At 46.6% G+C, this 111,593-nt stretch carries 91 protein-coding genes, 1 tRNA gene, 1 other RNA gene, 1 pseudogene and 1 other annotated feature (1 of these 95 cut by a window edge); of the genes and pseudogenes, 30 read left to right on the top strand and 64 right to left on the bottom strand.

Going from position 1 to position 111,593, the window contains the following annotated elements:
* Nucleotides 1-196 precede the first annotated feature (196 nt).
* The 3 genes from clpB to rluD all read right to left on the bottom strand — a co-directional run bounded on the left by clpB (nt 197) and on the right by rluD (nt 4,609).
* Nucleotides 197-2,770 (bottom strand): ATP-dependent chaperone ClpB, encoded by a 2,574-nt coding sequence (gene clpB / locus JK154_RS14300; RefSeq protein ID WP_211993226.1) that lies wholly within the window; start codon nt 2,768-2,770, stop codon nt 197-199.
* A gap of 130 nt (nt 2,771-2,900) precedes the next feature.
* Nucleotides 2,901-3,632 carry a purine nucleoside phosphorylase YfiH gene (gene yfiH, locus JK154_RS14295; protein ID WP_211993225.1) on the bottom strand — a complete coding sequence of 244 codons (732 nt, stop codon included), beginning with the start codon at nt 3,630-3,632 and terminating at the stop codon, nt 2,901-2,903.
* On the bottom strand, nt 3,629-4,609 hold the full coding sequence (rluD, locus tag JK154_RS14290) for a 23S rRNA pseudouridine(1911/1915/1917) synthase RluD (RefSeq protein ID WP_211993224.1): 981 nt from the start codon (nt 4,607-4,609) through the stop codon (nt 3,629-3,631). The genes yfiH and rluD overlap by 4 nt, the downstream gene beginning before the upstream one ends.
* A 132-nt stretch (nt 4,610-4,741) precedes the next feature.
* Here rluD and bamD point away from each other — a divergent pair, with 132 nt between their 5' ends.
* The 4 genes from bamD (at nt 4,742) to pheA (ending at nt 7,728) form a co-directional block, all read left to right on the top strand.
* Nucleotides 4,742-5,479: an outer membrane protein assembly factor BamD gene (bamD, locus tag JK154_RS14285; RefSeq protein ID WP_211993223.1), complete on the top strand. Its 738-nt coding sequence runs from the start codon at nt 4,742-4,744 to the stop codon at nt 5,477-5,479.
* A 483-nt stretch (nt 5,480-5,962) separates the two neighbouring features.
* Nucleotides 5,963-6,313, top strand: coding sequence for a ribosome-associated translation inhibitor RaiA (raiA, locus tag JK154_RS14280; RefSeq protein WP_211993222.1), 351 nt, complete (start codon nt 5,963-5,965; stop codon nt 6,311-6,313).
* A gap of 109 nt (nt 6,314-6,422) precedes the next feature.
* Nucleotides 6,423-6,547: a sequence feature (Phe leader region), on the top strand.
* Nucleotides 6,424-6,471: a pheA operon leader peptide PheL gene (pheL, locus tag JK154_RS14275; RefSeq protein ID WP_211993236.1), complete on the top strand. Its 48-nt coding sequence runs from the start codon at nt 6,424-6,426 to the stop codon at nt 6,469-6,471. (Overlaps the previous feature by 48 nt.)
* 20 nt (nt 6,548-6,567) lie before the next feature.
* On the top strand, nt 6,568-7,728 hold the full coding sequence (pheA, locus tag JK154_RS14270) for a bifunctional chorismate mutase/prephenate dehydratase (RefSeq protein ID WP_211993221.1): 1,161 nt from the start codon (nt 6,568-6,570) through the stop codon (nt 7,726-7,728).
* 193 nt (nt 7,729-7,921) lie between these two features.
* Here the strand turns inward: pheA and tyrA are convergent, their stop codons facing one another.
* The 10 genes and pseudogenes from tyrA to ffh all read right to left on the bottom strand — a co-directional run bounded on the left by tyrA (nt 7,922) and on the right by ffh (nt 21,862).
* Nucleotides 7,922-9,043 (bottom strand): bifunctional chorismate mutase/prephenate dehydrogenase, encoded by a 1,122-nt coding sequence (tyrA, locus tag JK154_RS14265; protein ID WP_211993220.1) that lies wholly within the window; start codon nt 9,041-9,043, stop codon nt 7,922-7,924.
* A gap of 11 nt (nt 9,044-9,054) precedes the next feature.
* The gene (aroF, locus tag JK154_RS14260) at nt 9,055-10,125 is read right to left on the bottom strand and encodes a 3-deoxy-7-phosphoheptulonate synthase AroF (RefSeq protein ID WP_211993219.1); all 1,071 of its coding nucleotides are present in this window, start codon (nt 10,123-10,125) and stop codon (nt 9,055-9,057) included.
* Nucleotides 10,126-11,254: 1,129 nt separating this feature from the next.
* Nucleotides 11,255-12,238, bottom strand: a complete 984-nt coding sequence (locus tag JK154_RS14255; RefSeq protein WP_211993218.1) for a hypothetical protein — start codon at nt 12,236-12,238, stop codon at nt 11,255-11,257.
* Between the two features lie 118 nt (nt 12,239-12,356).
* Entirely contained in the window at nt 12,357-17,081 is a 4,725-nt protein-coding gene (locus JK154_RS14250; RefSeq protein ID WP_211993217.1) for an inverse autotransporter beta domain-containing protein, read from the bottom strand.
* A gap of 96 nt (nt 17,082-17,177) precedes the next feature.
* The gene (locus JK154_RS14245; protein WP_211993216.1) at nt 17,178-17,591 is read right to left on the bottom strand and encodes a hypothetical protein; all 414 of its coding nucleotides are present in this window, start codon (nt 17,589-17,591) and stop codon (nt 17,178-17,180) included.
* 776 nt (nt 17,592-18,367) lie between these two features.
* Complete coding sequence (rplS, locus tag JK154_RS14240; protein WP_211993215.1) at nt 18,368-18,718, bottom strand: 50S ribosomal protein L19; 351 nt, start codon at nt 18,716-18,718, stop codon at nt 18,368-18,370.
* Nucleotides 18,719-18,761: 43 nt separating this feature from the next.
* A pseudogene (gene trmD, locus JK154_RS14235) lies at nt 18,762-19,527 on the bottom strand (tRNA (guanosine(37)-N1)-methyltransferase TrmD).
* A gap of 46 nt (nt 19,528-19,573) precedes the next feature.
* A complete protein-coding gene (rimM, locus tag JK154_RS14230) occupies nt 19,574-20,122 on the bottom strand; it encodes a ribosome maturation factor RimM (protein ID WP_211993213.1) in 549 nt (182 codons plus the stop codon).
* A gap of 18 nt (nt 20,123-20,140) precedes the next feature.
* Nucleotides 20,141-20,389: a 30S ribosomal protein S16 gene (gene rpsP / locus JK154_RS14225; protein ID WP_211993212.1), complete on the bottom strand. Its 249-nt coding sequence runs from the start codon at nt 20,387-20,389 to the stop codon at nt 20,141-20,143.
* Between the two features lie 111 nt (nt 20,390-20,500).
* Complete coding sequence (gene ffh / locus JK154_RS14220; RefSeq protein WP_211993211.1) at nt 20,501-21,862, bottom strand: signal recognition particle protein; 1,362 nt, start codon at nt 21,860-21,862, stop codon at nt 20,501-20,503.
* A 164-nt stretch (nt 21,863-22,026) separates the two neighbouring features.
* Here ffh and JK154_RS14215 point away from each other — a divergent pair, with 164 nt between their 5' ends.
* On the top strand, nt 22,027-22,815 hold the full coding sequence (locus tag JK154_RS14215) for an inner membrane protein YpjD (RefSeq protein WP_211993210.1): 789 nt from the start codon (nt 22,027-22,029) through the stop codon (nt 22,813-22,815).
* A 26-nt stretch (nt 22,816-22,841) separates the two neighbouring features.
* Complete coding sequence (locus JK154_RS14210; RefSeq protein ID WP_211993209.1) at nt 22,842-24,131, top strand: HlyC/CorC family transporter; 1,290 nt, start codon at nt 22,842-22,844, stop codon at nt 24,129-24,131.
* Nucleotides 24,132-24,218: 87 nt separating this feature from the next.
* On the opposite strand, the gene grpE is transcribed toward JK154_RS14210, so the two are convergent.
* A complete protein-coding gene (gene grpE, locus JK154_RS14205) occupies nt 24,219-24,794 on the bottom strand; it encodes a nucleotide exchange factor GrpE (protein WP_211993208.1) in 576 nt (191 codons plus the stop codon).
* 123 nt (nt 24,795-24,917) lie between these two features.
* Between grpE and nadK the strand changes: the two genes are divergently transcribed.
* From nadK to bamE, 3 genes are all read left to right on the top strand, one after another.
* Nucleotides 24,918-25,796 (top strand): NAD(+) kinase, encoded by an 879-nt coding sequence (gene nadK / locus JK154_RS14200; protein ID WP_211993207.1) that lies wholly within the window; start codon nt 24,918-24,920, stop codon nt 25,794-25,796.
* An 84-nt stretch (nt 25,797-25,880) separates the two neighbouring features.
* Nucleotides 25,881-27,542 carry a DNA repair protein RecN gene (gene recN, locus JK154_RS14195; protein ID WP_211993206.1) on the top strand — a complete coding sequence of 554 codons (1,662 nt, stop codon included), beginning with the start codon at nt 25,881-25,883 and terminating at the stop codon, nt 27,540-27,542.
* Nucleotides 27,543-27,759: 217 nt separating this feature from the next.
* A complete protein-coding gene (bamE, locus tag JK154_RS14190) occupies nt 27,760-28,101 on the top strand; it encodes an outer membrane protein assembly factor BamE (protein ID WP_211993205.1) in 342 nt (113 codons plus the stop codon).
* A 136-nt stretch (nt 28,102-28,237) separates the two neighbouring features.
* Here the strand turns inward: bamE and JK154_RS14185 are convergent, their stop codons facing one another.
* Together JK154_RS14185 and JK154_RS14180 are read right to left on the bottom strand one after the other, a co-directional pair.
* Nucleotides 28,238-28,528 (bottom strand): RnfH family protein, encoded by a 291-nt coding sequence (locus JK154_RS14185; RefSeq protein WP_211993204.1) that lies wholly within the window; start codon nt 28,526-28,528, stop codon nt 28,238-28,240.
* Nucleotides 28,518-28,955: a type II toxin-antitoxin system RatA family toxin gene (locus JK154_RS14180; protein ID WP_211993203.1), complete on the bottom strand. Its 438-nt coding sequence runs from the start codon at nt 28,953-28,955 to the stop codon at nt 28,518-28,520. Before JK154_RS14180 ends, JK154_RS14185 begins: the two co-directional genes overlap by 11 nt.
* A 153-nt stretch (nt 28,956-29,108) precedes the next feature.
* Here JK154_RS14180 and smpB point away from each other — a divergent pair, with 153 nt between their 5' ends.
* The 4 genes from smpB (at nt 29,109) to JK154_RS14160 (ending at nt 32,505) form a co-directional block, all read left to right on the top strand.
* On the top strand, nt 29,109-29,591 hold the full coding sequence (gene smpB, locus JK154_RS14175; protein WP_211993202.1) for an SsrA-binding protein SmpB: 483 nt from the start codon (nt 29,109-29,111) through the stop codon (nt 29,589-29,591).
* Between the two features lie 176 nt (nt 29,592-29,767).
* Nucleotides 29,768-30,131: a transfer-messenger RNA gene (ssrA, locus tag JK154_RS14170) on the top strand.
* A 431-nt stretch (nt 30,132-30,562) separates the two neighbouring features.
* Complete coding sequence (locus JK154_RS14165; RefSeq protein ID WP_249215930.1) at nt 30,563-31,672, top strand: adenine-specific methyltransferase EcoRI family protein; 1,110 nt, start codon at nt 30,563-30,565, stop codon at nt 31,670-31,672.
* On the top strand, nt 31,669-32,505 hold the full coding sequence (locus JK154_RS14160) for a hypothetical protein (protein ID WP_211993201.1): 837 nt from the start codon (nt 31,669-31,671) through the stop codon (nt 32,503-32,505). The genes JK154_RS14165 and JK154_RS14160 overlap by 4 nt, the downstream gene beginning before the upstream one ends.
* Here the strand turns inward: JK154_RS14160 and JK154_RS14155 are convergent.
* The 4 genes from JK154_RS14155 to JK154_RS14140 all read right to left on the bottom strand — a co-directional run bounded on the left by JK154_RS14155 (nt 32,502) and on the right by JK154_RS14140 (nt 37,722).
* A complete protein-coding gene (locus JK154_RS14155; RefSeq protein WP_211993200.1) occupies nt 32,502-33,728 on the bottom strand; it encodes a phospholipase D family protein in 1,227 nt (408 codons plus the stop codon). The genes JK154_RS14160 and JK154_RS14155 overlap by 4 nt on opposite strands.
* A 618-nt stretch (nt 33,729-34,346) precedes the next feature.
* Nucleotides 34,347-35,264 carry a ParB/Srx family N-terminal domain-containing protein gene (locus tag JK154_RS14150; RefSeq protein WP_211993199.1) on the bottom strand — a complete coding sequence of 306 codons (918 nt, stop codon included), beginning with the start codon at nt 35,262-35,264 and terminating at the stop codon, nt 34,347-34,349.
* 12 nt (nt 35,265-35,276) lie between these two features.
* The gene (locus tag JK154_RS14145; protein WP_211993198.1) at nt 35,277-36,536 is read right to left on the bottom strand and encodes a porin; all 1,260 of its coding nucleotides are present in this window, start codon (nt 36,534-36,536) and stop codon (nt 35,277-35,279) included.
* 931 nt (nt 36,537-37,467) lie between these two features.
* Entirely contained in the window at nt 37,468-37,722 is a 255-nt protein-coding gene (locus JK154_RS14140) for a hypothetical protein (protein ID WP_211993197.1), read from the bottom strand.
* A 328-nt stretch (nt 37,723-38,050) separates the two neighbouring features.
* Here JK154_RS14140 and JK154_RS14135 point away from each other — a divergent pair, with 328 nt between their 5' ends.
* The 3 genes from JK154_RS14135 to JK154_RS14125 all read left to right on the top strand — a co-directional run bounded on the left by JK154_RS14135 (nt 38,051) and on the right by JK154_RS14125 (nt 42,504).
* Complete coding sequence (locus tag JK154_RS14135) at nt 38,051-39,055, top strand: efflux RND transporter periplasmic adaptor subunit (RefSeq protein ID WP_249215928.1); 1,005 nt, start codon at nt 38,051-38,053, stop codon at nt 39,053-39,055.
* 61 nt (nt 39,056-39,116) lie between these two features.
* Nucleotides 39,117-41,324, top strand: a complete 2,208-nt coding sequence (locus tag JK154_RS14130) for an ABC transporter permease (protein WP_249215927.1) — start codon at nt 39,117-39,119, stop codon at nt 41,322-41,324.
* Between the two features lie 325 nt (nt 41,325-41,649).
* On the top strand, nt 41,650-42,504 hold the full coding sequence (locus tag JK154_RS14125; RefSeq protein WP_211993195.1) for a PA4780 family RIO1-like protein kinase: 855 nt from the start codon (nt 41,650-41,652) through the stop codon (nt 42,502-42,504).
* Nucleotides 42,505-42,705: 201 nt separating this feature from the next.
* Here the strand turns inward: JK154_RS14125 and flhC are convergent, their stop codons facing one another.
* Both flhC and flhD read right to left on the bottom strand, forming a co-directional pair.
* Nucleotides 42,706-43,230, bottom strand: a complete 525-nt coding sequence (gene flhC / locus JK154_RS14120) for a flagellar transcriptional regulator FlhC (RefSeq protein WP_211993194.1) — start codon at nt 43,228-43,230, stop codon at nt 42,706-42,708.
* A 12-nt stretch (nt 43,231-43,242) separates the two neighbouring features.
* Nucleotides 43,243-43,590 carry a flagellar transcriptional regulator FlhD gene (flhD, locus tag JK154_RS14115; protein WP_211993193.1) on the bottom strand — a complete coding sequence of 116 codons (348 nt, stop codon included), beginning with the start codon at nt 43,588-43,590 and terminating at the stop codon, nt 43,243-43,245.
* 914 nt (nt 43,591-44,504) lie between these two features.
* Between flhD and mutS the strand changes: the two genes are divergently transcribed.
* On the top strand, nt 44,505-47,072 hold the full coding sequence (mutS, locus tag JK154_RS14110) for a DNA mismatch repair protein MutS (protein WP_211993192.1): 2,568 nt from the start codon (nt 44,505-44,507) through the stop codon (nt 47,070-47,072).
* Between the two features lie 100 nt (nt 47,073-47,172).
* Here the strand turns inward: mutS and rpoS are convergent, their stop codons facing one another.
* The 12 genes from rpoS to cysD form a co-directional block, all read right to left on the bottom strand.
* Nucleotides 47,173-48,165: an RNA polymerase sigma factor RpoS gene (rpoS, locus tag JK154_RS14105; protein ID WP_211993191.1), complete on the bottom strand. Its 993-nt coding sequence runs from the start codon at nt 48,163-48,165 to the stop codon at nt 47,173-47,175.
* A gap of 55 nt (nt 48,166-48,220) precedes the next feature.
* Complete coding sequence (gene nlpD / locus JK154_RS14100; protein ID WP_211993190.1) at nt 48,221-49,333, bottom strand: murein hydrolase activator NlpD; 1,113 nt, start codon at nt 49,331-49,333, stop codon at nt 48,221-48,223.
* 237 nt (nt 49,334-49,570) lie between these two features.
* On the bottom strand, nt 49,571-50,197 hold the full coding sequence (locus tag JK154_RS14095; protein WP_211993189.1) for a protein-L-isoaspartate(D-aspartate) O-methyltransferase: 627 nt from the start codon (nt 50,195-50,197) through the stop codon (nt 49,571-49,573).
* A complete protein-coding gene (gene surE, locus JK154_RS14090) occupies nt 50,191-50,952 on the bottom strand; it encodes a 5'/3'-nucleotidase SurE (RefSeq protein WP_211993188.1) in 762 nt (253 codons plus the stop codon). The genes JK154_RS14095 and surE overlap by 7 nt, the downstream gene beginning before the upstream one ends.
* A 709-nt stretch (nt 50,953-51,661) precedes the next feature.
* Nucleotides 51,662-52,711, bottom strand: coding sequence for a tRNA pseudouridine(13) synthase TruD (truD, locus tag JK154_RS14085; RefSeq protein ID WP_249215936.1), 1,050 nt, complete (start codon nt 52,709-52,711; stop codon nt 51,662-51,664).
* Nucleotides 52,708-53,187, bottom strand: a complete 480-nt coding sequence (gene ispF, locus JK154_RS14080; RefSeq protein WP_211993186.1) for a 2-C-methyl-D-erythritol 2,4-cyclodiphosphate synthase — start codon at nt 53,185-53,187, stop codon at nt 52,708-52,710. The genes truD and ispF overlap by 4 nt, the downstream gene beginning before the upstream one ends.
* The gene (gene ispD, locus JK154_RS14075) at nt 53,187-53,897 is read right to left on the bottom strand and encodes a 2-C-methyl-D-erythritol 4-phosphate cytidylyltransferase (protein WP_211993185.1); all 711 of its coding nucleotides are present in this window, start codon (nt 53,895-53,897) and stop codon (nt 53,187-53,189) included. Before ispD ends, ispF begins: the two co-directional genes overlap by 1 nt.
* 19 nt (nt 53,898-53,916) lie before the next feature.
* Nucleotides 53,917-54,237 carry a cell division protein FtsB gene (gene ftsB, locus JK154_RS14070; RefSeq protein ID WP_211993184.1) on the bottom strand — a complete coding sequence of 107 codons (321 nt, stop codon included), beginning with the start codon at nt 54,235-54,237 and terminating at the stop codon, nt 53,917-53,919.
* 183 nt (nt 54,238-54,420) lie between these two features.
* Nucleotides 54,421-54,744: a DUF3561 family protein gene (locus JK154_RS14065; RefSeq protein WP_211993183.1), complete on the bottom strand. Its 324-nt coding sequence runs from the start codon at nt 54,742-54,744 to the stop codon at nt 54,421-54,423.
* A gap of 50 nt (nt 54,745-54,794) precedes the next feature.
* Nucleotides 54,795-55,400 (bottom strand): adenylyl-sulfate kinase, encoded by a 606-nt coding sequence (gene cysC / locus JK154_RS14060; protein WP_211993182.1) that lies wholly within the window; start codon nt 55,398-55,400, stop codon nt 54,795-54,797.
* Complete coding sequence (gene cysN, locus JK154_RS14055) at nt 55,400-56,827, bottom strand: sulfate adenylyltransferase subunit CysN (protein ID WP_211993181.1); 1,428 nt, start codon at nt 56,825-56,827, stop codon at nt 55,400-55,402. The genes cysC and cysN overlap by 1 nt, the downstream gene beginning before the upstream one ends.
* Nucleotides 56,828-56,838: 11 nt before the next feature.
* Nucleotides 56,839-57,747, bottom strand: coding sequence for a sulfate adenylyltransferase subunit CysD (cysD, locus tag JK154_RS14050; RefSeq protein ID WP_211993180.1), 909 nt, complete (start codon nt 57,745-57,747; stop codon nt 56,839-56,841).
* 394 nt (nt 57,748-58,141) lie between these two features.
* On the opposite strand from cysD, the gene JK154_RS14045 reads away from it, so the two are divergent.
* Nucleotides 58,142-59,221 (top strand): aminopeptidase, encoded by a 1,080-nt coding sequence (locus tag JK154_RS14045; RefSeq protein ID WP_211993179.1) that lies wholly within the window; start codon nt 58,142-58,144, stop codon nt 59,219-59,221.
* 12 nt (nt 59,222-59,233) lie between these two features.
* Here JK154_RS14045 and cysH read toward each other — a convergent pair whose 3' ends face one another.
* From cysH to cysJ, 3 genes are all read right to left on the bottom strand, one after another.
* Entirely contained in the window at nt 59,234-59,965 is a 732-nt protein-coding gene (cysH, locus tag JK154_RS14040; RefSeq protein WP_211993178.1) for a phosphoadenosine phosphosulfate reductase, read from the bottom strand.
* A 90-nt stretch (nt 59,966-60,055) separates the two neighbouring features.
* Entirely contained in the window at nt 60,056-61,768 is a 1,713-nt protein-coding gene (gene cysI / locus JK154_RS14035) for an assimilatory sulfite reductase (NADPH) hemoprotein subunit (protein WP_211993177.1), read from the bottom strand.
* Nucleotides 61,768-63,576 (bottom strand): NADPH-dependent assimilatory sulfite reductase flavoprotein subunit, encoded by a 1,809-nt coding sequence (cysJ, locus tag JK154_RS14030; RefSeq protein ID WP_211993176.1) that lies wholly within the window; start codon nt 63,574-63,576, stop codon nt 61,768-61,770. Before cysJ ends, cysI begins: the two co-directional genes overlap by 1 nt.
* 301 nt (nt 63,577-63,877) lie before the next feature.
* Between cysJ and queD the strand changes: the two genes are divergently transcribed.
* Nucleotides 63,878-64,237 (top strand): 6-carboxytetrahydropterin synthase QueD, encoded by a 360-nt coding sequence (queD, locus tag JK154_RS14025; RefSeq protein WP_211993175.1) that lies wholly within the window; start codon nt 63,878-63,880, stop codon nt 64,235-64,237.
* 62 nt (nt 64,238-64,299) lie between these two features.
* Here the strand turns inward: queD and queE are convergent, their stop codons facing one another.
* The 6 genes from queE to JK154_RS13995 form a co-directional block, all read right to left on the bottom strand.
* Nucleotides 64,300-64,971, bottom strand: coding sequence for a 7-carboxy-7-deazaguanine synthase QueE (queE, locus tag JK154_RS14020; RefSeq protein ID WP_211993174.1), 672 nt, complete (start codon nt 64,969-64,971; stop codon nt 64,300-64,302).
* A 242-nt stretch (nt 64,972-65,213) separates the two neighbouring features.
* Entirely contained in the window at nt 65,214-66,509 is a 1,296-nt protein-coding gene (gene eno, locus JK154_RS14015; RefSeq protein WP_211993173.1) for a phosphopyruvate hydratase, read from the bottom strand.
* Nucleotides 66,510-66,598: 89 nt separating this feature from the next.
* Nucleotides 66,599-68,236 (bottom strand): glutamine hydrolyzing CTP synthase, encoded by a 1,638-nt coding sequence (gene pyrG, locus JK154_RS14010; protein ID WP_211993172.1) that lies wholly within the window; start codon nt 68,234-68,236, stop codon nt 66,599-66,601.
* A gap of 178 nt (nt 68,237-68,414) precedes the next feature.
* Nucleotides 68,415-69,236, bottom strand: a complete 822-nt coding sequence (gene mazG / locus JK154_RS14005) for a nucleoside triphosphate pyrophosphohydrolase (RefSeq protein ID WP_211993171.1) — start codon at nt 69,234-69,236, stop codon at nt 68,415-68,417.
* A gap of 66 nt (nt 69,237-69,302) precedes the next feature.
* Nucleotides 69,303-71,537, bottom strand: a complete 2,235-nt coding sequence (gene relA, locus JK154_RS14000; protein ID WP_211993170.1) for a GTP diphosphokinase — start codon at nt 71,535-71,537, stop codon at nt 69,303-69,305.
* Between the two features lie 288 nt (nt 71,538-71,825).
* Nucleotides 71,826-71,966 carry a hypothetical protein gene (locus tag JK154_RS13995; protein ID WP_211993169.1) on the bottom strand — a complete coding sequence of 47 codons (141 nt, stop codon included), beginning with the start codon at nt 71,964-71,966 and terminating at the stop codon, nt 71,826-71,828.
* 612 nt (nt 71,967-72,578) lie between these two features.
* On the opposite strand from JK154_RS13995, the gene barA reads away from it, so the two are divergent.
* Nucleotides 72,579-75,338: a two-component sensor histidine kinase BarA gene (gene barA / locus JK154_RS13990; protein WP_211993168.1), complete on the top strand. Its 2,760-nt coding sequence runs from the start codon at nt 72,579-72,581 to the stop codon at nt 75,336-75,338.
* An 8-nt stretch (nt 75,339-75,346) separates the two neighbouring features.
* Here the strand turns inward: barA and JK154_RS13985 are convergent, their stop codons facing one another.
* Nucleotides 75,347-75,919 carry a TetR/AcrR family transcriptional regulator gene (locus tag JK154_RS13985; RefSeq protein WP_211993167.1) on the bottom strand — a complete coding sequence of 191 codons (573 nt, stop codon included), beginning with the start codon at nt 75,917-75,919 and terminating at the stop codon, nt 75,347-75,349.
* A gap of 234 nt (nt 75,920-76,153) precedes the next feature.
* On the opposite strand from JK154_RS13985, the gene JK154_RS13980 reads away from it, so the two are divergent.
* A complete protein-coding gene (locus JK154_RS13980) occupies nt 76,154-76,525 on the top strand; it encodes a helix-turn-helix domain-containing protein (RefSeq protein WP_211993166.1) in 372 nt (123 codons plus the stop codon).
* A 146-nt stretch (nt 76,526-76,671) separates the two neighbouring features.
* On the opposite strand, the gene JK154_RS13975 is transcribed toward JK154_RS13980, so the two are convergent.
* From JK154_RS13975 to syd, 4 genes are all read right to left on the bottom strand, one after another.
* On the bottom strand, nt 76,672-77,124 hold the full coding sequence (locus JK154_RS13975) for a flavodoxin (RefSeq protein ID WP_211993165.1): 453 nt from the start codon (nt 77,122-77,124) through the stop codon (nt 76,672-76,674).
* A gap of 150 nt (nt 77,125-77,274) precedes the next feature.
* Nucleotides 77,275-78,033 carry a tRNA pseudouridine(65) synthase TruC gene (truC, locus tag JK154_RS13970; RefSeq protein WP_211993164.1) on the bottom strand — a complete coding sequence of 253 codons (759 nt, stop codon included), beginning with the start codon at nt 78,031-78,033 and terminating at the stop codon, nt 77,275-77,277.
* Complete coding sequence (locus JK154_RS13965; RefSeq protein WP_211993163.1) at nt 78,033-78,362, bottom strand: YqcC family protein; 330 nt, start codon at nt 78,360-78,362, stop codon at nt 78,033-78,035. The genes truC and JK154_RS13965 overlap by 1 nt, the downstream gene beginning before the upstream one ends.
* A 701-nt stretch (nt 78,363-79,063) precedes the next feature.
* Nucleotides 79,064-79,624: a SecY-interacting protein gene (gene syd / locus JK154_RS13960; RefSeq protein WP_249215926.1), complete on the bottom strand. Its 561-nt coding sequence runs from the start codon at nt 79,622-79,624 to the stop codon at nt 79,064-79,066.
* A gap of 49 nt (nt 79,625-79,673) precedes the next feature.
* Between syd and queF the strand changes: the two genes are divergently transcribed.
* The 4 genes from queF to JK154_RS13940 all read left to right on the top strand — a co-directional run bounded on the left by queF (nt 79,674) and on the right by JK154_RS13940 (nt 85,312).
* Nucleotides 79,674-80,516 (top strand): NADPH-dependent 7-cyano-7-deazaguanine reductase QueF, encoded by an 843-nt coding sequence (queF, locus tag JK154_RS13955; RefSeq protein ID WP_211993162.1) that lies wholly within the window; start codon nt 79,674-79,676, stop codon nt 80,514-80,516.
* 116 nt (nt 80,517-80,632) lie between these two features.
* Nucleotides 80,633-81,997, top strand: coding sequence for a nucleotide 5'-monophosphate nucleosidase PpnN (gene ppnN, locus JK154_RS13950; protein WP_211993161.1), 1,365 nt, complete (start codon nt 80,633-80,635; stop codon nt 81,995-81,997).
* Between the two features lie 592 nt (nt 81,998-82,589).
* On the top strand, nt 82,590-83,876 hold the full coding sequence (locus JK154_RS13945) for an HAAAP family serine/threonine permease (protein WP_211993160.1): 1,287 nt from the start codon (nt 82,590-82,592) through the stop codon (nt 83,874-83,876).
* A gap of 68 nt (nt 83,877-83,944) precedes the next feature.
* Nucleotides 83,945-85,312 (top strand): L-serine ammonia-lyase, encoded by a 1,368-nt coding sequence (locus tag JK154_RS13940; RefSeq protein WP_211993159.1) that lies wholly within the window; start codon nt 83,945-83,947, stop codon nt 85,310-85,312.
* A 58-nt stretch (nt 85,313-85,370) separates the two neighbouring features.
* On the opposite strand, the gene JK154_RS13935 is transcribed toward JK154_RS13940, so the two are convergent.
* Nucleotides 85,371-86,555, bottom strand: coding sequence for a PLP-dependent aminotransferase family protein (locus JK154_RS13935; protein WP_211993158.1), 1,185 nt, complete (start codon nt 86,553-86,555; stop codon nt 85,371-85,373).
* A 180-nt stretch (nt 86,556-86,735) separates the two neighbouring features.
* On the opposite strand from JK154_RS13935, the gene xni reads away from it, so the two are divergent.
* On the top strand, nt 86,736-87,491 hold the full coding sequence (gene xni, locus JK154_RS13930; protein ID WP_211993157.1) for a flap endonuclease Xni: 756 nt from the start codon (nt 86,736-86,738) through the stop codon (nt 87,489-87,491).
* 18 nt (nt 87,492-87,509) lie between these two features.
* Here the strand turns inward: xni and rlmM are convergent, their stop codons facing one another.
* Genes rlmM through JK154_RS13915 form a run of 3 tightly spaced genes read right to left on the bottom strand, consistent with a single transcriptional unit; the run spans nt 87,510 to nt 89,961 of the window.
* The gene (rlmM, locus tag JK154_RS13925) at nt 87,510-88,610 is read right to left on the bottom strand and encodes a 23S rRNA (cytidine(2498)-2'-O)-methyltransferase RlmM (protein WP_211993156.1); all 1,101 of its coding nucleotides are present in this window, start codon (nt 88,608-88,610) and stop codon (nt 87,510-87,512) included.
* On the bottom strand, nt 88,603-88,998 hold the full coding sequence (locus JK154_RS13920; RefSeq protein ID WP_211993155.1) for a DUF423 domain-containing protein: 396 nt from the start codon (nt 88,996-88,998) through the stop codon (nt 88,603-88,605). Before JK154_RS13920 ends, rlmM begins: the two co-directional genes overlap by 8 nt.
* A 45-nt stretch (nt 88,999-89,043) precedes the next feature.
* Nucleotides 89,044-89,961 (bottom strand): transcriptional regulator GcvA, encoded by a 918-nt coding sequence (locus tag JK154_RS13915; protein ID WP_211993154.1) that lies wholly within the window; start codon nt 89,959-89,961, stop codon nt 89,044-89,046.
* 473 nt (nt 89,962-90,434) lie between these two features.
* Here JK154_RS13915 and csdA point away from each other — a divergent pair, with 473 nt between their 5' ends.
* Both csdA and csdE read left to right on the top strand, forming a co-directional pair.
* The gene (gene csdA, locus JK154_RS13910; protein WP_211993153.1) at nt 90,435-91,640 is read left to right on the top strand and encodes a cysteine desulfurase CsdA; all 1,206 of its coding nucleotides are present in this window, start codon (nt 90,435-90,437) and stop codon (nt 91,638-91,640) included.
* Nucleotides 91,641-92,087, top strand: coding sequence for a cysteine desulfurase sulfur acceptor subunit CsdE (gene csdE, locus JK154_RS13905; RefSeq protein ID WP_211993152.1), 447 nt, complete (start codon nt 91,641-91,643; stop codon nt 92,085-92,087). It abuts the gene before it with no gap.
* Here csdE and tcdA read toward each other — a convergent pair.
* A complete protein-coding gene (tcdA, locus tag JK154_RS13900; protein ID WP_211993151.1) occupies nt 92,084-92,899 on the bottom strand; it encodes a tRNA cyclic N6-threonylcarbamoyladenosine(37) synthase TcdA in 816 nt (271 codons plus the stop codon). The two genes, csdE and tcdA, sit on opposite strands and share 4 nt — an antisense overlap.
* A gap of 175 nt (nt 92,900-93,074) precedes the next feature.
* On the bottom strand, nt 93,075-94,181 hold the full coding sequence (gene mltA, locus JK154_RS13895) for a murein transglycosylase A (RefSeq protein ID WP_211993233.1): 1,107 nt from the start codon (nt 94,179-94,181) through the stop codon (nt 93,075-93,077).
* Between the two features lie 205 nt (nt 94,182-94,386).
* Between mltA and JK154_RS13890 the strand changes: the two genes are divergently transcribed.
* Nucleotides 94,387-94,463 (top strand) — tRNA-Met (locus tag JK154_RS13890).
* Between the two features lie 96 nt (nt 94,464-94,559).
* On the opposite strand, the gene amiC is transcribed toward JK154_RS13890, so the two are convergent.
* On the bottom strand, nt 94,560-95,810 hold the full coding sequence (gene amiC / locus JK154_RS13885) for an N-acetylmuramoyl-L-alanine amidase AmiC (RefSeq protein ID WP_211993150.1): 1,251 nt from the start codon (nt 95,808-95,810) through the stop codon (nt 94,560-94,562).
* Nucleotides 95,811-96,033: 223 nt separating this feature from the next.
* Here amiC and argA point away from each other — a divergent pair, with 223 nt between their 5' ends.
* Nucleotides 96,034-97,365: an amino-acid N-acetyltransferase gene (gene argA / locus JK154_RS13880; RefSeq protein WP_211993149.1), complete on the top strand. Its 1,332-nt coding sequence runs from the start codon at nt 96,034-96,036 to the stop codon at nt 97,363-97,365.
* A gap of 73 nt (nt 97,366-97,438) precedes the next feature.
* Here the strand turns inward: argA and recD are convergent, their stop codons facing one another.
* The 9 genes from recD to thyA all read right to left on the bottom strand — a co-directional run.
* Entirely contained in the window at nt 97,439-99,283 is a 1,845-nt protein-coding gene (recD, locus tag JK154_RS13875; RefSeq protein ID WP_211993148.1) for an exodeoxyribonuclease V subunit alpha, read from the bottom strand.
* On the bottom strand, nt 99,284-102,826 hold the full coding sequence (recB, locus tag JK154_RS13870) for an exodeoxyribonuclease V subunit beta (protein WP_211993147.1): 3,543 nt from the start codon (nt 102,824-102,826) through the stop codon (nt 99,284-99,286).
* Nucleotides 102,826-105,714: a pitrilysin gene (gene ptrA / locus JK154_RS13865; RefSeq protein ID WP_211993146.1), complete on the bottom strand. Its 2,889-nt coding sequence runs from the start codon at nt 105,712-105,714 to the stop codon at nt 102,826-102,828. Before ptrA ends, recB begins: the two co-directional genes overlap by 1 nt.
* A gap of 143 nt (nt 105,715-105,857) precedes the next feature.
* A complete protein-coding gene (recC, locus tag JK154_RS13860) occupies nt 105,858-109,232 on the bottom strand; it encodes an exodeoxyribonuclease V subunit gamma (protein ID WP_211993145.1) in 3,375 nt (1,124 codons plus the stop codon).
* 7 nt (nt 109,233-109,239) lie between these two features.
* Entirely contained in the window at nt 109,240-109,560 is a 321-nt protein-coding gene (locus JK154_RS13855; protein ID WP_249215925.1) for a prepilin-type N-terminal cleavage/methylation domain-containing protein, read from the bottom strand.
* Between the two features lie 5 nt (nt 109,561-109,565).
* Entirely contained in the window at nt 109,566-109,997 is a 432-nt protein-coding gene (locus JK154_RS13850; protein ID WP_211993143.1) for a DUF2509 family protein, read from the bottom strand.
* Nucleotides 109,994-110,539: a prepilin peptidase-dependent protein gene (locus JK154_RS13845; protein ID WP_211993142.1), complete on the bottom strand. Its 546-nt coding sequence runs from the start codon at nt 110,537-110,539 to the stop codon at nt 109,994-109,996. The genes JK154_RS13850 and JK154_RS13845 overlap by 4 nt, the downstream gene beginning before the upstream one ends.
* Nucleotides 110,533-111,003 carry a prepilin peptidase-dependent protein gene (locus tag JK154_RS13840; RefSeq protein WP_211993141.1) on the bottom strand — a complete coding sequence of 157 codons (471 nt, stop codon included), beginning with the start codon at nt 111,001-111,003 and terminating at the stop codon, nt 110,533-110,535. The genes JK154_RS13845 and JK154_RS13840 overlap by 7 nt, the downstream gene beginning before the upstream one ends.
* A gap of 192 nt (nt 111,004-111,195) precedes the next feature.
* On the bottom strand, nt 111,196-111,593 hold the 3' portion of the coding sequence (gene thyA, locus JK154_RS13835; RefSeq protein ID WP_211993140.1) for a thymidylate synthase. It continues 397 nt past the right edge of the window; 398 of the gene's 795 nt are visible here — the last part of the coding sequence; its start codon lies beyond the right edge, outside the window; it ends in the stop codon at nt 111,196-111,198.

Raw genomic sequence — 111,593 nt, 5'->3', positions numbered from 1 at the left:
CTCACTCGGCGGTTTGTAAACCGTTGTTCCGTGTCAGTGGAGGCGCATTATAGGGAGTTATTCTCAGCTGACAACCCTTATTTTAAAATAAGTTACTGAGTGCACAATTTTACATCAGGGGGAGTGAAAAATAGACTGATTACGGTCAATGATGAACCAAAAGAGCCGATAACGGCTCTTTTGGTCTCTGTTGTGATTACTGGACGGCAACAATTTGGTCATCTTTTACTGACAGCTTGATCGTTTTTCCAGGGATAAGCTCCCCTGAAAGAATTTGCTGAGCTAATGGATTCTCAATTTGCTGCTGAATAGCTCGTTTCAATGGGCGAGCACCATATACTGGGTCAAAACCATTAACACTCAAGAGTTTCAAGGCATCATCAGTTATCTCAACATCATAGCCTCGCTCTTCCAGCCGCTGATAAAGGCGTTGCAGCTGAATTTGCGCAATCGACGCAATATGACGCTCACCCAATGGGTGGAAGACCACAACCTCATCAATACGGTTAATAAATTCCGGGCGAAAGTTTTGGTTCACCACGCTAAGGACCAGATCTTTCATATGGCTATAATCTAAATCCCCAAAACGTTCCTGGATCAGATCTGAACCAAGGTTCGAGGTCATTATTACCACTGTGTTACGAAAATCGACCGTGCGCCCCTGTCCATCTGTTAAACGGCCGTCATCAAGAACTTGCAGTAAGATGTTAAACACATCAGGGTGTGCTTTTTCTACTTCATCTAACAAAATGACAGAATAAGGACGGCGGCGAACCGCTTCAGTTAAATACCCTCCTTCTTCATAGCCTACATAACCCGGAGGGGCACCCACGAGTCTTGAGACGCTGTGTTTTTCCATAAACTCAGACATATCAATACGAACCATGGCATCATCACTGTCGAACATAAAGTTAGCCAGCGCTTTACATAACTCTGTCTTACCTACCCCAGTCGGCCCCAGGAACAGGAAAGAGCCTATTGGACGGTTAGGATCAGATAATCCCGCACGACTACGACGAATCGCATTCGATACCGCTTCTACTGCTTCATCCTGACCAATTACACGCTCGTGAAGTTGCTGCTCCATGCGTAGCAATTTCTCACGCTCACCTTCGAGCATTCTTGCCACAGGTATCCCCGTCCAGCGAGCCAGGACTTCAGCAATCTCAGCATCCGTGACGCGATTACGTAGCAAACGCATTGACTTGCCTTCATTCTGCGTAGCCGCTGCGAGCTGTTTCTCAAGCTCAGGTATCTCACCATATTGCAATTCAGACATGCGGGCTAAGTCACCGACGCGACGCGCCTGGTCAATGGCAATTTTCGCCTGCTCCAGTTCCGTTTTGATGGTCTGAGTACCCGACAAAGAAGCTTTCTCAGCTTTCCATTCCTCTTCAAGTACCGAATAGTCACGTTCTTTTTGATCTAACTCTTCATTCAGCATACTCAAACGTTTTTGGCTGGCTTCATCTGACTCTTTTCTCAATGCCTGCTGTTCCAGCTTCAACTGAATAATACGTCTGTCCAGACGATCGAGTTCTTCAGGTTTTGAGTCAATCTGCATCCGAATGCTGGATGCGGCTTCATCTATCAAGTCGATAGCCTTATCGGGTAACTGACGGTCGGCAATATACCGATGTGATAAGGTGGCCGCTGCAACAATTGCCGGATCGGTAATTTGTACATGGTGATGCAGCTCATAACGCTCTTTCAGACCACGTAAAATAGCAATGGTATCCTCCACCGATGGTTCGGCGACGAACACTTTCTGGAACCGGCGCTCTAACGCAGCATCTTTCTCTATGTATTGACGATATTCGTCGAGTGTCGTTGCTCCAACGCAGTGTAATTCGCCGCGAGCCAATGCAGGCTTCAGCATATTACCGGCATCCATTGCACCGTCACCTTTACCCGCCCCTACCATGGTATGCAATTCATCAATAAACAGGATGACGTTACCTTCCTGTTTAGAAAGATCGTTGAGAACACCTTTTAAACGTTCTTCAAACTCACCACGGTATTTAGCACCTGCGACCAACGCTCCCATATCGAGTGCCAGCACCCGCCGGCCTTTTAGCCCTTCGGGAACTTCACCATTGATAATGCGTTGTGCCAGGCCTTCCACGATGGCCGTTTTACCCACACCAGGCTCACCGATCAGTACTGGGTTATTTTTGGTACGTCGTTGTAATACCTGGATTGTACGGCGGATCTCTTCATCACGGCCGATCACCGGATCAAGTTTTCCTTGCTCCGCGCGTTCGGTTAAATCCACCGTGTATTTTTTTAATGCTTGACGTTGATCTTCAGCACTCTGGTCGTTCACGCTTTCGCCTCCACGCATCTGCTCTATTGCAGCAGTCACATTTGCAAGTGTCGCTCCCGCTGATTTCAGCAGGTCAGTCAGAGTGCCACGAGATTCCAGAACAGCGAGAACAAAGAGCTCTGACGAAATAAAATTATCATTTCTTTTTTGTGCCAGTTTGTCGCACAGGTTCAGTACCCTGACCAAATCCTGCGAGGGCTGAACATCTCCCCCGGTTCCTTCTACTTGAGGTAAACGGCTTAAAGCCTGATCAATAGCCGTACGAACTTGCCCGGTATTAATCCCGGCGGAGGTCAGTAGAGGTTGCACCGATCCCCCTTCCTGTTTGAGCAAAGCGCTCATCAGGTGAAGCGGTTCAATAAATTGATTGTCGTTACCCAAGGCAAGGGACTGGGCATCGGCTAAGGCAAGCTGGAATTTATTAGTAAGGCGATCCAGACGCATAATTCCTCCCAAAGAATAGGTAAAATTTGCTACTGGAGAGTAAATGAGGTCATAGCTCATTTATTCAAGGATTATGACCTAAAAATATACGTGACTCGACAAACCAGGGACGAGTGCAGGGATAAAGAGGCTATTTCAGCCAAATGAAACTGGCCATTCGCCCCGTTGTTCCTTCGCGCCGATAAGAGAAGAAATCATCTGGCTCGCTCCAGGTACAACGACCGCCACCATATACCCGGGTTACCCCGGCATTCTCCAGGCGCTGACGAGCAAGCTGGTAAATATCAGCATAGTATTTTTTACCAGAAATGCGAAAAGCACTGACCGCTTTTTTATCTTTAACCATAAAAGCATCACGAACTTCAGGGCCCACTTCAAATGCCGCCGGACCAATAGCCGGCCCGAGCCATGCCATAATGTTAGTAGGCTGGTCACGAAAGCAGGCCACCGTCTCTTCGAGGATACCTGCACATAAGCCGCGCCAGCCAGCATGTGCAGCCGCCACTTCTGTTCCCGCCACGTTACAAAACAATACCGGAAGACAGTCTGCCGTCATAACCGCACAAACGTTACCCGGAGTGTCGCTGTAGCTAGCATCGGCTCGTTTGCCAAGAGAGAGATTCCCCTCAAGCTTTAATACTGTTTTACCATGAACTTGCTCAAGCCAGACAGGCGGAGATGGCAAGTCTGCCTGGGCAGACAATAATCGGCGATTTTCAGCCACATGTTCAGGATTATCCCCACAATGGGCCCCAAGGTTGAGTGAGTCATAAGGAGATATACTCACCCCACCTTTACGTGTAGAGCTGCAAGCCGCAGCCCCTTCAGGAAGGGGCCAATGGGGAATAATCAATTCTGTCATAGCCAGTCCAGTTGATCTTTATAGAGTTCCGCATCCTCACGCATAGCATCAATAAGATCAACCATATCCTGAGGAATAGGCGCATGCCATTCCATCAAGATGCCACTGACAGGGTGATAAAGACGCAGCATAGTCGCATGTAAAGCCTGGCGATCGAACTTCCGCAGTTCCTGAATAAAAGCGTCTGAAGCACCTTTTGGTGGACGTGGACGTCCACCATACAGCTGGTCTCCAACTAACGGATGGTCAATATGGGCCATGTGAACACGAATCTGGTGAGTACGCCCGGTTTCAAGACGCAGACGCAAGCGGGTATGAATTCTGAAATGTTCCATAATTCGATAGTGAGTTACGGCGGGTTTACCCATCGGATGTACCGCCATATGGGTGCGCTTGGTCGGGTGACGACTAATCGGTTGCTCCACTGTGCCTCCTCCGGTCATGTGTCCAATTGCAACCGCTTCATATTCACGCGTAATTTCACGCAGCTGTAAAGACTCAACCAAACGCGTTTGTGCTGGTACTGTTTTTGCCACCACCATGAGGCCAGTGGTGTCTTTATCCAGGCGGTGAACAATACCTGCCCGTGGAACATCAACAATCGGTGGATAATAATGCAACAATGCGTTCAGTATTGTGCCATCTGGGTTACCGGCTCCAGGGTGAACGACTAAATCGCGCGGTTTATTAATTACCAGGATATCTTCGTCTTCATAAACAATATTCAGAGGAATATCCTGAGGTTCCCAGCGGATTTCCTCTTCAATTTCAGCATCAATAGTGACACACTCGCCACCTAATACTTTTTCTTTGGGTTTGTCGATGACAACCCCATTCACGGTGACTCTTTTATCGAGAATCCACTCTTTTATACGAGAACGTGAATAATCCGGGAACATTTCGGCCAAAGCTTGATCTAAGCGTTGACCCAGTTGAGATTCTGATACTGTTGCTGAGAGTTGTACTAGTTGTGCCATAGACAGCTTCTTTCGTTAACCTTGGGTTTTACGGCTAATGCCGTTTAATATAATGTGCTATTGTAGCTGGTCTTTATCGGGAGCCGAAACACTGACTCTCGGAAATAACATTACTTAGGAAAGTCAAACGTCATGACGCGCATGAAATATCTGGTGGCAGCTGCCACGTTGAGCCTGGCTTTGGCTGGTTGCTCCAGTTCCAAGGATGAGGTTCCTGATAGCCCGCCTTCTGAAATCTATGCGACAGCCCAACAAAAGTTGCAGGACGGTAACTTTAAAGCAGCGATAACGCAACTAGAAGCGCTGGATAACCGTTATCCGTTCGGCCCGTATTCTCAGCAAGTGCAGCTAGACCTTATCTACGCTTACTATAAAAATGCCGATCTCGGATTGGCTCAAGCCGCTATCGATCGCTTTATCCGCCTCAACCCAACCCAGCAGAACATCGATTATGTACTCTATATGCGTGGCCTGACGGACATGGCATTGGACGATAGCGCGCTACAGGGGTTCTTTGGCGTGGATCGTTCCGACAGAGATCCACAACACGCACGTGATGCCTTTAATGACTTCTCTAAATTGGTTCGCAGCTATCCTAATAGCCAGTATGCACCTGATGCTGCTAAACGCATGCTATTCTTAAAAGACCGTTTAGCGAAGTTTCAGCTTGCTGTTGCACAATTTTACACCAAACGCGGTGCATGGGTAGCGGTTGTTAATCGTGTCGACGGTATGTTACGTGACTATCCAGATACTCAAGCCACACGTGATGCTCTTCCGTTAATGGAAAATGCTTACCGTCAGATGCAGCTGATAAACGAAGCAGATAAAGTTGCGAAAATTATCGCGGCGAATAGCAAACAAACATAAAGCCAGTCCCGGCATGCACGTTTAAACATCAACACCCGCCACAATATGCGGCGGGTGTTGATGATTTCTGCGATGCAGTCTATCACAGTCCTGAAGCTGATCCGAATTCGCCCACTCACTTTTAGCTTTATTGCCCCCCTTCGTTCCTGAATACGATAAAGACCCTTTTAGATTGTTCATCATCCCCCCGAGATCCAAATATTGGTGTCAAAATGGTGAAGTGATGAATGATTAACCTGCTGTTTTAAAATTATTTTATAACTTATTACTGCGGAAATAATCAGCACACAGGCATTACTGAATGTTTTCAACTATGCTCATTAACTGTCATGGCGACAGATAAACGGCATAAAGATTATGCCCTGCTTCACAAACTGAACGTATTGACAAAAAACGACAAAAATATTTGACTTTAATCACGCTTTTTGACTTTAGAGCAGGTATGCTGAAGTGACCAAGACGGGAAAGATAAGAGGTAACTTTATGACAATGAATATTACCAGTAAACATATGGAAATTACTCCAGCCATTCTGCAACACGTCAAAGAACGTTTAGCGAAACTGGATAAGTGGCAAACACATCTTATTAACCCGCATATTGTTTTATCCAAAGAGCCGAAGGGTTTTGTTGCTGATGCAACAATCAATACGCCAAATGGCCAGCTGGTCGCCAGTGCCCACCACGAAGATATGTATACGGCTATCAATGAGCTAATTAACAAGCTCGAGCGACAACTGAATAAACTACAACACAAAGGTGAAGCTCGCCGTGCATCAGGCTCAGTGAAAGATGCATCTTTAGCTGAAGCGGAAACAGAAGCTGAAGAAGAGTAAGTTCTTCCCTCTTCATAAATAAGATAAACGCGCTGGAAAGCGCGTTTTTTGTTGACAGTATGAAAACATAGCGGGTAGTTTAATCACTGAACTTCACTGGAAATTCAACAATGAAACTTAACCTGTTTTTCTTCGCATTCTTTTTTACGTTTCCCTGATGAGGAGGCGTTCCGTCGTATGACAATGAATACGAAGATGAACAGACAAGCCTCCCAGCCGGGAGGCTTTTTTATGGACAGAGAAAAGGTAGCGTTATGACCGAAATAAATCCGTTGCTCAACCTTCGTAGCCAAATCAGCGCATTGGATGAAAAGTTATTAACTCTGTTGGCAGAGCGTCGTTCACTTGCTGTTGAAGTAGGCCGGGCAAAACTTACGACTCATCGCCCTGTCAGGGATATTGATCGTGAGCGGGATCTTCTGGAACACCTGATAGCAGTTGGGAAAACACACCATCTCGATGCTCACTACATTACGCGTCTATTCCAGCTAGTCATCGAAGATTCGGTACTCACCCAACAAGCCTTACTCCAGCAACACCTTAACAAAATAAATCCTCACTCTGCGCGTATCGCTTTCCTTGGGCCTAAAGGCTCTTACTCGCATCTGGCCGCTCGCCAGTATGCTGCTCGCCATTTTGAGCAATTTATCGAAAGTGGGTGTGCTAAATTTCAGGATATCTTCGAGCAAGTCGAAACCGGGCTCGCTGACTTAGCGGTTGTTCCTATTGAGAATACCAGCTCTGGTGCCATTAATGATGTTTATGACTTACTGCAAAACACGCACCTGTCCATTGTGGGTGAGATGACTATTCCGATCGACCACTGTGTACTGGTTTCAACCCCCACTGATATTGAAAAAATTCATACCGTCTATAGTCACCCACAGCCGTTCCAGCAATGTAGTCAGTTTATTAATCGTTATCCAAACTGGAAAATTGAATACTGCGAAAGTACGTCTGCTGCTATGGAAAAGGTAGCCGAAAGCCAGTCACCTCATGTTGCCGCCCTGGGAAGTGAAGCCGGTGGTGCCCTGTACGGCCTCCAAGTGTTAGAACGTAATCTTGCCAATCAGACACAAAATATTACCCGCTTTATTGTGCTGGCACGAAAAGCTATTGATGTTTCAGACCAAGTTCCGGCCAAGACCACACTGTTAATCGCCACTGGTCAGCAAGCCGGTGCGCTGGTTGAAGCCTTACTGGTACTACGTAATCATGGTTTGATTATGAGCAAACTGGAATCCCGCCCTATCTATGGTAACCCCTGGGAAGAGATGTTCTATCTGGATATTCAGGCTAACCTGAAAGATGCTTCCACACAGAATGCGTTACAAGAACTGAGACTGATTACCCGCTCTTTAAAAGTTCTGGGTAGCTATCCCAGTGAAAATGTCGTGCCAGTAGAGCCTGCTTAATATCGTGGGATAAGTCGCGTGGAAGAGAAGTGAAATACCTGACCGCGTTCTGCCATTGCCAACAGAAAAGGAAACAACGTTTTCCTTTTCTGTTGTACGTAATAAAAAATCGACAAACAGATTTTTGTCAGAACGTCCCTATTTTTACCAAAATAATGTCCCGTTCTTCAGGATAATCCGGAAAAAGCCTGGTCTACTGGCGGCTATCATTTGCCTGACGCAACAATACTCTGCTCTCGTTCTGAAAACGCTTCGCATAGTCGCCAAACCACTCTGCTACTTGGGTGAAACTTTCAATAAACGGCTGTTTATTGCCACTTTCCAGCAATTTAATTGCTTCACCGAAGCGCTGATAATAACGTTTAATCAGGTCAATATTACTGTCTGAATACATAATAATATCAGCATAGAGCTGCGGATCCTGGGCAAACAGACGCCCAACCATCGCCAGTTCAAGTCTATAAATCGGAGATGAAAGAGCAAGCAATTGCTCAATCTGTACATTTTCTTTCGACAAATGGAGTCCATAAGCAAAAGTAGCAAAATGACGTAGCGCCTGAATGAAGGCCATATTCTGGTCATGTTCTGTGGCACTGGTTCGATGCAATAATGCTCCCCATACCTGAATTTGTTCCAGCAACCATTGATAAGCTTCTGGCTGTCGGCCATCACAATAAACAACCACCTGTTTTGCCAGGCTACCACTATCAGGGCCAAACATGGGGTGTAAACCTAACACGGGCCCTGAATGAGCAGCCAGCATAGCCTGTAATGGACCATTTTTAACTGAGGCTACATCAACGAGGATACAATCCTCGGGCAAAGGGGGGAGTCGGGCGATCGTTTGCTCAGTAAGATGAATGGGAACACTGACCATAACCAAGCCCGCATCTTCCAGCAATACCGATGCATTATTCCAGTCATCTTTTTCCAGGATACGCACTTGGTAACCCGATAAAGTAAGCATTTTTTCAAACAGACGCCCCATCTGTCCCCCTCCACCGACAATAACTACGGGACGTAACTCAGGACGAAGCGTTTTAAAACCTTTATCATTTTCACTTGAGTAGGATTCGCGCATCACACGACGCAATACATCTTCAATCAAATCAGGAGGCACGCCTAAAGCCTGTGCCTCTTTGCGACGTGACGCCAGCATCGAAGCTTCACGTTCGGGAACATAAATTGGTAAACCATAGCGACTTTTGACTTCACCTACTTCTGCCACCAGGTTCAAACGCCTGGCCAATAAATCCAGTAATGCTTTATCTACCTCATCAATTTGATCGCGTAATACGGTCAATTCCTGCGCCATAGTAAAACCTCTTAGTCCTTACGTAGTGCCAGTACCATACTCAAATCGTTATGGATCTCGCGTAATAACTTATCTGTCGTTTCCCAGTCGATACAAGCATCAGTCACAGATACACCGTATTTCATTTCACTACGTGGCTGTTCAGATGACTGGTTACCTTCAAAGATATTACTCTCGATCATCAGACCAATAATAGAGCGATTACCGTCTTTAATCTGTGCAATAGCTGACTCAGCAACTCCAGACTGGCGACGGAAGTCTTTGTTTGAATTACCATGGCTGCAATCTATCATTAAGGCAGGACGGAGTGCTGCTTTTTGCATCTCATGTTCGCACTTGGCTACATCTTCCGGGCTGTAGTTAGGTGCTTTGCCTCCACGTAAGATCACATGCCCGTCCGGGTTGCCTTTCGTTTTTAACAAGCAAACTTGCCCCGCCTGGTTAATACCAACAAAACGATGCGGCATTGCTGCTGCTCGCATCGCGTTGATTGCAGTACCGAGGCTACCATCGGTCCCATTTTTAAAACCAACGGGCATCGATAAGCCTGACGCCATTTCACGGTGAGTCTGAGACTCCGTGGTTCGGGCTCCGATTGCGGACCAACTGAACAGATCCCCCAAGTATTGTGGGCTATTAGGATCAAGAGCTTCAGTCGCTAATGGTAATCCCAGGTTAACCAGCTCAAGCAACAGGTGGCGAGCAATTTTCAGGCCAGCCTCAACATCGAAAGAACCATCCATATGGGGATCGTTAATTAGTCCTTTCCAGCCAACAGTAGTACGAGGTTTTTCAAAGTAGACGCGCATTACAAGATACAAACTATCGCTAACTTGCTCAGAAAGTATTTTAAAACGACGAGCATAATCAATCGCAGAGTCTGGATCATGGATTGAGCAAGGTCCACAAACCACTAATAAACGCGGGTCACGACCTGCGATGATATTAGAGATAGTCTGCCGAGATAGCTCAATTTGCGCTTCTTGCTCCGCCGACAGAGGAAATTCAGCTTTCAGTTGTTCTGGCGTGATCAGTATCTGTTCATCGGAGATATGAACATTATTCAGCGCATCTTTTTGCATGATTGTCGTCCTTTATATAACTCGTTTGCGATTTTTATACTCATAGTGTCGTCTGTACACCTTACCACTACAAGTAAAGAATGCAATCCACAAATCGTAAAAAAAACATTACATAAAGAAGCGTCAATAGATTAAAACGGGGTAAAAGACAACCAAATCGTAAACCAAACGTTACACTCAATAAGAATCGGCTTTTGATAGCAATGCGTTTTTTGATTAATTAATAACGGGTGTTATGGAAATCAACATGAAGATATATACCTTCCAGGCCTCCTGAAATGAGACCACTATTATCCGATGCGTTCTTTGCGAACGATAATTTTTTATAAACTGGCTTAACTGCAAAGCTGCAAGATGTGTTTAGCCAGCTCCAGGACAGGCCATATTTATATCCCTTATTGAGGGCATTTTATTCAATAATGAAGGGGGGAATACCCTGGAGGAAAATGGAAGTGAATGATCTTAAAAATTTAAATAACCTGTGAATAAACCTGTCCACTTGAAAAACCACGTCCTGAAGTCCACGTTGAGGAACATGCCATAAAGATGTTCCTCACACAACGATCCATCTGAGAAAAAATCAACCTACTCAGGCAGATGCATTATTGATTACAGCCTGTATGAACATGTCATTACCGCACACCATATTCTTAAGCGGCAGGCTGGCATGAAATGAAGTCATGCACGATACGCCCCTGAAATTTTAACCCTGTCCACTGTTGGCTGGATCATGAATAATGTTATCATCGGCCTGGCGCTCAGGCTTTAACCATAAATATTTATCACCCACATATTACCTGTGAAGTTTCAACCCCAAGCATGACCGAGGCCTGGCACGGCAGCCGTTATCTGCAGCATTGTTTTTCCTGCTGGACTGTTCAGAGCAACATACCCAGGGCAGACAGTTCCCTGAGCTATCTAGCCAGTCGAATTAATCTGGCAACAGGGCGATTCATCAGGCTGTTGGTTGATTCGTCAATGAGTCGCCATGCCCTGATATTAAAATTGGCGGCGGCGACTCCAGCATGCCTGGTTTCCCGGGCTTAGATCAGGAATACCAGCCGAACATAAGCAAAAATACCGTCCACAATGAAACGGTCCTGCAGGCAGCTGGATATAAATAACATTGTTATTTGTTTCCATAAATGACTGGCTGAATATTGAACTTAACTGCAGCGTTAACCTCAGTTTTTTCATCCTGAGCCACTGGCACCATCTTAAAAGATACGGTTGCTTGACTATTTGAGAGTGATAGCGGGAATCCATTTTCACCATACGTATACTCACCGTTATCATTATATAGACCAATACCTATTGAACTTACATCTGATTTAAAAAATCGAGGATCAGATTTATATGCTTCACCTGAAAAGGATAAATTCAAATCAAGTTCAGATACATCCTTAGTACAGGAGATAGTAAACGAAACAACGCCCATGCTATCGGTATTATTGACCAGCTCACTTAATGATTGATTTTTTATAGACTCACTAAACGGTAAGCCAGACACGTCACAAACTTTATCGACCTCTAATGAGGATGCATTAAAATGTACAATGGAAAGAGGTTCTGAATTATACGCATCAGAATACCCTTCATACCTTGAATATAGATAAACATAAAATTCAGGTATCGGAATAACCCCTTGCAAAATAGATTTTCTAATTAATATTTCAACTTTCCCTGAAGAACCCGATGTTACTGACGTTGATGCTTTAGGTATTTCAGCGGCTTTATTTGAAACATCAGTAAAAGGTACCTGAACATCTCCTGAATTATATACTTTTATATAAGACCTAACCTTCACAAAGTCATTGAGTGTGATATACCCATCACTATCAGCTTGCTCCCCTCCCCCATACACTGCCTTATAAAGGGTGGGTTTTTTCTCAGTCTGACCACTAGTAGGCACATCACATGTTGCAGAGTAGTTTCCTTGATTACTAAAATCAATGGGATAAACAGTTCCAACCGATGGGTAAACCTCGGACGTTGAATCTAACTTTATTTGATGCTCAAAACTACTCGTACATGTATATGTATATGCCAGAGCCTCCGCTGGGGAAATAAAAGCATAGAGGCACAAAAATGGGAGTATGTGAAATTTACGCATTTTAATATCATCTCTTTTAAAAAGGGTTAAAGCCCCGCCTTAACCCTCACTAAAACCAATTAACCCATTGATATCTTGCAGAGGAAATATGATTCCCCTGCAAGATCATTCATCACGCTTAGTTAGTGAAATTAATTATAAGATCGATTGTCTCAGGTGAGAAATAAGTAGCGACAGCCGTTGAAGAGGCATCACTGCTCTCCGTTGATTTTGCTGTGATGCTGACCTCACCAGAAATACTACTGAATATTGAGAAATCAATATTACCATTACTATCAGACCTTACCACTGTACCTCCAGAGCTCAAAGATACACCACTCGGTAAAGTTAACTTAATACTGGCATCAGATATTACATTCCCATAATTATCAGTTATCTGGCCCTGAATAACATTCAAATCCTTATTGTTTGCTATCACTAACTTATCATTATTAACCCAATTTAAGACGATATGGGTCTCAGTCTTATTTGCAGTAATGGCGTAGGCCGCCGACTCAGAAGCAGCATCCCAGGCAGAGAGCTGCAGCGACGCTTTCAGGTTGCTGCCGACGGTCGTGGCCGTATAAGTACGCTCGTAGGTCCCGTCCAGGTTGTCCGTCCAGCTGCTGCCTGACTTCACGGAGGCACTCGGCACGGTGGTGCCCGCCTCTACTGCGTTCACCTCACCAACAACGCCATTGCCCTGCGCATCCCTGAGGGTCACCGTGACCGTCATGTCCGCACCGGCCACATAACTGGTGGCATTGGTGGCGATGGTGCCGCCCGTCTGTACCGGTGCCCCCTGGGTGATGGCGTAGGCCGCCGACTCGGAAGCCGTGGTCCAGCCGTTCAGCTGCAGCGAGGCTTTCAGGTCGCTGCCGACGGTCGTCGCCGTGTAGGTACGCTCGTAGTTACCCTCACTTGTTTCCGTCCAGCTGCTGCCCGGATTCGTGGTGGCATGCTGCACGGTGGTGGTGTCTGCCAGGGAGTCTGCCGCGCCGGTCACGCCGTTGCCTTCCGCATCCTTGAGGATCACCGTGACGGTCATCTCCGCCCCGGCCACATAAGTGGTGGCATTGGTGGTGATGGTGCCGCCCGTCTGTACCGGTGCCCCCTGGGTGATGGCGTAGGCCGCCGACTGAGACTCGGCACTCCAGCTGCTCAACTGCAATGAGGCTTTCAGATCGGATCCCACGGTACTGGCTGTGTAGGTACGCTCGTAACTACCGTCATGGTTGTCTTTCCAGCTGGCGGACTTCACTGTGGTATTCGGCACCTTGGTGGTCGCCTCCAGTGCACTTGCCTCACCGGTCACCGCGTTGCCCTGTGCGTCCCTCAGTGTCACCGTGACCACCATTTCCGCCCCGGCGGTGTAGCGGGTCATATCAGTGACAATGCCTGAGCCAGCCGGGATCGCCGCACCAGCGGTGATCCCGTAGACCGCCGAGGTTTTATCTGCCCCATCAATCGACAGGGTTGCCCTCAACCCCGTACCGACGGTTTTCGCCACATAAATCCCGGTGTATGTGCCCGGATTATCTGCAGCCTCAGCCCAGTCGGAGGTCGACACGGCTTCTGCATTGTCGACGCTCACCATGCCTGCAAGTGTGGCACTGTCCAGCCCCTTCACCGGGTTTGGTGTGGTATTGCCGTCCTTCAGCGTTACCGTCACCGTGATATTGTCCCCTGATACGTAACTGTCACTGTTGCGCGTGATGGAGGAATTAACCAGCACCGGGGCTCCCGCCTCAATGCTGTAGGCCGCGGATCGGTTATCCCCATCAGAGACGGTCAGAATCGCGGTTAAATTCTCCCCCGCAAGCCGTGCCACATAAGTGCCGGTATAGCTTCCCGTGATCCCCGTCTCGGCCCAGTTGTTCGCGGTGCCTGCATCGGCATTGGGCACGGTGACCATGCCATTCAGCCGGGCACTGTCCAGCCCGGTTACCGCATTCTGTTTCTGATCTTTCAGTACCACCGTGACCCGTATTTCCCCGCCTGAGGTATAGGTCGTCTTGTCCGTCGCAATTGTTGAGCTGGCCCTGACAGGCTGCCCTACACCAAAACTTACCCGGGTACTCTGGCTGCTGCCGTTGAGGGAGGCGGTCACTTCTGACATGCCCGCCCGGTCACTGGTCAGGGTGGCCAGGATCGTTCCTTCCTGACCGGTTGTCCCACTGGCGGCAATCAGTGCACCATTGCCGGCTGACAGCGATACAACCGCCCCGTTCACCAAGTTGTTGTAGTCATCCCTCACCGTCACCCGGACACTGTTCATGGCCGTGCCATCGGCCTCGGCATTGTTATCAACCACCTCGATGCTGTCCACTACCGCCTGACGGATATTGGCGATAATGTTGTATGGATTCGATGACGTGCTCCAGCCCGTCAGACTGAGCGTCGCCGTCTGGTTTTCACTCATGGTGTTTGCCACATACAGCCGGGTGTAAGTCCCCGGGGATCGTGTATCCTCCGTCCAGCCGCCCGTCGCTTTGACCGAGGCATGGGGGACCGTGACCGCGCCACTGGTGAGCATCCCGGCCTGTCCGGTGATGGCGTTATTCTGTGCATCACTCAGCACCACGCTCACCGTCATATCATCCCCCGCAGTATAGTCACTCCTGTCGGTCCTGATACTGGACGTGTCCTGTGCCGGCCGGCCTACACCGAAGGTCACGGAGGCCTCTTTCTGGCTGCCGTTCAGCGAGGCCGTGACGGTTGACGTGCCGGATTTCGTATTCGTCAGCCCCGCGGTTGCACGGCCCTGCTCATCCGTGGTGACCACGGAGGCTATCCGGGCCCCGTTACTGGCGGTTAAATACACATCAGCCCCGCTAATCGGGTTGCCGAATTTATCCTCAACCGTCATCAGGACGCTGTTCGTGGCCTCCCCGTCGGCTGTCGCATTGTCATCCACCACCACCAGGGTGGCCACTTCCGCTGTCGCAACATCGGCAGTGAAAGAGACCCGTCCCGAGTTTGAGTTACCGTTGTCCATCGTGGCCGTCACCGTACCCTGCCCGGCCACCGTGCTGAACAACAGTGCCGAGGCTTTGCCGTCAGCGCCAGTGGTGAGGGTTATCTGACGGCTGTCGGTCAGACTGCCGTCAGGCTGGCTGAGGGTTGTCCCCGGACGCCCGGCGGCATCAACCAGCCCGGTCACACTGAAGGTCAGTGACTGACTGGCCAGCGGGGCCCCCTTGCCGTCCGTCACAAGTGCCGTGATGGTGTATCCCCTGCTCGCGTTGACGGTTAAGACCCTGCCATCCGGAGAAATGGTGAGGCTGCTGACGGTATTTTCAGAAGGAATCACGCCGATGACGGTCTCTGCCGTGTTCGACTGATTGCCGTGATTATCGGTGGCAATGGCGCTGATGGTGTAATTCTGTGCTGCACTGGCGCGCTGGCCAAACACATAGGCCGGCAGTGTCACCCGCAGCTCAGTGGGCGATACCTGCTGATAACGGCCGCCGCGTGCGGTCAGCAACGGGTCAACGTCCCAACTGACACTTTTCAGCCCATATTTAGCTTTTGATACCGTCAGGGTAACCGGCACGGTCTCTGCTGCCTGGGCGGTTGTTGTCGCAGGCAACGAAATGGTTATCAATTCCTGTTTACGGTACTGCATCACGATGTTGTAGTTACGATCAACAAAGTCATACTTGCTGCCCACCAGGCTGCGCATCAGACCAACTGCATCGGGATCGATTTGTCGCAACCAGGGCACGCCAAAGCGATAGGTGAAATCCACGCCGACATTGGTGGCGTTGGAGTCTCCAACAGAACGCTTGGCTGAGAGCGTCATCAGCGGGAACGGTGTATAATCAATCCCGGCGGTGACCACCACCGGGCTGTCCTTGAGCGAGTCCGGACTGGCGCTTTCAGCCATCGACACGCCTTTGCCAAAATACTGCTCATACTTGAGACTGCCGCCGAGATTTGGCCAGGACGGCAGGTAGGCATTCGCCCGCAAATCAAAGCCGTTGGCAGGGCGCTCATCGTAATCTTCCATGCTGCCAAGTTTGGACTGATGCCAGTTGGTCTGGCGGAGATAACCGTTGGCCGCCAGTTTTAAATAGTCCGTCCAGGCCTCGGTGCCGACACCGATACGTTTGTTTTCCCCGGTATAATCATAGTCATAGAAACCGTTGATACCCAGCATCCAGTCATTAATATACTGGCGGTAGCCAACCCCCAGGTTAACGGTATTGCGGTCTTGATTGGTACGCATCCCCAACTGAGAGAACACCAGGCTCTGGTCTGTTTCAGCCAGGGGAAGCAGCAGGTCACCGGATAAGTTTTTATGGTTCCCCAGTGATACCTTGGCGTTCCCGTACTGGTTAAGCCACTCATTAACCTGTTGATTAATCAGGCCTTCCCCGATGCTCCGTGCATAATTAATTGTGGCATCGGTGGTGTTATCCTGGGATAACAGTGAGCCCATTTGTGAGGCCCCTGAGGCAAGTCTATGTTCCTGAGCATCGTTGCCAGCCCCTTGTGGCAAGGCTGACGTAGTCTCAGCAGATGATGCTTGTGGCGAGGAAAGCGATGGCAGCCCGGTGACAGCAGGGGAGGACACCGGGTCAGGTGCTTGCACATGAAAGTAATCGCTAAAATCCCGCGTGGGTACAGTGGCATCTGACTGAATACTGGGGGACACACTAGGCACGTTGGGTTGAGGTGAGGTCTGTGCCGGTGTCGCGTCATTCAGAATGAGTGCGTTAAGTCCCTGAATCGTACTTTGCATATCAGCAGGTTCGCTGGCGCGGGCTATCACAGGAAGCAATGATAACCCCGGCGTCAACAATTGTAGCCAGATAAGCAGGTAGGCAATACTCTTACGCAAGCGCAATTTAGAGAACATAACAGTCACTCATTCCATTGAAATAAAAATACTTAGCAAGAGACAATGGCTACATCATCTCTCTTCATCCCAGTCTAAGTTTTAAAGCTTGAATTTCTAGATTTTGCTTAGGTCATTAATTTTTTGCTGAATAACCTGGAATCCGGCGTAGTTAACTTCTGAACACAGCGTATTCAGCTTCATATCCAGCGTATTGGTATAAACACGCTTGGCATCACCATTCATGATGTTTTTATTGGTATTCAGGAAGTTATAACCATCACCGATCTGGATATAGTCACGGGAATACTTCTGATATTTACTGTCACCTGCCTGACGCAGGAAATTGAAATGGTCGACACAGGGGTTATTGCTCGATACCACCGAATTGACGGGTACAATACGGCTATTATTTTGAGCATAACTGATGGCAGGAGCCGGGCTGGATTTGGTTGCAGGACCTTTAATCGCACTGGACGAACACCCTGCTAAAAAAACCACAGATAAAATAGCAACTGAACGAAATATCATATCAACTCCATGTATAGATATAAAAAATGGGGAAATGTCATAAGCGAGATAGATGGTTTTTTATTTCCATCAAACCCACACATTGTCAATTAATAACTTATAGATTCAGCATGTCATTCACGTATGTGTATGACTACATAAGATTTAATAGGCCGTTATATGACTTATCATTTAAATGAGGCATATATTCCTTGATATTTCTATCTAATACCTTTCAGATCCATAAAGGGGTGTGGCGTGCAGACTCTTACCCCACTTTAGGACAAGTATACATGATGTACCGAATTAAGAAAATTGATCGAACTCAACTGTACAATAAAAATCCGCATATTAATGAGCGTATCCTAAAAGTTGGATAGCGTACAAGCTTGATCTCCAATGTTTAGGATATAGTCCATTATGAATAAATTTCTTTCCAGCTTCAGTCGTACTTCATGCCAGCGCCTTTTTTTCAGCAAAATAGACTGGCAAACAACAATAACGGGGAGTGGGCAATCGCTCATAGTGTGCAGTGTCAGCGGATCAGTAAACTGCATTATCCACGATACTAATCAGAGTCTGGCTCGATATTCAGGCGTCCGGGCAGTACAAACCAATGTACTGACTGCCAGTAATGGAAATAAGGATTTGTATTTTCTGTAAATATATTACAGACAGACCCCAAAAATGAAAATCACGTTTATAGGAAACTATTTCCGATTAAAAATAAAAGAAGGGCTAGCCATTGGCTAACCCTTTGTTTTATTTCACGCTTTGGATGCAGCGTGAGGCTGGTCTTATGCGCCCAGACGCTCTTTGATACGCGCAGACTTACCAGTACGCTCACGCAGATAGTACAGTTTAGCTTGACGAACAGCACCGCGACGTTTGACAGCAATGCTGTCAATTACTGGTGAGTGAGTCTGGAATACACGCTCAACACCTTCGCCGTTGGAAATTTTACGAACAGTGAATGCAGAGTGCAGACCGCGGTTACGAATAGCGATAACCACGCCCTCAAATGCCTGCAGACGTTTTTTAGAACCTTCAACGACCCATACTTTTACTTCCACGGAATCACCCGGACGGAATGAAGGTATGTTCTGTTTCATCTGCTCTTGTTCAAGTTGCTTAATAATGTTGCTCATAATTTAATCTCTTATCCTGGGTAAACTGATGTATTGGGTGGCCTTAGCCATACCCATCATGTTTATGTTGCTTTAACATGTTCCTGCTGGAACTCTGCCAGCAACCTTACTTGCTCTTCAGTCAGAGCCAGGTTTTCCAGAAGTTCAGGTCTTCTAAGCCAGGTGCGACCCAGTGACTGTTTCAGACGCCAACGGCGAATCTCTGCATGATTTCCTGACAACAATACTGCCGGTACTTCCATGCCATCTAACACTTCAGGGCGGGTGTAGTGTGGACAATCCAGCAACCCGTCAGCAAACGAATCTTCGCTGGCTGATGCTGCATGCCCCAGAACTCCGGGTATAAACCGGGAAACTGAGTCAATCAGCGTCATTGCTGGTAACTCTCCACCACTAAGAACGTAATCACCAATTGACCATTCTTCATCAATTTCAGACTGAATTACGCGCTCATCAATCCCTTCGTAACGGCCACAAACCAGAATTAACTTCTCATTCGTTGCCAGTTCACTGACGCCGGCTTGATCAAGCTTGCGCCCCTGAGGTGAGAGGTAGATAACCTTAGCCCCTTCCCCTGCCACAGATCTGGCTGCATGGATAGCTTCCCGCAACGGGTTCACCATCATCAACATTCCCGGGCCACCACCATATGGACGGTCGTCCACGGTGTGATGCCGGTCGTATGTAAAGTCACGAGGACTCCAGAACTGAATGTTGAGCAGGCCATTTTTTACTGCCCGGCCAGTTACCCCGTAATCAGTAATTGCACTAAACATCTCAGGAAACAGGCTAACTACACCAATAAACACAAGCCAATCCCCATCATGCGAACGATTACCGTTATATTTCGGAGGTTTAAAAACCAGGATCCCAATCTACTTCAATGGTCTGAGTAGCGAGATCGACTTTCTTGATAACCTGCCCATCGAGGAACGGAACCAACCGCTCCTTGATACCAAAAGCATCTTTCAGGTTTGCCTTAATGACCATGACGTCATTGGAGCCGGTTTCCATCATATCGATGACTTTACCGAGCTGATATCCTTCAGTGGTGACAACCTGGCAACCCATAAGGTCTTTCCAGTAATAGTCGCCTTCTTCAAGACTGGGCAATTGCGCAGAATCGACGACAATTTCACAATTGGTCAGAAGATTCGCCGCATCTCTGTCATCTACACCTTGTAGCTTGATGATCAGATCCTGATTATGGGTCTTCCAGCTTTCCAGCTGAACAGACTGCCACTGACCGCCACGCTGGATAAACCAAGGTTGGTAGTCAAAAATGCTTTCAGCGTCTTCGGTGGAGGAAAACACTCTGAGCCAACCACGGATACCATAAGAGGAGCCCATTTTACCCAATACGATGGGGTTAACAGGAACCTTTGGGGCGAGTTGTTTGCTCATCATGACCACCGTGACAGATTAAGCTGCTTTCTTAGCTTCTTTGATCAGCGCAGAAACGCGATCAGAAATAGTTGCGCCCTGGCCAACCCAGTGCTCAATGCGATCCAGATTCAGGCGTACACCTTCTTCTTTTTCATTAGCGATTGGGTTAAAGAAACCAACGCGCTCAATGAAGCGACCGTTACGTGCATTACGGCTGTCTGTAACCACAACCTGGTAGAACGGACGCTTTTTAGCGCCGTGACGAGCTAAACGAATAGTAACCATAACATCCTCTATAGTGAATAAAACACCGGGCACGTCGAGGGACGAACCCGGTGTCATATTAAAAGCCCGAAAATTTTACTCATTTCGGCGCAAAAAGCAATCTAAAACAGACTAGCGGCCTGGAAAACCAGGAGGCATCATACCTTTCATGCTTCGCATCATTTTCGCCATGCCGCCTTTTTTCATTTTTTTCATCATGCGTTGCATATCGTCAAACTGCTTCAGAAGGCGATTAACATCCTGCACCTGCATGCCAGAACCCAGCGCTATGCGGCGTTTACGAGACCCTTTAATCATATCTGGCTGGGCTCGCTCTTTTAGCGTCATCGAATTGATAATCGCTTCCATACGAACCAAAACTTTATCATCCATCTGAGACTTGACGTTATCAGGCAACTGCCCCATGCCTGGCAGCTTACTCATCATGCTGGCCATGCCACCCATATTCTTCATTTGTTTTAGCTGATCAAGGAAGTCGTTAAGGTCGAAGCCGTCACCTTTCTTCATCTTGCTGGCAAGTTTTTCCGCCTGTGCACGGTCAACTTTGCTTTCGATATCCTCAATAAGTGACAGAACATCACCCATTCCCAGGATACGAGACGCAATACGGTCCGGATGGAAAGGTTCCAGTGCATCCGTTTTCTCACCGACCCCCAGAAACTTGACGGGTTTACCCGTAATATGACGAATAGAAAGTGCCGCACCACCGCGAGCATCACCATCAACTTTAGTCAGTACTACACCGGTTAACGGCAGGGCCTCGTTGAAGGCTTTCGCCGTATTTGCCGCATCCTGACCAGTCATGGCGTCAACAACAAACAGCGTTTCGACCGGATTAATCGCGGCATGAACCTGTTTGATTTCTTCCATCATCGCTTCATCTACGTGCAAGCGTCCCGCAGTATCCACCAACAGCACATCATAAAACTTGAGTTTGGCTTCTTTCAGAGCGGCATTAACAATATCGACAGGTTTCTGTTGTGCGTCAGACGGGAAAAAATCAATTTCCACTTGTTGGGCTAGCGTTTCTAGCTGTTTAATCGCAGCCGGACGATAGACGTCAGCAGAGACGACCAGCACTTTTTTCTTCTGCTTTTCTCGCAGCAACTTACCCAGTTTAGCCACACTGGTTGTTTTACCCGCCCCTTGTAAGCCAGCCATGAGCACCACAGCAGGTGGTTGAGCAGCCAGATTCAGGCCTGTGTTCTCTTCCCCCATCGCCGATACCAGTTCAGCACGAACAATTTTGACGAACTCTTGCCCCGGCGTCAGACTTTTATTAACTTCGTGCCCTACCGCTTTTTCTTTCACGCGGTTGATGAAGTCACGGACCACAGGTAAAGCCACATCGGCTTCTAGCAGCGCCATACGTACTTCACGCAGGGTCTCTTTAACGTTTTCTTCGGTCAGTCGCCCACGGCCGCTTATATTGCGTAGAGTGCGCGACAGACGGTCTGTTAAATTATCAAACATTGTATTTTGCCTAAAGTAATCACTAAGGCCGTATCTCACGACACTAACCGGAATTTTAGCGGATTATAACATGAAGCGCCCTATGTGCTATCCAACGGTTGGAGCGGACGACGGGTAACGTTATACTGATTTTTTTCTTATCTGGCTAATATGAACAACATCCTATGCCTGTTTTCGCTATCCTTGCTCTTGTTGCTTACTCTTTCAGTCTTGCACTGATCATCCCCGGTCAACTCCGGAAGAACAGCGCATGGCGTCGTTTTGCCATTTTGTCCGCTGTTATTGCCTTGATAAGCCATGGACTTGCTCTGGAAGCACATATTTTTACCCCTGGTGGAGGGCAAAATCTGAGCTTGCTGAATATTGGCTCACTGGTCAGTTTAATGATTTGTACTGTAATGACCATTGTCGCTTCCCGTAATCGCGGCTGGTTATTGTTGCCAATTGTTTATGCCTTCGCATTAATTAACCTTGCGCTCGCCACATTTATGCCCAACGAGTTTATCACTCACCTTGAGGCAACCCCAGGGGTCATGGTGCATATAGGCCTGTCATTATTCGCCTATGCGACGCTAATTATTGCAGCGCTTTATGCCTCACAGCTCGCCTGGATTGACTACCAGTTAAAAAATAAACGTCTGGTGTTTAGTGGCGAAATGCCACCCTTGATGGTCATTGAACGTAAGATGTTTCACATCACTCAGATTGGTGTAGTACTGCTCACACTGACACTCTGTACTGGTCTGTTTTATATGAACAATTTGTTCAGTATAGAGAACGTAGATAAAGCCGTATTATCTATTATCGCCTGGTTTGTCTACATTATCTTACTGTGGGGACACTACCATGAAGGATGGCGTGGCCGACGCGTCGTATGGTTTAACGTTACAGGTGCTATTATTCTGACGCTGGCCTATTTTGGCAGTCGTATACTACAACAGTTGATTCATTAACCGGCTATTCTTGAAAGGATCTTGCTTTGGAACACATATCAACCAGCACCTTGATCATTACGCTTATCATCATGGTACTGGTATCAGCCTTTTTCTCAGGCGCAGAAACCGGGATGATGACGCTCAATCGCTATCGCCTTCGCCACAAAGCGAAGCAAGGAAACCGGGCGGCAAAACGTGTAGAGAGCTTGCTAAAAAAACCAGACCGTCTGATAAGTTTGGTACTGATAGGTAACAACCTCGTCAATATACTGGCTTCTGCACTGGCGACGATTGTGGGTATGCGTCTTTATGGCAATGCGGGCGTGGCTATTGCCACTGGTGTACTCACCTTTGTTATTTTAGTTTTTGCCGAAGTGTTGCCGAAAACTGTCGCCGCCCTCTATCCAGAAAAAATTGCTTATCCTTTTAGTGTGTTATTAAAACCGCTACAGGTTTTGATGATGCCGCTGGTCTGGTTATTAAATACCATCACCCGTTTGTTAATGCGCCTGGTTGGCATAGAAATTAGTAATGCCATGTCTACCGCGCTGAGTAAGGATGAACTACGGACTCTGGTAAATGAGTCCCGGGCACAAATATCACGTCGCAACCAAGACATGTTGTTATCCGTGCTGGACCTGGAAAAAGTCAGCGTGGATGACATAATGACCCCCCGTAATGAAATTGTGGGAATTGATATCAATGATGACTGGAAATCCGTGATTCGCCAGCTAACTCACTCTCCACATGGCCGGATCGTGCTTTATCGTGACTCGCTGGACGATGCTATTGGCATGCTACGCCTGCGGGAAGCATGGCGATTAATGGCAGAAAAAAAAGAGTTTACTAAAGAGACAATGCTCCGTGCCGCCGATGAAATCTATTTCATCCCGGAAGGTACAGCACTGAGTGTGCAGTTAATCAAATTTCAGCGTAACAAAAAGAAAGTTGGTCTTGTGGTCAATGAATATGGTGATATTCAAGGCCTTGTAACAGTAGAAGATATTCTTGAAGAGATTGTTGGTGATTTCACCACCTCCATGTCACCAACACTTGCTGAAGAGGTTAGCCCGCAGAAAGATGGCTCCGTGATTGTCGATGGTTCAGCCAGTATCAGGGAAATCAACAAAGCCTTTAACTGGACACTACCGGAAGATGAGGCTCGTACCGTTAACGGTATGCTGCTGGAAGTGATTGAGGAGATCCCTTCGCCCGGCACCCATGTCACACTCTCCCAGTATCAGATAGAAATTCTGGACGTTCAGGACAATATGATTAAGCAAGTGCGTATCACTCCGCCTAAATCTGCGCCTTCACTGAACAAATCCTTGTAAAAAAAAGCCAGCCTTAAGGCTGGCTTTATCTAATCGCGACCCGATTTACACTGAAAATATCATCGTGTCGGCTGTTGAAATCAGACTTTATTTCGCAACGGAAACCATTGCTGCACGTAGTGTACGGCCGTTCAGAGTGTATCCTTTTTGCATGACCATCAGTACGTGATTAGACGCGACGTCATCAGACTCCACCATAGCAATAGCCTGGTGGACATCAGGATTAAATGGCACGTTAACGCTATCAACCACTTCGACGCCAAATTTACGCATGACATCGATCATTGATTTTTGCGTCAGTTCAATACCTTCAATCATCGGTGCCATATCAGGATTGTTCTTGTCTGATACCTCAAGGGCACGATCCAGACTGTCAAGAACCGGCAGTAGTTCGTTAGCAAATTTATCAAGCGCAAATTTATGCGCTTTCTCAATATCTAATTCAGTGCGACGGCGCAGATTTTCCATTTCAGCTTTGGTACGCAGCAGACTGTCACGCTCACGCTGCTCAACTTCCTCCAACTGAGCTTGCAAAGTGGCAATTTGATCGTCGCGTTGCTCCTCGGCATTGACACCACTCACGGCTTCAATATCATCGTGATGCTCTCTTACCGTTTCGCCTGTAACTTGCTCATCTGGTATTTTCTGTTCTTTGTTACTCATGAAATTCTCCGCGTGTTTAGCATTAATCTCGCTGGTTCGCTTATTATGGGGATCTGTGTCAAGGTTTCAAGGGAACCTGGCACATTGTCGCAGTAACATCTGTGAATAAGGATAATCAGGATAATGAACAGACACTTTAATTGTATTGGTATTGTCGGGCATCCACGACACCCTACCGCACTGACAACGCATGAAATGCTGTATCGCTGGCTATGCAGTGAAAACTATGAAGTCATTGTAGAACAACAAATAGCACATGACCTGAATCTTACCCAAGTAAGAACCGGTACACTGGCTGAAATTGGTCAGCTTGCTGACTTAGCTGTCGTGGTAGGCGGCGATGGCAATATGCTGGGAGCCGCCCGAGTCCTGGCACGCTACGATATTAAAGTGATCGGAATTAATCGGGGTAATTTAGGGTTTTTAACCGATCTTGATCCAGATAATGCCCAACAGCAGCTATCTGCCGTGCTTGAAGGGCATTACATTACCGAAAAACGGTTTTTACTCGAAGCACAAGTCTGCCACCATGATATGCCGACCCGCTTGAGCACTGCCATCAATGAGGTCGTACTTCACCCTGGGAAAATCGCCCACATGATTGAGTTTGAGGTCTACATCGATGAGATGTTTGCCTTTTCCCAACGTTCTGACGGGCTAATTATCTCAACACCGACGGGTTCAACAGCTTATTCACTTTCTGCAGGGGGCCCCATACTGACGCCCTCACTGGATGCTATCACACTGGTCCCTATGTTTCCCCATACCTTATCAGCTCGCCCGCTGGTCATTAGTAATGACAGCACCATCCGTTTGCGCTTTTCTCATATGAGCAGCGATCTGGAGATAAGTTGTGATAGTCAGATAGCCCTGCCCATACAGGAGGAAGAAACCGTTTTGATTCGCCGCTGTGATTATTACCTGAATTTAATTCACCCTCAAGATTACAGCTATTTCAATACATTAAGTTCTAAACTCGGCTGGTCAAAAAAATTATTTTAAAAACGCACATTCCCACTTTACTGTATATAAAACCAGTTTATACTGTATGCAAACACAGTCATGTTTTTAAACACAGGGGTGGCTATGCTGACACAACTCACTATCAGTAACTTTGCTATCGTTCGCGAACTTGAAATAGATTTTCACCAGGGAATGACGGCCATTACCGGTGAAACCGGAGCAGGTAAATCCATTGCGATTGATGCGTTAGGATTGTGTTTGGGTAGCCGTACAGAAGCCGATATGGTTCGTCGAGGAGCGCAACGCGCAGATCTTTGTGCCCGCTTCTCACTGAAAGACACCCCTGCGGCACTACGTTGGCTTGAAGAAAATCAGCTCGAAGAAGGCAATGAATGTCTGTTGCGTCGCGTAGTTAGCCATGACGGTCGTTCCCGTGGTTTTATTAACGGTACTGCAGTCCCGGTATCCCAGTTGCGGGAGCTGGGTCAGTTACTTATCCAGATTCACGGTCAGCATGCGCATCAGTTACTGTTAAAACCTGAGCATCAAAAAAATCTGCTGGATGGTTATGCTTGTGAACATGAACTGGTTCAACAAATGCGTGCATGCTACCGCGAGTGGCATCAAAGCTGTCGCCTGCTGGCACAGCATCAGCAGCAGACTCAGGAACGGGCATCCCGTATTGAACTCATAAACTATCAACTCAAAGAGTTAAACGAATTTGCGCCTGTTGCCGGGGAGTTTGAATTAATTGATGAAGAGTATAAGCGTCTGGCAAACAGTGGGCAGTTACTCTCTACCAGTCAGCATGCTCTGAATATACTCGGTGAAGCGGAAGAGAGTAATTTACAAACTCAGCTCTATACAGTACGTAATTTAATGAATGATCTCGTCGGCATGGATAATAAACTCACCAGTGTATTCACACTACTGGAAGAAGCCAGCATTCAAATTTCCGAAGCTTACGACGAGTTACAGCACTACTGTGACCGCCTGGATTTAGACCCTAACCGCCTCTATGAGCTTGAACAACGTATCTCTCGTCAAGTTTCACTGGCTCGTAAGCATCAGGTTAGCCCTGTGGAGCTGCCTCTCTTTTATCAAAAGTTGCTTGCCGAACAGCAACAACTGGAAGAGCAGTCAGACTCACAGGAAACATTACAGCAGGCTGTTATCCATCATCATCAACAGGCTTTGAATGTGGCGCGTCTCCTGCATCTTAGCCGCGTTAAATACGCCGAAGAATTATCAACCCTGATAACCAGCAGTATGCATTCTTTGTCAATGCCACACGGTGTTCTGGTGATTAAAGTCGAGCTTAATGAAGATGCCCTCACGGAAACAGGTGCTGATAAAATTGACTTTCGTGTCAGTACCAACCCTGGACAACCTGTGCAGCCTCTTGCAAAAGTCGCCTCCGGTGGTGAATTGTCCCGTATTGCCCTGGCTATTCAAGTGATTACTGCCCGTAAAATGGAAACACCGGCACTCATTTTCGATGAGGTTGATGTCGGTATCAGTGGCCCCACTGCGGCAGTGGTCGGGCAGTTATTACGTCAGTTGGGCGAATCAACACAAGTCATGTGCGTAACGCATCTACCTCAAGTCGCCGGTTGTGGCCATCATCATTTCTTTGTGAGTAAAAATACTGATGGGGAAATGACAGAAACACATATGCAGCCCCTGGACAAACGTGCCAGACTACAGGAGCTTGCTCGCCTGCTTGGGGGAAGCGAAGTGACACGTAATACTCTCGCGAACGCGAAAGAACTGTTAGCTGCCTGACCCCCTTAAAGAAGTCACAAGGCAGGAGTTAACCAGTTGAAATAAATAGCATTTGATATTCTTACCAAGATATCAGATGCTTTTTAGCTAACTTTTTTATACTCCTGTGGTCAGAGTTGAACGCCTTATAGGTTTAAAACTGATTAAAGGTCTATTATCATCGGCATAATACAAATGTGCCAAGCAGGACTCGGGCCAGAAAAGGAATCAAATCACTATGCGTTGTAAAATGCTGACTGCAGCAGCAGCGGTTCTCCTGATGTTGACCGCAGGTTGTTCCACCCTGGAGCGAGTGGTCTATCGCCCGGATATCAACCAGGGTAACTACCTGACATCAATCGATGTCGCCAAAATTCACACGGGTATGACACAGCAACAGGTTGCCTATACTTTGGGTACACCACTGATGGACGATCCATTTGGGACCAATACCTGGTTCTATGTTTTCCGTCAGCAGCCTGGCCATGAGCCAGTGACCCAGCAAACACTGATCCTGACGTTTGACAGTAATGGGGTTCTGACCAATGTGGTCAACAGGCCTAAACTGTCGAATGAGTAGTGAACAAGTCTGACTCCCCACGGGGAATATGAAAAAGGGTGAGAAACTGTGTTTCTCACCCTTTTTCTATGCAGTCATTGGCAATAATATAACGCCATCATGTGAAGGTGTGTCAATACAAGTGCTTTATACTGCGCTATTTTTTGGCTGAACGCTCTGCTCGTTGCCGTCGCAGTTCCTTAGGATCGGCAATCAGGGGACGATAAATTTCTACCCTGTCCCCCTCATTAACCCTGTCAGTCAGCTTTACAGGCCGGCTATAAATACCCACTTTATTCTTATCCAGGTCAATATCAGGGCGCAATGTTAGCAGTCCTGAAGCAAGAATCGCCTGCTCGACAGAACTCCCTTCTGGCAACGTTATCTGCCGCAAATACTGTTTTTCAGGTAGCGCATAAGCCACCTCAACCTGAATTCTATCCGACACGGTAGACCTCTTTCGCCCGCAAAGTAAATGCCTGAACCATGTTACCAGCCAGTTCTTTGAATACACGGCCAAATGCCAGTTCAATTAATTTGCTGGTAAACTCAAAATCCAGCTGAAACTCAATTTTGCAGGCATCATCACCAAGGGGAGTAAACGTCCATCCCCCCATCAGTTTTCTGAACGGGCCATCAACCAACTGCATGATAATACTCTGGTTACTGACCAAAATATTACGTGTTGTAAAGGTTTTACTTATTCCGGCCTTAGACACATCAACTGCCGCCATCATCTGGGAGGATGACTGATCCAATATCCGACTTCCCGAGCAGCCAGGCAAAAATTGTGGATAAGATTTCACATCATTTACTAACATGTACATCTGCTCGGCACTGTAGGGTACCAACGCGGTGCGGCTAATCTGAGGCATAACAATTCCCGGAAGTCATAAAACTGCCAAATAATAACATTTATCAGCAGTCAAAGAAAAACTCTCTGCCAGCATGCTAATATAGGTGCTTACTCCTCGCGTATAATGCGGGGATGTCTTTGAACTCCTGGATAACTTATACTGAGTGGCACTATGACTAAGAAAAAAGCACACAAACCAGGCTCAGCCACCATTGCGCTAAATAAACGCGCCCGTCACGAATATTTTATTGAAGATGAATTTGAAGCCGGTCTTGCATTACAAGGCTGGGAAGTCAAATCACTTCGCGCAGGAAAGGCAAATATTTCAGATAGTTACGTCATATTTAAAGATGGCGAAGCTTACCTGTTTGGCGCTAACTTTACCCCTCTTTCCGTTGCTTCTACGCACGTCGTCTGTGACCCCATACGTACGCGTAAGTTGTTGCTGAACAAAAGAGAACTGGATACCTTGTTTGGTAGTGTTAGCCGCGATGGCTTCACAGTCGTTGCCCTGTCTCTCTACTGGAAGAATGCCTGGTGCAAAGTTAAAATTGGCCTGGCAAAAGGTAAAAAGCTGCATGACAAGCGTACCGATCTGAAAGATCGCGAGTGGGCACTTGATAAGGCCCGTATTATGAAACATGCAGGGCGCTAATCGGCAGGCCCGCCAGCACTGGCGGGTTCCTCTCTAAATGGACCGTTCCGTACAGTAATTAACCTCCCCTTCGTTTACTGATAACCAGAAATGATTCAATAACCTGCACACTGTGATTTATCGCCACACCGCTAGTCAGGCAGGTAATAAATCTGTTATACTCGCCTTAACACATTGGGGCTGATTCTGGATTCGACGGGATTTGCGAAACCCAAGGTGCATGCCGAGGGGCGGTTGGCCTCGTAAAAAGCCGCAAAAAATAGTCGCAAACGACGAAAACTACGCTTTAGCAGCTTAATACCCTGCTTTGAAGCCCTCTCTCCCTAGCTTCCGCTCTTAAGACGGGGATAAAGAGAGGTCAAACCCAAAAGAGATCGCATGGATGTCCTGCCTGGGGCTGAAGTGTTAAAACTAATCAGGCTAGTCTGGTAGTGGCGTGTCAGTCCGCAGCTGCCCGGCGAATGTAAAGACTTGACTAAGCATGTAGTGCCGAGGATGTAGGAATTTCGGACGGGGGTTCAAATCCCCCCAGCTCCACCAAAATTCTCCATCGGTGATTACCAGAGTCATCCGATGAAGTCCTGAGAGCCCGCACGGCGCAAGCCCTGCGGGCTTTTTTGTGCCTTGAATTTGTCCCTTGAAGTCCGCAGCCCGTGAATGACATCTGAACCGGGCATCCCCTGATAACGTACTCCTGTTTTTGCGACGCCTGATACGGTGGCTCCCCTGTAATGAGCATCGGTCAACAATGCTAAAACCGGGATTCTCGTAATGAACTGCATTTTCCTTAACCCCCTAATGTGCTACATTATCTTTCACTAAGAGGTAACCCATTATCGACGAAATCCGCTACGACAATACGCTTTAATCTGGGTGTCAAAAGATGCGCCAGTAAAGTGTTCGACGAAATTAGCATCGGCATGTCCGCCGCAATAAATACACTTCTAAAAGCGGTCGTCCGCGAGGGCACTATGCCATTTGATATAAATTTAGAAAGCCCGAAACGAGACGCTAAACCCGGAAATGCCACTCTCAATAATGCATTCATCGTCAAAAAAGACGAGTTCTATACCCAGTTCGATGATGTGGCTAAAGAGATGATGCAGCATCAGGAGCAACTACAGGGCAAGGTGATCCTTTGTAATTGTGACAATCCTTTTGAGTCAGCATTTTTTCGTTTTTTTGTTTTAAATTTTAATGAGTTAAAACTTTCAACACTAGTGTCAACTTGCTATGCCGGTGCCACACTGGCTGAACAGGAATTCCCGTCAGAGGGCATGCCTGGTGCCTATAAGGCCATGGTCACCAAAGTCCCTGATGTTCCCTTATTAAAGCCAGATGGCTCGCTGGATTTAGACGCCTTATTTGCCATGCAAGGTAACACTCTTGAACATCTTACTGGTGACGGGGATTTTCGTTCAAATGAATGCGAAGATTTGTTAAAGAAAGCGGACATAGTGGTCACCAATCCCCCGTTCAGCCTGTTCCGCGAATATATTAGCCAGCTCGGACGTTACAAAAAGGATTTTATTATCCTTGGAAATATGAATGCGGCAACATACAGGGAGGTATTCCCTCTTTTCCGTGATAATAAAGTCTGGTACGGCGAATCCATCCGCTCAGGCGATCGCAAATTTTATGTACCCGACAGCTATCCGTTAAATGCATCCGGTTGTGGTATTGACGAGGAAGGCCGACGTTTTATCCGGGTTAAGGGCGTCCGCTGGTTTACTAATCTGGATATTAGCAAGCGGCATGAACCCATTAAACTCAGCTGCCTTTATACCCCAGAAGAGTATCCACGTTACGAAAACTATGATGCGATTGATGTGGGGCGAACCCAAAATATCCCTGTTGACTACGACGGGATCATGGGAGTACCTATCACATTTCTCGATAAATATAGCCCGGATCAGTTCGATATCGTCATGCTTGCCAACGGTAACGCTCGCAGCAATGTTCCCGCCAGTATCCTTAAAGAAGCTGGATATCGTCAGCATGCCGAAGACAGGGGCGGCGTCGGTATCATTAACGGCCGACGCGTTTATGCCAGAATTTTGATCCGGAGAAAAACCTCATGAGCGACCTGATGCGTGTACCCTGTGCATATCAGGGGGGGAAGCAACGCGTGGCGGCCCAGATCGTCGATCGTCTTATCGAGGCAAATCCTGATCCAGCCTCGCGATTTTACGATCTGTGTTGCGGATCGGGCGCTGTGTCCATTGAGCTGGTTAACAGAGGTATTGATCCATCACGTATTTGGATGCTTGATATCAGCTCATGGGGCGCATTCTGGTCTGCCGTAGGTTCCGGTAAATTTAACATGGATAAATTTGATCTGTTTTTATCCCGCTTGCCGGATGATAAACGCGGTTTTAAGGCTCATATGTCCACCATATCAGCGCTCCCGGTGGATGATAATGAAGTAGAACTTTATCCCGTACTTCAGGCTTGCTCCTTTGGCGGGAAGCAAATTTGGCGCAAAGGTGATCATTGGGCGAATGCCTGTTTCCGGGATTACTGGGAACCCACAGCAACCAGCGTACGTCGCAGCCCTGCCAATCCAATGCAACCCTCTCCGATTGAACTGCGCCGCCGAATTAATGCTCTCGTCAATGGCATGAAAGGCGTGAACGGACTCAATATGGACATAATGACGCTCCTGGATACCCCTTTACCCGACAATGCTGTCGTATATGTGGATCCCCCCTATCAAAGTACCACAGGGTATGCATTCGGCTTCGATATCCCCTCCTTCATAGCCCGTTTCCGTGAAGTCACTCAGGCTCCGCTGTTTATTTCTGAAGGCGTTCCATTGAATAACAACGCGACTCTGTTGACATTCGGTGGAGCCAAGGGGGGAATCAGTGGCAACCGAAAAGGAAAGCATGAAGAGTGGCTCAGTCAGTTCTAGAGCACACCTAATTGCCGGGCACTTGTTGTAGACCCATTCCGCGCCAAAATACAGGATGCTTCCTTGAAGTTCCCCAGCTCAGAAGCAGCGAACACAGACATAAAGAAATAATCACTTTGAATTTTAGTAAAAGTGATTATTTTATTGACTAAGTATTCAGCCTCACCTTTAGTTCGGAATGCGTCCGTGATCTTCCTCCCTGAAACACTGGCCCCTTTAATCTGAAGCCGCCACGTACCGTTTGCACTCCCTCCCGCTGGGAAAACAATGGTATTGGCAAAATAGTCCACTCCTTCAAAATTGAGGGTGATATCTTTGCGCAATTCAGTCGCGGAAGGATCAAGACCAAAGAATTCGACACCACCACGCATGAACTTGGTCTCATTTAAGTCAAAAATAGTGCCCCTGGGGTCCCCGGTCTCAACCAAAGACCGCTTAGAAAGATCAAGGATATTACGTGAACCTCCCGTCATCCTCCCTGTTTCAAACCAAATAGTATGCCCATCATCACGTTGCGGGGCAGCGATGCCTTCTGGTCGGGGTTTGATAATCTCAACGGCTTCTTTTACTTGTGATGCAGAGACGCGAGGAAGAGGTGCAGGAATACCATTCCCGAACAAACGCACCTGAGCATTATCCTTTTTAGCTGAGGCCGCCAGGCGTACTCGTTCTGCGACTTCTTTAAAAACATACCCACTCTGAAGAAGGTTTTCTATATCGTCTTGTGACGCTATTGTTATAACTGAGCGATTGAGCGATCTCAACTCCCCCATGTAGCTTTCCAGCCCACTGAGCATTTCCGCCTCATATTTCTTCGCCCCATCAACCGGAATATGTACTGAACTTTCAAAGTTGGTCCATAGACCGCCACCGGTCAGATTATGTGAACCGACAACTATCAGTCCCTTATTATCACCCAAGAACTGGTAGATCTTCGTATGGAATGTCTGTTCGCTTTCAGAATGCACGACATGTAAAGAATTCGTATTAATGAGCAATGCCGTGAGAGCCTCATAGGAGGTTCCACCGAGATCGACCCCCACGTACACATTTACTTTCCCACCTCGTTCTCTGAATCGTTCAAGAGCATCTTTTATTCGGAGCACACCACTGTTCTTTGCAAAAGCGACAATGATGTTCAGTGTGTGGAAATCCGGTGCATCCAGCCATTCGATCAGCCGTTTTCCCAGCTGACCTGTAATCGGTTGATTCATTAGTTCCATCAAGCCCTCCTGGAAGACTTATACCCAATAAACACAATATCTGGCCTGCCAAGGGAGCATGACCAATCTCAGATCTTACATAGCCTGATAATGCTATTAATTTTTTTATTTATCGACCAAAAGAAGCGTACTACATCGATCGGGGCATGCTCTGAACCCGGGCCTATGTTGACATATGCCCGGTTTAGGGATGAAACCCTGTGTCAGAAATCAAGACGATGATATTTTACACTGTGCATCGGTAAGCAAATTGAAAAGATCAAGTCACTGATCAGTCCCCGGGTATACCGGGGTATCCAGTCCTATTCCATCGAACTGAACGGGTGATAGTCCATCGGTTACGGATACCCGCGATGATTGCTATGCCATTAACGTACCAGGGGAATGAGGCTGGGAGCGGTCCGGGTTACTGCGTAGCGAAACCAGTACGGAACGGAGTATGTGAGGAAGCACTAACGCCATAATCTGCCAGAGACGATGCGAGTGCTGGTTTCTCAGCACTCGCTTTCCAGACTGACTGCCGACCAATCGCCTTCTGAAGGCTCTCAATAGTACCGGGCCGCTATTTAATCCTGGCCTGTAGATGCACTGAGAGTGCATTGCCCATGAACAGAATGATTACTTTTGTTCCGCCGTAAATAAAACGGTCAGTTTTCCATTTTGATCAATCAGTTTATTAAGTTCTTTTTTATTAACAGCATTAAATACCCCAAACTCGCTGGCGGTTATTTTTTTTCCATCTAACTCAACCACAACTTCATCAGATGCGGCTGATGTCATCGCATAAGCCACTTTTTGCAGTGCATTATAATAATCTTCTCTTGTGTCTAATTTCAGAGAGTTCACAGGGACCTTTTTATTCATCCATTCTGCAATATAAAACTCAAAAAAAGGAATATTTGATGACTTTGGCTTTTTATAAGATACATTTCGCAAAAAATACATGAGTGAACGGTACTGATCATTTTGCAAACTTTCTGGTGATACTTTCTGTGGTAACGACTGATAGTCTACCGTTTCAAACTGAGGGTTTTTTAGCCATGCAAGATTATTACTCTTCAGAAAATCCCAAAAATCCTTCATCGAACCCTGACTGGATTTATCATCCGTAATTCTGATAAAAACAGGCGTGTTTTCACCAGAAACTGTATTTAGCATGCTAACAAGGTGATGACCATCGGTTAAATAGTATTGTTTATCAGGCCCGATAACAGCAGTTTTGAGGTCGTCAGCGTTAGAACCATATGACTTAAGACATTTAAACGAGTGAAGATCAAGCAATGATGATTTTTCATTAAAACTTTCCACGCCCTCAGCACCATTGTCTTCACAATAATCATTGTATAATTTTTTTGGATTTAATGCATAGCTGGCGATTTTATAATTGACTTGTTGAGTGCCAATACTCGGCTGTGTTGGTCTCAGATCAGCCACTTTCAGCTGCACGACAGAAGGTATTTTAACAGAACCTTCAGTAGCCCAGGACGATGAATTAACCATCACAACAGACAGTAAAACATAATTTAAATATTTCATAACAGTACCTTTTTAAAATATGAACTGAGCTCTGGCGACCAGTGCATCATTACTATTTTTTACGCTTTTACCATCAATTTCTTTAGACGTATCAACATTACTGATATGTGAATGAATATAAGAAAGATTAAAGCTTAAGTTTTCATTATAAAAATAGTTGACACCCAGAACTGAACTCTGAACAACATACTTGTCATCACGGTCAACGGCATTAACACCCTGTACATTGTTGTTTAGCTGTTTTTTACTGGCAGCCTTGTTGGGTTTAATGCTGCTGTATTCAAAGCGGTAAAATGGTTCAAATGTATTAAATTTATTCGGTTTCCCCCACTTTCCATCAGCCACACTATACCGACGGCTGGAGTCAAACAGGTAAGAAACTTGTAGGTAGCCACCATCCAGTCGCACGTTTTGTGGGTCGATGGTTGTAGTGGTCACGCCTTTTTTCGTTTTTGTTGTTATATCTGCACCTTTTACCGTCCGGAAGAAATACTCACTCTGTAAGCGCCAACTATCATACTGATAACCCAGTTCAATAATGGACTCGTCATCTTTAGTGGTGTTACTGACATCCGCAAAGCGTAGTTTATCGTCATGCCTGGTTCTGGTTTCTAAGCGGGTGGCAATCTTTGTATCATTGTTATCTGGGTTAGCATCATGGTAACTGAAGCCAAGGTGCAATATTTGATTGGTACTTAAGATTGGGGCATAAGTCAATCGACCATAATAACCAAAATTATCGTTGATATTTTTATCACCACTCTCGTATTTAAGCTTGGCGGCTTGTAGGGCGATACTGTAATTACTACCTGATTTTTTAACCATATAACCATAATCTATATCATCACGGCCAGAGGTCAAATCATACATAATGGGTCTTTCAGCTGAAACAATCCAACTTGAACTAGTGGCCCCTTCCAGTCCCCAGCCAAACTTATCACGGCCAAAAGAAAAATCTGCAAATTGCCATCCAGAAAATCCAGCCCATGCACGATCAACGTCCCATGAATGTTTTTTCCTGTCATAGGCGAGACGAACTTCATAGGGAAGTACATTGAGTAGAATCCCTTCAGCACCAATATTTCCACGTCTGACAATGCCATTAGTGGAGTCTTTAAATGGCGTACCCTGACTTGCTGCAGAATAGTCTTTAAAGTTGACAACGTCGTATTGAATACGCCCTTTTAGATCGATGCTGGAGCCATAAGCGGAAACGCCAAAGCCATCTTTTAAATTATGCTTGTAAGTGAAATCATCGCTAGAAATTGCCACTTGAGAACTCAAACACAATAATAATGCTATACCACATTTATTTATTTTCATTTGGTAAATTAGTTTTATACAGTCATCATAAAAGTGGGGATAAGTTATTATTTTTTTATTTCAATATGGTTTCATTTAGATTGCATTACCGTGACAGAATCAAATACCCCAGCATATAGACACAGTTATCTTATGGGTATAGGGTGTTGTTGATTATTCAATTCGATAAAAAGATAATCATATTATCCGAAAAAATCAATGTAACTCTTAACCGAAGAATAATACCAGCCAACCCTGATTAGGTGCTTCCGTACCAGTAGCATTATGAATAATTTCGCCCCCGGACACTGGTGACAGACACGGCATGAGGCGATGTTGAGAGACCATCATGTTTGCAGATGCTCCCCATCCATATCGTCTGAATGCTGTTGTATGCTGAAGAGAAATACAGAGCCATACTTTATACAGTTCACGATTTCGAGCCTGAAGCGTTTATTGGTATAAGGCATTCAGCATAATAAACTAAACTCAAGTAACTGCCGCGTTTTAATACCAGACTACTGTCTGGTATTAAAAGAATATGGCTATACTACCGGCCTGGAAATAAAAAGAGGCTAAAAAGCCAATTTTAAATATTTAGTGCCTGTTATCTTAATTTTTTATCGCGCTTTTAAATACCATTGATTTTCTACTATATCAAAAAATAATATACAGGATACAATTAACACAATTATTTTTAATATAAAAAATACGTTAATGCCATAATGCAGAGGTTTCATTCCGGATTTAAGAAAACACAATGTTAATTGTAAAAAAGACGACTTCAGCATCAAAATTACTACCACAGCAGGTTGTAAATAACGTTCTAAACCATTCAAAGTGGATAATGAGCTTAATTATTACTATTGCTACCTTAGCATTCACCGCGGATAAATCATTGTTACAACCAGTATAATCTGTCAGTAAATATAGTCTTACCTGCCTTCTCGTGATTTATTATAGCAATACCTGCCATCAGAACCGCATAATTAAAAATACGACCTTGTTCAGCAATGTTTAAGTGATTAACAAGCTCCCCCCTGTCGATAACAGCAATTCGTACAGAAACGAAAGAACCAACATCCCGGGTTCCTTGAGCAATGAGGATATGGAACATGATCAATTTTATGCCACAACCGAGGCAGTAAGATCTCATGGAAGATCCTTTCTTATACCTTCTCAAGGTATGACGCAATCGTGCCTTAACGCACACAGCCATCAACAGATGATTAAGGCTAAAGATCAGGCTGACTGGTTACACCCAAGAAAAATAATCATATTTTTTTCAAAAAATAAACATTTCATCTCAAATACAACCAGTTTTCTTTACAAGCAGTGGCTGATTACCCCGTATAATCAATACATTACATACTATTATCAAGGTAGTATCGTTACGACCAAACTTAAGTATGCTAATATGCCTGTGTGCTATTATCTTATGTCACAGTGTCCACCGCTCGTTGTTAAAGAAGGATTTCAGCAGCATGTCAGTGAAAAAAAATGGAATGAAGATTATTGTCTTTACTGTCATCATTATTGTATTAGCCGTTGGCTTTTTGCTCTCTCACTTCTCTTCTTCTCAAGAGATATTAGAAGGTATTGTAGATACTGATGAGATTAATATAGCAAGTAAAGTTACCGGAAGAATAGACGAGTTGCATGTTAAAGAAGGTGATAATATTCATAATAAACAGCTCATTGTCAGTCTATTTGATAAGCAAACAACAGAAAGTGCGCGCCAGGCAAAAGAAAATTTAGAGGCTGCCATTGCCAGCCAGGAAAAAGCACATAACGGTGAGCGTTCTGAGTATATTGAATCATTGAAAGCCTCCTGGATTAGTGCACAAGCTGATGAAAAAAACGTTAAGATGTTGTCAGATCGTATAATTAATCTTTATGACAATAGCCGTGCAGTATCAGCCCAGGAACGTGATGATGCAGTTGCCAAATATAATATTGCCAGGCAAAAAACAAATTCAGCCTATGAACAATATATGCAGGCAAAACGCGGTAACCGGGAAGAGGATATCCGTATTGCAGATGCTAACGTGAATGCAGCGAAAGCAGCTTTTGACTCTGCGCAATCATTGGTTAATGAATTAAGTGTCACCGCAAAAAACAATGGGCAAATTTCTAAACGTTTTGCTAATGAAGGTGAGTTAGTCTCCGCAGGGACACCAATCTACAGTATGGTTGATTTGAATAATCTGTGGGTTACGGTTAACTTACGCGAAGATCGTTTTAATGCTCTGAAAATAGGCGACACCATTGAGGGAAGTATTCCTGCATTAAAAAATAGAAATGTAAAATTTAAAGTTTTTTTCATTAATCCTAAAGCCAATTTTGCTACCTGGAGAGCGACGCGTCAGTCCAGTGGTTACGACGTTCGAACATTTGAGGTTCGCTTACGGTCTGAAGAAAATGTAGAAGGCATGCGACCTGGGATGTCAGTTATTTTTGATTGGCCGGTTAATCATGATGCTAAGTAACAGGAATAATTTTTCATCATCATTTCATGATGAAATAAATTTCATTTTTCATGATCGTTACATGAAAATATTATTATTTATAGTACCTGCTTTTTTGCTCATTTTTATCTGTGCAATGTTCAGCAATGGTGTATCAGAAAAAATACCCGTAGCGGTGGTGGATTATGACCACTCAGCACTCAGTCGTGAGATAATCAGCAATATAAATGCCTCAAAGAGCATTACGCTAATAGCTATGCCTGAAAATAATGCCCAGGCACAGCACTTGATGCGAGAAATGGCAATCAATGCTTTTGTAGAGATCCCTCGCGGTGCAACAGCTGCCTCCTTTCGATCGGGTGATACCCCTATTGTTATTCGCTACAATGGGCAATTTCGATCAACCGGCAATGCGGCTTTTATCGCGCTACAAACAGCGATAAGTGATGCTCTGCAAACCTCAAAGAATAGAACACAAGTGGGTATGGTTCATCAACATACCAATGCTGGCTCACTGAATATTCAAATACAGAATATCAGTAATTCACAAAATAGCTATGAACGATTTTTGACCCCAATTGCTATTCCTGTATTGCTCTGTATTATTCTCAGCAGTGCAGTTATTTGCGCTATTGGTCGTTTTTTTGAGACTAAACACCTCTATAATCAATGGACAAGTCACAGTAAAAGCTATCTGTCTGTAGCCGTTATTGCCCGAACTCTTCCCTATATCATCATAATATTTTTGTGGAATTTATTCTATAATGTCTGGCAGACGGTGATTAGAGGGTGGCCAATATTTGGTAATTCGTGGGTGTTGATGTTAGCTATCGCATTCTTATGTATCTTAACTGCGTGCATTGCTGTTATGTTTATTTCTATCACACGAAATATGCTTACCGCATTAAGTATATCAACCGTTTACACCAGTGCGGCACTGACCTATTCAGATGGTACGTTATCCATTCTTAATGCAAATGGCTGGGCTAATTTCTGGAGTAACTTTCAGCCGTTCACTCATTATTATCGAATTCAACTGGAGCAGGTTAATCTGGGTAGTGATATTGCAACCAGCTTTTATCAGTTTGCTATTCTTTCGCTTTATATTATTATCCCTTCAATTATTATATATTCTTTGCTTGGTAAGCATAAAACCAAGAAATTACCTCCCACACATAAAGAAAACATTAAATTCGATGGCATTAAACAGAGTTTCGTCAGTACCTTACGATCGATAAAAAGGTGCCAACCTATATTTTCAACGGCAATTATTTCTTTAATTATATATAGTATGTTTTATCCCAGTGCTTATGAAGCACAGGTGAATCTTAAGTTACCCATCACGGTTGTAGATTTAGATCAGTCATCATTATCTAGAACATTAATTAATAATCTTCAAACAACGAGAGAAATTGATGTCACACATGTTGGCACATCCACTCCGGATGCATTAAACTCTCTCAGAAACAGAGAAACCTCTGCAGTTATCATTATTGATAATGATTTTAAAAATAATGTGGTCAGGGGTGGAAATGGCGGAATTAATGTCCATCTTTCTGGTGGATATATGGCTGTTGCCGCAGACCTCAGATTAGCGATAACTAATGCCATTAGCGCTACCACGGATGTTAATAGATTAGCATCCAAGTCTTCAGACAGTATCATTGCAATGCCGCTTTATAATTTAACGCTGGGATACGAAACATTTATCATGCCCCTTGTCTTTATTATAATACTACAACAAACACTTATTTTTAGCAGTTCGATGCTTATCGGGCTACGGAGAAGTTGCGGTCTATTCAAAATAAATATTTCACAGTTCACGGGAACCTTTTTAGGGTTGTTTACCATTGGTGTACTGGGCGCCATGTTCGTATTTGGGTGGGTTTATTATTTAAAAGGTTATCCAAATGTAGGCAATATATTCATTCAGTTATATATGATTGTTCTGTTTTCAGCATCGGTCAGCTCACTGGGTATGTTTATTGGTAGTTTCCTGGATAATATTAATCGTCCGATGCAATTATTGTCGGCCACATCCATGGTTATTTTTTATGCATCAGGTGCATCATTCCCAACATTTAACATGCCAAATTGGGTCGTTTATTTCATGGAAATATTCCCATCCAGCACGATGATTGATGGATTTACAATGCTGAATTCACAGGGGGCCAATCTTCATGAGCTTATGCCCGTGATTCTGAAAATATCAATTTTAGCTATTTTATTATTCTTACTGGCACTGTATCGATTGGTTGGGCGTAAACATTCAGAAGCCCCAGTCGTCTGAATACTACAGAGATACTCGAGTTGCTCGGATCAGTAATCCTTCTCTGTATTGGCAGGATGACTTATGCATCTTATCTGTGCCGAAGCGATACGCCCCTCGCCATGCACACGCGTTCTGGTCAGTATAGTTTGACCCTCGAGTAACAGAGAAACCAGCAACCATATGTTTTTATTAAAAAATATATAGCTTCTGACCTTATAAATAGCTTGTTCAAAAAAAATTTTTCAGAACAATTGAATTATTGATCCGCTCTCTGTTAATTTTTTCTATTACTGCCGTCTATGTTATTGATACGAAAAGCGGCTTAAATAGGGTATAAAGCCGCATGAAAATTCCAAGTAGAATCCAACCTCTGGTTGATGATGGTTTGATAGACGAAGTCCTTCAGCGCCTGAAAAGTGGCAAGGAAGCTGACGTGTACACGGTGTTATGTGGTGACTCAATTCGCTGCGCTAAGGTCTACAAAGAAGCAACCCAGCGTAGCTTTAAACAAGCGGTACAGTATCAGGAAGGGCGTAAAACGCGTAATTCCCGAAGTGCCCGTGCCATGCAAAAAGGCTCAAAATTTGGTCGAAAACAGCAAGAAGAGACTTGGCAAACAGCCGAAGTAGACGCCTTATTCCGTCTGGACAAAGCTGGCGTGCGTGTTCCTGAGCCTTATATCTGTCTCGACGGTGTCTTACTCATGGAATTGGTAACAGATGCGGACGGAATGGTGGCCCCGCGTTTGAGCGATGTCACACTGACGGAAGAAAATGCGATTAGTGATTTTCACATCATGATCCGTAATATTGTACGCATGTTATGTGCCGGGTTAGTCCATGGTGACTTATCAGAGTTTAACGTGCTGATGGACTCTCAGGGGCCAGTGATCATTGACTTGCCCCAGGCCGTCGATGCGGCAGCAAATAACCATGCTGAGTCCATGTTTGAACGCGATGTGAATAATATTACAGCTTATTACGGTCAGTTCGCTCCGCAATTACTCAAGACTCGCTATGCGAAGGAGATCTGGCAGTTATATGAAGAAGGTAAACTCACCCCTGAAGTACCGCTGACCGGGCGGTTTGTGGAAGAAGAACATAAAGTCGATATGGGGTCACTCATGGATGAAATCATCGCAGCTGAAGATGAATACTATGATCGTTTACGCATCAGTAAAGAGCGTGAAGAGGAATAACGCAGTTATTCAATGATGAATTCACCTACTGATGAAAACCCACAGCACATTCATAATGGTTCTGTGGGTTTTTATTAAGTAAGGCTCTGCTGCTGTTTTTTCCCTTGTATTGAATAAATGATTAAATACCCTGTGGCAATGGGATGAAAAATTAACACCATTATCATTTCTTCATTAAATAAGTAAGAGTAGATAATTTTATTACCATACTAATTTTTTAACTGCTCTTGAAGGAATACAGCATAAACGGCAAACAAACTGTTTATCACACAGATGACTGGCCGTGACGATGAATATGCCACCACAGTGACAACACCTGATATGGTCAATCATGCCACATTCAGTGAATCGGATGAGTGTCCAGGCTCTGGTAATACCCAATAGCGGTTTTTCCGTCGCGTGATTAATACACTGTTCCAGATACAGCTTATAAGCCACGAGTATATGCTCGATATTCCGTCCTGGTCGGGTTTTATGTAAAAATAAAAATATATTATAAAACATGGATGCATGTACATTCTGCTCCCATGTCATAAACCAGTCAGGAGAAAAAGGCAGTAACCCCTTAGGTGGCGAGCAACCTTTCATCTCTTTATATAATCGTAGTAACCTTCTGCGGCTCAGACTCGTTTCACTCTCCAGTACCTGCATCCTTGCGCCGAAAGAAATTAATTCCATTGCAATATGAGCATCATTAATTTCTTTGAGAATACTTTTCTCTGCCATCGCCCCCTCCTGTTAGACTATTGATGAACGACTTTCTGACAGAGAATCGAGTAGTTCTGTGGATAAAATGATCCCGGTATGAATACGCTGCAGGGCATCAATGCGTGAGTCTTTAGTTAAACATTCAATGACATCTTCGTTATCCAGCCGCAGTCGACAAATAAGTTGCCCTGTGGAAGAGAGTTTTATTAATTGTGGCAATGCTAGATTCTTTATCATTTCGATAGTCGCATCATTTAACCCCAGCCTGAACGATGCCAGTAGTCTGTCATCTTCGATTAATCGTTGTGCAAGTAACAAATATGAAAGATTCACACTCTGTATACTTTGAATCTGTTCATTATGTTTTATATTTTTCATTTAATTTATCTTCATACAAGTAAGTACTGTTAACGCAGAATACTGAACGATCGTCATCGTTATTAATGATGACATACGCCTTCAAATTACTTTTGATTATTGTTTAATTCTGTTCATTTGTACAAGTCATTCGGCTCAGTAATTTGAAACAGAGTATCTTCATCGCCTAATTTTCACTTTTCGTGCATTTTAGCAAACCACTCCTATCACCTAAAAAATGTTAAATAATGAAAAAACAAAAAGCCTGTGTATTCAGCAAGATAGAAGTAACATTAAAAACATTTAAAAATATTTAAACTCGACATTTAAATTATAATTAAATTTGTCATCATAATTTAAAAAATTAATAATTTAATTGAATAACATATTTTTACAACCTATGAGAGTTGAAATGGCATTATCATTTATAATATTTTTCACATCTCAGACTAATTCTTTATATAAAAGGAAAAACTGATTGTATTTTATCCATTGACGTTGAATACGTGCAATGATTCAACTGTGTGAATCATTTTTTAGTAAAAAAGAATAGAAATAGTATTATCTCATAACATAATTCCCCACGATATATCTTACAGTCGGTAGTACACACGTATTATTCTCTGTCCGTCCCCCGATATCGGGCTATTCTTTTTTTCGCACACCAGAGTGATTAAAAAGCGTCCAGTCCAGGCTCGTTTAATCACAACCCCCTGTACCTGTCAGGAGCACATCACATTTTAAGTGAAATTCCCCATTTTTTACCTGTGACAGCAACCAGGTCACCAGGATAGTATATCGTCAGTAAAAAAGTCTGTTAGTTTAGCCTTTCCTGTCATTTATTGGGATATAGCGACTCGTGTTTATTAGACAATGTGATACTTGATAACAACGATTAAAATCACAATTTTATTAAAATTCAATGGAATAAAAAGATGTCTGCGATTGACAGTAAAAATCTGGATTCACACACCCCCATGATGCAGCAGTATCTCCGCCTTAAAGCAGAGCACCCCGATATCCTGCTATTTTACCGGATGGGGGACTTCTACGAGCTGTTCTATGATGATGCTAAACGGGCTTCACAGTTATTGGATATCTCACTGACCAAACGCGGGGCATCTGCAGGCGAGCCAATCCCTATGGCCGGTGTGCCACATCACGCTGTAGAGAACTATCTGGCTAAACTGGTGCAATTGGGCGAGTCGGTCGCTATCTGTGAACAAGTTGGCGATCCGGCTACCAGTAAAGGGCCGGTTGAACGTAAAGTGGTACGCATTGTTACTCCCGGTACCATTAGTGATGAAGCTTTATTGCAGGAACGTCAGGATAATCTGTTAGCCGCCATCTGGCATACGCAAGGCAGTTTTGGTTATGCCACCCTTGATATTAGCTCTGGTCGCTTTTTGCTGACGGAGCCACAAGATAAGGAAACGATGGCCGCTGAACTTCAGCGAACCAATCCCGCCGAGTTACTGTATGCAGAAAACTTTGCCGAGATGAGGTTGATTGAGGGGCGTCGGGGCCTGCGTCGTCGGCCTTTGTGGGAGTTTGAAATTGAGACAGCACGCCAGCAATTGATACTGCAATTTGGTACCCGGGACCTTAAGGGTTTTGGTGTCGAGAATGCCCACCATGCACTTTGTGCCGCAGGCTGTTTGCTACAGTATGTGAAAGATACTCAGCGTACTTCCCTTCCCCATATTCGTTCCGTCATGATGGAGCGTCAGCAAGACAGCATCATTATGGATGCAGCCACCCGACGTAATCTGGAGATAACCCAGAATCTGTCAGGAGGAGGTGATAATACGCTGGCATCGATTCTTGACCGCACGGTCACCCCAATGGGAAGCCGCATGTTAAAACGCTGGCTTCACTCGCCAGTGCGTAATATTGATATTTTGACCCAGCGTCAGCAGGCTATTGCCGCACTGCAGGACTACAGCGCAGAGATTCAGCCAACACTCAGGCAGGTTGGGGATTTAGAACGTATTCTGGCACGTTTAGCCTTGCGTACTGCCCGGCCCCGGGATCTCGCACGAATGCGTTATGCTTTTCAGCAGTTGCCATTGTTAAACAGCCTCCTGGCGGATATTCACCCCGTATCAGTACAAGCGTTACGCCAGCATATGGGCGAATTTACCGAGCTACGAGAACTGCTCGAACGGGCTATTATTGAAGCACCGCCTGTTTTAATACGTGATGGCGGGGTCATTTCGCCGGGATACCATGAAGAACTGGATGAGTGGCGGGCTCTGGCTGATGGTGCTACTGACTATCTCGACCGCCTGGAGATCCGCGAGCGTGAAAAGCTGGGGCTGGATACGTTAAAAGTAGGATTCAATGGGGTTCATGGTTACTACATCCAGGTCAGTCGTGGACAGAGCCACTTAGTACCCATTCATTATATTCGTCGCCAGACACTTAAAAATGCAGAGCGTTACATCATACCCGAGCTAAAGGAGTATGAAGATAAGGTATTGACGTCAAAAGGGAAAGCATTAGCACTGGAGAAGCAACTATATGAACAACTCTTTGATTTGTTGCTACCACACCTTGAAGCATTACAAAAAAGTGCCGCAGCGCTGGCTGAACTGGATGTATTAGTTAACCTGGCTGAACGTGCCGAAACACTTAACTACAGCTGCCCCGTATTGACCGACAAGCCAGGAGTCAGGTTGGTTGAGGCTCGTCACCCTGTTGTTGAGCAGGTTTTAAGTGAGCCCTTTATTGCTAACCCTTTGAATTTATCGCCTCAGCGTAGAATGCTCATCATTACGGGTCCTAATATGGGGGGGAAAAGTACCTATATGAGACAAACAGCACTGATTGTGCTGCTTTCTTATATTGGTAGCTTCGTCCCTGCTACGCAGGCTGAGATTGGCCCTGTTGACCGAATATTTACCCGTGTTGGCGCTGCTGATGATCTGGCATCCGGACGATCGACTTTTATGGTCGAAATGACTGAAACAGCAAATATTCTTCATAATGCGACAGAGCACAGTCTGGTCTTGATGGATGAAATAGGAAGGGGAACCTCCACCTATGATGGCCTCTCTCTGGCCTGGGCCTGTGTTGAAAATTTGGCAAACCGAATTAAAGCACTGACACTGTTTGCCACCCACTATTTTGAGTTGACAACACTACCAGAAAAAATGGAAGGGGTAATCAATGTACACCTGGATGCCGTTGAGCATGGTGAGAGCATCGCTTTCATGCACAATGTGCAGGATGGTGCTGCGAGTAAAAGCTATGGTCTTGCCGTTGCCGCTTTAGCCGGTGTCCCTAAAGATGTGATCAAACGTGCTCGCCAAAAACTCCGGGAGCTTGAGAGTATGTCGGGCAGTGTTGCGGCCAGTCAGGTTGATGGCTCACAGATGTCCCTGCTGAGTGTTGAAGAGGAAACTTCCCCGGCACTGGAAGCACTGGAAAATATTGATCCCGATAGCTTGTCCCCACGTCAGGCCCTGGAATGGATTTATCGTCTGAAAAACATGGTCTGATGCCTACAATACGTTGTATACACATTACGTCACAACTGTGTTTATAATCCAGAAAAGAAAAAAGGCGGTGATTTGCATCACCGCCTTTTTACTTGAATATTTATTCCCTGAATAGCGCCTCGATGTTCAGTCCTTGTGTCTGCAATATTTCACGTAACCGTCGTAAGCCTTCAACCTGAATCTGACGTACTCGTTCACGTGTTAACCCAATTTCGCGACCAACGTCCTCAAGTGTTGCAGCTTCATAACCCAGCAGTCCAAAACGACGAGCTAATACTTCACGTTGCTTTGCATTCAGTTCAAACAACCACTTTACGATGCTTTGTTTAATATCATCGTTTTGTGTTGCCTCTTCCGGGCCGTTATCTTTTTCGTCTGCCAGAATATCCAGCAAACCCTTCTCTGAGTCCCCACCGAGTGGGGTATCAATTGAAGAGATACGCTCATTAAGGCGAAGCATTCTACTTACGTCATCAACTGGTTTATCAAGTTGTTGCGCTATCTCTTCCGCACTTGGCTCATGATCTAACTTGTGAGAAAGTTCACGTGCTGTACGTAAATAGACATTGAGTTCTTTTACTATATGGATAGGCAAACGTATTGTTCGGGTTTGGTTCATAATAGCCCGTTCAATAGTCTGGCGAATCCACCAAGTCGCGTAGGTTGAAAAACGGAATCCACGTTCAGGATCAAATTTTTCAACTGCACGGATCAAACCCAAATTACCTTCTTCGATCAGGTCAAGTAAAGCCAAACCGCGATTACTATACCGACGGGAGATCTTAACTACCAGACGAAGGTTACTTTCAATCATTCTTCGGCGTGATGAAACATCCCCACGTAAAGAACGACGTGCAAAATAAACTTCTTCTTCCGCTGTTAGTAACGGTGAGTAGCCAATTTCTCCAAGATACAACTGAGTGGCATCCAGCACACGCTGGTTAGCCCCCTGCGACAATAGCTCATCATCTGAGATATCGCCGTCACTGGAGTCCTCGTCTACAAGGGCTTTTTCATCAAAAACCTCAATGCTGCTTTCATCATATTCCGCGTCTTCGTTTAACTCACTAACCTTCAGCGTATTCTGACTCATAAGGTGGCTCCTACCCGTGATCCCTATGCAAAAACACATACTTGTGTATTGCGATTCATCGTTGCGGTAAATAACGCAACGGGTTTACGGATTTCCCCTTGTAACGAATTTCAAAATGCAAACGTGTAGAACTGGTTCCGGTGCTACCCATGGTAGCAATTTTCTGCCCCGCCTTGATGTCCTCTTGTTCCCGGACCAGCATTTTATCATTATGGGCGTAGGCACTCAGGTAATCATCATTGTGTTTTATGATAATTAGATTACCGTAACCGCGCAGTGCGTTACCGGCATATACAACGCGGCCAGGGGCGGTCGCGACAATAGCCTGTCCACTACTGCCTGCAATATCGATCCCTTTATTACCCCCTTCGGTGGCAGCAAAGGTTTCAATAACTTTACCTTCAGTAGGCCAGCGCCACGATGAAATCGGTGCACTATTTGAAGTACTACTGACGGTCGGTTCGGTATTACTGACCGCTGGCGCCGTAACTGGACGGTTCAATGAACCATTACCTGACGACAACGTGTTAGTTTTATCTTCGCCTGAATCCTCAGAATACGTAATTGTTGTTCTGGACGCAACTGCTGTGCTGTTATTTTGCACAGAAGGCTTGATTGCCTGTTGTTCACGGCTGTCTGCTGCGGTGATCGCATTCCCACCAGTAATAGGAACGCCGGATGAGTTTACAACATGTAACGTTTGACCGACCTCAAGATTATAAGGCGCAGAGATATTGTTACGTTGTGCAAGATCACGGAAATCGTTCCCAGTTATCCAGGCGATATAAAAAAGGGTATCTCCGCGTTTCACACTATATGTGTTGCCACCAGCATAACTTCCCTTAGGGATGTTGCCATACTGGCGGTTATAAACGATACGCCCATTTTGCGTCTGAACTGGCTCAGAGGAGACAGTCGGTGCAGCCTGAGTCTGCACAACAGGTTGTTGTACTGACTGTATCTGAGGATGCGCTGGCACGGTGGATGTCATCGTCGGGGGTTTGGTGACCAACAGGCTACCTCTGGATGATCCCGTCTGACTACTATTATCCCCAACAGAGCTAATTGGCGCTTGTGAGTTATTACTGGAACACCCGACTAACCACAGGCTCCCAAGTGTTAACATCGCTACCCGGCGTAAAGAAAAAGTTGGGCTTCCTGCGCTCATGTATCCCCCAAAATAAAAACAATGGCATATGCCCGTCACACTTCAGGCCACTTAGATGTTAGCCAAATTAAATGGTCTGTCTATACACATCGACACGCAAAGATCTGTACTTGTCAAAACCCTGGACCATTGTCGATATATCCACATGAAAATACTATATAAAAACAAAGAAAAAAAATGCCAGTTATTTCTAAATAATACCTAATCAAGTCGACCTGTGGTTTTGCTATTAAGCGCTTATGATAACTCACCACGGATTAAGGGAACAAAACGCACGGCCTCTATCGTTTCAACTAAAAAATCCCCTCCCTGGCGGCGGATACGTTTCAGTACCTGCTGTTCTTCTCCAACAGGCAGCACCATAATACCGCCATCGGTGAGTTGTTCCAGTAACGCGACAGGTATTTCTGAAGGTGCTGCTGTAACGATGATGGCATCAAACGGAGCTTTTGCTTTCCACCCTTCCCAGCCATCACCATGCCGTGTGGAAATATTATGTAAATCAAGCTGTTTCAAACGACGTCTGGCTTGCCACTGTAGACTCTTAATCCGTTCAACTGAACACACATGTTCAACTAAATTCGCCAGTATCGCGGTCTGGTAGCCAGATCCTGTACCAATCTCCAGCACTTTTGACTGGGGCGTCAGTGCCAATAGCTCGGTCATCCGTGCAACCATATAAGGCTGAGAGATTGTCTGGCCAGAACCAATGGGTAAGGCGGTATTTTCCCAAACTTTATGTTCAAAGGCTTCATCGACAAACATCTCTCGTGGCACTTCTGTCAAAGCAGCCAACACTTGCTCATTCTTAATTCCCTGAACACGTAACTGTTCAAGAAGCGTTTGTACACGACGACTTACCATTGATGTTCTACTCCGGCTTTCACCAGCCAGGCACTAACCACTTCATGAGCTCGGTGTGCAGTGAGATCAACATGAAGCGGGGTCACTGATACATATCCCTCATCTATTGCGGCAAAATCAGTATCTGGCGCCGCATCGAGCTGCTCTCCTGGTGGACCAATCCAGTAAACTGTATGACCACGAGGGTCCTGCTGCGCAATAACCTGATCCGCAGGATGGCGACTACCGCAACGAGTAACGCGAATACCTTTAATTCTCTCAAGTGGTAAATCAGGGACATTAATATTAAGAATCCGCCCAGTACGCAGGGGTTCGCGTACTAATGCCCGTAACAGAAGACAGGTAATCGCTGCGGCCGTTTCATAATATTGATGTCCATTAAGAGACACAGCCAGGGCTGGTAAGCCCAGATGGCGGCCTTCCATCGCCGCAGCAACCGTTCCGGAATAGATGACATCATCCCCCAGATTAGGCCCCGCATTGATGCCTGAAATCACAATATCTGGCCCTGGTCGCATCAGGGCATTAACCCCAAGATAGACACAATCCGTTGGAGTTCCCATCTGGACGGATATGTCACCGTTTGCCAGGGTCGAAGTGCGTAAGGGCGACTCAAGCGTTAATGCGTTAGAAGCACCACTCCGGTTTCTGTCCGGCGCTATAACCTGTACTTCAGAAAATTCCCGTAATGCGTTAGCTAATATCTGAATACCTGGTGCATACACACCGTCATCGTTACTCAGCAAAATTCTCATCGAAACAACATCCCATTGTTTTAAATAAATAATTACTATTATTGTTCTAATTATTGTCCTGTCTAAAAGCGCGTTCACTTATCCCCACAGGATAACGTGATGGTAATGTAAACACTGGCTGCTGACAGAAGATTCTAGCACAACATGCATGACCGCCAGTACAGAGGCGCTCGGTTTTGGGCATCAATACCTTACCCTGTACTGGTGCCATCAGATACCATCATCAGCCAGACAAACAGGGCTTAATAAGACTGCGCCCCCCCAACCTGGTGGTGATCCCGTAACATCTTCATTCATCCTCTGTGGCATGGAAATCATTAATGAATAACCCCGGTTATCTCCATGATAAGCCAATATACTGCCCACCGGTGCGGAATACGTTGAGCGTCACTATCCAGATGATACTTAACCAATACTATCCACAAGCTCAATACGATCACGTTGAAATAAAGTATCTGTCAGTAAAAAGAACGAGAAAAACAGGCCATGGATACATACTTGGACATGTGGAGTTCTACGGGTTAACAACGTGTCGTTTCACCTGCGGTGAGACACGCCATCATACCCGTCTTTAATACCAGAGATTGATGCCAGTCCGGTGTTGATGTACCGGGAGCTGGTTACTTCAGGCGAGAAAAGCAGGGGCAGATAGCCCTTTAAAAAATGACTACCTGCTTAATGAAGGTGGGCTTCATCCCTCAAAGATACACTACTCCGAGATGTTATTTTCTTCACCACCAGTGTTAATAACCTCGCGTACCAGGCTCGTGGCAAAACTCCCTGCAGGTAACCAGAATTTAAGCTCAACAACCGTATCCCCTTGCCAGTGCCAGGTGAAATGCTGAGGTTTTACCAGCATAGCCCGGCGCGCAGCTTCAACACGCTCACGTTTTAACAAACCTGACAGTATCTGTTCTTCCGCCACACAAGCCTGCTCGAATGCCAGTGCTTCGCCTTGTGTCCCCCATTCGCCATCACCAGGTAATGCAGCGGTGATTAATAGCTCTTCATGATCGACACGAGCCTGCAGTGTGTCATGTTCTTCTGCCGTTGCAACAAACCAGCTACCACGGCCAGCCAGTTGTAAAGCATCACCCACGATAATCTGATTAATCTCTTTTTCTGCCAGTCTGGTACTGACAATTTGGTTAAACAGAGCACTACGGGCAGCAGATAACCAAAAACTACGTTTGCTTCTGTCCCGTAGTGGAGCATTACTTTGTGCCCAGCGTTGTGCCTGAAGCAGGTTACTGCCATTAATACCAAAACGCTGGCTACCAAAATAATTGGGAACCCCTACCTTAGCAACGGCCTGTAAGCGAATTTCCGCATCATAACCATCACTGATATCACGCAGTACAAGCTTAAAGTAATTTCCTTTTAGCACTCCCAGGCGGAGTTTACGGCGATGACGGGCATATTCCAGAACTTCACATCCCTCAAGCGTAAAGGGGCGCATATCCGGCATCTCTTTACCAGGCAACCGCACACAAAACCACTGCTCAGTTATCGCATGCCGATCTTTCTGACCAGCAAAACTGACTTCACGAGGGGGAACTTTGAGAAATTTAGCCAGGGCATCAGCAACAAAGCGTGTATTGCAACCTGTTTTACGGATTCGCAACAGCAGATGCTCGCCATCACCATCAGGCGCAAAGCCTAAATCTTCAGTAACAATAAAGTCTTCCGGGCTGGCTTTAATAACACCATTCCCCACAGGCTTTTCGTGAAGCCAGGTCAGGTTTTGCATATCCATCAGGGACGAGCCTTCTGTAATAACGCGACGGCGGCACAAGCGATACCTTCACCACGACCAGTAAACCCCAGCTTTTCACTGGTGGTGGCCTTGACGTTAACATCATCCATATGACAACCCAGGTCTTCAGCAATAAAAATACGCATTTGGGGAATATGCGGAGCCATTTTAGGGGACTGGGCAATTATCGTGATATCCACGTTTCCTAAAGTGTAGCCGCAAGCCTGGATACGACGCCATGCTTCCCGTAGCAATTCGCGGCTATCTGCACCTTTGTAGGCATCATCAGTATCAGGGAAAAGTTTACCAATATCCCCTAAGGCAGCGGCACCCAGTAAGGCATCGGTCAAGGCATGCAGAACGACATCACCATCGGAATGGGCCAGTAACCCTTTTTCATAGGGAATACGAACGCCCCCCATCACAATAGGGCCTTCGCCGCCAAAAGCATGAACATCAAAGCCATGTCCGATACGCATTACACATTCTCCGTTTGGGTTAACCGCGTAAGATAAAATTCCGCCAAAGCAAGGTCTTCGGGGCGAGTCACCTTAATGTTATCAGCACGCGCACTGATTAACTGAGGATGAAAACCACAATATTCCAGGGCTGAAGCTTCGTCAGTAATTGTTGCGCCCTCATTCAATGCCCGTAGTAAACAGCTACGTAGTAGTTCCAGCGGAAACAGCTGTGGGGTAAGAGCATGCCATAAATCATCTCGCTCCACCGTGTGAGCGATAAGTGGCGCTCCGGGTTCACTGCGTTTCATGGTATCACGCACCGGGGTCGCCAGAATGCCTCCGATTTTGCTACTGGGGGTGATTGCCAGTAAACGCACCAGATCATCAGGATGTAAACAAGGACGAGCGGCATCATGTACTAACACCCATTCGGCATTATTCACCGCCTGCAGACCTGCCAATACTGATTCGGCACGCATTCCCCCCCCTGTCACCGTGGTAACACGCGGGTTCTGAGCAAGAGGTAGAGATGTAAAATACTGATCGTCCGGGCTGATAGCCACGAGCACCTGACGAATACGAGGGTGCGCCAGCAGGCTGGCAACGGCGTGCTCAAGAATGGTCTGCTCGCCTATTTTTAGGTACTGCTTAGGACATTCCGCCTGCATACGGCTACCGATACCAGCAGCCGGTACTACGGCGATAACGTCCGAAGAGGAGTTACACATGCCTTTCTCTTGTAGAGTGTTATCGATTATTTTGCCCAGTCCCCGTGTTGTTCGGGGCACGCTTAGAGGCATCAGGAACCAGACGGTAGAAACTTTCACCCGGTTTAATCATGCTGAGTTCGTTACGAGCGCGTTCTTCAATGGCCTCTTGCCCACCGTTAAGATCGTCGATTTCAGCAAACAGCTGATCATTACGTGATTTTAACTTGGCATTGGTCGCCTGCTGTACCGTAACATCGGCACTGATCCGGGTGTAATCATTGATACCGTTTTTACCGAACCACAGCGAATACTGGAGCCAGCCCAGAATACAGAGCAACAGTAGCGTTAGTTTACCCATCCAGCCCCCTGAAACACGGCACAATCATCCCATAACTCGTTATTGAATTTGCTACGGGAACAAGGATGCCCGCTATACAGCGGTGAAATTTATCACATAACACGACGTGATGCGCGTTTGCCGCACATTTCACTGATGGCTTGCGATAAATAGTAGACCAGGACAGATGTTTCAGATTGGCGATCAGACTAATAACCACATTAACAATACGCCAAACATCAGGGACACAAGCAGGAGTGTTGCCAGAGAGCTGAGGATTAGCCGGCCATGTAACAAGGAGTGCATTGCAATACCGATAATCACAGACAAGGGCATGAGTGCCAGAAAGAATGGCCATGTGTAGAGGAAGAAAAACAGGGTATTAAGACCATAGATTAAAAATGGCATACCAAGCGCCAACAGCCACGATAAAAAGCCAATAACGGCACCGGGCAGTGACCAGGCTGTCTCCTCAGGCGTAGCCCTTGAATCAGCCAGCGAAATGAAATAGTTCGAGCTGTTGCGCATAACGTATTCGTAACTCTGATGTCCGGAGGCATTATGCCTCCAGATAGGATTCAGAGATTGATAATATCCTTACCACGTAACAGGTCTAATGTTTGAGTCACTAAATTTGTTACTAATTGTTCACCAGCAAGGCGTAATTCAGGGTTAACAGGGACCTCATAGGCCGAATCAATCCCGGTAAAATTTGCTAATTCACCAGCTCGTGCCTTTTTATAAAGACCTTTTGGATCTCTCGCTTCACAGATATCCAGTGGCGTATCAACAAATATTTCGCAAAAGCAGGACTCACCAATAAGCTCACGGACAAACTGTCTTTCTTCACGGTAAGGTGAGATAAAAGCCGTGAGTACGACCAGTCCCGCATCGACCATTAACTTTGCCACCTCACCCACTCGACGAATATTCTCCCTGCGGTCTGCCTCACTAAAGCCCAGGTCGCGACACAGACCGTGACGAATATTATCCCCATCTAATAAATAGGTACTGATACCCTGAGCATGTAATGCGGTTTCCAACGCACCCGCCACGGTGGATTTCCCCGACCCCGACAGCCCAGTAAACCACAGCACCGCGCCACGATGTCGGTGCAGTTCTTCACGCTGGGCCTGGGTAACGGGGTGGGCATGCCACACCACGTTATCGTCATGGTCAGCCATTATTTCCCTCCCAGCAGATCACGTGCATTCCAGTGTGGGAAGTGACGGCGGACTAATGCATTGAGTTCAAGTTCAAAGGCACTAAATTCCGTCGGAATCTGCGGTTCATGTTGTAATGGCTCACGCACGAGCCCGGCACCCACGGTGACGTTACTCAGACGATCAATAAAAATAAGCCCGCCAGTGACCGGGTTTTGCTGATAGGTATCCAACACAAGGGGCTCATCAAAAGTCAGGCTGACCAGCCCAATACCATTGAGTGGCAGGCTTTCAGTCTCAAGATGATCCAAGGAGTTGATCTCAACCTGGTGATGAATGGCATCCACATAAGCCCGGGTTTTTTTACCTGAAATTTTGATGTCATAGCGTTGTCCTGGCTGGAGTGGTTGCTCTGCCATCCATACCACATCGACCTTCGCACGCTGTACCGCGGTGAGTTGCTGTTCGGCATCCACCAGCAGATCCCCCCGGCTGATATCTACTTCATCAGCCAGTACCAAGGTAATAGCCTCACCGGCAATGGCATTATCCAGTGCGCCATCGAAGGTAACAATGCTGGCTATGGTCGATTCCACCCCTGATGGCAGAACTTTCACCCGCTGCCCGACATAAACGGTACCGGATGCCAGTGTCCCGGCATAACCACGAAAATCGAGATTCGGGCGATTCACATACTGTACCGGGAAGCGCATTGGTTGCTGGTCAACATTGCGTGTCACTTCTACTGTTTCCAGCATGCTTAACAATGTTGGGCCGTGATACCAAGGCATCGCACTACTTTGACTGGCAACGTTATCCCCTTCAAGGGCGGAAAGGGGAACAAAACGAATATCCAGATCCGACGGTAATTGTTGCGCAAAGGTCAGGTAATCATTCTTTATTTGTTCAAATCTCGCTTCACTAAAATCAACAAGATCCATTTTATTTACTGCCACAACCAGGTGCTTTATTCCCAGTAACGTGCTGATAAAGCTATGACGGCGAGTCTGGTCCAAAACGCCCCTACGGGCATCGATTAATAGGATAGCCAGCTCACAAGTGGAAGCACCGGTCGCCATATTGCGGGTGTACTGCTCATGCCCTGGTGTATCCGCAATAATAAATTTACGTTTCTCCGTGGAGAAATAACGGTAGGCAACATCAATGGTAATACCCTGTTCACGTTCAGCTTGCAAACCATCGACCAGCAATGCTAAGTCCAGCTTTTCACCTTGTGTCCCATGGCGTTTACTGTCCGTTTGCAGTGAAGAGAGCTGATCTTCATAGATCTGTCGAGTATCGTGCAACAGTCGACCGATTAACGTACTTTTTCCATCGTCAACACTGCCACAGGTGAGAAAACGCAGCAGGCTTTTATGTTGCTGGGCGCGTAAATAAGCTTCTACACCGCCCTCTTCCGCAATTTGTTGTGCAATAGTTGTATTCATCTGACGGTTCCTTAGAAATAACCCTGGCGTTTTTTCAGCTCCATGGAGCCAGCTTGATCCCTGTCGATAACACGACCCTGTCGTTCGCTGGTCGTGGACACCAGCATTTCTTCGATAATCGACGGCAGGGTTTGCGCACTCGACTCCACAGCCCCTGTCAACGGCCAGCAACCTAACGTCCGGAAACGAACCATCCGCTGTTGTATCTCTTCGCCTGGTTGTAAATCGATGCGCTCGTCATCCACCATCATGAGCATGCCGTCACGCTCAATGATCGGGCGAGGGGCAGCCAAATAAAGAGGAACGATGTTGATATTTTCTAAGTAGATATACTGCCAGATATCAAGTTCAGTCCAGTTAGAGAGTGGAAACACCCGAATGCTTTCGCCTTTGTTTATTTGGCCATTATAGTTATGCCACAATTCAGGACGCTGATTTTTAGGGTCCCAGCGGTGGAAACGATCGCGAAAGGAGTAAATACGTTCTTTGGCCCGTGATTTTTCTTCATCACGACGAGCACCACCAAATGCGGCATCAAAACCATACTTGTTCAGTGCCTGTTTTAACCCTTCCGTTTTCATGATGTCAGTATGTTTCGCACTTCCGTGAACAAAAGGGTTAATACCCATTGCCACGCCTTCTGGATTACGATGAACAATCAATTCGAAGCCATACTCTTTAGCTGTACGATCCCGGAACTCATACATCTCACGAAATTTCCAGCCGGTATCAACATGCAATAAGGGGAATGGTAGTGCGCCTGGATAGAATGCTTTACGTGCCAGATGCAACATCACCGAGGAGTCTTTACCGATCGAGTACATCATCACCGGATTTGAGAACTCAGCGGCAACCTCGCGAATAATGTGGATGCTCTCCGCTTCTAGCTGTCGCAAGTGAGTAAGTCGATTTTGTTCCATAACCTTCCCTTAGGCGAAATACATTACAGCCGATCTTTGTCAGCCGTTTGAGATGTGATCTAACAGGACTATAAGTCGCTAATTGATTTGTTATGAAATTACTATTTGGAATGAGTCGTTCCAAAAAGTAATAACAAAATGACAATGCTCACAACAAATTGTGCTTAACCGCCTCATTTCTTCAGGTTTAACGCTAAATACCATTGGCTATCCATCACCACAGTTTCATACTAGATGAGTTAAAAAATATCTGTATGCCAATACTTCAGTAGCGGCTGCGGCTCAGTTCAGAACAATTGAGCGGCATAAGCGATGGGCCTGGATCCGCTGAGGGCAGACATTGGTCAGCTTACACTGAATTCGTGGATATCAAGAATCAAGAGAAGGATGGATTATGTTCTCCGCTGTACGCCGCCAGCTATTTTGTCTGACGCTGGGGCTATACTCTGCAGTCACTGTTTCAGCACCACTCCCCCAGACAGGCCAAGTGGCGGAACAACAAACTCGTTACATTGCCAGCCATTTTCCGGGAAGAATGACAGGAAGCCCCGCAGAGTTACTGGCTGCTGAATACGTAAAACAACAATTTCAGGCCTGGGGTTATCAGAGTGATATTCGCCAGTTTACTGCCCGCTATCCCTTTGCCCAGAGCGATGGTGAACAAATCTGGCATAGTGTTACAGGCAATAGCGTGATTGCTTTTCATCAGGGAAGTGAGCCCCAGCAAATTATTATTATGGCCCATCTGGATACTTACACCCCACAGAGTGATCAGAATAATAATGACAATTTGGGAGGATTATTTCTGCAAGGGGTCGACGATAATGCGTCCGGTTTAGGCGTAATGCTGGAACTGGCAGAAAAACTACGCAATATACCCGTGCGCTACAGTATCCGTTTTATCGCAACCAGTGGTAAACAGATAGATGCCGCCGGGGCTCGTAGCATCTTACTGCGTATGACGAAAAAAGAGCAAAAAGATACCCTGTTGGTGATCAACCTCGACAGCTTGATCATCGGCGACAAACTGGCTTTTATCAGCAGTGCGTCAACCCCCAATGCGGTACGTAAACTGGGTCGTGACCGGGCTGTGGCCTTAGCGCATCAGTTCGCCATTCCTGTCGCAACAAAATCAGCAGCAGAAACATCCGCGTCAAAAGGGAATGATTTTTATCAGGACGTTGCGTTATTCGATAGCATTGGTATTCCCGTGCTATCCGTAGAATCGACACAATCGGGCAGGGTTTCACACTCGTCGCATCAACAGCGCCCCCGTAGTAAAGCGTTCCCTGAAGGGACGGTACGTTACCAAGTTGCCCGGGATAATATTCAGTACCTGGACAAATGGTTACCGGGTCAGATTACAAAACGCTCTCATGATGCGGTAAAAATTATGCTACCGCTGATCAAAGAACTTGCCAAAGCAGGGTCACTGAAACATAAAGAAAGCCCCGTCAAAGCATCACAGGGCTAATTATCTGACAGATTACTCATGCAGCCCGCATTCGCGCTTTAAGCCAAAAAAGCGGGTCTCTTCTTCCGCCATGCCCGGCTCCCACTTCCGGGTAGTGTGAGTATCGCCCACAGAGAGATAGCCTTCATCCCAAAGTGGGTGGTACTTTAGCCCGTGAGCAGTAAGATACTGGTACACCGTCCGATTATCCCAGTCGATAATCGGCAAGAACTTCAGTACGCCACGCTGAATACCGAGCACTGGAAGTTTAGCCCGGCTAGTAGACTGTTCACGGCGTAAACCAGCAAACCACGTTTGAGCCTGAAGCTCATGTAACGCCCGATTCATCGGCTCAACTTTATTTATCTCGTTGTAGCGGGTTATGCCCTCAACCCCCTGCTCCCAAAGTTTTCCATAGCGTGCTTCCTGCCAGGCGGCGCTTTCTGGTGCACGATAGACTTTAAGGTTAAGCTTTAACACGTCGGTCAATTCGTCGATAAATTGATAGGTTTCTGCAAACAGGTAACCTGTATCGGTGAGAATAACAGGGATTTCAGGCAACTGCTGGGTGACCAAGTGCAGGCATACTGCCGCCTGAATACCAAAGCTGGAAGAGAGAACAAACTCGCCAGGTAAATGTTCCAGTGCCCAGGCTACACGCTGCTGTGCAGTCAGTGTTTCAAGCTCTTGATTCACATCTGCCAGAGCCTGAACTTGTTCTTCGGGTGGCAATTTATTTAAATCATCTAAGATGAATACGGACATAAGCAACTCGACTGTAGATAAAATAACTGGGGTGTATGGCTATCCGCCTGCTAACCATAATGGTGTAGCAGGCGGCCATAAATAAACGTTCTAGTCCCAGAGGTCACGGGCGGGGTCAAGCACTGGGCGAATAATGCCAGTACGGACGGTAAAATCCCCAAATCCCTCTTTCCCCTTACGATCTTTTGCCCAGCGTCCTACCAGATCATCAATTGAGGCGAGAATTTCTGGCTCAGTAATATTTTCCTGGTACATACGTGGAATACGGGTGCCTGTGCGATTACCACCAATATGCAAGTTATAGCGACCAGGAGCTTTACCCACCAGTCCTATTTCAGCCAGCATGGCACGCCCACAACCGTTCGGGCACCCTGTTACTCGGGTGACGATATGCTCATTAGGTACATTGTGTTTCACCAGTACCTGCTCGATTTTGGTCACAAACTGAGGCAAGAAACGTTCGGCTTCCGCCATGGCCAGTGGGCAAGTAGGGAAAGAAACACAAGCCATTGAATTTTCACGTTGTGGTGTGACTGAATCCATTAAACCATGGGTTTTTGCCAGTTTCTCTATCTTGGCCTTCTCACTTTTTGGCACACCGGCAACGATCAAATTTTGGTTAGCCGTCAGGCGGAAGTCTCCCTGATGGATACGAGCAATCTCCAGTAATCCGGTTTTCAAAGGCTTATCCGGGTAATCCAGAATACGACCATTTTCGATAAACAGAGTCAGATGCCATTTATCATCAATACCTTTCACCCAACCGATTCTGTCGCCACGCCCTGTAAATTTATACTCACGTATCGGTTCAAACGTAATACCAGCACGGCGTTCGACTTCAGCTTTGAAAACATCAACACCGACACGTTCCAGGGTGTATTTGGTTTTCGCATTTTTACGGTCGGTGCGGTTACCCCAGTCACGTTGCGTCGTGACCACCGCTTCAGCGACCGCCAGGGTATGCTCTAACGGAATATAACCAAATTCGCTGGCAGTGCGGGCATAGGTATTTTTATTACCGTGCTCGATAGACAAACCACCGCCAACCAGTAAGTTAAAACCGACCAGTTTGCCATTCTCAGCAATCGCCACAAAGTTCATGTCATTCGCGTGGAGATCAACATCGTTCTGTGGCGGGATGACCACGGTCGTTTTAAATTTACGCGGCAAATAAGTCGCCCCGAGAATCGGCTCCTCATCGGTGGTGGCTATTTTCTCTTTATCCCACCAGATTTCGGCGTAAGCCCGAGTGCGTGGCAGCAAGTGCTCTGAAAGTTTTTTCGCCCATTCATATGCCTCCTGGTGCAGCTCTGACTCAACAGGATTGGAGGTACACAGAACGTTACGATTCACATCATTCGCCGTTGCCAGGGCGTCCAGCCCGACCTCGTGCAGCATTTCATGCGCGGGCTTAACATTTTTCTTCAGAATTCCGTGAAACTGAAATGTTTGACGGTTGGTGAGTCGAATGCTGCCATAGAGCGTTTTATCCGCAGCAAACTTATCGATAGCCATCCATTGTTGAGGTGAGATGATCCCCCCGGGTAAACGGCAACGTAACATCATGGCATGGCGCGGCTCGAGTTTCTGCTCGGCACGTTCAGCTCGAATATCACGGTCGTCCTGCTGGTACATACCGTGAAAGCGGATCAGCAAAAAGTTATCACCATTGAAACCACCAGTCAGACCATCCTGCAAGTCTTCCTTGATGGTTCCACGTAAATAGTTACTGTCGCGCTTTAAACGTTCAGCATCGACCAGTTTACCTTCGACCACCAGGGGTCCGGGGTGTTTTTCACTCATTAGTAGACATCTCGCTGATAACGGCGCTCAACGCGCAACTCACTTAAAAATTCATCTGCAGTTTCGGTATCCATCCCCCCCTGCTCGGAAATCACGTCAAGTAATGCTTGCTCAACGTCTTTGGCCATACGGCTGGCATCACCACAAACGTAAATATGCGCACCCTCTTGGATCCAGCGCCACAATTCTGCACCCTTTTCGCGCAGTTTATCTTGTACGTAAATTTTATGTTCTTGATCACGCGACCAAGCCAAGTCGATATGGGTCAACAGGCCTTCTTTAACATAACGCTGCCATTCAACCTGATAGAGAAAATCTTCAGTAAAATGCGGGTTACCAAAGAACAGCCAGTTTTTACCTGTAGCCCCGTCGTTATCACGCTGCTGCATAAAAGCGCGGAAAGGAGCAATACCTGTCCCTGGACCAATCATAATGACAGGTGTTTCAGGGTCTGCAGGCAGGCGGAAATTATCGTTGTGTTCAATAAACACGCGGACTTCTCCATCCTCATCAAGCTGATCAGCAAGGAACCCTGATGCGCCACCGGTACGGGAACGACCTTCAATTTCATAACGCACAACACCGACGGTAATATGCACTTCATTTTCCGCTTCAGCCTGGGAGGAGGCGATAGAATACAAACGAGGCGTCAATGGACGTAATAAACCCGTTAGCTGTTCTGCCGTAAGCTCTGCCGGTGCGAAACGCACCATATCAACAATGGGAGTTGTCTCCGCATAGCGCTGCAAGCTCCCTTTATCACCAACCCATTCCAGCAGTTGTGTATTACGCGTCAGCTGGGCATATTGTTCAACAATACCGGCGGTATTTACCGTCAGTTCAAAATGTGTGGTCAAAGCGTCATTGAGTGACAACGAGTTCCCGTCAATGGTTACCGTTTCGTCACCGTTAAGCCACAGTAGTTCCACCAGCTCGTGGACCAGTGCTGGTGAGTTATGATACCAGACACCCAGTGCATCTCCTGGCTGATAACGCAGGCCAGAATCACCAAGATCGATTTCAATGTGGCGGACATCTTTATCGGAAGCCCGACCTGTAATTTTTTGGTTAACCGCCAGGGATGCTGCCAGCGGTGACGCTTTGCTATACAAATCCTGGTGAGCAGCCTGGGTGTCAGGTACTGCTGCAGTGGTTACCACCCCAGGTACGCGAGCTTTCAGACGGGTGACCAGATTATTGCACCATGTTTTAGCCACTGGCTGATACTCGACATCAGCATCAACGCGCTCAAGCAGGCGTTCCGCACCAAGTTCAGCCAGGCGAGAGTCAAAATCTTTTCCCGCTTTGCAAAAAAACTCATACGAAGAATCACCAAGGCTAAAAACAGCAAAGGCACTGCCTTCCAGACGAGGGGCTTTCTTTGAAAAAAGGAATTTATGCAGCGCAACAGCCTCTTCAGGTGTTTCCCCCTCCCCTTGAGTGGAGGTAATGATGATCAGCAGTTTTTCCTGAGCGATTTGCTTAAATTTATAATCTCCAGCATTGACCAGGTTCACACTGAGTCCAGCGGCCAATAGTTCGTCCCGTAATTGCTCACTCACTCGCCGTGCATTACCGGTTTGAGATGCGGAAATCAGGGTAATGGTCGGGGTATCAGCCACGACAGCCGCCTGTACCGGGGAAATTACATCGCCAGAAACGTGCGGTTGTTGATTAACCATTCCCCAGAAATAACCGGACAACCAGGCTAGCTGGGTATGAGAAAGGTCGGTTGTCACCGCCTGAAGGTGGGCCAGTTGCTCCTGATTCAGGGGAAGCATTGTGGCCGGAGGAGCCTGAGTTGTCATGCGTTATAGGATTCCGGTTGCTGAAACGAAAGGGCTTATTAAAGGTAATGGCACTAAGTTAACGAGTGAGTTAACAACAATTAAAGACAGGTTAGCAATAACAAATAACCAAAATGCCTAACCGTAATTTCAGATAAACATTAGTGGTAAAACAGGTTATTTAACTCATTGATATAAATGACTTTATTTTAAGAAGCATGTAACTCTCACATTCAATAATAATTCAAGAAAGTTTAGTTAATGCGAAAAAAACGACTTTCCGTTATCATCCGCCGGTTTTTAGCCTTTAGAGATATGTTTTATGCCCACCACTTTATTCAAAGATTTTACCTTCGAAGCCGCCCATCACTTGCCTCATGTTCCTCCTGGTCATAAGTGTGGCCGTTTGCATGGTCACTCATTTATGGTCCGTCTGGAAATAACCGGTGAAGTAGACCCATATACCGGCTGGATCATTGATTTTTCTGAGCTAAAAGCCGCGTTTAAACCCACCTATGACAAGCTGGATCACTATTATCTGAATGATATTCCCGGCCTTGAGAATCCCACCAGTGAGGTACTCGCCCAGTGGATTTGGCAAGAGATGAAACCGGTACTGCCATTACTGAGTGCAGTAATGGTGAAAGAGACTTGTACCGCGGGTTGCGTCTATCGGGGATAACCTCTGTACTGAAGAGTCACGCTGGCACCACCTGAATCGCTGCCAGCGTTTCAAAGGTCTGATTAGGCAATATTCAGATATTTATGGGTTTGCATTGAGAGTCGCCAGTTGCGGGCAATGCAGGTTTCAATGCACAGGCGTGTTGCATCTTCTTTCTGGCTGATTGGCTGCAAGGCAATAATACGATTTTTACGCAGGGGTAAGGTTTCAAGCAGCAAATCCAGGGCTTCTATATCCCGAACCCGTCCTACCGGATGTTTAATCTCATTCGCACGTTCCATCGCCTGGCTGAGTACATCATAGCCACCACGCATGTTTACCTTTGGTGAAACGGTCACCCAAGTACCTTCGGTGCACTGCACAGGATGAGTCCCGCTGGTTTCTATCTGGCAGCTGAAGCCGTTATCTTCCAACAGCTGGGTCAGGGGCGTTAAATCATGAATACAGGGTTCGCCACCCGTAATAACAATATGACGCGCAGAATAACCTTGTCGACCAATGATGGCCAGCAGGTCACTGGCACTGGCCGCAGACCATTTATCGCTTTCTTTGGTTTTTGCTAATATGCTAAATAAAGAAACTTCACGATCCGCGAGCTTATCCCAAGTATGCTTAGTATCACACCAGGCACAACCTACCGGGCACCCTTGCAGACGAATAAAAATGGCGGGTACGCCAGTAAAAAAACCCTCCCCTTGCAGGGTTTGGAACATCTCGTTTATCGGATACTGCATAATTCTTCCGTTGATAATGATAAAAACTGATTATCGCAGATGATGGCTATGAGTTCACAGGTAAAGCGTTAAAGGGTGTAAGTGGTGGTCTGGTTATCCTCAAAATGACGAATACCAGGCAATAGATCACCATAACCCATCAGGCACTTGTATTCGGAGTTCACTCAGAGCAACATGCTGAAAACATAATAAAAAAACCCGCCGCGGCGGGTTTTTTTCACATTTACGTTAACCGTAAATAATTACTGGCCTTTAACTTCTTTCAGACCATTGAATGGTGCTGCATCACCCAGTGCTTCTTCGATACGAATCAGCTGGTTGTACTTAGCTACACGGTCTGAACGGCTCATAGAACCGGTTTTGATCTGGCCGGCTGCAGTACCTACCGCCAGGTCAGCGATGGTTGCATCTTCAGTTTCACCTGAACGGTGAGAGATGATGGCGGTGTAGCCTGCATCTTTCGCCATTTTAATTGCAGCCAGAGTTTCAGTCAGAGAACCGATCTGGTTGAATTTGATCAGGATTGAGTTAGCAATGCCTTTATCAATACCTTCTTTCAGGATTTTGGTATTAGTAACGAACAGATCGTCACCTACCAGCTGAATTTTGTCGCCCAGAACTTTGGTCTGGTAAGCAAAACCGTTCCAGTCAGACTCGTCCAGGCCATCTTCGATAGAAACGATTGGGTACTGTTTGGTCAGATCTTCCAGGAAGTGAGTAAACTCTTCTGAGGTAAATGCTTTGTTGCCTTCACCAGCCAGAACATATTTACCATCTTTGTAGAACTCAGATGCCGCACAGTCCATCGCCAGGGTCACATCTTTACCCAGTTCATAGCCTGCTGCTTTAACCGCTTCTGCGATAACAGCCAGCGCTTCTGCGTTAGAACCGAGGTTTGGTGCATAACCACCTTCATCACCTACAGCAGTATTCATGCCTTTCGCTTTCAATACTTTAGCCAGATGATGGAAGACTTCAGAACCGATGCGAACCGCTTCTTTCAGAGTTTTAGCGCCAACAGGCTGGATCATGAACTCTTGAATATCAACGTTGTTGTCTGCATGCTCACCACCATTGATGATGTTCATCATTGGCAGAGGCATAGAGTACTTGCCTGGAGTTCCGTTCAGTTCAGCGATGTGAGCATAAAGTGGCAGGCCTTTAGAGGCTGCAGCAGCTTTAGCCGCAGCCAGGGAGACAGCCAGAATTGCGTTAGCACCAAATTTAGATTTGTTCTCAGTACCATCGAGCTCAATCATGATCTTATCGATGTTAGCCTGATCTTTAGCATCTTTGCCGATCAGAGCTTCAGCAATTGGGCCATTAACCGCGCCAACTGCTTTCAGAACACCTTTACCCAAGAAACGAGACTTGTCACCATCGCGCAGTTCCAGTGCTTCACGGGAACCAGTAGAAGCACCTGATGGTGCAGCTGCCAAGCCTACGAAACCACCTTCCAGGTGAACTTCAGCTTCAACAGTCGGGTTACCGCGGGAGTCAATGATTTCACGACCGATAACTTTCACAATTTTGGACATAATCAGTTTTCCTCAAGTCACAATGTTAAACTAAAACTCCAGACAAACAACGCGCGATAATGTCGCGCGTTGTTGTTCTAACTCTCTGCCTACTTAACCTGCCGCTTTTGATACTCACCGGCTGCTTTAACAAAGCCTGCAAACAGTGGGTGCCCGTCACGTGGTGTAGAGGTGAACTCTGGATGGAACTGGCAAGCGACAAACCACGGATGGTCTGGAATTTCGATTATCTCTACCAGTTGGTCATCACCAGAACGACCTGCTACACGTAACCCTGCGGTTTCAATAGGCTTCAACAACATGTTGTTGACTTCATAACGATGACGATGACGCTCAACAATGGTTGGCTCATTGTACATCTGGCGAACCAGGCTACCGTCAACCAGGTTGCACTGCTGCCCCCCCAGACGCATGGTTCCACCTAAATCACTGCTTTCAGTTCGTACTTCGACGTTGCCATTCTCATCGCGCCATTCGGTGATCAATGCAACCACCGGATACTTACAGTCTGGCACAAATTCTGTAGAGTTGGCATTTTCCATGCCTGCAACGTTACGAGCGAACTCAATCAGGGCAACCTGCATACCCAGACAGATACCAAGGTAAGGGATTTTATTCTCACGTGCATAGCGTGCGGTGGCAATCTTGCCTTCCACGCCACGGTAACCGAAGCCACCAGGAATAAGAATAGCATCCAGACCTTTTAAAATTTCAACCCCACGCGTTTCAACATCTTGCGAGTCAATCAGTTTGATGTTCACTGTCAGGCGATTTTTAAGCCCACCGTGTTTCAGCGCTTCAATAACTGATTTGTAGGCGTCAGGCAGCTCAATATATTTACCCACCATTCCGATAGTGATTTCACCCGTCGGATTGGATTCCTGGTAAATAACCTGTTCCCATTCGGTCAGGTCTGCTTCCGGGCAGCTTAAGCTGAATCGTTTACAAATATAATCGTCAAGGCCCTGGGATTTCAATAAGCCTGGAATTTTATAAATGGAATCGATATCTTTCAGTGAAATTACCGCTTTCTCCGGGACATTACAGAACAATGCAATTTTGGCACGTTCATTAGCCGGTACAGTACGATCTGAACGACAAATCAGAACATCTGGCTGAATACCGATAGACAGCAGCTCTTTAACAGAGTGCTGAGTAGGTTTAGTTTTCACTTCACCCGCGGCAGCCATATAAGGCACCAGTGTTAAATGCATATAGAGGGTATGTTCACGACCCACTTCAACTGCCATCTGGCGAATCGCTTCAAGGAACGGCAGAGACTCAATATCCCCCACAGTACCGCCGATTTCGACCAGTACAACATCATAGCCTTCACCACCTTCAAGAATACGCTCTTTGATGGCATTAGTGATATGAGGGATAACCTGAACAGTTGCCCCCAGATAGTCACCACGACGCTCTTTGCGCAGGACATCTGAGTAGATACGGCCCGTCGTAAAGTTATTACGACGACTCGTTTTGGTACGAATAAAACGTTCGTAATGACCCAAATCAAGGTCGGTTTCAGCGCCGTCTTCAGTAACGAACACTTCCCCATGTTGAATAGGGCTCATGGTACCCGGATCGACGTTGATATACGGATCGAGTTTCATGATGGATACGTTGAGGCCACGGGCTTCGAGAATAGCTGCGAGAGAGGCTGCGGCAATGCCTTTACCCAGAGAGGAAACGACCCCGCCGGTCACAAAAATATAGTTCGTTGTCATGCTGAACCTGAGAAGTTAGGTTTAAAGACGATGGAGTACCAGGACGGGAAAGTAGTATACCCGAACAGGGCTGGCGCCACAAATTTTCATTTGCGGGCCGAACCAGAAACAATACAACCAATTGTATTTATGGATAAAAATGATTAATGCACGTTTAATTTCTCGCCCATTATGGTCATTACACTGATTTATCGCGCTTATTCACCGTTAAGTTAATTTTTTCCTGCTGTTTAACTTGTTGCCAGGCCTGTTCCATCACATCCAGGCTCGCTTTTTCCATAGTAAGACCTTGTGTGGCAATAATAGCCTCAACCTGGCGGAAGCGTGATTCAAATTTGCGATTAGCCTTATGGAGTGCCATTTCAGCTTTAGTGCCCAAATGACGAGCCAGATTCACAGTCGCAAACAGTAGATCACCGACTTCTTCCTCCAGCTTTTCGTCATCAACCACAACCTGACGCGCCTCGAACATCACTTCATCAATTTCTTCGTAAACCTTATCCAGTACCGGGCCCAATGTTTCCCAGTCGAACCCCACAGTGGAACAACGTTTTTGTATTTTTTGCGCTCGCATCAAGGCAGGAAAAGCCTCTGGGATATCATCAAGAACCGAGTGCTGCGCTTTTTGTGCCCGTTCTTCACGCTTAATACTTTCCCACTGGGATAGCACCTTTTCGCTGGTATCAGCACTGTGATTAGCAAAAATTGGTGCATGTCTCCGTTCCAGTTTGTCACTAATAGCCTGACAAACATCTTCAAAATCAAATTGCCCCTGCTCTTGAGCTATCTGAGCGTAAAATACCACCTGGAAGAGAACATCACCCAGCTCTTCACGTAAGCTATCAATATCATTGCGATCAATGGCATCCAGCACTTCGTAAGCTTCTTCTAACGTATAGGGCGCCAGTGTTTCCATGGTTTGTACTTTATCCCATGGACACCCGCTTTCCGGATCACGCAGACGCTGCATTATAGCGAGCAGGCGGTTTAGCTGACTCATGACACATCCTTAACAAAATAAACGGGCCAGGATAAGACAAAGGGGGGAGTTCCCCCCTGTAAAGCCTTAACCATGCAGTCGTCGGGCATCGATAATATCGGGGACTTGATTCAGTTTCCCCAGGACTCTACCCAGGACTTGTAAATTATAAATCTCAATGTTCATATCAATCGTCGCCAGTTGCTGTTTAGTATCACTGCGGCTCGCAACACCGAGAACATTGACCTTCTCGTTGGCTAAAATAGTCGTAATATCGCGTAACAGGCCACTGCGATCATTCGCCGTCACACGTACCACCAGTGAGTAACCACTGGAATAACTTTCCCCCCAGACCGCATCGACAATACGTTCCGGCGCATGAGATTTCAGCTCCGCAAGTTGGTCGCAATCGGCCTGGTGGATAGAGATACCGCGTCCCTGGGTAATAAAACCAACAATTTCATCCCCAGGAATTGGCTGGCAGCAACGCGCAATATGGTGCATCAGGTTGCCAACACCTTCGACAACGACACGGCCATCATCTTTGCGCTGTGACTGCTGTGGTGAATAAGTTTTTTGCTGTAGTTGACGTAATGCTTCTGCATCCTGCTCTTCGGCGCTTGGCTTGTTAAACTGAGCCTGCAGATAATTGCTCATCTGATTGAGGCGAATGTCTCCCCCGCCAATCGCTGCCAGCAACTCTTCAATATCATTAAAGTTATAGCGTGGTAATAAGGTTTTTTCGGCTTCTTTGAGACTGACTCCCAGACGTTCAATTTCATCGTCGAGGATCTGCCGGCCCGCCAGAATATTCTTGTCACGATCTTGTTTACGGAACCAGTTATGAATTTTGGCCCGACCACGACTTGTCGTGATGTAACCAAGATTAGGGTTTAACCAGTCACGACTTGGATTGGGTTGCTTCTGAGTAATCACTTCTATCTGATCACCCATTTGCAACTGGTAAGTAAACGGAACTATACGCCCGCCAATTTTTGCCCCAATGCAACGGTGCCCTACATCACTGTGAATGTGGTAAGCAAAATCCAGTGGCGTTGACCCCGTTGGCAGGTCAACCACATCACCTTTTGGGGTAAAGACATAGACCCGATCATCAAATACCTGGCTACGCACTTCATCAAGCATTTCACCCGAGTCTGACATTTCTTCCTGCCAGGCGATAAGTTTACGTAACCAGGCAATCCGGTCTTCATGGCCGCTGCTGCCAGCATTACGTGTACCGCCCTCTTTGTATTTCCAATGGGCTGCAACCCCTAATTCAGACTCTTCATGCATCTGACGAGTACGAATTTGAATTTCAATCGTCTTACCATTCGGCCCAAGCACAACCGTGTGAATCGACTGATAGCCATTAGGTTTCGGGTTGGCGACATAATCGTCAAATTCATCAGGTAAATGGCGGAAGTGAGTATGAACAATGCCTAATGCGGCATAGCAATCCTGTAAACGTTCAGCAATCACCCGAACAGCACGTACATCAAACAGCTCGTCAAAAGCCAGATGCTTTTTCTGCATCTTTCGCCAGATACTGTAGATGTGTTTAGGGCGACCATAGACTTCTGCTTTAACGCCCTCTTCTTTCATTGATGATCGCAACATCGCAACAAATTCATCAATATAGTGTTCACGGTCAATACGGCGCTCATGGAGCAACTTAGCAATGCGCTTATACTCTTCCGGGTGTAAATACCGGAAGCAGTAGTCTTCCATTTCCCATTTTAACTGACCAATACCCAGTCGATTCGCCAGCGGGGCATAAATATTGGTACATTCTTTAGCCACCAGAACACGTTCATCTTCCGGGGCATCCTTCACTTCTCGCAAATGCGCAATACGCTCGGCAAGCTTAATCACAACGCAACGGAAGTCATCCACCATCGCCAGTAACATGCGTCGTACATTATCGACTTGTTCAGAGGAAACTGAGTCGTTGTGCGTGGCTTTCAGATGACGGATTGCATCGATATCACACACCCCATGAATCAGTGCCACTACCGGTTTACCGATGCTTTCCAGCATCACTTCTTCACTGACCACACCAGAGTCAATGAGAGGAAACAACAGGGCTGCGCGCAGGGTATCGTTATCCATACTGAGTGTTGAGAGAATTTCAACCATCTCAACGCCGCGCCAAAGTAATAATTCGGCATCAGGGTGCCCTTTGGTTTGACTCTCACAATACGACCATGTTTCGGCCAGACGCTCACACGACTGCTGGTTGGAAATCCCGAGGCTTGCTATCCATTTTTCAGGCGCAAATTCGCCAGCTTTATTGAGATGTGCACTTCTAACCGCAACCATTCTTCTCTCCTGTGAAACCGAAATCAGATCCGTTGGATCTGAGCAAGCTCTTAATCACGCTTAATAAGCGCTATACACTCCAGGTAGCTTGTGTGGGGAAACATACTCAGCTATTGCCAATGGTGCTTTAGGTCCCAGAAAGACATTAAACGTCACCAATGTTAGATGATTGTAGGATACCGACACGACTTTTGGTGGCACCAGACGCCCCACTTAAGGGATACGCCCATGATCGTATACAGCAAAAAAATTATGTATTATCAATATCATTAACGTCCAGTTTGTTTCTTAACACGTCGTCCGGATGACGATAAAAAAGCGGGCATTTGTCACCAAATTCTGCTGAACATTATATTGTTCTTTTGCCATCAGCGCAGCAATACCGTCAGCATATCCTGCCCGGCCCCCCTCTTTTTCTGACATTTTCATACTGACAAACTTTTTTGTAGCCTTATAGACAGCAATAAATCGCGCCTTGTTCCCCATCCTTTAACCATCTATTGATTAATTTAAATAGCATCCATAGCGGCTTACTTTACCGTTACCAACACCCCAATATCTCCCGCTGCTCAGGTTAACAGAGATGGTGCTCTGCTTTACTTGCGAAAAACGTTCCAGTTTTGAGAGATACTTATCCTCATTGACTCTTTGCAGGGAAAGTGTTGCTACTGGTAAGTTTCAGTACATTGATGAAAAAGCATCACCGCAAGTGATAAGATAAATCACGATCAGTAAGGATGCACCACGATGGATTGATCACATGAATTAGAGCACTAAACTGGGGCGGTTATCGTTCATAATTTTAAAAGCATCATCATCACCCAGGAATCCTGATATTTCACCACTCACCGGGAAGTGAATCATGAAATAACGCCACCTCATTTATTCTCGCCTGTGATTCAGGCAATCAATCCCAAATATTTACCATTACTGCTATGATGTCACTCATAAGTGTGCAGCGCTCTTTAGGGTAGAGTGAGTCACTATAGCGTTGAGATATTATCTTACTTCACGTTCTTTTATTGTCCTTATCGGAATCCCATGACTAACTATAGCCTTCGTGCACGCATGATGATCCTGATTCTGGCTCCCACACTTCTAATTGGTTTATTACTCAGCACTTTTTTCGTTGTTCATCGCTACAACGATCTGCAGAACCAATTAGAGAATGCCGGGGTCAGTATTATCGAACCTTTGGCCGTTTCTTGCGAATTTGCAATAAATGGTAAAGACAAGGAACCTCTGCGTCATCTGGTGAGTGTCCTCCACCGCAGACACTCAAATATTGTGCGTGGCATTTCGATTTACGATCGTCAGAATAAACTTTTTGTCACTTCAAATTTTCAGCCGGATGCTTCTACGCTAAAAATCCCTGAGGGAGAAGCCATTCCTTCACACCTGACGGTTAGCCGTGATGGCTATATGATGATCCTCCGCACCCCCATCATGTCTGAAGTCTACTCCCAGAGTGATGAAAGTGAGCAGGATGAACGCCATTCGGGAAAAATTCAGGGTTATGTTGCGATGGAACTTGACCTGCAGTCAGTAAGACTGCAGCAGTATCGTGAAATTTTCACCTCAACATTGATGATGCTGGCCTGTATTGCCATTGCCATGCTGTTTGCCTATCGATTAATGCGTGATGTTACAGGGCCCATTCGCAACATGGTGAATACGGTTGACCGTATAAGACGCGGTCAGTTAGACAGTCGTGCTGAAGGATTTATGCTCGGCGAGCTGGATATGTTGAAGAATGGTATTAACTCGATGGCCATGTCTCTGACTGCCTACCATGAAGAGATGCAGCACAATGTCGATCAGGCAACGTCCGACTTGCGTGAAACCCTTGAGCAGATGGAAATTCAAAATGTCGAACTGGATTTAGCCAAGAAGAAGGCCCAGGAGGCAGTACGCATCAAGTCTGAGTTTTTAGCCAATATGTCTCATGAACTGAGAACGCCACTTAATGGCGTCATCGGTTTTACGCGTCTGACGTTAAAAACAGAATTGAATACGACTCAGAGGGACTATTTATTTACCATTGAGCGTTCTGCCAATAACCTCCTGACAATTATTAACGATGTGCTGGACTTCTCTAAACTAGAGGCAGGGAAGTTAGTGCTGGAAAATATCCCCTTCCCACTGCGAAATATTTTGGATGAAGCGATCACGTTGCTTGCACAATCTGCCCATGAAAAAGGGCTTGAGCTGACGCTGAATATCCAAAACGATGTCCCGGATAATGTCATTGGTGACCCTCTACGTTTACAGCAAATAATTACTAACCTTACTGGCAATGCCATAAAATTCACAGAAACGGGCAATATCGATATCCTGGTGCAAAAGCGTACTGAGGGTAACAACAAAGTTCAGATTGAAATGCAAATTCATGATTCCGGTATCGGTATCCCAGAGCAGGAACAGTCACGACTTTTTCAGGCATTTCGTCAGGCCGATGCGAGCATCTCTCGCCGCCACGGGGGGACGGGTCTAGGACTGGTGATCACTCAAAAGCTGGTTAATGAAATGGGGGGGGAGATATCCTTCCACAGTAAGCCGGATAGCGGCTCAACCTTCTGGTTTTATATTAATCTTGACTTAAACCCGCATGCTGTCCTGAATAATAATGCAATGAACAAGCTGGCGGGGCGTCGAATTGCTTATGTTGAAGCCAATGTGAATGCGGCTCAAAGTACCCTGAATTTGCTTCAGAACACACCACTTTCTGTCATACACACACCGTCCCTCTCCGGGCTACCAGACGAACACTTTGATATTTTATTGATTGGCGTTCCTGTTACCTTAAACGAAACTCAGCCCCTGGCACATATCAATCTGGAACACGCAGCAACATTAAGCGACTGTTTGATTCTCGCACTGCCTTGTCAGGCACAGATCCACGCTGAGGAGTTTAAACGCCAGGGCGTTACCGGTTGTTTATTAAAACCGATCACTTCAACACGTTTATTCCCGCTCTTACTGGAAAGCTATCATCATCCTGTTATTGCGCCGCCAAAAGTGACTACTGATGGTAAGCTCCCGATGACGGTGATGGCTGTAGATGACAATCCTGCTAACCTCAAACTTCTCAGCGCCTTACTGAAGGATAAAGTGCAACATGTGGTGCTGTGTAGTAATGCTCTACAGGCGCTGGAGCAAGCCCGTCAAATGGAACTGGATTTAATACTGATGGATATTCAGATGCCTGAAATTGATGGAATTCGTGCCTGTGAGCTGATTCGTCAGCTGCCGCATCATAAAAATACACCTGTCATTGCCGTCACCGCACACGCCATGGCAGGACAAAAAGAAAAACTGCTTATTGCTGGTATCAACGACTACCTGGCAAAACCCATTGAAGAAAAGAAACTCCAAAACATTCTGCTGCACTATCAGATGAATACACTCAACAATGCCACACTGGTGTCCCCGAGCGATAATCCGCCATCTGAGCCAAAAACAGATCTCACCTTCGACTGGGAATTAGCCCTCACTCAGGCGGCGAATAAAGTCAGTCTGGCCCAGGATATGCTAAAAATGTTACTGGAGTTTATGCCTGAAGTTCGTGAGGTACTGGAAAAACAGCTGTTTGGTAATAATCCTCAAGGGATCAAAGATATTATTCATAAGTTGCATGGCAGCTGTAGCTATAGTGGTGTACCGAACTTGAAAAAACTCTGCTTAATTTTAGAAACCGAGTTAAGCAGAGGCGTCGCTCCTGAAGCACTGGAGCCAGAAATTCTCGAATTACTGGATGAAATGGATAATGTGGCAAATGTGGCGCAGAACTACCTGAATTAACTGAATATTCAGGCCTTTGTCATGCCATGCCACATTACGTCAAACCCTGCAATAATATAGTCTTGTTTACGTTCAGGCTCCCTGGCGGCAAACTCCATTGTCGTTTCCGCCAGGGCAAAGAATATAGCATCCGCAAAAGGGTTTTCCCCGCAGGTCAGATACTCATTGGTGATACTTTCATTTGAAAGCTGGCGTAACTCTGGAAACTCATCATGCGTTTTTTGAAGTGTATCTTTGGTAATTTTTCCTGATACCGCCAACTGACTCATCGCCTTTCTGGCATCAATATTGACCAGTCCCCAGTTAATGTAACCGTTCCATAATTCACGAGAACGCGCTTCAACCGGTAATTCACGGTTATATGTTTTCATCAACTGCTTTCCCAGCAGCCACTTAAGATGGTGATAAACATCGTTGAATAACACATCTTTAGTAGCAAAATAACGGAATAACGTTCCTTCAGCGACGCCCGCTTTTTTGGCAATAAGGGACGTAGCAGCCCCCAGACCATGCTCCGCTATAGCTTCAGTTGTCGCATCCAGTAACGCTAATCTTTTATCTTCACTTTTTGGACGAGCCACAATACCTCACTGATTTCAAGAATGGCCCCTTCTGCATCGTCAGGCCCTGATTTATTGTTCTTCTGTGTATCATACCGTAAATTTTATTGACGGTTGACATCTCACACCTATAATGAGTGTTTACTCACTCAAAAATGGAAAAATTGTTCTGAATCAGTTAATGGCATAACCACACAAATGCCAGGCCATGATTTAGATTGATATCAGCATAATAAGGTACAAGAAGGAGGTGATATGTCCATGCCTGACGATTTTATGGAATCCCTGCTTAAATGGGTAAACAACAACTTGCAGCGTCCCCTGCGTATTGAAGACGTAGCAAAACAGTCTGGATACTCTAAATGGTATTTACAGCGCATGTTCACAGGGTGGGCCGGCAAAAGTCTGGGAGCCTACATCAGAGAGCACAAACTTGAGCTGGCAGCACAAGATCTTAAAAATACCACCGATCGAATTCTTGATATTTCAGTCCGCTATGGCTTTGATTCACAGCAATCCTTTACCAGGACTTTTGGTAAAAAATTTAACACCTCACCAGGGGCTTACCGTCGAACAAAAAATACACCACCAAATGAAGAGAGCCACGGCTGCTCTGAAACACCCTGACACCATCAGGAGAGCTGACACATCAAAATAATACACATCAGCCGATGAAAAAAGGAGAGCAAAACGCTTCCCTTTTTCCGAATTAAAACATCCTCAACCGCTAACGGAGAAGGTTGAAAATGGGATTAGCCATTCCTGGTATGGTCCTATTGTGCGAGCAATAAAGCCCACCGTTCTACCCACGGATTAGTAATAAATTCAGGTTCCGGATTTTCACTGGCATCGACCAATAACACATCGCCAAGACGAGTTGCACCTTGCTCCTGTAACAGGGCATCAAATTGCTTGCCACCACCACAAAAGAGATCATAGCTGCTGTCACCCAGCGCGATTAATCCATAACGCAGGTCTGGCTGATACCCTACCTCATTTTTAATCGCCTGAAATAAAGGAACAATACTCTCAGGTAAATCACCTTGCCCGGTGGTGGAGGTAATAACCAGGACGTAATGATGGCGATAATACTGCCAGTGCGATAATTCAGGGTCTTCAAACACTTTGACACTGTGCCCATGCTGGCTCAAAATCGCTTCAGCTTCTTCCGCCACAAACAGCGCATTTCCGTACAATGTACCGACAAAGATACCTATTTCAGCCATCTCACTATTCCTTATTAATCAGCAGTATTACTGCTGTACACACGATAGTTCATACCATAAAGACCATGAGCCTCTCGTTTCACTGCCCACGAACCTGAGCCCCCAGAACCAACATAGATGGTCACGTGTTACAACGCGAACCATTCACGATTAATCGCTCTGTTCAGCAGTGACAGGCTCAATGTCTGATAACAAACCTCGCCAGCCAAACTGGGATAACATGTTCGTCCAGGTCGTATCAAGGTCAGCCCGTAATCTGAGTGTGGCACCCGTTATCGGGTGAATCAAAGAGAGCTGGCTGGCATGCAACATCAAACGCTGACAGCCGAAATGTTCTGCAGCACCCCGGTTTTGACGTAAATCACCATGCCTGGAATCGCCAATAATAGGGTGACGCAAATGTGCCATATGACGGCGAAGCTGATGTTTGCGTCCCGTTTGCGGCTCCAGTTCGATCAGACTATAACGGGCAGTAGAATAACGCCCTACTGCCACCGGCATTTCGACAGTGGCCAGGCTGCGATAGTGAGTTATCGCCTCCTGAGGAAGCTTATCTTGTGTCGTGAATTTATCTGCAATTTTGTCCTGTTCTTCAAGCAAGGGGTAATCCAGCAGGTCCTCGCCTTCCAGCCAGCCACGGACTACCGCATGATAGCGTTTTTGAATTTGGCGCTGTTCAAACTGTTGCGATAGTAAACGCCCCACCTCACTGGATAATCCCATCAACAACACGCCTGACGTTGGCTTATCCAGGCGGTGAACAGTAAACACATGCTGTCCAATCTGATCTCGCACAGTTTGCATCGCTATTCGTGTTTCATGCCGGTCTAACCAGCTACGATGAACCAGCCATCCAGAGGGTTTATTCACCGCAACCAACCACTCATCCTGATAAATAATATCCAGCATCAGGATGGCACCGGATTAAAGAAAGCATCCAATTCCAGTAATACCGCCAGCAATGGCTCCCGTTCACAGCGAGAGCTATCCAGAGCCATTTCATAATAAGGTGCCACAGCAAACTCTCCGGGAAGTGCCCGTTGACTATCAAGCAGGGCATGCATCCGGGGAATTAAAACCCACTGTAACCACTCAACAGGATCCAATGTATCCATGCAAAAAGGTTGGGTGCTGTCTAAAGCAGCAGGATCTGGCAATGTTTCCTGCCATAACGCGTGATCACGCAAAACCTGCTCAATATTAATTAAGTATTGACGTACTTGAGTCTGGCTATCCATGAGAACCTTAAGCTGCAATAACAATAGAGGGTACAGGATAACATTTCTTAGGCTTACCGGAAAAAACCTTGCGGGGAAGAAATGACAATGGTCTTTAATTACATCAGCGCCGCCTCTCCTGTATGGCCAGGAAAAACGAGATAAAAAAAGGGAGCACTGTATTAACAGTGCTCCCGATTCGTTCCGTAGCTAATCCTGCTACTTTTGTGCTCCCTGCTCATCCGTGACAACTGTGTCCCTCGGTCTATTGACCTACAGTCCATTGCAACTGCGTCCTGCAGTATTCATCGTATCATGCTGATACAATGTCCTTGAGTCTCCTTGACACACTGCACATCCTGTTGCAGCTCACGTTCTCCATCCTGGAGGTGTCCATTAGCTCTTCCTGAGCCACTCCGCACTTCATCTATGAAGTAGTCCTTTACGCCATCCTGGCGAACTATCCTTACATCAACACAACAATTTGATTTTTTGTGTTTCAGCGACTTCATGTCGTGGTGATAGGATCGTTTATTTGGGGGGCGATAACAAGATACTCGAAATGGCATCACGTTAAAATTATCAATGTTACATCGATAGAAATTCTGCAACTGAATGTAATATAAATAATATATTAATTGGCCAAATATAAATTCGAGTCACATTTCAGAGATGTCGCACAGCTCATGTAAGAAATATCTTACACCAAAATGATTGGGCAATTAATCTACCAACGGGTCGAGGGTATCCAAAAAGATCGTCAACGAAGGGGAAAGTACGTTACGTTGAGTAGTACCGATTTTTTCAATCAATACCTCTCCTGTCAAGTTGCAAATCGATATCACTTCCATGTCATCTTCCGTGGTCGCCAGAAAAAGAGTCGGGGACAGTTTTAGTCGCTTTTGTGTCACTAAATGACCAATAAGATTTTCTTGCACGCGCTGGAAATCATCCCCACTCCATGCTTGCAACAGCGTCAGTTTCTGGGTACCAGAAAGCGCAAGCATATCCCCGGCAAACTGCGTGGTGTAAAAGTGATGGATATCAGGATGGAGAGTGATTTCAAGCGCCCGCTCTACTGCACTTAAATCGCTTTCAGGAAAAAAAGGTTGAGGCTTCCAGAAAACAGCACCACCTGCGGTATGCTGTATGCAAGGCGAGGGTATCCCATACAATGCCTCGCTGGATGGGTTTCCCTCCGTTTCCTGCTGCCATTTAGCACAGAATCGCTGGGTGAATTGCTGTAGGGACTGGCTAATTTCGTTCATTAATTTCTCACTCATGCTAGCTTTGGTACAATATGGTCTGATTGTACCTTCAATACGGTGAAATATGTTCGATGAAAATCATCAGGCTCTGCGTGGCCTGACACTGGGTAAAGCAACCTCTTATCAGGATAAGTACCAACCGACACTACTGCAGGGTGTTCCTCGCAGTCTTAATCGTGATTTCCCTGAGCTCAATGGTCAAACGTTACCCTTTCATGGCGGGGATATCTGGACGCTTTATGAACTCTCATGGCTAAACAAAAATGGTCTGCCACAAGTGGCTGTTGGCCATGTCCAGATCGATGCCAATAGTGTTAATTTGATTGAATCAAAAAGTTTTAAACTCTTTCTCAATAGCTTTAACCAAACCCAATTTGCCAACTGGGATGCTGTCCGGGAAACCCTTCAGCGTGATTTAAGCGCTTGCGCCCAGGGTGATGTCAGCGTGGTGTTATTTCGACTGGATGAACTGGAAACTCAGCAATTAGTCCCATTACAGGGCGAATGTATTGATGACCAGGATATTGTTATTGATAACTACGAATTCAATGCAGACTATCTTGCCAACGCCGTATCTGACGAGCCAGTCAAAGAAACACTGGTCAGTCACCTACTAAAATCTAACTGCCTGATAACCCATCAGCCGGACTGGGGTTCCGTTCAGATCGACTATAAAGGTCCGAAAATCAACCGGGAAAAACTCCTGCGTTACTTAGTCTCTTTCCGTCATCATAATGAATTCCATGAACAGTGCGTGGAGCGTATTTTTAACGACATCCAGCGTTACTGTCACCCACAGGCGTTAAGTGTCTATGCACGCTATACTCGTCGAGGTGGGCTGGATATTAATCCATGGCGAACTAATACTCATTTTCATCCGACGTTTGGTCGTTTGGTTCGTCAATAAATATGCAATATCCCTGTCATACCATAATGCCAGGGAGCCACCCAGAGTTAAAATCGCAATTCCAGACACAAATTGTAGAGTTTAAGGATAAGAGTTTCGTTACCTAAGGAGTGCACTTGATTACACATGTTAGCCCACTTGGTTCAATGGATATGTTGTCACAACTGGAAGTCGATATGCTTAAATGCACGGCCAGTAGTGACCTTTATCAGCTCTTCCGTAATTGCTCACTGGCGGTACTGAATTCTGGAAGCCAGACGGATAGCAGTACCGAACTACTTTCGCGTTTCGAGAATTTTGATATAAACGTGTTACGCCGTGAACGAGGAGTCAAACTCGAGCTGATTAATCCCCCCGAAGAGGCCTTTGTTGACGGGCGAATCATTCGCGCCTTACAAGCAAATCTGTTTGCTGTGTTACGCGACATTGTATTTGTTAATGGCCAGATTGCCCATTTAAGCCGTTCAACTCAGCCACATCATGATGAGTCTATCTACACCACGAATATGGTGTTCTCTATTCTACGCAACGCCCGCGCACTGCATGTGGGTGAGGCACCAAATTTAGTGGTTTGCTGGGGCGGTCACTCTATTAATGAAAAAGAATATCTCTACGCTCGTCAAGTAGGAACACAACTCGGCCTCCGTGAACTGGATATTTGTACTGGCTGTGGCCCGGGGGCGATGGAAGCACCAATGAAAGGCGCAGCGGTAGGCCATGCCCAACAACGCTATAAAGACGGGCGCTTTATCGGCATGACTGAGCCTTCTATTATCGCGGCGGAACCACCTAACCCATTGGTCAATGAACTGATTATCATGCCCGATATTGAAAAGCGTCTTGAAGCTTTTGTTCGCATCGCTCATGGCATTATCATTTTTCCGGGAGGAGTGGGTACCGCAGAAGAATTCCTCTATCTGCTGGGCATAATGATGAACCCACATAACCAGGATCAGGTACTACCACTGATCCTTACTGGCCCGAAAGAGAGTGAGGATTACTTCCGGGTACTGGACGAGTTTATTGTAAATACGCTGGGAGAACAGGCCCGTCGTCATTATAAAATCATTATTGATGATGCTGCAGAAGTCGCGCGAATGATGAAAAAAGCGATGCCCCGGGTAAAAGAAAGTCGCCGTGAAAGTGGGGACGCCTACAGCTTTAACTGGTCAATCCGTATTGCACCTGATCTACAAAAGCCTTTTGAACCCACCCATGAAAATATGGCTGATTTAAAACTGTATTCAGACCAGCCCCCGGAACAGCTGGCCGCTTCATTGCGCAGGGCATTTTCAGGCATTGTGGCTGGCAACGTAAAAGATATCGGTATTCAAGCCATTAAACAGTTCGGTCCGTATAAAATCCATGGTGATACCCGCATGATGCAGCAAATGGATGAACTCCTGCAGGGCTTTGTTGAACAACAACGAATGAAGCTGCCCGGCAGTGCCTATGTTCCCTGCTATGAAATCTGTCGTTAATTTAATCAAAGCGGTCATATGACCGCTTTTTTTTAAATACCTTTATGCCTTCATCCCCAGAAAAATAATCTCATCGTTTGATTTCCTGCCCTTTCTCTTTCCCTAAAAAACAAGCAGTTAGATACATTTATTTAACATTAACCACGCGATCATTTTTTATACAGATACATTTAAAACAATGAGTTATTTATTACAACTTTTGATACAAGTCAAAATATTGCGAATATGTAACCTGGTTTTTAAATATTCTGTTTACGGTTAATTTTTTAGTGAAAAACATTTTATTTATCTTTAATCAAAGTATCACATCATCTGTTGGTGCTAGTATTTATACAAATAAATTTTATCAGAGAACCTCTTGGCAGAGGTTTATGCGGGATTACTACTCATTCAAAGTTATTTATTGTAATTGAGATCGCGATCACTGATACAACTTCAACATAAATGTATCTTTCCGCCCGCCGATAATTACGGTCAATAACTCTCAATATAAAGGCCGAATACAGAATTTAGTTTTAACGGTTAATACTGAAGCAGTGTTTTAACTTACAGAATTTAAAAATTGCATTAAACAAATCCTTGGAGAATCTTAATGGAAACCACTCAAAAGGGCAGCATCGCCCCCGCAGCAGCAAAAAGCGCCTGGCGCAAGTCTGACACTATCTGGATGCTTGGTCTCTATGGGACTGCAATTGGAGCGGGTGTACTGTTTTTACCAATAAACGCCGGTGTCGGCGGGATGATCCCCCTGATCATCATGGCAATCCTGGCTTTTCCAATGACCTTCTTTGCACACCGCGGTTTAACTCGATTTGTTCTGTCTGGTAAAAACCCGGGCGAAGATATCACCGAAGTCGTAGAGGAACACTTTGGTATTGGCGCAGGTAAGTTGATTACCTTACTCTATTTCTTTGCCATCTACCCTATTTTGCTGGTTTATAGTGTGGCTATCACCAATACCGTTGACAGCTTCATCACTCACCAGTTAGGTATGACCGCACCGCCTCGGGCTCTGCTGTCATTGATCCTGATTGTGGCGATGATGACCATTGTTCGTTTCGGTGAACAAATGATCGTTAAAGCGATGAGCGTGCTGGTCTTCCCTTTTGTTGCCGCGCTGATGATTCTCGCACTTTATCTGATTCCTAACTGGAGCGGAGCCGCTTTAGAAACGCTGACCTTCAACAGTGAAACTATGGGTAGTGGTCTGTGGTTAACACTCTGGCTGGCTATCCCTGTTATGGTATTCTCTTTCAACCATTCACCTATTATTTCTTCTTTTGCCGTAGCCAAACGTGCAGAGTACGGTGAAGAGGCAGAGAAAAAATGCTCAAGCATCCTGGCTCGTGCTCATATCATGATGGTTATCACTGTAATGTTCTTCGTATTCAGCTGCGTACTGAGCCTGTCACCTGCTGACCTGGCGGCGGCTAAAGCACAGAACATCTCGATTCTGTCTTATCTGGCTAACCACTTCCAAGCGCCAGTCATCGCCTGGATGGCACCAATCATTGCTATCATTGCTATTACTAAATCCTTCCTCGGCCACTATTTGGGAGCTCGTGAAGGTTTCAACGGTATGGTAATCAAATCGTTGCGTAGCAAAGGTAAGAATATTGAACTGAACAAACTGAACCGTCTGACCGCTATCTTCATGCTGGTTACTTGCTGGATTGTTGCCACCCTGAACCCTAGCATTCTCGGCATGATTGAAACATTAGGCGGCCCAGTTATCGCAATGATTCTGTTCCTGATGCCTATGTATGCCATTAATAAAGTCCCTGCCATGCGCAAATATAGCGGTCATATCAGCAACGTATTCGTTGTTGTTATCGGCCTGATTGCTATCTCCGCTATCGCTTACTCGCTGGCTAGCTAAGTATTTTCAAGCCGCCTCCCGGGCGGCTTTCTCTCTTTCAAGTCTGTTGACGCCATAGGTGGTAGATCATGATTAGCGTATTCGACATTTTCAAAATCGGTATTGGCCCATCAAGTTCTCATACCGTCGGTCCGATGAAAGCGGGTAAACAATTTACTGACGACTTAATTACCCAGGGTATTTTACACGCCGTCACACGTATTGTGGTTGACGTCTACGGTTCCCTGTCATTGACGGGAAAAGGCCACCATACCGATATCGCCATTATTATGGGACTGGCAGGTAACTTACCTGATAGTGTGGATATCGATGCCATTCCTCATTTTATTGAGGATGTGAATACCACGGGCCGCCTGACGCTGGCAAATGGTCAGCACCAGGTTGAATTCCCGGTCGATAGTTGCATGAATTTTCATTCAGATAATCTGTCATTACACGAGAATGGTATGCGTATAACCGCGCTTGCCAATGACAAGGTGGTATACACCAAAACCTATTACTCTATTGGTGGCGGCTTTATCGTTGATGAAGAACATTTTGGTCAGCAAAATGAGAACACTGTCAACGTACCGTACCCGTATAAAAATGCGGCTGATTTGCAACGCCTTTGCGAAGAAACCGGTTTATCCCTGTCCGGACTCATGATGCAGAACGAACGTGCACTCCATTCTCAGGAGGAAATTGATACCCGTTTTGCAGCAATCTGGGATGTCATGCGTCAAGGCATAGAACGCGGCATTGCCACTGAAGGTGTATTGCCAGGTAAAATGCGCGTCCCTCGTCGGGCAGCAGCCTTACGTCGTATGCTCGTCACCAGCGATAAAAACAATACTGACCCGATGGCAGTTGTCGACTGGATCAATATGTTTGCACTGGCTGTCAACGAAGAAAACGCAGCAGGGGGACGTGTTGTCACGGCACCCACTAATGGTGCCTGCGGAATTATTCCTGCGGTGCTTGCCTACTACGATAAGTTCATTCGTGAGGTCAATGCTAACTCCTGTGCTCGTTTCTTACTGACCGCAGGTGCGATAGGCACATTGTATAAAATGAATGCCTCAATTTCTGGTGCTGAAGTTGGCTGCCAGGGGGAAGTCGGGGTTGCCTGTTCAATGGCTGCGGCTGGATTAACTGAATTACTGGGGGGTAGCCCTGTTCAGGTTTGTATCGCTGCTGAAATCGGCATGGAGCATAACCTCGGCCTGACCTGTGACCCGGTTGCAGGCCAGGTTCAAGTCCCCTGTATCGAACGTAATGCAATAGCTGCCGTCAAAGCAGTTAATGCTGCCCGTATGGCAATGCGTCGTACCAGTGAACCCCGCGTCTGCCTCGATAAAGTTATCGAGACAATGTATGAAACGGGTAAAGATATGAACTCGAAATATCGTGAAACATCACGCGGTGGACTGGCATTAAAAATAGTCAGTTGTGACTGATAACATCGTCTGACGGATAAAAGGGAAAAACGAAATGTTTTTCCCTTTTTGCTATTGATTACAGTGCAGATTTCAGCCGTTTTACTGCCTCAAAAAGCTGTTCTTCCGACGCTGTAGCATAGGAAAAACGTAGCGTGCGTTTGTCTGGGTTATCATTGAAGAAGAACTCCCCCGGCACATACACAACCCCCTGGCTCAGGGTTTTCGCTAACCATGCTGTCGTATTAAAGTCATAACGGAACGTTGCCCAGAGGAACATCCCCCCCACAGGCTGGTTGAACTGAATATGCTCCCCGAGCTCTTTTTCCAATAATGCTGACAAAGTCAGACATTTTTGTTTATATGCCCCGCGAATCACTTCAATTTGCTTATCAAGGCGTGAGAGAGTCAAATAACTGGCAGCCAGAGCCTGAGTAAAGGAATTACTGTGCAGGTCTGTCGCTTGCTTAATGATAGCGACTTTCTGTTTTATCCAGTCTGGCAGGATTATCCAGCCAACACGCAAGCCAGGAGCCAGAATCTTCGAAAACGTTGAGGTGTAGACCACATGGTCCTCTGCCCCTTGTTCAGTGGCTATTTGAATCAGTGTTTTTTCTTTTTTATCAGTAAAACTGATAGCACCATACGGATCATCCTCGATAATAACAAAATGATACTCAGCCGCTAGCTTCACCAGTTTTTCACGACGTTCAGCACTCAGCGTTGTGCCACTTGGGTTGCCAAAAGTCGGTACCAGATAGATACCTTTAATACGTGTCGTTTTCAATAATGCTTCTAATTCATCAACAATCATCCCGCGTTCATCACTTCCCACTGATTTGACATCGGCGCCGGTCAGCCCCAGAATTTGTAAAGTCGCAAGATAAGTGGGGCGTTCAACAACAAAAATGTCCCCTTCATCAACCAACGTACGCATTAATAAGTCCAGGGCCTGCTGAGATCCGGAAGTAATCAGTAAGTTGTCTGTCTGGGTCGTAATTCCACGCTGCCGGCACACATCCACCACCTGCTGACGCAGGAGGACATTGCCTTCCGTCAGCCCATACTGAAAGGCATCAAGGAATTGTTCTTCCATGACTTTCTCTGTTGCCAGGCTCAAACCTTCTTTATCAAACAGATCGCTGGAAGGAATCCCACCGGCCAGTGAAATAACGCCAGGCATTTTGCTGTGTTTCAGCAACTCACGAATAGCGGAAGGTTGTAAATTCTGAATACGTTGTGCGAGATGTGTGGCGTTGCTCATGTAATATTCTCTGTATTGTTATGCCTTTGAAATATATCTGGCAAACTGATAATTCCGCAATGTATTTCCGTATCATTTGCTGGTGGTATTGCGAAGTACTGCACTGAGGTAATCATGAAAATAGCGCTCAACGGCGGAACATGCTAGGGTATAAAAACAGGGATAGAGAGTAAATTTTCCATGACTATTCATTTACTTATTGTCGATGCATTAAATCTTATACGACGTATTCATGCAGTTCAGGGATCCCCTTGCGTGAAAACCTGTCTGAATGCACTGGAGCTATTGATTAATCATAGCCAACCGACACATGCGGTTGCCGTCTTTGACAATGAAGCAGGAAAAGAGAACTGGCGTCATCAACTATTCGCCGACTACAAAGCTGGCCGAACCCCCATGCCAGACGCCTTACAGCAGGAAATGCCTGTAATCCGCGAAGCGTTCACCCAACGCGGTGTTTGCTGCTGGCACTCAGAGGGGAATGAAGCAGATGACCTTGCCGCCACTTTAGCGGTTAAGGTCACTCGCAGTGGGCATCGAGCAACCATTGTTTCCACCGATAAGGGCTACTGCCAATTATTGGCACCCACCCTACAGATTCGAGATTACTTCCAGAAGCGCTGGCTGGATGTCCCTTTCATCGACAAAGAGTATGGCGTAAAACCAGAACAACTCACTGATTACTGGGGGCTTGTTGGGATCAGTAGCAGCCATATTCCGGGCGTTCCGGGGCTTGGTCCCAAAAGTGCCACACCACTAATCCAGCAATTCTCTACTCTGGAACAGTTGTACCAGCAACTGGACAGGGTACCTGAAAAATGGCGTAAGAAACTGATACAGCATCAGGAGCTGGCCTTCATTAGTCGCCAGGTCGCAAGACTCAAAACAGACTTAAACCTGGCGGGTAATTTGCAACAGCTCAGACTTCAGCGATAAATAGCGCTTTAAAGAAGATTAACGCTCATCACGCCGGCCACCGACTGCGGCCCACCAACGGCGAATATGCACGGTGACTTCTTCTCTGTCATGGTAAAGCTGACGCGCCTGGATCTCTGCATTTATCCCATTTTCAGCGAGTCTGTTACGAATAAATTCGAGATTTTGGGATACCTCTTCATAACGCTTTTTCATGGGCAATTTTAAATTGAAGATAGTCTCCCGACACCAGCCATTAACCAGCCAGTCAGCCACCAGGTTTGCCACTTTAGCGGGTTTTTCCACCATATCGCAAACCATCCACGAGATATTATTACGAGTAGGGCGATACTTGAAACCATCTTCACGCAACCATGTTACCTGCCCTGTCTCCATCAGGCTTTCCGCCATTGGCCCGTTATCCACCGAGGCAACCCACATATTGCGTTTTACTAACTGATAGGTCCAGCCACCAGGACAAGCACCGAGGTCAACCGCGTGCATACTGTTTGCCAGACGCTCATCCCACTCATCCGCAGGAATGAAGACATGAAATGCTTCTTCAAGTTTTAATGTTGAACGGCTAGGTGCGTCTGCCGGGAATTTCAAACGTGGAATGCCCATATAAAAAGGTGAGTTGTTATCCGGGTAAGAATACCCCGTATAACAGCAACCCGGCGCAATAAAAAAGACATGTACCACAGGACGTTTTGGCGTTTCAAATTTAGCCAGTACGCCCGCTTCACGTAAATGACTGCGCAGAGGTACCGTCAGCTTACGGCAGAACTTCATCAGTTCTTTACTTTCATTGGTATCCGCTACTTCAACCCGAAGATCACCGCCTTTTTCAACGACACCTTGTAGCATGCCAAGGATTGGGGTGATGCGATCCTCTGGTGATAAATCCTTTAGCAGCTCACCCGCAATAAACATTTGGCGGGCAAAAATCAATGAACTGAAGGGTAATTCACGAATTAATCGTTCGGCATCTTCAGGCTGATAACACTCAAATATCACATATGCACTGTGTTCTTTAACGCGGGCAAAACCATACACGTTATACTGAGCGGCTTTATCCGTAATCTCTGCTGCACACTCTTTTTCAAAGCCCTGACGGCAATACAAGATCACTTTATTCATGATTGGCACCCTTTTTTTTCAGGCGCACAGCACCAATTAACATTAACACCCATCCGGCGAGAAAACTGACACCCCCTACCGGAGTCACAAATGCCCACATACGTACCTGGGACAAGGCGAGGCAATACAGACTCCCGCTAAATAACACGATACCGAGTACCATAAAGACGCTACTCCAGTAAAACCAAATACTGATGCGCCGCTGCATGGCTATCGCCAGACCAAAAATAGCTAACGTATGAAAAGCCTGGTATTCCAGTCCAGTATGAATCCACCCCATTTCTGCAGGGCCGAGAGATTTGCTTAATGAATGCGCGCCAAACGCCCCCAAAGCAACGAAGACAAAACCACTGATAGCAGTGAAAATCAGCATAAACCGGCTGGTCATGTTGTAACCTTAAAGTAAAGCGTGGAATAACCACGTGAAAATTGCTTACTGTTCATAGTGAAAACGAAACTTTTCTTGCTCACTGGCAGCTTTTGCCAGGATCCACTGTCTGAAGGCGGCTATTTTACCCAGTTCTGCCTGACTGTCATGGCAAACCAGATAAAAAGCTTTTTTACTTACCAGAACTTCATTAAATGGACAAACTAAACGCCCGGCTTCGATTTCAGACTGGGCAATAACATTATTAGCCAGGGCAATTCCCTGGCCATGAATCGCAGCCTGCAGAACCATCGCACTGTGGCTAAAAATTGGTCCTTGCTGGACATTAATATGATTCATCCCTAACTGCCGGGTATAAGCCTGCCACTCACGCCGGGAGGTGTCGTGCAATAACGTATGTTTAGCCAAATCATCCGGTGTTTTTATCGGGTTATCGCCAGTCAGTAACATGGGTGAACATATTGGTAGCAAATACTCTGCGTAAAGTTTTTCAACACGGAGTCCTGGCCAGTTACCTCGCCCATAAAATATCGCCACATCAACGTCATCAGGTAGCTTATCTTCCTCGCGATCCACCGCCTGAATGCGAACATCAATGCCAGGATATGCGGAATTAAAACTGCTCAGTCGTGGTACCAACCAGTGGATAGCAAAACTGGGCAATAAACTAACCGCAAGGGCTCCTTTTGCACTACGAGCCTGAAGCTTGCGTGTTGCCTCTGTAAGTTGGGTAAAAATATCTTTAATATCCTGATAATAACTTTGCCCTTCTTCAGTCAGCAGAAGCGAACGATTACGGCGACGGAACAATTTAAGGCCGAGAAAATCCTCCAGGGACTTAATCTGGTGACTGACCGCTGCCTGAGTAACAAATAACTCTTCCGCAGCTTTGGTAAAGCTCAAATGCCGCGCGGCAGCATCAAAAACCCGCAACGCATTTAAAGGTGGTAACCGTTTGGACATGGATGATTAGACTTTCACAGAGATGATGATTAACAAAACAGGTAATGATTACTTACCTATTAGTTTTTTTTATCTGACTCATTATAAATTGTCCATTGAGGATGTACCAGCAAATACCTATAGTGGCGGCACTTCTTGAGCCGGAACGAAAAGTCATCTGAAATGCGTGTTCAGAGTGCTTTTGGCTTATGGTTGTGTTGTTGTGTTGTTGTGTTGTTGTGTTTGGCCTGACATTTCAGGCTGCGCTAACAGGGCTACCCTATTTTTTCTTTCTGTAAGTTTACCCTGTCTGTAAATCGTCATTTTTTATAGCACCGCCTTTTGCGGTGCTTTTTTTTGTCCAGAACCCGCCTGGTTTTGTTTTCCGCACCTCCCCCGACATAAACTTTCTCTTCTTTATTAGCCAGCATAATTGAAACCTTGTGCATGACACGAATTTGCGAGACGATCTGTCCGGATAAACGAGGAATGCCATGAAAATATTTAATCCAGTCCTTTTTCGCGCACAGTTTCCAGCTATCTCGGGCAGCAATATTTATCTTGATAGCGCGGCAACCGCACTCAAGCCTCAGGCGGTGATAGATGCCACACAGCAGTTCTATACCCAAAGTGCTGGCACAGTACACCGCAGTCAGTTTCTGGCCGCCCAGCAACTGACCGAAAATTATGAATCAGCACGCGAGGCCGTTGCCCGTTTATTAAATGCCGGGCAAGCGCAATCAGTGGTCTGGACTAAAGGCACAACAGAGTCGATTAACATGGTAGCCCAGTGCTATGCCAGACCACGGCTAAAACCCGGTGATGAGATTATTGTCAGCGAGGCCGAGCATCATGCTAATTTAGTACCCTGGCTGATGGTAGCAGAGCAAACTGGGGCCCGGGTCATTAAACTTCCTCTGGCCAGTAGCGCTTTGCCTGACATTGCCCAGTTACCTAACCTACTCACTGAAAAGACACGCATTCTGGCCCTGGGGCAAATGTCTAATGTGACTGGAGGCTGCCCGGATTTAGCCAAAGCGATTGATCTTGCACATCAGGCGGGGGCCGTCGTGATGGTCGATGGAGCCCAGGGGATTGTGCACTGCCCGCCAGACGTACAGGCACTGGATATCGATTTTTACGCCTTTTCTGCTCATAAGCTCTATGGCCCGACAGGCATTGGCGTACTTTATGGCAAACCAGAATTGCTGGATACGATGTCTCCCTGGCTGGGGGGAGGAAAGATGATCACTGAAGTTTCATTTGAAAGCTTTAAGCTACAGCCGGTACCTTATCGTTTTGAGGCAGGAACCCCAAACGTCGCAGGGGTTATCGGTATGAATGCGGCTTTACATTGGCTCGAAAGCATCCATCTGCCACAGGCTGAAGCCTGGTGTCGTGAACTGGCGGGACAGGCAGAAACCGCACTGGCTGAACGTCCTGGTTTTCACAGTTATCGCTGCCAGCAGTCTAGCCTACTGGCCTTTAATTTTGATGGTGTGCATCATCACGATTTGGTGACCCTGTTAGCCGAGTCGGGGATTGAGCTACGAGCCGGTCAGCATTGTGCCCACCCCCTGCTGGCAGCTCTGGGAACCAAAGGGACACTACGGGCCTCTTTTGCCCCTTATAACACGGAGCTCGACGTTGTTAAGCTGGTAGACGCGATTGATCGCGCGCTCACTATTTTGGTGGACTAAATGATTGATAGCCCGAAGAGTTCCCATCCTTTTGGAACAACGATTGACGCCGAAAATCTACAACGTTTATTTGCTCCCCTGACGCAGTGGGAAGAACGTTATCGTCAGCTGATTCTGTTAGGCAAACAGCTCCCTGCCCTGCCAGAAGCCTTCAAAAATGAGCAGTTAGAGATACCAGGTTGTGAGAATCGCGTCTGGCTCGGCCATGACTGTCAGCCTGATGGCACACTGCATTTTTACGGTGATAGTGAAGGCCGAATTGTGCGTGGATTGCTGGCAGTATTATTGACCGCAATCGAAGGCAAAACAGCCCGTCAATTGCTCGCCATTGATCCTCTGACACTGTTTGACGAATTGGGACTACGCAGCCAGCTGAGTACTTCACGCAGTAACGGGCTGGCTGCGCTATCCAAAAAGGTAGAGCAGATAGCCCATCATTACGCTTAAGCTACATCGGCCTTAGCTTTTGCTTTGGCCATCATTTTCTTCAGGGCATGAGATACAGCAATAAAACCAAAGCTTGCCGTCACCATGGTCGCAGCGCCAAACCCCGCCGCACAGTCCATACGTTTCGGCCCTTCAGCCTGGCTTTTCACGGCACAAACTGAGCCATCAGCCTGGGGATAAACCAAAGCTTCAGTGGAAAAAACACAGTCGATACCCAGCTTCCCTTTGCTATTTTTTATAATACCAAAATCACTTTTCAGTCTTTCACGCAATTTGGCTGCCAGTGGATCCTGAATAGTTTTCGCCAAATCAGCCACTTGGATCTGTGTAGGATCGATTTGTCCTCCCGCCCCCCCCGTCGTTACTAAGGGAATTTTATTACGACGACAATAGGCAATCAGCGCAGCTTTAGGACGGATACTATCAATTGCATCAATGACATAGCTAAACCCCTGATTGAGCAAAGTTGCGGCATTATCTGCACTGATAAAATCATCCACCACGGTTACTCGACATTCAGGATTAATCTCGCGAATACGCGTCGCCATCACCTCAGCTTTAGCCTGTCCGACCGTCCCTTTAAGGGCATGGAGCTGGCGGTTGGTATTCGTGATACAAACATCATCCATATCGATGAGCGTAATGGCCCCGATACCGGTACGTGCCAGCGCTTCCGCCACCCAGCACCCAACCCCTCCGATACCAATCACACAAATGTGTGCATCAGCAAAAAGTTGCAGGGACGACTGCCCATAAAGGCGCGCGGTTCCACCAAAGCGTTGTCGCCAGGCATCGGTGAGTGTGACAGACATTATTTACCCTCTAAAATCATAAGATGGCTGATTATACAGCCACCTGAAAGTCCGGAAATACTGATAAAAACAGCACAGTGCGCAAGCACTTACCCTGTAACAGTCGACATCGTTTTGACAGCTCGGGTTTCAATCAGCGATATCTCACCGACCCCGGCTAAATGATGATCATCAGTCAACCACTGAAAACGTTACCACCCATTCCGGTTCCTGGAGCATTTTTTAGCACCCAGACACGGCCATAATGGTTATACCAGCCTGCACGATGCCCGGCATCCGGGCCAATCCCTTGATAAATATCAAAGTGTTGACCTTTAATGGCTCCCCCAACGTCCAGGGCCACCATCACCCGCAGCTCATAATTGCCGGTAAATTTACCATTATTATCCAGTAAGGGAACCTCTACCAGCAAGGTGGTACCCGCCGGGATAATAGAACGATCAGAGGCAACAGAAGCACGGCCAATTAATGGAACCGCGCTGGCCCCTTTAACGGGAGAATAACTGGCAGGCTTAAAGAAGACAAAAGAGGGATTCTGGGATAACAGTTCTCGCACATCAGCCTCACTATGGGTCTCACCCCAGTGACGGATTGCCTGCATTGACATGTCTTCTCTTTTTACTTCGCCTCTGTCTATCAAAACCTTACCAACGCTACGATAAGCATGACCATTTTTACCGGCATAGCCGAAGAAAGTCAGCGGTTGCCCATCACCAAAGTCGATATAGCCACTGCCCTGCACATCCATAATGAAGTTATCCATTAATGAATTACTCCAGGCAAGAATATGACGATCACCGAGTGCTCCATTATAGATTGCTGCACGCGATGGCAAACGGCCTTTTTTCAGCGGCATCCCATAGATAGGATACTGGAACGCGCCCTGACGTGTATGTCGGGCCTGAACCACTGGCGTATAATAGCCTGTAAATTTTACGTTGCCGTAATTATCGGCTCCTTCCATCTGCCAGGCATTAAGCCCAAACTGACTGAGCTGGCGAGTATCTCCCCCTGCTTGTAGCCACTGTTGTACCGAGTTGAATACAGGGCTGTTGCTGTTATACAAACGAGGAGATGCAGAAGCGACCTGTGCGACTTGATTTGCATAGTCACCGGCATTGTTAGGAGTACCTAATGCGCCAGGTTGATTCACTAACGAGAAAGGCTGAGAGAGCTTCCCATCTTTATACTGTTGACCACGATCGGTCGGTTTCGATGTACAAGCGGCGAGCGTTGCTAAAATCGCACCCATTGCAACATATTTTACCCAATGCACTTTCATCGTTATTTTTCCCACTGACGACACCTTATTACCGCGAAGATAGCAAACACATTAAAAGAATTAAACGATTGCCGTTAATGAACAACAGCCATGGTTGTTTTTTAGCCATTATTGTTATCAATTAAACAAGTATGATAAATTCATGAATTAATTTTAAAAAAGGGTTGCATAGAAAAACGAGCAGAGTATAGTGCGCATCCACAGACGCGGGGTGGAGCAGCCTGGTAGCTCGTCGGGCTCATAACCCGAAGGTCGTCGGTTCAAATCCGGCCCCCGCAACCAATATTAAAAGCACCGAAAGGTGTTTTTTTTATGCCTGTTATAGTCAAAACTCAGTTGAACATCGCGTATACCCTGCCATTTATCGCTCCTTCTCCATTACCCACGTCGTGCAAGCGTAGTGCTGTCAGCAAAATAAGCCTTAATACCCGTCAGGATAGACTCCGCAACCTGCTGCTGGAATTTTGCTGTACGCAGCTTACGTTCCTCTTCACGGTTACTTAAAAAAGCCGTCTCAACCAGAATAGAAGGAATATCCGGCGCTTTTAGCACCGCAAATCCGGCCTGATCCACACTATTCTTATGCAGCTTATTTACCCGCCCCATTCGATTCAGGACCTCTTTCCCAAACTTAAGGCTGTCGTTCACCGTCAATGACTGCACCATATCAAACATAGTGTGATCGAGGTAACGATCACCGCTTTTACCCACACCACCAATTAAGTCAGAGGCATTCTGTGTTTGAGCAAGGTATTTTGCCGCAGTACTGGTCGCCCCTTTCGTAGAAAGCGCAAATACTGACGATCCACGCGCCGCCTCAGAGGTAAAAGCATCCGCATGGATAGAGATAAAAAGATCCGCCCGCTGTTTTTGCGCTTTAGCGACCCGCACTTTTAGTGGAATGAAGATATCTTCATTACGTGTCATATAGGCTTTCATATTGCTTTCTTTATCAATGAGCGCTTTAAGCCTGCGCGCAATACTTAACACAATATCTTTTTCACGGGTCTTATTAGGGCCAATTGCACCGGGGTCTTCTCCTCCATGCCCAGGATCAAGCATGATGACAATTGGCCTGTCACGCCCGGCTTTCCCTGGTTGAGGCCCCTGCTGGACAGGCATTTTTTTCTCCAGCTGACCGCTGTTATAATCCTCTAATAAGGCAAGGAGAGGATCTTGCTGATTATTCACATTGGCAGGATAAAGATCCATCACCAGTCGCTCTTTAAATTCAGCAACGGGCGCAAGGGCAAAGACCTGTGGCGTTACATTTTGTTTCAATTCAAAAACCATGCGCACGGTTTTTGGATCAAATTGCCCCACTCTCGCAGACTTAATAAAGGGATCATCTGCACGAATCTGGCCTCCTAATCCCTTTAATACCGCATTCAGATTAACCCCTTCGATATCAACAACCACACGCTCAGGGTTACTGAGAGCAAACTGGCGATACTTAAGCAAATGAGTGGATTCCAGCGTCACACGAGTATAAGTCGAGGCCGGCCAGACACGCACAGCCACAACCTGGCCTGATGCAGCAAAACCCACGTTGCTGACACTCAATAACCACATGGCACCTGCGCCCTGAAGTAAACGGCGGCGACTCAATGATAAGCTGGAATCTGACATGGCTCCCCTAAAGGAAATTAGGTATCTGTTAAAAATTTTTTGAGCCGAAAACTTTAGCGAAACACGTTATTACTGTCATCTATAAAAGGGTAAATATTCAGAAAAGGATCTGCATGGATAATACAGAGAAATTTACGCTTGAAAGGAAATTGCCACTTGCACCCAAAGAGACAATAGAATAAAAATACAATAAATACGAATATTCATGCAATGAGGTTATGTCGTGGTGAAGGAACGTAGAACTGAACTGGTCCAGGGGTTTCGCCATTCTGTTCCCTATATTAATGCACACAGGGGGAAAACCTTTGTCATTATGCTGGGCGGCGAAGCCATTGAACATGGGAACTTCTCCAGTATCGTTAACGACATTGGCCTTTTGCATAGCCTGGGGATACGCCTTGTCGTGGTATATGGCGCCCGTCCACAGATTGACGCCAATCTTGCCGACCATAATCAAGATCCTGTTTATCACAAACAGACACGCGTTACTGATGCCAAAACGCTGGAACTGGTCAAACAAGCTGCAGGACTGTTGCAACTTGATATTACTGCACGCCTCTCCATGAGCCTCGGTAACACGCCATTACAGGGGGCCCATATCAACGTAGTGAGCGGTAATTTTATTATTGCTCAACCGCTAGGTGTCGATGACGGCGTTGACTACTGTCACAGCGGACGTGTGCGGCGTATTGATGAAGAAGCCATTCATCGCCAGCTGGACAATAATTCCATTGTTTTAATGGGGCCCGTTGCTGTTTCGGTCACCGGTGAAAGTTTCAATTTGACCTCTGAAGAGATAGCCACCCAACTGGCCGTCAAACTTAAAGCCGAAAAAATGATTGGTTTTTGCTCATCTCAAGGCGTAACCGATGAGAAGGGAAATGTTATCTCTGAGCTTTTCCCGGCAGATGCTGAAGCCCGTATCAGGACCATCGAAAGTACGGGTGACTACCATTCAGGAACGGTGCGCTTTTTACGTGGTGCAGTCAAAGCCTGCCGTAGTGGTGTACGCCGTTGCCATTTAATCAGCTATCAGGAAGATGGCGCTTTACTGCAGGAGTTATTCTCCCGTGAGGGTATTGGCACCCAGATCGTGATGGAAAGCGCCGAGCAAATTCGTCGTGCCAACATTAATGATATTGGTGGGATTCTGGATTTAATCACCCCACTTGAGCAGCAGGGTATTTTAGTTCGCCGTTCCCGGGAGCAACTGGAAATGGAGATCGATAAATTTACGATTATTCAGCGCGATAATCTGACAATTGCCTGTGCTGCACTCTACCCCTTCCCGGAAGAGAGCATTGGTGAAATGGCTTGTGTCGCCGTGCATCCGGATTACCGAAGTTCCTCTCGGGGGGAAGAGCTATTACAGCATATCGCCACACAAGCACGGCAAATCGGGCTAAGTAAACTATTTGTCTTAACAACACGCAGTATTCACTGGTTTCAGGAACGTGGTTTTATGCCTGTTGACGTTGACCAGTTGCCGGCGAGTAAGAAAGAGATGTACAACTACCAGCGCAAATCTAAAGTCCTGATGGTTGACTTAAGCTAACTTACTTGTAGATTTTACACACTCAGGGGCCACATTCCGGCCCTCAGCTCCTGAGTGTGTGCGCCTACGCTCACTAGATCGGGGCTGAAAACATGGCTGTTAGCCCACTACGCCGCTCCGTACCCGTCATTATCGCTCGCCTCAGTATCTGTTTATCAGCATACAGTGACAGATGCTTCCTGGCGCGGGTAATCGCGGTATAAACCAGTTCACGGGTGACTACCGGGACAAATTGATTTGGCAGCACCAGCGCCGCATGGTCAAATTCGGAACCCTGTGACTTATGTACCGTCATCACCCAGGCGGTATCGTGTTGTGGCAGGCGACTGGGCTGGACTGACTTTACCGAACTATCCGCCATGGGGAACCAAACCCGCAGCCCGTCATCACCTTGTAAGGCGATACCAATATCACCATTAAACAGCCCCAGGGCTGCTTCATTGCGTGCGATCATTACCGGACGACCGTGATACCAGCGACTACTGGCTTTAGGTGGCAGGTAAATTAAACGCTCACGGGCCAAAGCAAGTTCAATACGTTCATTTAAACCGCTCACACCAAAAGGGCCTTCACGCAATGCGCAAAGTAATTGATAACGACCAAACGCCTTAATAATTTCCGCTGGAGGGGCTTTTGCTTTGACCAGTAGTAAATAATCACGATAACCCGCAACAACATCATCGATCATAGCTGCATAGTCTTCGGTTTCCAGCAGGATACGATAGGATACATCTTCATATCCTGAGGCAAATACAACGTCAACCTGCTTTGCATTACTGCCATTAACAGCCTGTGCCAGCTTACCAATACCAGAGTCATCACCAAAACGATAACTGGTACGTAGCAGGCATAAGCAATCTTGTAATGCGCTTTCTGCAAGGCTTCCCCCCACCGGTACGCTATTTCCCGTCAGACGCTGGAGTTGTTCAGCCCTTGAGGCTGAGTACCCCTCATTCACATACTGACAAATATCTCCCAATACCGCCCCGGCCTCTACCGAGGCTAACTGATCGCGGTCACCAAGGAAAATAACCTGAGAATGTGGGGGGAGCGCGGTAATAAGCCTGGCCATCATCGGCAAGTCGACCATGGAGGCCTCATCAACAACGAGTACATCCAGATGCAGTGGATTACCAGCATGATAACGAAATTTTTGACTTTGACGCTGCGCCCCCAGTAAACGGTGTAAAGTACAGGCATCTCCCGGTAACAACGCTTTTTGCTTATCGCTCAGGGGTAACTGGCCCAGTGAGTGACCTAGCGATTCACTCAAACGGGCAGCCGCTTTTCCGGTAGGGGCAGCAAGCTGAATACGTAATGGCTTATCCACGGATAGCTGGACTAAGGCCACCAGGAGCTTCGCAACAGTAGTCGTTTTACCCGTACCCGGCCCCCCAGAGATCACTGAAATTCTTCGGGTTAAGGCGACAGCGGCGGCAACCTTCTGCCAGTCGGTTTTCTCACTTACACCAAAAAGCCTGTCCAGCACGCTGCGAACCTGATTTTCGTCCCAGATTAATGGCCGATTATGAGTACTAAAAAAATCGGCGACCCGCTGCTCATTGCGCCACATTCGGTTAAGGTATAAACGCTCACCAATGAGTTTAATCGGTGTGGCAGTGTCATCGTCACTCACCGCATAAGAAGCCAGCAACAGAGATGGCCAGTGTTGCGGCTCCCCGGCAGCAGCAAATAACTGAGCAGCCAACTCAGGGGATCTGCCAGCAAAAATATCGTCAGGACGTAAACGTGACAGAGGCAAGCAGACATGCCCCTCTCCCGCATCGTGGCTCAGTAAAGCGGCAGCAAGCATGACCCCTGGTTGTTCATCCGTGGCCACCATCATGGCAAATTGCATGTCTAATGCACTGAGTAACTTCAGCTCTACGGCCTGGTTTAATAATTGTGACAGGCTCATTTAGGCTACCTCTTCCCTGTTTCCGGAAAACAGACAATCCATCGCCTCAATCAGGGCGAAATCAGGGCGTGTTGCGAAAATACCCTGCCCGGGATTATTCGGATCTATCCCTCTCAGAAATAGATAGAAAACGCCGCCAAAATGCTGCTCATAATTATATTCCGCTAACCGGTGGTCCAGGTAGCGATGCAGAGCCAGGGTATAGAGTTGATACTGCAAGTCATAACGATGGGCACGCATCGCCTGTTCCATAGCGGGCAAGCTATAGGCATCGTTATCCTCGCCTAGCCAATTGGATTTATAGTCCAGTAAGTAATATTTACCCTGCCAGCAAAAAACAAGATCAATAAAGCCTTTCAGCATTCCCTTAACACTACGAAAGTCGAGTGGTGGGCAATCGGCAGACAGGGGATCATATGCCCTGATCAGGCTATCAAGTCTGTCGGCTTGCAGGTCACTGACAATGGGCAGATAAAACTCAAGCTCCGCATGTCGCTGTTTAGGCGTCAGCTGATAAAGGCTCACCCCAGCCTGATTGAGTGGCGCATTAAGCACCTGGGTTAGCCAGTGTGTCATCATGGGTTGCCACTCCTCGTTAATGCCTTGATTACGAAGTTGTTCAGCAACCCACTCACCATCAACTGGCTGATTAAAGTCGATCTTCTCAAACAAACTGTGTAGAAAAGTTCCGGGAGACGCCCCACGGGGGAAGTTATGCACGGTGAGCGCCGGTACACTCTGTTCCCCGACATCCCCCGTGGCATCAACATCAAGGCGTGGCATCAGCTCTTGCAGTGAATGGCTGCCACGCTGTTGAAGTCCAGAGTAACTGGTCACGCGCCAGTTATCCGCTACCGGGCGATTTAAATGGCGTACCGCAAGTTCTGGCTGTGGTGCGACCAAAGGTTGCCAGGGGGTATTGTTGCCTTCAGACAGCATCTCCACATTTATCGTCTCATCGACTAGCAGCTTAAGCTGATGGGTAAGACCTTCCGCATCCATCGCTGTGCCTTGTTGGATCAGATAACCCAAAGCGCTCAGATGAACATCAGTGAGCCCCTTTTTGGCTCGGGAGCCACGGAACAGAGGTGCCAGACCAATGCTACAATGCCAGACGGAACGGGTCAGAGCGACATAGAGTAAACGTAAATCTTCAGCCAGACGTTCTTCTTCCACCAGCCGTAAGCTCTCTTCATCATCACTTAAGTCCAGTCGCGAATCATAAGTACTTCGATCATGGTAGATACCACTCTTTTGCTGGCGATAATTAACGGCAAAAGGCACCCATACCATGGAATACTCCAGTCCTTTTGACTTATGTATTGTCACCACCTGTACCAGGTGTTTATCACTCTCCAGGCGCAACTGTTGACTGGCGGCATTGCTATCGGGTTCAGCAATGTGCTGACCCAGCCAGCGCACCAGTGCGTGCTCACTTTCAAGATCTAATGACGCTTCCTGGAGCAGTTCACTGAGATGCAAAATATCGGTTAAACGTCGCTCACCTGAGGGAGTAGCCAGTAAATCTTCAGCGACATGCCTTGCCGTAATCAGTGCTCGCAGCATTGGCATAACACCGCGCTGCATCCATAGCTGGCGATAATCTAAAAACTCTTCAACGAGCTTATCCCATTCGGTCTCATCCTGGTTTAATGCATCAAGGGTTCGGGCATCCAGCCCGAGAATGCTGGTTGCCATAGCACTGCGCAAACTGGACTCCACCTCAGGGGTGAGTACTGCTTGTAAAATCCATAGCAACTCTCGTGCTTCCTGGGTGGCAAATACTGAATCACGACTGGAAAGGTAAACAGAGGGAATATTCAGGCTTCGTAGTGCATCACGCACAATGGTCGCTTCATGTCGACTACGAACCAGAATGGTAATATCGGAAGCCTGTAACACTCTTGACTGGTTATCATGCCACAGCAGTGCGTCTTCCCGCTGCCCTGCTGCCAGCCAGTCACGAATCTCCCTGGCACACTGCATAGCCATCCCTTGTTGATAGTCATTCACACCAACGCCCTCCCCTGGCTGGAGCCAGAACGTCAGGGCGGGTTGTGTCTGGCCTTGCAAGGTAAAACGCGCCCCTTCATTCTTAGGTGCTGGTTTTACGGGTAAAAAAGGGATTTGCTCAAATAAAAAAGGAGGATCCACCTGCTGGAAAAGCCGATTCACAGCCGTAATCATTGCCGGGGATGATCGCCAGTTAGTTTCCAATGTATAGTGTGCAGTAATCTCGTTACGAGCCTGAATATAGGTAAAGATATCGGCGCCACGAAATGCATAGATGGCCTGTTTCGGATCGCCAATCAGTAGTAAACCCGTCGAGGGTTGTTGTAAATAGAGACGGCGAAAAATGCGATACTGCTGTGGGTCAGTATCCTGAAATTCATCAATCATCGCGACCGGAAAACGCTGACGAATAGCGCAGGCAAGCGCCTCCCCTCCCGGTTGATGCAATGCACTATCCAGGCGACTGAGCATATCATCAAAACCCAGCTCCCCCCGACGAGCCTTTTCTTGCTGCACCTGATAACGAATTTCTTTAAGTGCCCGGGTAATCACCAAAGTACGTAACGTCAGAGGCTGATCCAGTAACGTATCCGTTGCCGCAAACAGGCTATGGCAAGGAACCTCACCTTTTTTGGTTTTTTCTGTCAGGGTTCGCTGGGAAAATTTTCTGAGCGCTTCCGGGAGCTGGTAAGTCAGCGTTTCACTATTGGCCCACGCCTCAACGATAGCAAGCCAGTTAGGTAAATGCTTGCTACTGTAACTTCGCTTATCAACCCCCGAACGTTCAATCAACCCCTGGAGTTCACTGGCAGCGAGACGCCATTGCTGTTTAAAGGTGTTAATGGTGGCAATGATCTTTTCATGCAAGCTTATCAGCGTCTCATCTGGAGGGGGAGGCGCCTTCAGTGCAGGAGCCTCACCCTGCAACCACTGGTGAATATCTCTTAACAACGCATCAGGACCAGACCATTGCTCACTGATCACTAAAGCGACGTCTTTGGGTAAGGGATAACAGTGGCGACGCCAGAAATCAGCACAAGCCTGGCGTCGTAACAGGCCTTCATCTTCCAGCAATTGTTGTTCAAACAGCATGCCTGATTCAAAAGCATTCAGACTGAGCATTCGCTGACAAAATCCATGAATGGTAAAAATTGCCGCTTCATCCATTTGCTGCTCCGCCAGTAACAATGTTCGCGCAGCCAGGGATTTATCGTTAATTTGTTCCAGTAAGTTTGCCAGCAATGGGTTCCGCGTATGATTACGTATACAGGCAATACGCAACTCATGAATATTTGCCCGAATACGACCACGCAATTCTTCCGTCGCCGCTTCTGTGAACGTCACCACCAGTAGTTCCTCAACCGACAGGGGGCGTGAAAAGGCCTGAGCGTTTCCTAACCCTAATAGCAGACGTAGGTAGAGGGCGGCTATAGTAAAGGTTTTACCGGTACCGGCAGAAGCTTCAATTAAGCGCTCACCATGCAGCGGTAAGATTAAGGGATCCAGTGACTGGGCGGTGACGTCAGACATTATTCTTCTCTTAGTTTAGGTAACGATTGTTGTAACTTACTGACTTCATCCCATACTTCCCATCCTTCAGGGCTGGCATACTCAGTTCGCCCCCCTTCACTGCCAGAAACTTGCGACAGCATCGCCATCCCTTGTGGGTCAATGACAGCATTGTGGAAAAAATCAGCCAGACTTTGTGGCGTCAGGGAATTGATTTTTTCTACTAATTTATCTCTGGAATCATAAGCATTATTACGTCGGTCAAAGTCCTTACTCAGCATTGATGCTTCACCCGAGAGAGTCTGGGGAGCTTGTTGAATCAAGCCGATAACACCTTGCTTAATTTGAGCAAAATCAGCACTGCTGAGATCACGTAACTTTTGCTCTACTTCAGGATAGAATGCGGTAAAGCGTTGATAGAGAAAGGCTGGTTGTTTATCACTGCTTTGCAACACAAAACCGACTCCCCATTGCCGCCCGATAGCAACAGGGAATGCAGATGCCACATACCCCAGCTGCTCCTGTGTTCTTAACTGGTTATAGAACCACGGCTGGATAATCTGCCCGATCATCAGGCTGTAAGCCTCACTGGTGACTTCATCGTAACCTTTCGGTACATAGACCGCTGACAGGGCCGAATCTGTACCGGTGGCGGCTTTTTCAAATATCACTCGATATTTCTTATCAATCAGCACATCCTGATTACGACACCATTCATCCCCCCTGAGTTTCAGATGTTCGGTGATGTCATGTGCCAGTTTCGTCGCCTGGTCAGGCGCCATGTTACCAACTATCAGGAACTCTGCCCGGGAGTTGCCTCTAAGCTGTTCCCGGTACTCAAGCAACTCTTTCAGAGTCAATTCAGGTAACAGTTCTCGGCGTTCCTGACGCTGAAAATAGGGAAGCTGGGAGATAATCTGTGCGGGAAACAGGGCCTGTTCGTAAGCCTTTCCTTTATCCGCTGCATCAAGCAGTTGCAGATACCAGGACTTCGCCTGATTAAACTGATCTTCCGTGGGAGTGTAAGAGAAATACCCCCTGACCAGCTCTTCAAAAAGACGCGGTAACCGCTGAGTATAACCATTGGCGTTAATCATTAATCCACTATTGGCATGGGAAGAGAAACTAATCCCCCCCACCGATGCTCGCTGGCTAAGTTCGTCCAGTGCAAGGCCAGCCATATAGTCATTTAAAGCAAAGAGTACCTGATTTTTGGCGCTGTCCATGGCTTCAGGATTACGCAAAAGCATAGTGACATCCACTTTCGGTTCATTCGCAAAATACCGACCAGGCATATACATCACCCGGACGTTATCTTCGTTCACCAACATCTCAGGATGTATGTACGATTTCTTTGACTTATAGAGTGTAAAATCATCAGGGATATAAGGATTTAGCGCCGGTAAATCGAGCTTGAGCGCATCTCCTTTTTGCTGCCATATTGCCATGGTTTGAGGCGAAATTTTATCGACTTTATAGGGGGCATCAACAAAGTAAGCTGTTTTATCGTGCGGTTCTTCCGGGCTTATATACCAGATACGCGCATTTTGGGGTGTCATCGTCTCCAGCCGTGCATGAATGGACTGGGGATCAAACCGATCAGCAATATTCACCGCATCAAGGGTATGGGATATAGGAACACGTAACATGGTATCCCCTAACCACTCAACATAACTCATATCTCTGGTAATGGAGGGGTAGCGAAAGTCCAGATCAAGCACATGGGAAAGTTCATCAAAATAACGTTTATCAATGCCTTTTGTTTTAAGCGCATTGATATAAGAAAATATGGCTGCCACGACATCATCACGATTTGCCAGGCCTTTATCAGTCAGTGAGACGGTGATGGCAAACACACCACTGTTACCAGCAGACATCGGATCGGAGCTGGCACTGATACTGTCTGCCAGCCCTTCCTGTTGTAGCCAGTCTGAAAGGGTATTGTGGCTACGATTGCTAATCATATAACTGATGAGTTCGTCCGTTTTACTGCGAAATTTGTCGCTATTATTATCAATACGGAACTCAATCCTCAGCGCCTTGCGGGGTATCGCTGGAACATAATGTATAAAAACCCCTTTTTGAGCATCAGTAACGACCGGAACCGTAATCTCCGGTTGCTTAATATTCTTATTCTCCACTCGTCCATAGGTATCTGCGGCCATCTGAGCCAGTTCCGGCAATGGCTTATTACTATAGATAATGGCCCGCATCAGATTTGCAGAGTAGTATTTATCCCGGAAGGTCAGTAAGGCATCCCGCAATTTGCTGCCAGGTTTATCACGGAGCGTTTCAAGGTTACCGCCGGAAAAACGCGATCCAGGGTGGGCCGGGTTGAGGGTTTCAGCACTCACCTGTGCCATACGCATCCCGTCACGAGAACGGGCCATGGTTAGCTCGGAGTTAACCGCATTGCGCTCGCGATCAGCATATTTTTGCTCCAGATTAGGCTCTGCAATAGCGTCAGCCAACCGTTCAACAGCACCTGGCAGAGCATCATTTTCGACCTCCAGATAAAATGCCGTACGGTAAGGTGCAGTACTCGCATTATGACTACCGCCATACTTCTTAAGATATTCAGCAAGACTGTCCGGATCGGGATACTTTTTAGACCCCATTAATGTCATGTGTTCCAGATAGTGTGCAAGACCGGGGTGCGCATCAGGGTCAGCAAGCGATCCCACAGGAACCACTAATGCAGACAACGATTTTACCGCCTGGGGATCGGAAACGAGAAGTACAGTCATACCATTATCTAAACGAATAGCCTGGTACTGCCGAGGATCTTTTTCACTCTTTCGTATGGTGTCAGGAAGAACCTGCCACCCACCCTCAGCAAAAGACGGCGGTACCCAGAGCGTAAAAATAGATAAAAAAATAACAGCAAATTCCACGATGCGTTTCAGCATAACTCCCCTTGTATTACATACCCACTACTATCCAGATTTACCAGACCAGCCGGCTAACATGTTCACTGTCAGCAAAAAACATGATGCGTCAATAGGCATCCTATATGAACCAGACAAACTAAATTACCGTGACCGTTTGTTGTTTAACTTTTATTGAAGCGAAAAACAGGCAACAGAAAATTTTCAGCTTCACTGATGATCGCTTTGTAATAGTCATCATCTAATACGCGATATAAACGCTGCAACCAGATATCGGTACCTTCCCCTTCGATCACGCCATTGCCTTCAAAGGCAGTAATCAACTTACTCCTGGCTTTCAGCTGAGTTTGTTCATCCCATAAGATGGTATCTTGTTGCTTGTCATAGCAAGTCATTAGCCAGGCACCACCACTTTGCGGTAGCAGCATTAAGGGCTGGCTAAAGCCTCTTTTATACCCCTCGACCAACTCGGCAAGATAGTGCGTGGCCTGATCTTTCTTCATGGCTGGAAAACACCACTGTGAGTCTTTTCGCCCATACATATGGCTTTCCCCATCCCCGCCAGATGCAGCCCAGACCAGGTGTTCAAGCCAAAGCTGTAAACCGTGGCTAACCGTTAACACAGAAGGACGCCAGCGTAGCAAGCCGTCAGGCTGGACATCTGAAAGCCAGCCCGTAAGACGACTCCCCCCAACCAATAAATCTATTTCCTTGTTTTCAGTGGGGCGACGCTCAGTAATCACTCTTTCAGCCAGTTTCAACATTTCTGCCTGTTGTTTTTCCCAGATAATTTCACCGAATGCTCCATAAGGTAGCTCCCCTGCGGCTCGATACCGGGTAAAAAGGGGCTGTGTATCTTGCTGTTCAATGAGGGTATTCAGCATTTTTTGATTCAACAGAAAACTTTCCAGCGAGTCCAGGGTAAAAGGCTCGCTGTCTGGTAACTCGGTATCATCAATCCGGAAGTTCACCCCCAGTCGAGTTTGAAAAAATACCCGTACTGGATGACGCCAGAAATTCTGAAGCTGTTCGAGGGAAATATCTTCAATAATGCTAACAGGCAGAGGCTCGGCAATAAAAGGAGCATGCGCTTCACCTTTCTGATTGGCTGCCGCTAACCATTCCTGGGCAAAACTCTGTTCCGCACCTTCAATCAGATAGTTTTCACTGGCAAAGGGAGTTCGGGCATGCTCAATAATCAGCTGTTGTTTGACCTTTTTACTGCTGGTATCAATATCCAGTGCCTCGTCTCCAGCTAAACAATAGCTGCTGGCGATATAGTTTAATAACTCTTCAACGAGTACTGAGGGGTAACGGCGGCTATTATCCTGAATCGACCGACCGATATAACTGATATACAGACGTTGCTCTGCTGAACTCAATGCCTCAAGAAACAGATAGCGGTCATCATCCCTTCGGCTTCTGTCCCCACGCTGAGGGTTTTGACTGATCAAATCAAAGCCAAGAGGAGCCAGAGTCCGGGGGTAAACACCATCATTCATCCCCAGCAAGCACACCACTTTGAAGGGAATTGCACGCATAGGCATTAACGTACAGAAATTGACTTGCCCGGCCAAAAAACGCTGACTCATTCGCTGCTGGTTAAGGCGATCAGATAAAGCATTACGCAGTAAAACCAGCGACACAGGCTGGCCATAAGCCGCCTGAACACCCTGCTCAATCATCTCCTGCCACTGGGACTCGATCAGTGCCAGTGCTGCCTCCGTGTCGTCATCAGCAATGAAAAAGCAGGACAGCATTTGCTTGCACAGTGGCAACCATTCATCAAGGGTTCGTGCATGTGACAGTGTCTCTCGCCACTGGTTCAGACGCATTAAAAGTTCAGCCAGCTGACCTACCAGGCCCGCAATTAAACCGCTGGATTCATCAAATGGCAGCACAGAGTTCCAGACACCCGCATCACTTTCCATGGCATAGCCCAGTAACATTCGGGTGAGACCAAAACGCCAGGTATGCTGCCCGGTAGCGGGCAGCTCCTGCTGACGAACGTTATCGTCATCAAGCCCCCAGCGAATGCCCGACTCACTAACCCATTGACGTAAATAGCGCAGTCCCTCTTCATCAATAGCAAAACGGCTAGCCAGAGAAGAGACTTCCAGCAAAGCCAGAACATCCTCAGCCAGAAAGCGGCTGTCTGGTAATGCCAGTAAACTGATAAAGGCTTGTAACACCGGGTGTGCATGGCTGGCTCGACGGTCAGAAATAGTGAAGGGCAACCAGCGTTCATCCCTGGCATTACCAAAAACGGCCTGAATGAAAGGACTATAGCTGTCGATATCTGCCACCATAACGATGATATCGCGAGGGGTTAAACCAGGATCTTCATGCAACATCGCCAGGAGTTTATCATGCAGGATTTCCACTTCACGCTGTGGGCTATGGCATTCATGAAAGGTGACTGAATGGTCATCCTGATCGAGTTGTCGCTTATCACCACTCTGGATAAACTCTGCTTCTGTCAGCCCCAGCACCGTACTATTTTTCAGCTCAAGTAAATCATGCTGCAGGCTATGCAGTAAGTTGTCAGGCTCAATATCGACAAACACGTCGATCTCTTCAAATCGTTCCAGTTCGGACAGTAAATAAACATAGTCACGCCCCAGCTTTCCCCAGGAAGCCAGCAGTGGATTAGCGGTATCCTGTTCACCTGAGGCATTAAATAACCCTGCTGCACTATCGTTATTTTGAAATAGTGTATGTTCATGTTCAGCCATATGGCGGCGGCGACGACGCTGGGTCAAGCGAGCCAGAAACGCCGAATCTTTAATATCCCCCCAGTAGTAGCGACATGGGTTGGTAAATAAAACATGGATATCAATATGCCGGCCTAATGCTTGCAGTGCCTGAAGATAAACTGGGGGCAGCGCTGAAATACCACAGAGAAATACTCGTGAAGGTAACCCCGCCGGGCATGTTTTGCTCTCTTCAAGCCTGTTAATAAAGCTTTGATAAAGATTGGCTCGATGCCATTGTGGATGACCCAGTTCGGCGGTATAACGCACCAATGCCGCCCATAATGGTGCCTGCCATTGCTGTGCTTCACCTGCGTTTTCTACCTGTCGGCCTTTTTCCCAAAGACTTAACCAACCCGGGCGATAAACCAGATACTGGTCATACAGATCAGCTATGCGCGAGGCCAGCTGGAATAACTTACGATCATTATCATCTTCCTGAAGATAATGTTTAAGCTGGGCAAAAGGTGGGTCATTAAGCATGGCAGGAATAATCGACATCAACTTCCAGCTCATACTCTGTTTATTGAATGCGCTTTGTTCTGGGATCCCGGGTAACACACGGCTAAACATCTCCCAGATAAAACTCGCCGGTAAAGGAAACTGAATATTGGCTGCGATACCAAACTTTTTCGCCAGTGACATTTGTAGCCATTGCGCCATACCCGTACTTTGTACCAATACGACTTCCGGTTCCAAAGCATCTGCAAGCGGCTGGCGTTCAACGATAAACTCCATAATCTCTTCCAGCACATCAAGACGATTAGAATGGTAGACACGCAACATGAAACTGCTACTCCGGGTTAAGGTTAAAGGATGGACAAATCAGTTTTGACAACTGTCCAGTTCGGCCCCCGGGACAGGTTATCGTGACATGGATGCACAGACACTCTCCACAGGACGTCTGCTGCCTGGTCGTTTGCCATGGGGGCGGCAACAAGGGTGAACCAGACTCCGTTTGCTCAAGCGTATAGCGCCAGAGTTGTTGAGTTTGCCACTGGGTTTCAAAGCGCTGCTGCAGCCAATGGTGATAATTCAAGAACAACAGAATAACCATCATAAACAGCATCAGTGCGCATAATACTTCTGGCAAGCTAAAGCCTCTTTGTTTCATGGCTATCATGCCAGATTACAGTGGGCTTTATCACCTAACGGACAATAATCCAGCCATCCGTGGTCACTGGCAATAAATTTACCATGTTTAAGCGTGCCCCATCGCCAGTGTATCAACCAGCTTGATGCAGGCCCTTCAGCGAGGAAGGCAGCCAGTAGCACCTCACTACCCTGCGTCTGAATAAGGCAAGCACGCAAAGCAGACGAAGCCTCCGTCTGACACTGCCACTGTTGTTGTAACTGCCAGCGTTGCCACATTCCCCATGACATTGCTGATTGAGCACCAACAAAATGGGCTATCGCCCTTTTTTCCTGCATCCCCCATCGATGCTCAGTCGTAAGATGAGATGACAACCCAACCAGCATCGAAGTTCCTGAAAGTAAGAGTAAAAGTACCATCAGTATTGCACTGCTTCCGGTTTCGTTATTTGGGCTCATAGATTTTCTCCCCTGACTACATGGCGTATCTGTATTAACGCGCCCCCCTGTTTTTGCCTGGCGGTCAGCTGAATAACCAGTAATGGCGGCTCATTACTGCGCCACTGCCGGGTAACGGAAAAGTCAGTCAGGATAATCAGCCCCGGGTCAGATATGCTTTCCCACATCTCACGGCCATACTCAGTACTGTTTTTGAGGATTTGCAATTCCCCCTGATATAACCGATACCCTGTCTGTTCATATTGGGTACGGCAGGGCTGTCCTGGTGCCTGCCACTGGATCAATACCCGACGACCATCTTGCTCTATCTTCAGTGCTTGCATCGTACAAATTCCGTGGCAATAGCCCGCCCGCTGAAGATGTTTACCAATGCGATAAGCCAGTTGCCATACTGATTCACGGGCAGTACTGAATTGATACTCATGAAAAATAGGTAACTGCATGGCAGGTAAAAGCCGTAATCCCCCCAATAACAGCATACTGCTGATGCACAGAGCGACCAGCACTTCAACCAGGGTAAACCCCTGCTGTCTGATCAACACGGGTTATTTTCCTTTACCGAACAGATACGTATGCGCCCCCAGGCGGAGATGATCAGCTTACGTTGCCCGGCAGCACTGCTCAGTAGAATATGCCCGGGTCTTGCGGTGTTCATTACGCCATAAAAACCCAGTCCCTGAGTCATCTCCACCAGTGAAATCTCTTTAAAGTGTGGGATAAACTGCCATTGGTTGTCACCAGTACAGGGCATGTCAGAGCAGTTCTGGCTGACCAGGCACCACCGACCATGACGCTGAAATAAAAGTAACAGATGATCACGGTTATGCCGGTTAGCATCACTGCGTAGATGGTGCAGATATTGACTGAGCTGATGCGTCGTTTGCCATAGCCGTTGCTGGTGCTGCCATTGTTGAAAGCCATAAAGACCGCCGCCACTCAGGATGGCGATAATGATGAGAACAACCATCATTTCTATCAGGCTGAAACCGCGAATAGTGTTGTGCATGGCACCAGTATGCCAGGGATTTGAGACCTTATCAGTGGGCACACCACGGGTTCAGAAGGAGGGACGCATACTCTCGATACGGTTGCAAAGAATTGCAACATGGCTGTAATCAGCCCCGAAATAAAAACCCCGGAAGCTGTTATCACTCCGGGGTTTAAGCGGCATATGCCGGATTATAACGGACTTAATAAGTTAGATAGCCACCGGGGCTTTAATGGCTGGGTAAGGGTCATAGCCCGTAATTTCAAAATCTTCAAAACGATAATCAAATAAGGATTCGGGTTTACGTTTGATGACCAGTTGCGGTAAGTCACGAGGCTCACGCGTCAGCTGTAAACGTGCTTGTTCAAGATGGTTGAGGTACAGATGGGTATCTCCCCCTGTCCAGACAAAATCCCCCACAGCCAAATCACACTGCTGTGCCACCATATGAACCAGTAATGCATAGCTGGCAATATTAAACGGCAGGCCGAGGAAGACATCGCAAGAACGCTGATAAAGCTGACAAGAGAGTTTACCGTCAGCCACATAAAACTGGAAAAAAGCATGGCAGGGAGCCAGGGCCATCTGATCCAGCTCACCGACGTTCC

Source organism: Citrobacter sp. JGM124 (genome assembly GCF_018257795.1).
In the GTDB taxonomy this organism is placed as follows: Bacteria; Pseudomonadota; Gammaproteobacteria; order Enterobacterales; family Enterobacteriaceae; genus JGM124.
Note: the sequence above shows the minus strand (reverse complement) of the source record. Positions and strands in the feature narration are given on the sequence as shown.

Excerpts from the sequence above, each read along its gene's own strand:
- clpB (WP_211993226.1), bottom strand. The coding sequence starts at position 2,770 with ATGCGTCTGGATCGCCTTACTAATAAATTCCAGCTTGCCTTAGCCGAT.
- yfiH (WP_211993225.1), bottom strand. The coding sequence starts at position 3,632 with ATGACAGAATTGATTATTCCCCATTGGCCCCTTCCTGAAGGGGCTGCG.
- rluD (WP_211993224.1), bottom strand. The coding sequence starts at position 4,609 with ATGGCACAACTAGTACAACTCTCAGCAACAGTATCAGAATCTCAACTG.
- bamD (WP_211993223.1), top strand. The coding sequence starts at position 4,742 with ATGACGCGCATGAAATATCTGGTGGCAGCTGCCACGTTGAGCCTGGCT.
- raiA (WP_211993222.1), top strand. The coding sequence starts at position 5,963 with ATGACAATGAATATTACCAGTAAACATATGGAAATTACTCCAGCCATT.
- pheA (WP_211993221.1), top strand. The coding sequence starts at position 6,568 with ATGACCGAAATAAATCCGTTGCTCAACCTTCGTAGCCAAATCAGCGCA.
- tyrA (WP_211993220.1), bottom strand. The coding sequence starts at position 9,043 with ATGGCGCAGGAATTGACCGTATTACGCGATCAAATTGATGAGGTAGAT.
- aroF (WP_211993219.1), bottom strand. The coding sequence starts at position 10,125 with ATGCAAAAAGATGCGCTGAATAATGTTCATATCTCCGATGAACAGATA.
- JK154_RS14255 (WP_211993218.1), bottom strand. The coding sequence starts at position 12,238 with ATGCGTAAATTTCACATACTCCCATTTTTGTGCCTCTATGCTTTTATT.
- JK154_RS14250 (WP_211993217.1), bottom strand. The coding sequence starts at position 17,081 with ATGTTCTCTAAATTGCGCTTGCGTAAGAGTATTGCCTACCTGCTTATC.
- JK154_RS14245 (WP_211993216.1), bottom strand. The coding sequence starts at position 17,591 with ATGATATTTCGTTCAGTTGCTATTTTATCTGTGGTTTTTTTAGCAGGG.
- rplS (WP_211993215.1), bottom strand. The coding sequence starts at position 18,718 with ATGAGCAACATTATTAAGCAACTTGAACAAGAGCAGATGAAACAGAAC.
- rimM (WP_211993213.1), bottom strand. The coding sequence starts at position 20,122 with ATGAGCAAACAACTCGCCCCAAAGGTTCCTGTTAACCCCATCGTATTG.
- rpsP (WP_211993212.1), bottom strand. The coding sequence starts at position 20,389 with ATGGTTACTATTCGTTTAGCTCGTCACGGCGCTAAAAAGCGTCCGTTC.
- ffh (WP_211993211.1), bottom strand. The coding sequence starts at position 21,862 with ATGTTTGATAATTTAACAGACCGTCTGTCGCGCACTCTACGCAATATA.
- JK154_RS14215 (WP_211993210.1), top strand. The coding sequence starts at position 22,027 with ATGCCTGTTTTCGCTATCCTTGCTCTTGTTGCTTACTCTTTCAGTCTT.
- grpE (WP_211993208.1), bottom strand. The coding sequence starts at position 24,794 with ATGAGTAACAAAGAACAGAAAATACCAGATGAGCAAGTTACAGGCGAA.
- nadK (WP_211993207.1), top strand. The coding sequence starts at position 24,918 with ATGAACAGACACTTTAATTGTATTGGTATTGTCGGGCATCCACGACAC.
- recN (WP_211993206.1), top strand. The coding sequence starts at position 25,881 with ATGCTGACACAACTCACTATCAGTAACTTTGCTATCGTTCGCGAACTT.
- bamE (WP_211993205.1), top strand. The coding sequence starts at position 27,760 with ATGCGTTGTAAAATGCTGACTGCAGCAGCAGCGGTTCTCCTGATGTTG.
- JK154_RS14180 (WP_211993203.1), bottom strand. The coding sequence starts at position 28,955 with ATGCCTCAGATTAGCCGCACCGCGTTGGTACCCTACAGTGCCGAGCAG.
- smpB (WP_211993202.1), top strand. The coding sequence starts at position 29,109 with ATGACTAAGAAAAAAGCACACAAACCAGGCTCAGCCACCATTGCGCTA.
- JK154_RS14165 (WP_249215930.1), top strand. The coding sequence starts at position 30,563 with ATGCCATTTGATATAAATTTAGAAAGCCCGAAACGAGACGCTAAACCC.
- JK154_RS14160 (WP_211993201.1), top strand. The coding sequence starts at position 31,669 with ATGAGCGACCTGATGCGTGTACCCTGTGCATATCAGGGGGGGAAGCAA.
- JK154_RS14155 (WP_211993200.1), bottom strand. The coding sequence starts at position 33,728 with ATGGAACTAATGAATCAACCGATTACAGGTCAGCTGGGAAAACGGCTG.
- JK154_RS14150 (WP_211993199.1), bottom strand. The coding sequence starts at position 35,264 with ATGAAATATTTAAATTATGTTTTACTGTCTGTTGTGATGGTTAATTCA.
- JK154_RS14140 (WP_211993197.1), bottom strand. The coding sequence starts at position 37,722 with ATGAGATCTTACTGCCTCGGTTGTGGCATAAAATTGATCATGTTCCAT.
- JK154_RS14135 (WP_249215928.1), top strand. The coding sequence starts at position 38,051 with ATGTCAGTGAAAAAAAATGGAATGAAGATTATTGTCTTTACTGTCATC.
- JK154_RS14130 (WP_249215927.1), top strand. The coding sequence starts at position 39,117 with ATGAAAATATTATTATTTATAGTACCTGCTTTTTTGCTCATTTTTATC.
- JK154_RS14125 (WP_211993195.1), top strand. The coding sequence starts at position 41,650 with ATGAAAATTCCAAGTAGAATCCAACCTCTGGTTGATGATGGTTTGATA.
- flhC (WP_211993194.1), bottom strand. The coding sequence starts at position 43,230 with ATGGCAGAGAAAAGTATTCTCAAAGAAATTAATGATGCTCATATTGCA.
- flhD (WP_211993193.1), bottom strand. The coding sequence starts at position 43,590 with ATGAAAAATATAAAACATAATGAACAGATTCAAAGTATACAGAGTGTG.
- mutS (WP_211993192.1), top strand. The coding sequence starts at position 44,505 with ATGTCTGCGATTGACAGTAAAAATCTGGATTCACACACCCCCATGATG.
- rpoS (WP_211993191.1), bottom strand. The coding sequence starts at position 48,165 with ATGAGTCAGAATACGCTGAAGGTTAGTGAGTTAAACGAAGACGCGGAA.
- nlpD (WP_211993190.1), bottom strand. The coding sequence starts at position 49,333 with ATGAGCGCAGGAAGCCCAACTTTTTCTTTACGCCGGGTAGCGATGTTA.
- JK154_RS14095 (WP_211993189.1), bottom strand. The coding sequence starts at position 50,197 with ATGGTAAGTCGTCGTGTACAAACGCTTCTTGAACAGTTACGTGTTCAG.
- surE (WP_211993188.1), bottom strand. The coding sequence starts at position 50,952 with ATGAGAATTTTGCTGAGTAACGATGACGGTGTGTATGCACCAGGTATT.
- ispF (WP_211993186.1), bottom strand. The coding sequence starts at position 53,187 with ATGCGTATCGGACATGGCTTTGATGTTCATGCTTTTGGCGGCGAAGGC.
- ispD (WP_211993185.1), bottom strand. The coding sequence starts at position 53,897 with ATGTGTAACTCCTCTTCGGACGTTATCGCCGTAGTACCGGCTGCTGGT.
- ftsB (WP_211993184.1), bottom strand. The coding sequence starts at position 54,237 with ATGGGTAAACTAACGCTACTGTTGCTCTGTATTCTGGGCTGGCTCCAG.
- JK154_RS14065 (WP_211993183.1), bottom strand. The coding sequence starts at position 54,744 with ATGCGCAACAGCTCGAACTATTTCATTTCGCTGGCTGATTCAAGGGCT.
- cysC (WP_211993182.1), bottom strand. The coding sequence starts at position 55,400 with ATGGCTGACCATGACGATAACGTGGTGTGGCATGCCCACCCCGTTACC.
- cysN (WP_211993181.1), bottom strand. The coding sequence starts at position 56,827 with ATGAATACAACTATTGCACAACAAATTGCGGAAGAGGGCGGTGTAGAA.
- cysD (WP_211993180.1), bottom strand. The coding sequence starts at position 57,747 with ATGGAACAAAATCGACTTACTCACTTGCGACAGCTAGAAGCGGAGAGC.
- JK154_RS14045 (WP_211993179.1), top strand. The coding sequence starts at position 58,142 with ATGTTCTCCGCTGTACGCCGCCAGCTATTTTGTCTGACGCTGGGGCTA.
- cysH (WP_211993178.1), bottom strand. The coding sequence starts at position 59,965 with ATGTCCGTATTCATCTTAGATGATTTAAATAAATTGCCACCCGAAGAA.
- cysI (WP_211993177.1), bottom strand. The coding sequence starts at position 61,768 with ATGAGTGAAAAACACCCCGGACCCCTGGTGGTCGAAGGTAAACTGGTC.
- cysJ (WP_211993176.1), bottom strand. The coding sequence starts at position 63,576 with ATGACAACTCAGGCTCCTCCGGCCACAATGCTTCCCCTGAATCAGGAG.
- queD (WP_211993175.1), top strand. The coding sequence starts at position 63,878 with ATGCCCACCACTTTATTCAAAGATTTTACCTTCGAAGCCGCCCATCAC.
- queE (WP_211993174.1), bottom strand. The coding sequence starts at position 64,971 with ATGCAGTATCCGATAAACGAGATGTTCCAAACCCTGCAAGGGGAGGGT.
- eno (WP_211993173.1), bottom strand. The coding sequence starts at position 66,509 with ATGTCCAAAATTGTGAAAGTTATCGGTCGTGAAATCATTGACTCCCGC.
- pyrG (WP_211993172.1), bottom strand. The coding sequence starts at position 68,236 with ATGACAACGAACTATATTTTTGTGACCGGCGGGGTCGTTTCCTCTCTG.
- mazG (WP_211993171.1), bottom strand. The coding sequence starts at position 69,236 with ATGAGTCAGCTAAACCGCCTGCTCGCTATAATGCAGCGTCTGCGTGAT.
- relA (WP_211993170.1), bottom strand. The coding sequence starts at position 71,537 with ATGGTTGCGGTTAGAAGTGCACATCTCAATAAAGCTGGCGAATTTGCG.
- JK154_RS13995 (WP_211993169.1), bottom strand. The coding sequence starts at position 71,966 with ATGAAAATGTCAGAAAAAGAGGGGGGCCGGGCAGGATATGCTGACGGT.
- barA (WP_211993168.1), top strand. The coding sequence starts at position 72,579 with ATGACTAACTATAGCCTTCGTGCACGCATGATGATCCTGATTCTGGCT.
- JK154_RS13980 (WP_211993166.1), top strand. The coding sequence starts at position 76,154 with ATGTCCATGCCTGACGATTTTATGGAATCCCTGCTTAAATGGGTAAAC.
- JK154_RS13975 (WP_211993165.1), bottom strand. The coding sequence starts at position 77,124 with ATGGCTGAAATAGGTATCTTTGTCGGTACATTGTACGGAAATGCGCTG.
- truC (WP_211993164.1), bottom strand. The coding sequence starts at position 78,033 with ATGCTGGATATTATTTATCAGGATGAGTGGTTGGTTGCGGTGAATAAA.
- JK154_RS13965 (WP_211993163.1), bottom strand. The coding sequence starts at position 78,362 with ATGGATAGCCAGACTCAAGTACGTCAATACTTAATTAATATTGAGCAG.
- syd (WP_249215926.1), bottom strand. The coding sequence starts at position 79,624 with ATGAGTGAGAAATTAATGAACGAAATTAGCCAGTCCCTACAGCAATTC.
- queF (WP_211993162.1), top strand. The coding sequence starts at position 79,674 with ATGTTCGATGAAAATCATCAGGCTCTGCGTGGCCTGACACTGGGTAAA.
- JK154_RS13945 (WP_211993160.1), top strand. The coding sequence starts at position 82,590 with ATGGAAACCACTCAAAAGGGCAGCATCGCCCCCGCAGCAGCAAAAAGC.
- JK154_RS13940 (WP_211993159.1), top strand. The coding sequence starts at position 83,945 with ATGATTAGCGTATTCGACATTTTCAAAATCGGTATTGGCCCATCAAGT.
- JK154_RS13935 (WP_211993158.1), bottom strand. The coding sequence starts at position 86,555 with ATGAGCAACGCCACACATCTCGCACAACGTATTCAGAATTTACAACCT.
- xni (WP_211993157.1), top strand. The coding sequence starts at position 86,736 with ATGACTATTCATTTACTTATTGTCGATGCATTAAATCTTATACGACGT.
- rlmM (WP_211993156.1), bottom strand. The coding sequence starts at position 88,610 with ATGAATAAAGTGATCTTGTATTGCCGTCAGGGCTTTGAAAAAGAGTGT.
- JK154_RS13920 (WP_211993155.1), bottom strand. The coding sequence starts at position 88,998 with ATGACCAGCCGGTTTATGCTGATTTTCACTGCTATCAGTGGTTTTGTC.
- JK154_RS13915 (WP_211993154.1), bottom strand. The coding sequence starts at position 89,961 with ATGTCCAAACGGTTACCACCTTTAAATGCGTTGCGGGTTTTTGATGCT.
- csdA (WP_211993153.1), top strand. The coding sequence starts at position 90,435 with ATGAAAATATTTAATCCAGTCCTTTTTCGCGCACAGTTTCCAGCTATC.
- csdE (WP_211993152.1), top strand. The coding sequence starts at position 91,641 with ATGATTGATAGCCCGAAGAGTTCCCATCCTTTTGGAACAACGATTGAC.
- tcdA (WP_211993151.1), bottom strand. The coding sequence starts at position 92,899 with ATGTCTGTCACACTCACCGATGCCTGGCGACAACGCTTTGGTGGAACC.
- mltA (WP_211993233.1), bottom strand. The coding sequence starts at position 94,181 with ATGAAAGTGCATTGGGTAAAATATGTTGCAATGGGTGCGATTTTAGCA.
- amiC (WP_211993150.1), bottom strand. The coding sequence starts at position 95,810 with ATGTCAGATTCCAGCTTATCATTGAGTCGCCGCCGTTTACTTCAGGGC.
- recD (WP_211993148.1), bottom strand. The coding sequence starts at position 99,283 with ATGAGCCTGTCACAATTATTAAACCAGGCCGTAGAGCTGAAGTTACTC.
- recB (WP_211993147.1), bottom strand. The coding sequence starts at position 102,826 with ATGTCTGACGTCACCGCCCAGTCACTGGATCCCTTAATCTTACCGCTG.
- ptrA (WP_211993146.1), bottom strand. The coding sequence starts at position 105,714 with ATGCTGAAACGCATCGTGGAATTTGCTGTTATTTTTTTATCTATTTTT.
- recC (WP_211993145.1), bottom strand. The coding sequence starts at position 109,232 with ATGTTGCGTGTCTACCATTCTAATCGTCTTGATGTGCTGGAAGAGATT.
- JK154_RS13855 (WP_249215925.1), bottom strand. The coding sequence starts at position 109,560 with ATGAAACAAAGAGGCTTTAGCTTGCCAGAAGTATTATGCGCACTGATG.
- JK154_RS13850 (WP_211993143.1), bottom strand. The coding sequence starts at position 109,997 with ATGAGCCCAAATAACGAAACCGGAAGCAGTGCAATACTGATGGTACTT.
- JK154_RS13840 (WP_211993141.1), bottom strand. The coding sequence starts at position 111,003 with ATGCACAACACTATTCGCGGTTTCAGCCTGATAGAAATGATGGTTGTT.